Source organism: Agrobacterium vitis (assembly GCF_014926405.1).
Lineage (GTDB): Bacteria > Pseudomonadota > Alphaproteobacteria > Rhizobiales > Rhizobiaceae > Allorhizobium > Allorhizobium vitis_H.
Map to the genome: position 1 here is coordinate 1,837,104 of NZ_JACXXJ020000005.1, position 115,343 is coordinate 1,952,446.

The window sequence follows — 115,343 nt, forward strand, 5'->3', positions numbered from 1 at the left end:
GAACTGGATGAAAGGTGAGTATAGGATTGGCGCAAAATGTGCTTCTGCACCTTGCCGGAAGCCGAACGGGGAATGGCATCCACAAACACCACGTGTTTGGGCCGTTTGAAGCTGGCAAGCCGATCAGCGCAATGGCGTAGGATATCGTGATCACGTAGGCCGTCGTTGCCAGCGACGACCAGTGCCAGGCCGACCTCGCCCCATTCGGCATGGGCAAGGCCCATGACTGCGACATCAGCAACGCCGGGATGGGCGGCAATAGCCGCTTCAACCTCAGCCGGATAGACGTTTTCACCGCCGCTGATATACATGTCCTTCAGGCGATCAGCGAGATAGACGACACCGTCCTGGACCCGCGCCATATCGCCGCTGCGAAACCAGCCATCGGTGAAGGCAGCCTCGGTCAGGTCCGGACGGTTCCAATAGCCCTCTGTGACGCTTGGTCCTCGTAGCCAGATTTCACCGATCCCGCCATCGGTGACATCGGCACCATCGAAATCAACAACCCGCGTTTCAAGCAAGGGGGCCGCAAAACCGATACTACCCGGATGACGGGCGATGAGTTGGCGGTCGAGCGGCATATGATAGGCCGTGCCGGTTTCACTCATCCCATAGCCATTGACCAGGGCAATGCCGTCATCGAGAAACCGCTCGATCAGCACCGGTGGCAAAGGCGCGCCACCCAGAAAGATCGCCTTCAAACCCTGCAAAGCAGCCGGGTTCCAATTCGGCGAGTTCCGCAACGTACTGGCCATTTGCGGCACACCACAATAGTGGCTCACGCCGATTTGGGTGTCCGCCATGGTGGCAATCGTTCGTTCGGCGATGAAGCGATCAGAAATGACCAGCCGGGCGCCCATCACCATTGCGGTGCGCGCCAGGGCCACCAACCCGATCGTGTGGAAAAACGGCAAGTCGCAAAGCACGACCGATTCCGGCGTCACCTCACCGACGAAAGCAAAATTCAAGGCGGAGAAAAACAGATTGCGGGCATTAAGCAGCACGCCCTTTGGCACGCCTGTCGTCCCGGATGTGTAGAGAATCACGCAAGTACGGTCGGCAGATGAATAGCGAGGTGCGATTGGCTCCAAACCCGAGGCATTGTCCAGAAAGCCTCCCTTGCCGGTCACACCAAGGCTTTCGACCTCGAAGCTACTACCGGCTTCGGCAAATTCCGCATCGTACAGCAATAGCGTCGGTTCGCAGTCGGCAAGAATCAGCGAAATTTCTCGGGCGCTCAAGCGCCAGTTCAATGGCACGAAGATCGCACCGATCCGCTGGCAGGCAAAACAAACCGCGAATTGGGCAGTGGAATTGCGTCCGAGATAGGCAATACGGGCTGGGCTGTCCTGCCCCGTCCCTGCCCTTGCGATCACATCGTCAAGAGCAGCGGCGCATCGCCCGATCAGCGTATCGAATTCAGAAAATGTCAATGATTGACCGGTTGCCAGCTCCATGACGGCTGGCCGATCTGGACCGCTATTGGCGCGGAAACGGACCGGATCCTCCGCTACCATGCCAGCAAACGCCGAAGTTTCACGCAAACCTGCGCTACCATAGTACGACATATATCCTCCCTGGCCAGTTCTCCCGACGGCCATTTAGTATGTATTACATATTATATTATCTTTCTCGAGGCACAAGTGAAATCTGCGGGATGCACAGGTCAAATATGGCGCTTTGCCTTTTGGGCTTATGGGTTTATCACCGGATAGAGCCGTATCTTATCAGGCTGGAGATGCTACACATCCTCAACCTGAAGGCATTATCGAACATGGATTGAGCGCATGGACGGACCGGAACAGCCGACTGACGATTTCGAAACCCCGGAATTTTCCGGAACTGTGGCCTTCGGCGACCTGGAAAAAGTTCTTGGCTTTCATTTGCGGTTGGCCAATGTGGCGGTGTTCCAGGATTTTCAGGCGACCATGTCGGGGCTGGCTTTAACCCCGAAGCAATTTGCCGTGCTGGAATTGATCGACAACAATGCTGGGGCCAGCCAGATCGATTTTGCCCAAAGCCTGCGCATGGACAAGGCGACCATGATGGCGCTGATCAACAAGCTTGAAGGCCGGGGCGCCGTCGAGCGCCGACCTTCCCTGGTGGATCGCCGGCGCCAGGAACTCTTCGTAACCGAGGAAGGCCAGCGTGTTCTGGCAGCGGCGAAAGAGCTTCGCCATGGCCATGAAGCCCGTTTTACCGAGCGATTTTCGAAAGACGAGCTTGCCCAACTGCTGTCTTTTCTGCGGCGCATCTATCAGGATGGTCGCGCCCTGCCCAAGCCATCCATGACGCCACAGACCTGATCATGATGGGTTTGATATTTCCCTCTGGCGCTGCTCGATTTTCTGTCGAGTGGCTTGCTGGTGCGTGCTGTCGATGGAAAACCGCCACATAAGAGCGATGGCGAAAAGCTTGAACAGAATCGGCAAGAAAGCATAAAGCGCCGAAAGGGCCGAAAGCGCCTGCCCGCTCTGAGTGCCGCTTTCCGGCTGGAAACCAGCCCAAGCCAACAATGGAAAGACAATGCCGGAAGAGAGCGCCAATGCCAGCTTGGTGACGAAACTCCAGGCGGCGAAATACAGCCCGGATCGCTGTTCTCCCGACGCCAATGTGTCCTGATCGATCACATCGGCCTGAATGGCTGGCGGCAGCGCCAGATCGAAGCCGAGCAAGATACCGGTCGCCACGCAAATGCCGAGAAACAACCAGGCGTCTCCCGGCCCCAGCAGGCCGGCCAAGGCAAATATCGCGCAGCTGAGCAGCATGGCCCAGCACCAGGCCCGGTGCTTGCCCAGCCGCCGCGCCACGAAAACCGCAAGCGGCACGCCAGCGACCGCCGAAAGAAAATAAGCAAACAGCAAAGGCCCCTGAAGTTCAGGCGCCTCCAGCCGCGCCGCCACGAAATAAAGAAACAGCGAAGCGGGGATAGCATTGGCCAGTGAATTCGCCAGGAACGCCATGGCCAGCCGCAGGAAGGCGCTATTGGCCAGCAGGAAGCTCACCCCATTCTTCAATGAAAGCCGGGTTTTCGAAAAATCCACCGGTTCCGCCACGCGCCATACCGCAATGGCACCAAAGATTGGCAAGAGCACCGCCACCATAACAGCAATCGCATTCAGGTCCGGCTGGGCGCCTGCCGTGGATGCCTGCCCCAGGAAAGGCAGGGAAATAGCCAGCAGCGTGCCGAGCAGCGTCGTACCCTCACGCCAGGCTGAAAGCCTGACCCGCCCATCGTAGGAGGTCTCGAGTTCGGCACCCCAGGCGGTATAAGGCAGGCTTGTCCAGGTACTGCCAATCGACAGAAGACAACCCCAAACCACCAGATGCGCAAGCCCTGCCCCTTCCGGTGGGTTGAACAGCATGAAAGCGGAGACCGCCGTCAGCGGCAAAGACAATAGAAAGAACAGACGGCGGCGACCGTACCGACCGGGAATCCGGTCCGCGAGCCAACCGATCAGCGGATCGGTTATCGCATCCAGACAGCGAATGGCCAGCAAAGCGGCCCCAATGGCCGACAGAGCAATACCAAACCGCCCGGCATAAACGGACGGAACGATGATATAGAGCGGCAAAGCAATGGCCGCCAAAGGCAGGGCCGGAAGCGCGTAAAATAGCAAAGTCAGGTTCGACAGCGGCTTCATGAGGTGTGCGATACTCTCGAACGGGCCGTCTCCAATTCTCGGCTCGCTGCTCTGCGGTTACGGCAGCGCTCAGAACAGAAGCGAACCTCCTCCCAGCAGCGCGCCCACTTTTTACGCCATGCGAAAGGCCTCTGACAGGCCGCGCAGAGCTTGGTCGGGAGATCGGCTTTCTTGGTGACCACGGGCGCCTCTCTGATGGACCATTGGCAGCTCGTTTGCGGCAGCCATTTTGTATTGAACTCAATGCTATTTCGAAGCAGCGACCATCTTGGATCAGTGAAACGGCAACGAGATGCCTCCTTCCTGCAAAAACACAAAAAACCCGGCTTGAGAGCCGGGTTTTCGGTAGAACTGGCAGGTTTGCCGCAGGCAGGATCAGCTGTTAACAGCGTCCTTCAGGCCCTTGCCGGCCGTGAACTTCGGAACGTTACGGGCCGGAATATCGACTTCCGCGCCAGTCGAAGGATTGCGGCCCTTCGAGGCTTCGCGATGGGAAACCGTGAAGGCGCCAAAACCGGCGAGGCGAATGTCGCCACCATTCTTCAATTCCGCCTGGACGGTGTCGAAGACGGCGTCCACGGCGGAAGCTGCGTCGGCCTTGCTGAGACCGGCCTTATCGGCAACTGCGTTTACGAGTTCGGACTTGTTCATGTTTCCACCCTTTCTGTATGACATGAATATCAAAGCGGCGAAGATGCTAACGCATCCCCGCATCGAGGAACCGCGACCACCGCAAAGCGCCAGGCGCCCGAGAGGATCACAAAGGAATACCGACCGCCATTTTCGATGGCCTCCGGCATGACTCAAAAATTCCAAGTCGGGCGGACAATACTCATGCCCATGCCCGTCGCAAGCCAAAAGCACCGCAATCGCCTGAAAAACAAGGCTTCTGGTGATGTTTGCACAAAAAAGGCTGGCCCGAAGGCCAGCCTTTTCGAAGTTTTTCCGCCAATTGGGCAGGATCGTGGCAAAGACGGCTCAATGCGCCACGGTTGCGCCTGAATCGTCAACGCCTTCGACAGTGCCAACGGCAGGCGTTTCCACGGTGCCATCCCACTCGATCGGCTCCGGTATGCGCACCAGCGCGTGAGCAATAACCTCACCCATCCGGGCGACCGGGACGATCTCAAGATTGTTCTTCACATTGTCTGGAATATCCGCCAGATCCTTGGCGTTTTCTTCCGGGATCAGAACCTTCTTGATACCGCCGCGAAGCGCTGCCAGCAGCTTTTCCTTCAAGCCACCAATCGGCAAGACGCGACCACGCAGGGTGATCTCACCCGTCATCGCCACGTCCTTGTTGACCGGAATGCCCGTCATGATCGAAACAATGGCGGTTGCCATTGCCACGCCAGCCGATGGACCGTCCTTAGGTGTCGCACCTTCCGGCACGTGGACGTGAATGTCCGACTTGTCAAAGCGCGGAGGCTCAATTCCGAAATCGACGGCGCGCGAGCGGACATAGGATGCCGCCGCCGAAATCGATTCCTTCATCACTTCCTTCAGATTGCCGGTCACCGTCATGCGGCCCTTACCGGGCATCATCACACCTTCAATGGTCAGCAATTCGCCGCCCACTTCCGTCCAGGCAAGACCGGTGACGATACCAACCTGATCCTCGCCTTCGGCCTCACCATGACGATAGCGCGGCACACCGAGATAATCGTTGATGCTGGCCGCCGTGACGGCCACAGAGGTCGACTTGCCCTTGATGATCTCGGTCACAGCCTTGCGGGCGACCTTCATCAATTCACGCTCGAGACTGCGCACACCTGCCTCGCGGGTATATTGCTGGATGATCGAGACAATCGCATCATCCGCCAGCGAGAACTCTTCCGGGCGCAGCGCATGTTCCTTGATCGCCTTTGGCAGAAGATGCCGCTTGGCAATCTGGAGCTTTTCGTCCTCGGTGTAACCGGCAATACGAATGATTTCCATGCGGTCCATCAGCGGGCCGGGAATATTCAGCGTATTGGCTGTCGTGATGAACATCACGTTGGACAGATCGTATTCGACCTCCAGGTAATGGTCCATGAAGGTCGAGTTCTGTTCCGGATCCAGCACCTCAAGCAGAGCCGATGACGGATCGCCACGGAAATCCTGGCCCATCTTGTCGATTTCGTCGAGCAGGAACAGCGGGTTCGACCGCTTGGCCTTCTTCATCGACTGCACGACCTTGCCGGGCATGGAGCCAATGTAGGTCCGGCGGTGACCGCGGATCTCGGCCTCATCACGCACGCCGCCCAGCGCCATGCGGACATATTCACGTCCTGTGGCCTTGGCAATCGAGCGGGCGAGCGAGGTCTTGCCGACGCCCGGAGGACCGACAAGGCACAGGATTGGCCCCTTGAGCTTGGTGGCGCGCGCCTGCACGGCCAGATACTCGACGATCCGTTCCTTGACCTTGTCGAGGCCGAAATGGTCCTCATCCAGGATCTTCTCGGCGGCGTTGAGGTCGATCCGCACCTTGGACTTCTTGTTCCAGGGCAGGCCGAGCAGCCAGTCGAGGTAGTTACGCACGACAGTGGCTTCCGCCGACATCGGGCTCATATGCTTGAGCTTTTTCAGCTCCGCATCAGCCTTGTCCTTGGCTTCCTTGGACAGCTTGGTCTTGGCAATGCGCTCTTCCAGTTCGGCCATCTCGTCGCGGCCTTCCTCGCCGTCGCCGAGTTCCTTCTGGATCGCCTTCATCTGCTCATTCAGGTAATATTCGCGCTGGGTCTTTTCCATCTGGCGCTTGACGCGCGAGCGAATACGCTTCTCCACCTGGAGAACGGAAATTTCGCCCTCCATGAAGCCGAGCGCCTTTTCAAGCCGTGTCTTGATACTCACCGTTTCCAGCATTTCCTGCTTTTCGGTGATCTTGATCGACAGATGTGAGGCAACCGTATCGGCCAGCTTCGAATAGTCTTCGATCTGGCTGGCAGCCCCCACCACTTCTGGCGAGATCTTCTTGTTCAGCTTGACGTAATTTTCAAACTCCGACACCACAGACCGGCTTAGAGCCTCGACTTCAACCGGATCTTCGGCGGGTTCGGGCAACAGATCGGCATGGGCCTCGTAGAAGTCCTCACGTCCGGTATAGCCAGAGATCCGGGCGCGCGCCTTGCCTTCGATCAGCACCTTGACGGTGCCGTCAGGCAATTTCAAAAGCTGCAATACATTGGCGACAGTGCCAACCTCATAGATGGCATCTGCCGATGGATCGTCATCGCTTGCATTGATCTGGGTGGCCAGCATGATCTGCTTGTCAGAGCCCATGACTTCTTCGAGGGCACGAATAGACTTCTCGCGCCCTACGAAGAGCGGCACGATCATGTGCGGGAACACCACGATGTCACGCAGCGGCAATACCGGGTAGGTATTGGTATCGCCGGTGACAGAGGTCACTTTAGTCATTCCAGTTCCTTTCATCGTCCCGTTGCCGGGACCCAAATCCGCGCTCAAAAGCCGCGGGGGACATGGTCCTGTCTCACCGGTTAAAGTGGAGACCCAAGAGCTAAAATTCAAGCCTTTGTGCCCTGTGCCACCACCGTGGCGCAACAGCTTGAGGCCTGTTGCATGATTCCGGCTCAGACCCATCAGGGTCGAGCCCATCATGCTGAAACACAATACAAATGGTTGATTGACGCGACAGCAAACAACAACAAAACGCACCGGCGCGGCCCAACCATGGCGACCAAAGCCGCCCTACCCTGATGCGCGCGCCAGGCATTCCAGCATCCGAAGAGATCAAACACTCGCCCGGGGCAAACCTGCCTTCGACCGAATCTGTCACATCGCGCGAAGCACCTTGTAATAGTCATAAACTATTCAAAAACGCCCTGCAAACGACTTAGAGTTTGGCAGGGAAAAGTGGGACCCTGTATTCCCGAAAAGACAACTGACGAGAAACATAGATCAAAGCACCTAAACGACCCCCACCCCGTAGAAACGCCGAAGCCCGCACGCGGCGGGCTTCAAAGCTCTTCAGAGACTGCGGAGGGTCACGCCGAAGCGTTGGCCTTTTCTTCCTGGCGATCCGCATAGATGTAGAGCGGACGGGCGGCACCGCGCACCACTTCATCGGAAATCACCACTTCGCGCACACCTTCAAGTTCAGGCAGTTCGAACATCGTGTCGAGCAGGATCTTTTCCATGATCGAGCGCAGGCCGCGAGCGCCGGTCTTGCGGGTAATTGCCTTGCGGGCGATTTCGCGTAGCGCGTCCTCGTGGAAGGACAATTCAACGTCCTCCATTTCGAACAGGCGCTGATACTGCTTGACCAGTGCATTCTTTGGCTCGGACAGGATCTGGATAAGTGCATCCTCGTCCAGGTCTTCCAGCGTCGCCAGAACCGGCAAACGACCGATGAATTCCGGGATCAGGCCGAACTTGACCAGATCTTCCGGTTCCAGTTCGCGCAGCACTTCGCCGACGCGACGATCTTCCGGCGACACAACCGTCGCACCGAAGCCGATCGAGGTCTTTTCGCCACGAGCCGAGATGATCTTGTCGAGACCGGCAAAAGCACCACCGCAGATGAACAGGATATTGGTCGTATCCACCTGGAGGAATTCCTGCTGCGGATGCTTGCGACCGCCCTGGGGAGGAACCGAAGCGACAGTGCCTTCCATGATCTTCAGCAGCGCCTGCTGTACGCCTTCGCCAGACACGTCGCGGGTAATCGACGGGTTGTCGGACTTGCGGCTGATCTTGTCGACTTCGTCGATATAGACAATGCCGCGCTGGGCGCGCTCGACATTGTAATCGGCCGATTGCAGCAGCTTCAGGATGATGTTTTCAACGTCTTCACCGACATAGCCGGCTTCTGTCAGCGTTGTCGCATCCGCCATGGTGAAGGGCACATCGATGATGCGCGCCAAAGTCTGGGCAAGATAGGTCTTGCCGCAACCGGTTGGCCCGACCAGCAGGATGTTTGACTTCGCCAGTTCTACATCGCCACCCTTTGAGGCATGCGAGAGGCGCTTGTAATGATTGTGGACAGCAACGGACAGGATTTTCTTGGCCTGTCTCTGGCCGATCACATATTCGTCGAGGATCTTGATGATGTCCTGCGGTGTCGGCACGCCATCGCGCGACTTGACCATCGAACTCTTGTTTTCCTCGCGGATGATATCCATGCAGAGTTCGACGCATTCATCGCAGATGAAAACCGTCGGGCCGGCAATCAGTTTCCGGACCTCGTGCTGGCTCTTGCCGCAGAACGAACAATACAGGGTATTCTTCGAGTCACCGCCGTTGCTTCCGCTGACCTTGCTCATAACTTTTTCCTTCCAGCACGCCGCACCGCCATTTACCGGCTCGCGGTCTAGTCATGTCGCCCGATACCGCACGCCCGGCCATCCGGGCGAAATTCGGTTCAGAGGTACTATTCAGCTCTCAAAAGTCACATTCATGAGCTGACGGCAACGAGAACCTCTGAGAATATTCAGGCTATGTCATAAAAGCTCAACATAGCCTTAATAACTATTAGCGCTTTCGGCGGCAGTTTAAACCCCCTGGATGGATCCGGCCTTGCGTTTCCATCGAAAGCCCACCGCCAAAAGACATCAAGAAGGCGTTACCCCTTCGATTTCGGAGCGCGTCGTCAGGATCTTGTCGATCAGACCCCAATCCTTGGCTTCCGTGGATTCCATGAAGTGGTCGCGGTCAAGCGTGTGCTCGACTTCTTCCAGCGTGCGGCCAGTGTGCTTGACATAAACCTCGTTCAAGCGACGCTTCATCTTGATGATGTCGCGGGCATGACGCTCGATATCGGAAGCCTGACCCTGGAAACCGCCGGACGGCTGATGCACCATGATGCGCGCATTGGGGGTCGCAAAGCGCATGCCCTTTTCGCCGGCCGCCAGAAGCAGCGATCCCATCGAGGCGGCCTGGCCGACGCACAGCGTCGAGACGGCCGGGCGGATGAACTGCATCGTATCGTAGATCGCCATGCCGGCCGTCACGACACCGCCGGGAGAATTGATGTAGATCGCGATTTCCTTCTTCGGATTTTCCGCTTCCAGAAACAGCAGCTGGGCGCAGACAAGCGACGCCATATGATCCTCGACCGGTCCGGTCAGGAAAATGATGCGCTCCTTCAACAGACGCGAGTAGATGTCGTAGGACCGTTCGCCGCGATTGGTCTGCTCCACAACCATAGGCACCAGAGCCATGGCGGTATCAACTGGATTTCTCATGTCCGTCCTTTTCAACCCATTTCCGAAGCCTGTCAGGCCCGATGCCGATCCGGGCTGAGGGAATCAATTCAAATGCTGTCAATCCCTACATAGAGTGTTCGCCCCCAACACTTCAAGACGCGAGCACACGATATCCTTAATCGCTTGCATGGATTGGTTCTCGCATTCTCGCTGTTTTAACGAAAGCGGCCCATGGGCGGTGGCTTGCCCGGCCAAGCCATACACAGAAAATCGACAACATGGTGAATAGGGCGTGATAGGTCCAATCGGAATTTGCAACCAAAAGAAAAAATCGATTATGATCACCGATAGATCATCCCGGCTTTCATTCGGAAGCATAAAACCAGAGAATGACGAGGGCCGACCGCCTTGCTCGACATCAAGACAGCTTTTTTGATGTGGGGGACCCAGGCGATCACGCTGGCGGTCCTGCTGATCACCATATGGCTGCGCGCGCCACGGCATCGCTATTATGGTTACATGGCCATCGGGTTTGCCTGTCACGGCATTGGCGCAATGCTGATCGCGCTTCGCAACGACCTGCCGCCGCCTGTGGCAATTTACGGCGGCAACGCCATCGTGCTGTGCGGCTTCTGTTTCTGGATCTGTGCGCTGCGGCTGTTTGACGGGCGCAAACCCGGCTGGTGGATCGCGGCACCGCTGCTGCTCTGGGGCCTCCTCCTGATCCATCCGGTTATACGGGATACCTACGCCTATCGTCTGGCGACCCATCAATTTGCCAGCATGCTTTGTTTCGTGATGCTCGCGGTCACGGCCATGACGTCGCGCATGACAGCACGGAAATATCGTCGGATGCTTGCGGCCTTGTGGACACTGCAAGCGCTGTCATGTGCGGTGATCGGTTCCGCCAGCCTGATCGGCATGCCGGAAGGCCAGCATGAGGTTGCCCTCAGCGACTATATCGGCCTGTTCGTCATTGTCTGCCTGGTGTCGGCCATGGTGCTTCTGGCCCGAATCGTCATGGACCGGAACGAACGGGAACTTAAGCAATTGTCGCGCACCGATCCCCTCACCGGCGCGCTGAACCGGCGCGGCTTGATCGAGACCGTAGGCGAGCTGAAACACACGGTCGCCAGGGACCGGCTTCTGGCACTTCTGGTGTTCGATCTCGATTATTTCAAACATATCAATGATACATTCGGCCATCAGGCGGGTGATACTGTCTTGTCCAGCTTTGCGCAGATGACAGGTGGCGCGCTTGGCAATGACGCGATTTTCGCCCGCTCCGGCGGCGAGGAATTCTGCGCCGTCATGGCTGTTGCGGACCTGCGCCAAGCTGCCGGTGTTGCCGAGCGGATCCGCTACATGATTGCCTCAACACCGATCACCACAGAACAGGGCGTTGTCAGGCTGACCACCAGCATTGGCCTCTCAGCGGCCACTGTCGAGGCCTTCGACTTCGATACAGCCATGCGTCAGGCGGATCACGGCCTCTATACGGCCAAAGCAGATGGCCGTAACAGAACTGCCGTGGCACGCGGGGAAACCGTTTTTTGCCTGACGCCCAACGAGGAACGCGGCACACCGGCGGCAATCGACAATGAAGCAGACCGTCAGGTCGCAGCCCTGCGCCGTCTCAGCCAGCGTTCGACACAGCAACATCTCGAGTGAGGAGGCTCTTTCAGCCTCGTCAAGAAAGCATCCACGAACCGATCATGCCGCATTCCTCGTTTTTCTCCGTCGATTCCCACCAGAGATCGGTCAGTCTCGACACTGGTCATCCCGGTTTTTTCGAAGTCCCGAATGCGGTCTATGCCACGCTGCATGCCCAGGCGCCGACATTTTTCTGGCGTGAACAGCAGCAATGGTTTTTCACCGGTTACGATCTGGTCAATGGTTTGTTGCGCGACAAGCGGTTCGGTCGGCAGATCCTACAGATCGCCAGCCGTGAAGAGCTGGGCTGGCAGGAGCCTGCCGCCCATACGAGAGCCTTCGATGCTGCCGAGGCATGGTCACTGCTGGAATTGGAGCCCCCGGAACATACGCGGCTGCGGACGCTGGTTAACCGCGCTTTCGTGTCCCGCCATGTCGAGAAAATGACGCCGGATATTCTCGCGCTCGCCAACAGCTTGATCGATGATTTCGAAGCGCAAGGCAAAACGGAATTGCTGTCTTCCTTCGCCGAAATTATTCCGGTGACAATGATTGCCAGGATGATCGGCATTCCCGACGAGATGGGGCCGCAATTGCTGGCCTGGAGCCATGATTATGTCGGCATGTATGTGTTCAACCGCACCCGCGCCCATGAGGATGCCGCCGAGCGCGCGGCCCGGGAGTTTTCCGATTATCTGCGCGGTGTCATTGCCGAGCGCCGCAGCGAGCCGCGTGACGACCTGCTCAGCCACATGATCCATACCGAGCATAAGGGCCAGCATCTCACCGATGACGAGCTGATCTCAACGACCGTGGTCCTGCTCAATGCCGGACATGAAGCGACCGTCCACCAGATCGGCAATGCGGTGCGGATCATTCTCGAAAGCGGCCTGGACCCAACAGGGTTGTTTGGCGATACAGCCGCCACCGAGCGGACGGTCGAGGAATGTCTGCGGATCTGCGCGCCGGTGCATATTTTCCAGCGCTATTGCCTGGAGCCTTGCGAGATCGATGGTGTCTCCCTCAGCCAAGGCGACAAGATCGGCCTGATCCTGGCCGCGGCCAATCTCGACCCACGCAAATTTCCAGATCCTCTGACCTTCAAGCCGCAGCGCAGTGACGGTGCCAATCTTTCTTTCGGCGCTGGCATTCATTTCTGCATCGGTGCGCCACTCGCCCGGCTGGAACTGTCACTGGTGCTGCCGCTGCTGTTCCAGCGACTGCCAGGTCTGGCGCTGGCAGGCACCCCAAAAGTCAAGGATCTCTATCATTTCCACGGGTTGGAAAAGCTCGATCTCGTTTGGTAACGGCAGCCGCCTCAAAAACGAACGACGTAATCCTTCGTCGTGGTTTCCACCACTTCCCAAAGACCAGTGAAGCCGGGCCGCAGAATCATCCTGTCACCCTTGCGCAGATGCATCGGCTCACCACCGTCTTCCGTGACGATGGAATAGCCTTCCAAAACGGAAAAATACTCCCATTCGTCGTAGACGATCCGCCAAGTGCCAGGTGTGGATTGCCAGACCCCGGCATAGAGCCCTTGACCGGGCTCATCGATACTCCAGGTCAGGAAGCGCGGATCTCCAGCGACCAGCCTGTCCGGGGCGGGAGCGCCCTCTTCCGGTTGAACGGCGGACAAATCGAAGCGAAGCGATGTGATCATGATCTCTGTCTCGCACATCCATTAAATGGGGTTCATCAATGCCATCAATTGTCGGCAATGCTGATTTGATTGCAGAATAGACATGGCTGCGCCAAATGTCTCCACCAAGACAGCGATTTCCGTATCTGTACGGCAGCAAGCTGCATGATTTCCTTCTACAGCCATAACCCGTTTAAAGAATCATGCAACAGCATCACTGATCCAGATCGGCGTTTCCGCCGTTGTAGCCGATGAACTCTTGTCTAACGCACACGTGCGAACAACATTCTAAACCCTGACCAAATCAAGTCGCTTTATACTGCGACCTCCGATCGTGACAGTGAAGAAGCCGGAAACAACAACACGGAACAGGTCGCGTTGCCCGTCTACACCCCGAAAGAATAGAATTGATGTTTCATCTCATTTTTGGACTTCCCTGGCTGATCGTCGCCATCCGCTTCATCCAGCCCCTGCCCTGGATCTGGTCGGCGAAGGTGGCGCTGGCGGTTCTTCTGTTGATCGCCTCGCAATATCATTTCTTCAGCCGCCTCTCGTCCGGTTCGGTGTTTTCGCCTGAATTCCCGCGCCCGCTGATTATCGCGTTCAATCTCCTGTTTGGCGCAATCGTCCTGCTCGCCGTGTTCCAGATCGTGCTGGACGTTATTTCGCTTGTGATCATGCTGTTCAAGGGTAATTTCCCGTCGATTCCGGCCAGTCTGCGGTATGCCCTTGGAGGCGTAGCGCTGTGCCTTTCCGCATACGCGGTCAGTCAGGCAATCCGGGTGCCGCCGTTAAAGGACATCGAAATTCCAATTGCAGGACTACCACCGGCATTTGACGGCTACCGCATCGTGCAACTGACCGACCTCCACATCAGCCGCCTGTTCCCTGCCCGCTGGACCGAGGAGGTCGTATCGAAAACCAACGGGCTCGATGCCGACCTCATCGTCATCACCGGAGACTTTATCGACGGTGACGTTGCCAGCCGGCAGGATGATGTCGCACCGCTTGCAAACTTGCGGGCGCGCGACGGCGTCTACGCCATTCCTGGCAACCACGAATACTTCTTCAATTTCCAGGGCTGGATGGCCCATCTCGCGACCTTGAAGATGAACATGCTCTCGAACGCCCATGCTGTGATCACAAAAGGCGATGCAAAAATCGCCTTGGCAGGCGTGACGGATCGCTCCGCCGCCGCGCACGGCGCTCCAGCCCCGGACCTCGCAGCGGCACTCCAGGGAGCACCTGCAGATGCGCCAATCATTCTCCTCGACCATCAGCCGATGTCGGCAGCCAAGGCGGCCGCGTCAGGGGTTGCGCTTCAACTGTCGGGTCATACGCATGGTGGCATGGTTCTGGGCCTTGACCGGCTAGTCGCCCGTGCCAATAACGGCTTTGTTTCGGGCCGCTATGGCATCGGTGGCATGACGCTCTATGTCAACAATGGCACGGCACTCTGGCCCGGCTTTGCGCTCAGGCTCGGCGTACCCTCAGAACTGACCAGGATTACCCTGAGAGCTCAGAGACCAAACGGGATATAGAGCATTGCAGCGTTTAAATGAAACGCTGCAATGCTCTCAACGCAAACGTAGTCGGCGAGCCCCAATCAGAGCTTCGATAAAGCCTGTTGAAGATCCGCAATGATATCGTCGGGGTCCTCGATACCGATGGACAGGCGCACGACCTCCGGCCCTGCACCTGCCGCCACCTGCTGCTCCGGGGTCAATTGGGCATGGGTGGTCGAGGCGGGATGAATGACCAGCGAGCGGGTATCGCCGATATTGGCAAGATGGGAAAACAGCTGCAATCCCTCCACCAGCGCCTTGCCCGCCTCATAGCCACCCTTCAGCCCGAAGGTGAAAACGGCGCCAGCTCCTTTCGGTGCGTAGCGCTGTTGCAGCGCATGGTTCGGATCATCCGGCAGGCCCGCATAATGCACCCAGGAGACTTTCGCATGGGCCTTCAGCCAATGCGCGACCTTCAAGGCGTTGTCGCAGTGACGCTGCATGCGCAGCGGCAAGGTTTCAATGCCGGTCAGGATGAGGAAGGCATTCATTGGCGCAATCGCCGGTCCAAGGTCGCGCAGACCGAGCACCCGGCAGGCAATGGCAAACGCCATATTGCCGAAGGCGTCATGCAGAACCACATCGCCATATTCGCTGCGCGGCTGTGACAGGCTCGGAAACTTGTCCGATTGCGACCAGTCGAACGTGCCGCCGTCAACGATCACGCCGCCCATGGAATTTCCATGGCCGCCGAGAAATTTGGTGGCGGAATGCACGACGATATCGGCACCGTATTCCAAAGGCCGGACCAGATAAGGGCTGGCCATGGTATTATCGACGATCAGCGGCAGTCCGTGGCGGCGCGCAACATCGGCAATAGTGGCAATATCGACGAATGTACCACCGGGATTGGCAAGGCTTTCGATGAAAATCGCCTTGGTTCGCTCGTCGATTTGCGCCTCAAAGCTTGCCGGATTGTCGGTATCGGCCCAGCGCACCTGCCAGCCGAAATTCTGAAAGGCGTGACCGAATTGGTTGATTGATCCGCCATAGAGCTTTTTGGCGGCAACGAAATTATCCCCCGGCTGCATCAGGGTATGAAAGACCAGCATTTGCGCCGCATGTCCCGATGCCACTGCCAATGCCGCCGTGCCGCCTTCCAAAGCAGCCACCCGCTCTTCCAGAACGCCCTGGGTCGGGTTCATGATCCTTGTATAGATATTGCCGAATTGCTTGAGGCCGAACAAGGCGGCGGCGTGATCGGTATTTTCAAACACAAAGGCGGTCGTCTGGTAGATCGGCGTCGTGCGTGCGCCGGTCGCCGGGTCCGGCTGAGCACCCGCATGCACGGCCAGCGTTGCAAAGCCCGGATTGTTGTTTGCCATGGTTATCCTCCCTGAAATATTGCGGCAGAGCATTACACCGATGCCGATGAAACGCTACCTCATGCCCTGTTTGAAAGTCCTGGCTTTTTGGGACAATTGCACAATCGTTTGATGCCTATAGATTTCTTATCCGATAAGCCTAATGCCTGTCCGGCTCCAGTGTCCCTTGAAAAATTCTGGGATATTCGATGGCCGGGCAGCGGTTCATCACCATCTTCACACCGGCGGCCTCGGCGCGGGCGGCGGCCTGGTCGTCGCGCACGCCAAGCTGAGCCCAGATCACCTTCGGCAAATGCGTTAGCTCCAAGGCTTCATCCACCACGGAGGATAGATATTCGGAAGCGCGGAACACATCGATCATATCGACGGGCTCGGGAATGTCCCGAAGCGACGCAAAAACAGTCTGCCCCAGAATGTCCTTTCCCGCCTGCCCCGGATTGACCGGAATAACGCGGTAGCCATGGTTCAGCAGAAAATGCATGAGCCCATGGCTTGGCCGCGCCGGATTGGGCGAAGCCCCGGTCAGAGCAATGATCTTGACCGTTTCCAGAATGGTCCTGAGATAATCGCTCTCATAAACGTCATGCTGCATGTCATTCTCCCCAAGACGCTACTGCATGAGTAGCTCCTGTGATCCTTTGGAACTGCGCCCTGTCTTGATCGTAAGCGAAAGCGCCCCAGTTAAGAAGAGGATATACAGTACGTCACCCGAAAGTGTGCGGCGTTTTTGAGAAAAAGACATGCGAAAACAAAAACCTATAACATGTCGGGTGAATCCGGAATCACGCGACATGCTATAGGCATTGGCAAATGCTTTTTGATGGAGATATTCCAATGAACCCAATGATACGGCTAGGTTTTTGCGTTGCTATTTCTTTATGGGGTAGCAGTGCGCTGGCGATAGAGCGTTACAACTCGACCACGCTTGCCTGCGAAAATGTCCGGCAAATCCTGCGAGACCAGGGGGCTGCCGTTCTACGCTATCCCTCGAAGCGGGTGCCGGGCATGGCGCTTTACGATCGCTATGTTCGCAACACCAATTCCTGTTCGCCAGGCGAGTATGCCGAACGCGCCACAGTACCGACACGCGACAACCCTGCCTGCCCGGTGCTGAACTGCAAACCGGTGGACAACCTGCAGGACGGCTTTATCCGCTTCGTTCCGCATTACTCCCTCTGAGCGACAAGTAGCCCGTGGATAAGTCCGCAAGACGGCGATAATCGCGCAAGGCAGCGCGATTATCGTTGGTGCAGCTTGGTATCAGGCTGCGGTGGGGGAGCGATGGGCAATATGACTGGCCTGGTAGACCAGCGGATATTCCACGACCAGCGCTCGGTTCATCACGACATCGATATCTGCCGCCTCGGCTTTTGCCGCCGCGTCATCATCGCGGACACCCAATTGACCCCAAATCGCTTTTGGTCGTCTCTCCAGCGCCAGGGCTTCATCCACCACCTCACTGAGGGATTCCGAGCGCCGAAACACGTCGATGAGATCGATCGGCACCCCTATATCGGCAAGGCGAGCATGCACAGGGCGACCAAGAATCGTGGTGCCAGCAAGCGCCGGATTCACGGGGAAGACCTGATAGCCCTTGCCGAGCAAAAAACCGAGCACCCAATGGCTGGGCCGGTCATCGCGTGCGGACGCTCCAACCAGCGCGACGGTGTGGGTGCGCGCCAGAATCTTGCAGAGATAGTCATCGGAATAATGGTCGTGGTTCATGGCTTATCCTTCCCGGCTTGACAGCCGTTTCTCCAGACAATCCGTCCCTAAAACCTGTCACTTAAAAGTGGGCAGCGGTTTTGCGATGACGACATGCAGCAAAACAAAAATTCAAAGCATGAAAAGCTACCCTGAAAATATGCTTTGCTCTCGTGCTGTCGTTTGTCTTTTCAGGAAAACCGGGCTCCACTCTTCCTAAGGCAAACTCTAGGTCCCGGTCGCAGGATAGCAAATTTGGCTTAACTGTTTGCAAAGACGTAAAGTCCCGCAATGACACATTACGCGCTCCCATTCGCGCCATCATTTCCCGATTAAGTAACCTTTCTTTGCACAACCATCCCTCTGCCGACCCAGAATCGGAAACGCCGAATACAACCCTTAAGATAAAGACGCACCAATACCCCTCCACCTCCAGAGGAGACAGTGAAGCGGTCGTCATGTTATCGCTATCATTAGTATGCTCTTTTTAAGGGAATTTTCAAGCTTGATGTGATAACCATCACATCAATGAAGTACAATGCTATTATGTTCACTTAATATTCTTTTTTTGTTCATGTACATTTTAGCACTCTCAAACATTGAATTCCCTAATGATTACAAGTAGTTTTAGGCAAAAATTATTTCACTTATAATGTCGCTAGACGCACTAGAATTTAAATCGATTTGATTGTCGATCAACCCACCTGCGTAAGCCTGCGTTAACGCAATAGCCTCGGGTTACGTATGTCAGACCTAAGTTTATACTACTCTTGATTGAAAATTAATTATCTAGAAACAAGGCGAAATAACAGAGTGGTTTGTCTCAAAACGAAGCAACCACCTCATGTCTTCTCCAGGAGGAAGCAGGCATCAAACACGAATATCCCCGCCCTCGTCCGAGAGGAAAAAGACAAGAGCGCCTCATCGCGTCATAGCGTCATAGCGTCATAGAGCAGTTGGCAAGTTCAGCATGACCGCCCAGCCGATTGCACCACGGAAAAGGCCGAAATCCAGACAAGACGGCAAAGTATTTTGCGGTAAAATAATACCACACATCTAATTATCTGTTTTCTATGGATTTTTCGAACTCCGCCATCAAGCAACCATCCTTGACCGAACCCGGCACCGCGACTATAAAGCCGGCAGCTTGCGGCCCTATGGACCGCATTCTTTTTGTGCGTGTGAAAGCGCACAAGACAAGCAACAAGAAACGCCCGACCGGCCGTTAACGGCTGAAAGGGTCCAAAAGAAAGTTGAACCTCATGTCTACCTTCGTTCAGAAGCCTGCAGAGGTGGAGAAGAAGTGGGTCATCATCGACGCCGAAGGGCTCGTTGTTGGTCGCCTCGCCACCGTGATCGCCACCTATCTGCGTGGCAAGCACAAGGTCACGTACACTCCCCACGTCGATGATGGCGACAATGTCATCGTCATCAATGCCGAAAAGGTCGTCCTGACCGGCAAGAAATACACCGACAAGACCTATTACTGGCACACCGGCTATCCGGGTGGCATCAAGGAACGCACGGCGCGCCAGATCATCGAAGGCCGCTTCCCGGAGCGCGTTCTTGAAAAGGCTGTCGAGCGCATGATTCCCCGCGGTCCGCTTGGCCGTCGCCAGATGAAGAACCTGCGCGTTTACGCCGGGTCCGCCCACCCCCACGAAGCCCAGCAGCCTGTCGCTCTCGACGTGGCCAAGCTGAACAGCAAGAACGTAAGGAGCGCCTAAGTATGGCTGACCTCTCTTCCCTGAAGGATCTCGGCACTGCGCAGGAAGCTTCGGCTCCCGTTCACGTCCGTAAGGTCGACGCTCAAGGCCGCGCCTACGCGACTGGCAAGCGCAAGAACGCAATTGCCCGCGTCTGGGTCAAGCCCGGCACTGGCAAGATCACGGTCAATGGCCGCGATTTCCCGGTTTACTTCGCCCGTCCGGTTCTGCAGATGATTCTGCAGCAGCCTGTCGTTGCTGCTGCTCGCACCGGTCAGTTCGACGTTATCGCCACCGTGACCGGTGGTGGTCTGTCCGGCCAGGCTGGCGCTGTGCGTCACGGCATTTCCAAGGCCCTCACCTACTTCGAACCAGGCCTGCGCTCGGTTCTGAAGAAGGGCGGCTTCCTGACCCGCGATAGCCGCGTTGTTGAACGTAAGAAGTACGGCAAGGCAAAAGCTCGCCGGTCCTTCCAGTTCTCCAAGCGCTAATCGCGCTTCTGGAATTTTACATTGGAAAAGCGGGGCTTCGGCTCCGCTTTTTTATTTGTCCGATCACCAATTTGAATTTGTCTATTTCGGCTGAAGGAGCAAATTGACAACACGCCATGCCTCAACCCAACAGAGAGTCGCTTGTGATGTCCCGTTTTGCCAAACTGCCTTCTCCCCCTTACTACGTCGTCTGTTTTTCCTCGGTCAGAACCGAAGTCAGCAATGGCTACGATGACATGGCAGAGGCCATGGTGACGCTTGCCAGCCAGCAGCCAGGCTTTCTCGGTGTGGAATCCGCCCGCGATGCGACCGGGTTCGGCATAACCAATTCCTACTGGAGCGATGAAGACTCGATCCGGGCCTGGAAAAAGGTCGTGGATCATCTGGCAGCGCAAAACCAGGGCCGTGCGGAATGGTATAGCCGCTATGAGGTGCGCGTCGCAAAAGTGGAGCGGGCCTACAGCTTTGCGAAAGCCTGACACAGCAAGGATTACCGATTGCCACTGGCTTCAGTTTGACCGGTGACGCAGGCGGAACCTTGGAATTGAAGATGATAAAACGGCCTTACAATATTTGCATCGTGGAGCCGAAAGGCTTTGGTCACTCCAAAGCCTTCGAGGAAGTCGCCGAAGCCCTTGACTATTCCTTGAAAGAATTGGGGTATCCGACAGCCCTTTCTGTCAACAGAGTAACCGACGACGCCGTCAACATTATCTTCGGGGCGCATCTCCTCCCCTTGCAGGACCTTCACAGCCTTCATCCGAGCACGATCATCGTCAATGCCGAACCGCTATCTGCAACTTCAGAACGGACACGTGAGCGGGTTCTCATCTGCCTCAATGCCGGTTTGGAAATCTGGGATTACAGTCCCGCAAATATCGAGATCCTCAACCGAATCGGTGGGCGGCCCGTCAAATATCTGCAACTGGGCTTTCAGAAAGAACTGGACCGTATAGCGCCTGCACCGGTGCGGGATATCGACGTCCTTTTTTATGGCTCCATGAATGAACGTCGCGCAGAGATTCTCTACGGCTTGCAAGCCCGAGGGCTTGTCATCGAGCATCTGTTCGATGTGTATGGACGCGAGCGCGATGCCTGGATCGCCAGGTCCAAAGTGGTTTTGAACATGCATCTGCTGGAATCGCAGATTTTCGAAGTCGTGCGCGTGTTCTATCTGCTCATCAATGGCGTGGCCGTCGTCGGCGAAGTCAATGGGCCGGAAACGCTGATCGATGAGCGGTTTGCGCAGGGCATCGTCGCCGCACCCTATGGTGATCTGATCGACGTTACGGAACAGCTGGTGCGCGATGCTGCCAGGCTCGAGAAACAACGCATCCTGGCCCGCGACGCCATCAAGCGTCATCCGCAAGTGACCTTCACCCAACAGCTTCTTTGATATCCCGATGGTAAAAATGGACGGCCTACAGGTTTACGAAAGCCAGCTGTGCCACGGTCACAGCCCTTACCATCATGCACCGCACGTGCATCCTGATCTCGTAACAGCTGGTCCGCGACATGAGTTCTGAAAAATACAATATCTGCATCGTGAGGCCTGACGGCTTCATACACTCCATGGCTTTCGTGGAAGTCGCTGAGGCACTGGGCTATTCGCTACGAGCGCTGGGGCATCAGTCGATGGTGAATTTCAATGCCTTCGCACATGACGCAATCAACATCATTTTCGGCGCCCATCTGCTGACACCGCAAGATATAGCCGATCTCAAGCCAAACACTGTCATTGTCAATGCAGAACCGCTCTCGGCGATTGACGCTCCGGTGCGTGAGCGCATTCTCACCTGGCTTGAGACCGGCCTGGAAATCTGGGATTACAGCCGGGCCAATATCGAGATCCTCAGCCAGATCGGCGGACGGCCGGCGAAATATCTGCAATTGGGCTTCCAGAATGAACTGGATCGCATTACGCCTGCGCCGCACCAGGATATCGACGTGCTGTTCTATGGCTCAATGAACGACCGGCGTGCCGCCATCATCGATGGCCTGCGTGACCGGGGCCTTGCCGTCAAGCGCCTGTTCAACGCCTATGGACGCGACCGTGACATTTGGATCGCCCGTTCCAAAACCGTATTGAACATGCATTTTTTCGACGCACAGATTTTCGAGGTCGTGCGGGTCTTTTATCTTCTCAACAATGGTGTGCCTGTTATCGGCGAGGTCAACGGACAGGCGACGCAGATCGATGAGCGATTTACCCAGGGCATCGTGGCAGCACCCTATGACGAGCTGATTGATGTCACCGAAAAGCTGGTGCGCGATCCCGAAAGGCTGGCACGGCAGCGCATCATCGCCCGCGACGCCATCACGCCCTATCCGCAGACGGTCTTCACGCAAATGCTGCTTTGACTGAGGACGAGGCCTCTATAGGATTGCTGCATAGAGTTTGTCAGGAACAAGTGGAACCCGATTTTCCCGAAAAGACAAACGAAAACAAGAGAAGCTGGAGTTTGTGTGGTTCAATATGAACCTGACAGACTCTAGAATACCGGATGCGGATCAAATACTTTGGCAGATAAATCCATAGACCACGCCTTCACGGCAAACGATTTCACATCGGCGGCCACCGACCCGACCTATGCCGGGGTGCTCTCCTTCATGCGCAGGCGCTATACCAAGGCGCTGGATGGGGTGGACACGGCGGTCTGGGGCATACCCTTCGATGCCGCCACCTCCAACCGGCCCGGCGCCCGGTTCGGGCCGCAGGCCATTCGCCGTGCCTCGGCCATTTTCGACAATGACCCGCAATATCCGTTCGAGCGCGACTTGTTCGCGGCCATGCCCACCGTGGATTACGGCGATTGCCGTCTGGACTATGGCAACCATTGGGAAACACCCGCGACCATTGAAAAGGAAGCGGCCGATATTCTCTCTAAGGCGAACTTCCTGCTGACGCTTGGCGGCGACCATTTTATCACCTGGCCGCTGCTAAAGGCCCATGTCGCCAAACATGGCCCGCTGGCACTGGTGCAATTCGATGCCCATCAGGATACCTGGTTCGATGATGGCAACCGGATCGACCATGGTTCCTTCGTCGGGCGGGCGGTGCGCGAGGGCTTGATTGTCCCGTCCCGTTCGATCCAGATTGGCATCCGCACCCATGCGCCTGAAGATTGCGGCATCCGCATGCTCTACGGTCATCAGGTGGAGGAGATGCGCGCTGCCGAGATCGCTGCGCTGATCCTCGAGCATACGGCGGGCCAACCCGCCTATCTCACCTTCGACATCGATTGCCTCGACCCTGCTTTTGCCCCCGGCACCGGCACGCCGGTCGCAGGTGGACCATCCAGCGCAAAAATCCTCTCAGTTCTGCAAAACCTTCATCCGCTCGACATAAGAGGAGCCGATATAGTCGAGGTGGCACCCGCCTATGACCATGCCGATATCACTGCCATTGCAGCGGCCACGGTGGCGATGTATATGCTGGGGCTACGCGCTGAACGACTGGCGCGGTCTGGTTGATAAACTGATTCAAGCAATTCAGGATTTGAATCCGCAAAGGCGGGCAATCCCCTGAAAAGAGAGGGTAAAATGACAGCGAAAATCTTCATTGACGGCGAACACGGCACCACCGGCCTGCAAATCCGCAGCCGCATGGCCGACCGCCGCGATGTGGAATTGCTGTCGATCCCGCAAGAGCAGCGCCGCAATGCCGCCCTGCGCGAAGACCTGCTCAACAGCGCCGATATCGCCATTCTGTGCCTGCCAGACGACGCCTCGAAAGAAGCTGTGTCGATGCTGGCTGGCAACAACAATGTGCGGATCATTGATACGTCCACCGCCTTCCGCGTCGCGACGGATTGGACCTACGGTTTTGCCGAAATGGACAAAGCCCAGGGCGACAAGATCCGCTCGGCCCGCTGCGTTGCCAATCCCGGTTGCTACCCGACCGGGGCTATCGCGCTGATCCGGCCGCTTCGGGCGGCTGGCATCTTGCCGGACGGCTACCCGGTTTCGGTCAATGCCGTGTCCGGCTATAGTGGCGGCGGCAAGCAGTTGATCGCGCAGATGGAAGACGAGAGCCATCCCGAGCATCTGACCGTCAACAATTACGTCTATGGCCTGAACCTCAAGCACAAGCATGTGCCGGAAATGAAGGCCCATGGCCTGCTGGATCGCGCCCCGCTGTTTTCGCCTTCGGTCGGACGGTTCCCGCAGGGCATGATCGTGCAGGTGCCGCTGTTCCTGGAGGATCTGGCGGATGGCGCGACCGTGGAGAGCATCCATGCAGCGCTTTGCGCCCATTACGCCGGGCAGGACATCGTCAAGGTCATCGCCCTGGAAGACAGTGCCAAGCTCGGTCGCGTCGATGCCGAGGAACTGGTAGGCCAGGACACGATGAAGCTGTTCGTGTTCGGCAATCCGGGCACCGGCCATGTCAATCTCGTTGCTGTGCTGGACAATCTCGGCAAGGGAGCATCCGGTGCAGCGGTCCAGAACATGGACTTGATGCTGTCGGCGTGATCATTTGAGCAGCTCTTTGAAAGCCCCCATCTTTCCTCCATCTCTGATGGAGATATGGGGGCTTTCGCATATCAGGCTAATCGCCGACACCCATAGCAGCCTCGTTTTCCGCGCTATGAAAGGTGAACGCCCGGTGGTTGCCAAAGCCCTGAAGCCAGAAGGCAGTGGTGAGCGGCACGGCCTGGATTTTCTGCGCTGGCGGGCTGGCAATGGTGCCATCAAGCTCATCGATCAGGCTGGCGACATCGCCCTGCTGGACGATGCGGGTGATCTGCTGCTGCGCCATCATCTTGGCAAGGTCGGAGACCCGGCAGCAACAGAGATCATCGTCAAGGTGCTGGCGCGCCTACATGCGCCCTCGCCCGACCCTGTTCCCGATGCGCTGACGCCTCTACAGGTCCATTTCAACGCCCTGTTTGCGCTCGAAAAAACCATTTCGGACCCTGCTATCGCCGAGATCATCCATTGGACGGCAGCACTTGCCCGCAGCCTGCTTGCAGAGCAACAGGATATCAAGCCGCTACACGGTGACCTGCACCACGATAATGTCATCGGCGATGACGGTGGCAATTGGCTGGCCATCGATCCACAGGGACTGCTGGGCGATCCGGCCTATGACGTCGCCAATGTGTTCGGCAATCCGCTGCACGCCCCAGATCTCGTTCTCGATCCCCGGCGCGCGATGGACCTCAGCCAGCGGTTTTCGATGGCGCTGGGCTGTTCGCCGCGCAAAATCCTCAGCTATGCCGCGGCTCATGCGGGTCTCTCCTGCGCCTGGACGCTGAGCCGCCCGCTGACCGCATCCGGCAATGCCAATCTTACTGAGCGGCTTGGCTTTGCACGACTGGCCCAGTCCATACTTGCTGAACAGTTTGTTGACTGATCCGCCTATCGTGCTGGTTGCCACGACGACGTATATTCCGGCCATATGTTCAGGAGCAAAAGCCATGACCGATAGCCGTCTTCCCGTTTATTTCATCCCTCATGGCGGCGGGCCCTGGCCCTTCATGGATTTCCCGAAAGACGACCAGGGCAAAGGCCCCTGGGACGATCTCGCGGCCTTTCTGCAAGGCTTGCCTGCCGATCTCGGGGTGACACCGAAAGCCATTCTCATCGTCTCCGGCCATTGGGAAAAGGAACCGCAAGTTACCGTCAGCACGGCAGCGGCCCCCGGCATGCTTTATGATTACTACGGCTTTCCCGCCCATACCTATGAGATAACCTATCCCGCCAAGGGCGATCCCGCACTGGCGGCCCATGTGCGCAACCTGCTGCAACAGGCAGGCATCGCTTCAGCGGAAGACGATATGCGCGGCTTCGATCACGGTGTCTTCGTTCCGCTGATGGTCGCCTATCCAGATGCGGATGTGCCTGTCGTGATGCTGTCGCTGAAAAATACGCTGGATGCGGAAAGCCATCTGGAGATCGGCAAGGCCTTGCAGTCGCTTCGCGATGACAATGTGCTGATCATCGCGTCCGGCATGAGCTACCACAATATGCCGATGTTTCGCCGCCGCGACGCCGACCACGAAGCCGTTGCCAAGCGTTTCGATGACTGGCTGACGGCAGCGGTCGAACTGCCCGACCCGGATGCCCGTGCAGCCAAGCTCAGCCTCTGGAATCAAAACCCGGATGCGCTTGCCTGCCATGTCCCCGACCATGACCATCTTGTGCCGTTGTTTGTGGCCGCGGGGGCTGCGGGCACCGACAAGGGCGTGCGGATGTTCAACGGTCTGGCGCTGGGCAAGGCCTATTCAGGCTACCGGTTTGGGTAGCGGATAGGCACCATAGAAGCCGCGCAGATGCGCGACCGTAAAGCCGAGCAGGATCAGCGCACCGCCCTGATGGGCGAGCGCCGCATCCAGTGGCACCTGCAACAGCAGTGCAGAAATTCCCAGCACTGCCTGACAGCAGACGATGGCAAACAGTACGACGCTGCGGCGCGCATGGGTCGTGCCCGGTGCGGCCCGCAGCGATGAGACCATGTGATAGAGCGCCACCAGCAACACGGTATAGGCACCGATGCGGTGCACGAACTGCACCGTCTTCGGGTTTTCGAAGAAATTCAGCCAGACCGGCTGCTGAACCAGAAGATCGCCGGGGATCAGCGCCCCATCCATCAGCGGCCAGGTATTGTAGGACATGCCAGCATCCAGCCCTGCCACCAGCGCGCCAAGATAGATCTGGAACAGCACGAGGCACAGTAGCGCTATCGCCCAATGCTTCGAATGCGCGGTTGGGGCCGGATCGGCGCTATGGCGGGCAAGGCCACGCATCACCCAGACACAGGCCGAAAAGATCAGACAGGCTGTAACCAGATGGGTAGCCAACCGGTATTGGCTGACCTCGGTGCGTTCCGATAGCCCTGATGACACCATCCACCAGCCAATAAAACCCTGAAAGCCACCGAGCGCCAGGATGCCGACCAGCGGCCAGCGCAGACGCTTCTCGATCCGTCCTGTGACCCAGAAAAATACCAGCGGCAGGGCAAAGATCAAGCCGATGCTGCGGGCCAGGAAGCGATGCGCCCATTCCCACCAGAAAATCGTCTTGAACGCCTCGACCGTCATGCCCTTGTTAACCAGCTCATATTGCGGGATCTGCTGGTAGAGCTTGAACTCTTCCTCCCATTCCGCCGCGCTCAACGGGGGAATGACACCGTGGATCGGCTTCCACTGGGTAATCGACAAACCCGAATTGGTCAGCCGGGTCGCGCCCCCAACCAGAACCAGGGCAAACAGCGCGAGAATCACCAGACCCAGCCAAAGACGAATTGCGCGGCGGTTGCGGCTCTGCCGGTCAAGGACGGCGGCTGCCGGGACGGGTGAAGCGGTGCTGGCGATGGTCATCGGTCCAATCTCTCCATTCTACGGCATAATCCCGGTCCGAACGCTGTCTTGCGGGCGAAACGGGTGCATTCCAGTTGATTTGCATCAGCACCCGGTGCAAAACAAGGGCAGAAGGTTTGCGACATCGCGTCGCGTCCTGCAATCAGGGTCATAGCATGCCGGTCAGACTGCGCAAATTCATCGGGACGATTCTGATCGTCGTGCTTGTCATGCTTTACGCGGTGCTGGCCACCACCATTGCCACATTGACATTGGCACAGTCACCCTGGTGGGTGCATCTCACCTATTTCCTGCTGTCGGGCGTGGTCTGGATTCTGCCAGCCATGGCGATCATCAAATGGATGGCGGGTCCGGTTCGCAAATAATCCGCGCATTGCATAATCCTTAAATACAAACCGGATAAACTGGTGCTGCTTCGACAGGACCGGAGAATGCAGCGTGGCGATGATCGATCCGAAACGGCTGACTGAAACCGCCAGCGGCCAAGCTTCTGCGGCAGATATCGCGGTGGACGTTTTGCCCGCGATGGAGCCGATGGAGGCCGACTGGCGCTGTCTGGAGCGCAACAACCATCTGTCGCTGCATCAAGGTTACGACTGGTGCCGCGCCTGGGTGAAAACCCACGGCAATCCGCTGGCCATCCTGCATGGCAACAGCAACGGACGCAGCCTGTTCATCCTACCGCTGGAAATCACCCGTCACGCTATGGTCCGCAAGGCAAGCTTCATTGCCACCCGCTTCACCAATATCAATACCGGCCTGTTCGACCCGGATTTTTTCCAGCAGGTGGAGCCGGACACGGCCAACCAGTTGGGAAAGCAGATTATCCAGGCGATGACCGGGCATGCCGACCTCGTTCATCTCGGCAATATTCCGCTCTCCTGGCGTGGAATGTCTCATCCTCTGGCCAGCCTACCGGCTGTCGAACATCAGAACCATGCCTTCCAACTGCCTGTTCTAGGTGACTTTGAGCAGACGCTCTCCCAGATCAACGCCAAGCGTCGCCGCAAGAAATACCGCAATCAAGTCCGCAAGCTGGAAGCGAGCGGCGGCTTTGAACATATTATTGCCTCCGGCGAGGAGCAGAAGGCCTGGCTGCTGGATCTGTTCTTCCGGCAAAAAGCGATCCGCTTCGAAACCCTCGGCCTGCCGGACGTGTTCCAGGAGCCGGAGACACAGGCATTTTTCCAATTGCTGCTGCAAAGCGAAGCAGGTGGATTGAACGTGCCACTGGAACTGCATGCACTGCGGTTGTCGGGCAGCCATCATAACGGCAAGATTGCCGCCATCGCCGGTCTTTCACGCAAGGGCGATCACGTTATCTGCCAGTTCGGCTCGATAGATGAAAGCATCGCCCCGGAGACCAGCCCCGGCGAATTGCTGTTCTGGCTGATGATTGAACAATGCTGCGCCGAGGGAGCTGCCCTGTTCGACTTCGGCCTCGGCGACCAGATCTACAAGCGAAGCTGGTGCCCTATGGAAACCGTGCAACACGATATTTTGCTGCCAGTGACGCCTCTGGGAAAGCTAGCAGCCACAGCGGAGCGGAGCCTGATCCGCTCCAAGGCGTTCATCAAGGGGCATCCCCAACTCTACAGCGCGCTGCAAAAACTCCGCGCCCGTAGCAATGCGCAGGCAGATGATCCGGGCAAGGATTAGAGGCTTGAGTTTGTTAGGTTAAGATTGAACCATAGTACAGAACGCAAAAGTTTTTCGGGTGCGCCGCCCCCTCTTACCTCTGCCGCCACCTTCTCCCCGATGGGGAGAAGAAGTGCGAGCCGCCTTCCCGGTCATTCACCGACACCGTCAAAAAGGTATAATCTTTTTTCAACATCAAACTGAGATTCAGTGCTGTCGCTTTTGCTTCTTCTCCCCAGCGGGGAGAAGGTCCCGGCAGGGGGATGAGGGGGTGCACAGCCGAGAGGATGTTTGCGTCGTGTACCTCGACAATTGAACCACACACACTTTAGATCTTCTTATTGTCGTTTACCGTTCCAAGAAAACCGGTTTCCACGTTCCCCTGACAAATTTCAAGCCACCCGCCGGTCCCCATCATCCGGTGGCACCGGGCTGTCGTCGCTCATCAGCACCAGGTCACTATAGCCCACAGCTTCGAAGGCGGCCATGATCTGTGCCAATTGCTTGCGGTCCGGATTGGGTGCGGAGAGAATGACTTCATGGTCCTGGGCCTTGCACAGGCCAACGACATTATCGGCGCTGGCCGGACCGCATTCGATCAGGACCAGATCATAGACATCAGCGAGCGCTTCAACCACCATGGCAAGGCGCTCGATGCCGCGCAGCGCCTGACGGATATCGCTATTGCCCTTCGGCACGATATGGGCGTTTGACAATCTGTCGGAATGGATGGTTTCGCCAAAGGTAACGTCGCCGCAGAGCAGATCGGTCACGCCGGGCAGATCGTTTCGCTCGGCCATCAGCGCTGTCGGATAGCCGGAGCCGGTCATGTCGATCAAGATCACCGTGCGTTCGGCTTTGGCCACGGCGCGTGCCAAAAGCACGGTTGCCGCCGAACCATCATCGCCGGAAGGCGAGATCACCACCGCTTTGGAAATACCATGTCGCGTCAGATAACGCGCCACCGACGCGATTGAAAACTCATGATCGGCATCGGTAAAGTCCGCGCGATGCTGATCGCTTTCACTTTCAGGATCTGCCGGTGCGATGGGCGGGGTTTCCTTTTCGATCCGTTCGGCGGCTGCCGTCGCTGCGATAGCGGCAGCCGCCGTATCCAGTCTTGGCTTCTGCCTTGTGGGCGTGGCTAGCGGTTCGTCAAAAGCAGGTTCACCGGTCCGACGACGAGGATATTCCTCCGCAAACCGTCCGCTGCGGTCTGGATCAACAGGGCCAACAGGCTTGAGCGCCCGGCCACTGAACAACTCCGCCAACATGATGACGATCACGCTCAACACCAGAGCCGCCATGGCGGCCACCACTGTTATTGGAAGAACCTTGGGGAAATTCGGCTCACTCGGCTCAGACGCACGGGAAATCACCCGGGCATCGGCAGGGCTGGCATTGCTGTCTAGCCGGCTGGTGGCTTCGCGGTAGCGCGCAAGATAGGTTTCCAGCAATTGCCGCTGGGCGCTGGCTTCGCGCTCGAGCGCGGCAAGCCCGACCTGGCTATCCCCAGCCTTGGCGCTTTGTGCCTTGAGTGTGGTCAGCTGCCGGTCAAGCTCCGCTTCGCGCATCCGCGCTACATTAGCCTCGGTTTCCAGGCTGGAAACCACTTTTCTGGTCTCCTCGGCCAATTGCTGGCGCAGGTTGGCCAATTGCGCCCGCAGCGCCTTGATGCGCGGGTGACCATCCAGAAGACTGGTGGAGAGGTCGGAGATTTGTGCCTGTACGGCGGCTTCCGCCTGTTTCAATTGTTGCACGGCGGGAGAAGCCATGACGATATCGAGATTGTCGGTCGATCGCCCGGCCTTCAGCGATGCCTTGGCGTTTTCGGCTCGCGCCTGCGCACTGGCCCGGTCGGTGCGCACCCGCGCCAATTCCGTCGATATATCATTGAGCTGCTTGGAGGCGAATGTACCGCCCTCGCCGGTCGACAGCAGATCGGCATTGCGGCGGTAATCCGCGACTTTCTTTTCGGCGTCGGAAACCTTCTGACGCAGGTTGGCGATTTCCGGCTCCAGCCAGCGGGCCGCATCCTCATTGCTATCAAGCTTGGCACCGCTCTGAATTGCCAGATAGACCTTGACCATTTCATTGGGAATGGCGGCGGCAAGCCTTGCATCCTTGGAGGAAAACTCGATGCCGATAACCCGCGACTTCTCCACCTGATAGACTTGGAGCTTTTCCAGGAAGGTGCGGATCACCCGGTCTTCGGGCGCCAGATCGAGCGGGTTCTTTTTCAGATGCAGCATCACCATCAAATCCGACAGGGCGGACGGATGCAGATCGGGATCGAATTCGGTCAATTCGTAGAGCTTGAGATCCTTCACCACCTGCCGGATCAGATCCACCGAGCGAAACAATTGCACCTGACTGGCAATATTCAGCTCGTCCAGCACCGGTTCCGAGGCCGCCGATTTGGCGTTTTCCGCATCGTAATTGGGCGCGCGCGGCTCGATCAACACCGTGGTTTCCGCGCGGTAGGTTGGACGGATCATGCTGGCCCCGGCGAAGGCGACGCCTGCGGCCAGACAGGTGACAAGCAATACCCTGCCCTTTCGCTGCCAGACGGCGCGAAACAGCTGCAAGAGATCGATATCCACGTCCTGATGGGCGGCGACCGGCTGACCCGACATTCCATCCCTCCTTCAAATCTGTCCGGAGCGTAAACGAACATAGTAACTCAAGCGTTAACTGCGTGTGGCAATCACGACGATTGCAAGATAAGCTTGCCGGACTTGCGCTCTGATCTTTACACTCCCTTAACCATACTGGCCGATAAGAACATGATTATCTTCTATGGGAGCGTGCGCATGGTCACCGCCAAACAGATCTTGCTGGCTGTTGCCGTCACCCTGCTGGCGGCGCTTTCCAGTTGCGCCACCTATAAACCGGCTTCGAAAGTCTTCCAGGAAGCGACGATCCAGCCCTACCGGCTGGACAGCGGCGACCGGCTGCGCATTACCGTGTTCGACCAGGCCAATCTGAGCAATACCTATACCGTCGACCAGGCCGGCTATATCGCCTTTCCGCTGATCGGTCAGGTCGCGGCGCGCGGCACCACCATGCCGCAGCTGGAAGGCACCATTGCCCAGCGGCTGCGCAAGGGCTATCTGCGCGATCCCGACGTCAGCATCGAGATCGACCGCTACCGCTCGATCTTCGTCATGGGCGAAGTCGGCCAACCGGGGCAATATTCGTATGTACCGGGCATGACGGTGCAGAATGCCATCGCGGTTGCTGGCGGGTTCACCAGCCGCGCCAACGAGCGCGATGTGGATGTCACCCGCAAGGTGAACGGCACCATCGCCACCGGCCGGGTGCCGATCACCGACCCGATCATTGCCGGTGACACGGTCTATGTGCGCGAACGGCTGTTCTGATGCCGGATGAAGACGGGCTGCGGATCATTCATTGCTTCCGCTCGCCAATTGGCGGCATTTTCCGGCATGTGCGCGACCTGGTCGAGCATCATGACGCGCTTGGCCATTCTGTCGGCATCATCTGCGACAGCAGCACGGGTGGCGCCCATGAGGACGCCCTGTTTGCGGAATTGCAGCCCCGCCTGAAACTCGGCCTTATTCGCCAGCCGATCCGGCGTGCCATTGGATTTGACGACATCAGCGCGGTGCGCTCCTGCTACCGGCATATAAAGAGCCTGAAACCCGATGTGCTGCATGGTCACGGTGCCAAGGGCGGCGCGCTCGCCCGCATCATTGGCACGGCCCTTCGCATGCAGGGATCAAAGGTTGTCCGCCTCTATTCGCCGCATGGCGGCAGCCTGCATTATCGCCGCAACAGGCCAGTTGGCAGACTGATCTTTGCGCTGGAAAAGCTACTGGAACGCCAGACCGAAGCCATCGCCTTTGTCTGCGGCTTCGAGCAATGGTCCTACGGGCAAAAGGTGGGAAAGCCGAGTTGCGACTCCCGATTGATTTTGAACGGGATCAGTGAAAGCGAATTTCGACCTGTGCCAATCCGCGACAAAGCCGTGGATTTCGTCTTCATCGGCATGTTGCGGGACCTGAAAGGCCCTGATGTCTTCATCAACGCCGTGCTGGAGGCTGAACGGCTGCTGGGTCGCCCGCTGACCGCCGCGGTCATCGGCGACGGCCCGGACCGTGACAGATACGAGCAGCAGATCCACCAGCGCGGCCTTGGGCTTCGCATGCAATTGCTGCCTGCCATGCGGGTCTCGGAGGCCTTTACCTTCAGCAATATTGTTGTCGTCCCCTCCAGGGCCGAATCCATGCCCTATATCGTGCTGGAGGCGATTGCCGCCGGAAAATCGGTGATTGCCAGCGCCGTCGGCGGCATTCCGGAGGCGCTCGGCAAAACCAGCGCCGCACTTGTTGCGCCCGACAATGTCCAGGAACTGGCCGCGACCATGGTTCAGGCCCTGACCCAGCCGGACTGGAAACAGGTTGTCATGCCGGACCCAACGCTCTTCCATGCGCGATTTTCAGCCTCTGCCATGGCCGCGCAAATGCTGGCGCTCTACCGCGATCATTCGGTTTGACAGCCGCTACGACCTGCATCATCGTGGGACGGGTCCTGCCAAAGCTAAAGGTTTTTTAGCACATTTGCGGTAATCCAACGTTGCAAAATGAATTGCCGCGATGAGGACGCTAGAGACTTTGGATGTAGCAAAGCTCCGTCAAAAACTGAAGGAAGAGGCTGAACAGACCCGCGCAAGCGGCTCTTCATCGTCTCCAACGGTCGAATTGTCACCACTCGCCAGCCGGGTGGCGGAGCAATTACGCCGTGCCAATCGCTCGCCAAGCATCATGCTCGGGCAGTTCGGTCTGCTGGAATTTTCCTGGCTGATCGCCACCAGCCTGATTTCCGGCTGGCTGACGATGGACGGACCGATTGACACTCTCCTGCACATAGGTGCCTTTGGCGCACTTGGTGCAGTGGTTTTTATCCTGTTCACACAATTTGCCGACGGCTACCAGATATACACACTCCGCCGTCCGTTCCGCTCGGTGAAGCGGGCCTTGACCAGCTGGTGTTTGGTTGTCGCCTTGATGGTCGGCATCCACTTCGCCTGGAATGCCCAGCTGTTTAGCGCCAGCTGGCTGGCGACCTGGGCGGCAACCTCTGCCCTGTTTCTCCTGCTGGAACGCTATGGCATGGCATTGGCCATTCGCAGCTGGACCCGCAACGGCATCATCGAGCGACGCGCCGTGGTGGTCGGCGGAGGGGAGCCTGCCAAACAGTTGATCCGCACGCTGGAAAGCCAGCAGGATAACGATATCCGTATCTGCGGTATTTTTGATGATCGTCAAGGCGACCGATCCCCTAACATCGTCGCGGGCTATCCCAAGCTCGGCACCGTTGCCGAACTGGTGGCTTTTGCGCGCGAAACACGGATCGACATGCTGATCATCGCCCTGCCGATCAGCGCAGAAGCACGTATTCTGGAATTGCTGAAACTACTTTGGGTCCTGCCGGTGGATATTCGGCTGGCGGCCCATTCCAACAGCCTGAGATTCAGGCCCCGCGCCTATTCCCATGTCGGCGACCTGCCGATGCTGGATCTGGTCGACAAGCCGATCCGTGACTGGGACCAGGTTGCCAAACGTGCCTTTGACATCATTTTCAGTCTGGCGGCCTTGGCCGTCTTCTGGCCGGTCATGGTTCTGGCTGCCATCGCCATCAAATCCACGTCGAAAGGGCCGGTGCTGTTTGTGCAGAAGCGCCATGGCTTCAACAATGAGGTCATCAAAGTCCTGAAATTCCGCTCAATGTATACGGAAATGAGCGACCCGACCGCCAAACTGGCCGTCACCAAGAACGACCCGCGCGTCACGCCCGTCGGCCGCTGGCTGCGCAAATCCTCGATGGATGAATTGCCGCAATTGTTCAATGTATTGCGCGGCGATCTTTCTCTGGTCGGGCCGCGCCCGCATGCGGTCATGGCTCAAACCCGCAACCGCCATTACAGCGAAATCGTCGAGAGCTATTTCGCCCGCCATCGGGTCAAGCCCGGCGTCACCGGTTGGGCGCAGATCAAGGGCTGGCGTGGCGAGATCGATACCGACGACAAGATCAAGGGCAGAACCGCCCATGACCTCTACTATATCGAGAACTGGTCGCTGCTGTTTGACCTGAAAATCCTGTTGATGACGCCGATAAGCCTGTTCAACACGGAAAATGCTTATTGAGCGCGGTCAGCCACCATAGCAGCCCGCCTTTCCGGCCAGGCTTTGCGGCCATAACGCTGACGGGATCGGCGCTGGTCGGTTTTGGCGTCTTTCTGCTCGGCTTCGTGTTCATGGAGCCAGCCCCTTACGAATTGTTCATGGCAGCGCAGATTCCCCTGTGGTTCCTGCTGGGTCTGAAGATTTCCCGCAGCGTCGCACCGCTTCTGGCGCTGATGTTCACCTTCAATGTCGGCGGCATGATCTCGCTGACGACAATGACGGACCTCGATCAAGGCCCCCTCTATGTCGCCGTCTCGACCTTCCTGGCCGTGACCTCAGTGTTTTATGCGGCCATCGTCGAGGAGCGGCATGAACGGCTGCGGTTGATTTTCAATGCCTGGGTTCTTGCCGCAGTCGCCACGTCCCTTCTGGGTATTCTGGGCTATTTTCACGCCTTTCCGGGCGCTGAAATGTTTACGCGTTATGACCGGGCCATGGGGGCTTTTCAGGACCCCAATGTGTTTGGGCCGTTTCTGATCGCTCCATCGCTCTATCTCATCCATGGGCTTTTGACTGGCCGGCTGTTGGACGCACCGTGGAAGATCCTTTGCCTGCTGATCCTCGCACTTGGGGTGTTCCTGTCGTTTTCACGGGCGGCCTGGGCGCTTTTCCTGTTTAGCGCCATTGCCATGGTGCTGATCCTGCTGATCAAGGAGCGCAGCAGTGCCTTCCGCCTGAAGATTGTGCTGCTGGCGCTGACGGCTGCCATCGCTCTCGTTGTGGCGCTGACCGTCGCTCTGCAATTCCAGCAGGTGCGCGACCTGTTTTCCAGCCGCACCCAGCTTGTGCAGGACTATGATGGCGGCCATCTCGGTCGCTTCGAGCGTCACAAAATCGGCTTTCTGATGTCGATGGAAAAGCCCCTCGGGATCGGGCCGATGGTGTTCAGCAAGATCTTTCCAGAGGATGAGCACAATATCTGGCTGAAAACCCTGACATCCTATGGGTGGCTCGGCTTTGTCTGTTTTATCACCATGCTGATCTGGAGCATTTGCTTCGGCTTCAAATGTCTGCTCTATGACCGCCCTTGGCAACCCTATCTGATGATTGCCTGGATCGTGCTGATCGGCCACGCCCTGATCGGCAATGTCATCGATATCGATCACTGGCGACATGTGTATCTGCTGTTCGGAATCCTTTGGGGATGCAGAGCACTGGAAATCAATTGGCAAAGACACAGATGAACATCGGGGGGAGCGTTTGGTGGAGGAAAACGTGACGGATGGCCAGGAAATTGCCGGTGGGCAGCGTTTGCGAATCTTGCAGGTGCTGGAACCGAGCGGCGGTGGCTCCGGCCGTCATTTCATCGATCTTTGTGCAGGCCTCGCTGCCTGCGGCCAGACGGTGACCGCTGTCTATTCTCCGTTGAGAGCCGAGAGCCGGTTCGTTGCCGAATTGCTGGCGCTGCCGCTGCACGAGATCATCGCGCTGGACATGCATCGTGCGGTCGGCCCCTGGGATCTCGCCTCCTATCGGGCGCTGCGGCGGCTGATCCGCGACAAAGGCCCATTCGACATCGTGCATGGCCACAGTTCCAAGGCAGGCGCGCTGACCCGGCTGGCAACCCTGCCTGGGCGCAATCCACCGGTGCTTTACACGCCACATGCCTTCCGCACCATGGACCCGACGCTCGGCTCCAAAGGCCGCCTGGTCTATGGCGGCGTAGAACGGCTGCTTGGACGATTTTTCAGTGATCGGGTGATTTGCGTTTCGCCGGACGAATATCATCATGCCGTGGCGCTGGGTATTCCAGCCCGAACCCTCCGCATTGTCGCCAATGGCGTCAAATATCCGCCCGGCGACGCGCGTTCGGAGACACGCACACGCTTCGGTATTACGCATGAGCAACTGGTTTTCGGTTTCATCGGCAGGCTCGTGGCCCAGAAAGCCCCGGAGCGGCTGATCCGCGCTTTTGCCAGCGTTGCAGACCTGATGCCCCAGGCCCGGCTGGTGATGATCGGCAGCGGCGAGCAGGAAGCGCAGCTGCGCGCCATGATCCAAACTCTTGGCCTTGACGGCAAGGCCCAGATCCGCAGCGATATAAGTGGACATGACGCCATCCAGGCCTTCGACATCCTGGTTGCTCCGAGCCGTTACGAGGCCATGTCCTATGCGATGCTGGAAGCCGCAGCCGGTGGCCTTCCCCTCGTTTTGACATCCGTGGGCGGAACGAGCGTCGTGCTGGAAAATGGTGTCAACGGCTTTGCCGTTCCCAATAGCGATGAGATCAAGCCGCTTGCAGACGCCATGGCCGCTTTTCGCGATCCCCTGACGCGGGCACAGCTTACGGCTGGCGCCTTGAGCCGCCGTAACAATTATCGGCTTGAAAAAATGGTGGCCGAAACATTGGCGATCTACCGAGACCTACTGCCGCAAACCACGCCATGCCCGATGATCAAACACGAAACCGACAGCAGACTTCGAACGACCGGAGACCACACGACCTTGCGGCTCGCCAATCAGATTGGCGAATGATCCAGGGAGACTGGCAGGTATTTTTTCACACGCATGGAACAATTTCTCTTCTGTCGCATTAAGCAGCGCGTTCAGCCGAAACAGTTGGCGGACGGACAGAAGAGGGACAGCATGAACCGCACAAACGGTCTTTACTTGATCATCGGCGCATTGGTCGTCATCGTGGTTGGCCTCGGGGCCTATGCCTATCACGAGGAAACCAAGCCCAAGGGCGTTGAACTCAGCATTGGCAAAGACGGCGTCGCCGTCGAACAGAAATAATCTCCAGCCCGCGCGTTTGCCTTACAGAGCTGTGCGTTTTAAAACGCACAGCTCTGTAAGGCTTTATAATTCATGCTTAATTTTCAAGTGCAGGCAAATCACGCGACCTTGCGTTTGCCTTCTGTCGCGTCAAGACCCCAGCTTTCCACCAGCAGGGATGGCAAATGCAGGTCACCAGGTAGCATATAGGGCATTGCCTGCCCCTCACCCGCCTTGATCGGTAGACCATGTCCCAGGCCATCCATTACGGCATATTCCACCTTGATCGCACCGTCTTCGTCATGCCAGACATAGCCGTCGTTCCGGCCATAGGCCACGGGCTTTGCCTTGCCGTCCAGCAAGCCATGCACGGCAAGCCATTGGATGACCAGCGCATCGGCATTCTTCTGATGGACGACATTGTCATCCCTACCCTGCCAGATCGAAATCCTTGGCCAGTCCCGACCTTCGGGCGCGGCCTGATAGACCAGTTGCGCCCATTCATCCGGGGCTTTGGCCACACCGTTATGCATGATGTTCAAGGCATTCATTGCATCGCGCGCACCACCAACCGGCAACCCGGCAACCACCGCACCCGCCTTGAAGATATCGGGATAGGCGGCAAGAGCCGCAGCAGCCAGCGCCCCACCGGCCGACAGGCCCATGATGAAAACATTGTCGGTGCTGAGGCCATGAGCCTCGACCATGGTGTCAATCATCTGGCGGATCGAGCCAGTCTCGCCGCGATCACGGGCAACAGCACTGGGGCGAAACCAGTTAAAACACCCATTCGGATTGTTGGAGCTGCGCTGTTCGGGGTAAAGCAGCGCGAAACCATGCTGACGCGCCAGACGGCTCCAGCCGCTGCCGTCATCGAAATCCTTGGCCGTCTGCCCACAGCCGTGCAGCACGACCACCAGCGGCGCGCGCGTCGGCAAGCCGGGAGGCACATAGGTCATCATCCGCAAATGGCCGGGATTGCTACCGAAGCTGGTGTTTTCAACAAGGCGTGGCTGGGCGGGCTTTCTCGGTTTCGGCGCGACCTTTTCGCGCGGCGTGGCGCTCTCAACCAGATCCACAAATGCCTTTTGTAATTTTTTTTGGCGGCGAACCATGGCGGCCACCGATTTTGGAACATTCAATCGCATCACATCTGCCTTCCTGACGGCTGCATTCTCTCGTCTGCTTCACAAGCCGCCAATACTTCTGGCCCTCAGAAACTCATGGTGAATATCGTCTCATGCTAATCTCGAAGGTTATGAGGACCAACGACAAGGCATATTGCTGCACTGCACCCAATATAAGGCAGAGACCGGACTTTATCGATACCAGTGCAGCACCATTTGGCGCTTTTGCAGCCTGTTCAGTCTCTTCAAAGCCCAGAAAATCTGAGAATAGCCCTTAGAATATAGATGTTTACAGAAAAAATCTGCCTATTATGTGCACCGCAAAAAAAGCATTATACATTATAAACATAAAACTCTTGAGATTAGCTTACGCCCTGAATGGAATACGCGAGCACAAAGCCGCCGCCTCTCCCCAAAATAAAAGGGCTTCAGCAAACCTGAGTGCAAGGCGCTGTAACGCTGAAAATAGGCATATGGTTTGAAGAGAGGCAATCACCCAAAATTGGGGGAGTGATTGAAATAAATGGTCGGGACGGCAGGATTTGAACCTGCGACCCCTTGACCCCCAGTCAAGTGCGCTACCGGGCTGCGCTACGCCCCGACCCGCTCCTAAGAGCAAGGTTCACTTAGAGTTTTTGACTTTCGGGTGCAAGCGGAATTTTGCCCGAACAGATCAAAAACGCGCAAAACACACCGCAAAGCTCATTCCGCCAAAATCGACGGTGGAAGCCTGACGGTATACGTCGTGCCACTGGAGCTTGTCGCGCTGGCCAGGGAACCGCCGAGTTGCTTGACGAAAGCTTTGACGAACTGGGTGCCAAGCCCTGATCCCTCCGATTTGCCACTGAGGCCGATCCCGTTATCGCTAACGGTCAGCGCGACCTCCCCCTCCCGGCGCTGAAAGCCGAGGACAACCTCGCCCTGCCCCGATGGAAAGGCATATTTTACGGCATTGGTGGCAAGTTCATTGACGATCAAGCCGATCGATACGGCATGATCGGGGAGAATGCTTAACGGCTCGGTCTTCGTGCTGATCGTGATGTTCGAATTCGGGCTTAGAAGGCTCTTGCGGATCGTGGTGTTGATGCCTCTCAGGTAGGTTTCCATGTTGACGGGGCCAAAGGCACTGGATTGAGCAATGACGTCATACAGTTCGGCAACGGCCCTGATCCGCGCCTGCATGGCCTTATATCCTTCAGCGCAGGGTTCTGCGGCGCGGCGAATCTCGTGAGAGACGAAGGAGGAAATGATCTGCAGGCTGTTTTTGATACGGTGCGCCAGTTCCGCTGCCAATATATCCCTGTGTCTGTCGAGCAGCACGGCCTCGGTTGCGTCCTCGAACACGACGAGCATCCGGGTGACATGATTGCCGGGCCGAAATATTTTCCTGGCATTGATCTTGAACACACGCCGGCCCAGACCGGGAAAGTCGTCCTCCAGCAGCAAGCCATCGACATGTTCGTCGCGAGGCAGAACCCGTTCCAGAAGATCGTTGAGCGCCGCCACATTCCACTGGCCGTCCCCCAGCGTTTTCAACTGCTGGCCGACAACCTCAGTGGATTGAACACCGAAGAGCTTTAAAAAAGAACGGCTGGCAAATACAACGCTCATGTCATGCTCCAGCACCAGCAGTGGATCGCGGACCGTATCGACAATATTCTGCGCAAGAATCCAGCTGCGCTCGGCCTCGGCGCTGGCAAGACGCGCTTCTGTAACGTCGTCAATTGACATTAAAAACAGATTTGCGGCATCACTCGCGCGTTGAACCCGACGGACATTGACCATCATGATTCGATGGCCCAGATCCGGGAAAACCACGTCAACTTCATGAGCATTGACGACGGTGTCCTGCGGAACGAGCTGCTCCAAAAGCAATCGAAGCCCGGGAATATTCCAATGGCCACCCTTCAGATCGTAGAGTTGCCGCCCCAGTGTCTGTTCCGAAGCAATCTGGAAGTTCGCGTAAAAGGCTTGATTGGCGGCAAGCACAGTTAGATCGTGGCTCAGAATCAGCACTGCGTCACGGGATGTATCGATGATGTCCTGAGGCAGGATTTCGTTGAGCGGAAGATTGGTCAAGGGGTGTCGCTTTTCTAAGATGAGATAGGCTGTTTCCAGGTGCGGCTAGGCCGCGCGTGAAATAGGTGAGCTATGCCACGGTCCAAGGATACCAATGCATCAGTGGCTTGAGCTATAGACAAGTGGAATAACAAACATCGTTTTTAATAAATGTTCGTGTTGGCCGATTGAAACGGCATGCATGGCAACCCGTGCCTCATGGTGGGCATCAGAGCAATCTTGGCTGGCCGCTTATTTGGTGGCGCTGTCTCTCGATGTTTTCGTGGGTTGATCAGGCCCGGGGCCTGCAATCAAACTCTCGAAAATCGCATCGTTTGTCTTGCGCCATGTCTCGTCCGTCAACCATTGATAATCCTGGTCCGGCATCAAAGGAACAGCCTTTACCTGCGCATTCGAAATCCGCAGAAAGAAGCTCTTCCTTTCCCGATCGACAAGCAGGTAGCGAAGCGGAACAACGAGACTATCCTTGCCCGGGACGAAAAACCCGCCAGCCGCAACAATGGCGTAGTCCTGCCGGTCCCTGGTGCCGATGACCACATTGCGAACCTCGCCAACAATCTTGTCATCGGCGGTCCGAACCTCGGCCCCGACAATTTCATTGACCAGCAAGCCAGGATCGAGATCGTTGATGCTGATCAAAGCCCCCTCATTGGCAGTGCCACGGCTTCCCTTGACCTGGCCCAGCCTATGCCATTGCGGCTCTCCGGCGGCCAATTGCTGGTCAGTTGCATCTTCGTCATTCGTACCCAACCGCGCCATAAACGGGGATGCGATCAATTCACGAATATTGCCCAGTAACCGCTCGCAATCTTTTTCCAGCCCGTAATTCCACAGAAGAAAGGCCGCATCACGCAGTTTACGCAGGTCATGCACGAGATAGCGGTTTTGAGGATCCCGGAATTCAGGCTTTTCCAGAATGGCTTCTTCAAGCCTTGCATCGGAAATATTGCAGGCGGCGAGCGCTGGTGTGCCACAAAGCGCAAGCAGAAGCGCTCCAGCCGCGGCTGATTTCATAAACGTCATTCCTGGTCCGATCGGCGGGTTTTGCTATGACTTCGTGTTGCCCAGCACACTGATCGGAAGGAGGTGCACCGCATGACGCTATTCTTCACCAAGCATAACGCGCGCCATCCCGATTTGTTCCAAAATTTAAGAAAATATTCCTTTTTGCCATTCTTTTCTTATTGCCGAAACACACGCCAGACACGTCTTTGCCGTCGATTCCACAGCCCGCGATATACGGCCAAAATTTATTATTCACATCGGATTTTTTCTGCGGAACCAATGGTTAACCGTGGCGTTATGAGCCGCGGAGAACATGACATGACATTAGACAGAGACTTTCAGCGGCCGGTCGCCTTGGTCATTGCCGGAACCACCCACATGGTCAGATCAATTCGTGAAGCAGCCTGGCTGCTCGCCGATCAATGGCCGGATTTTTCCTGCGAATATTTTCGCAAGGCTTTGTCGGCCTGCGCAGCCGCCCTGGAAGGACGGCGTTCCGCCACCTATGCGCGGCGCGCGCTGATCCTTGCCGCGCATCGCGCAAATGTGGCGATTGCGCCTGAGCAAACTCAGGCGGCGTGAGGGTGGTGTTTTAGCGCATCGGACCGAAAAGTGGGAACCGGTTTTCGGATAAATCCGATGCGCAAACAAAAACTTAGAGCATCGTTCTGGTTCCGATTTTCTGTACGATGCTCTAGCGGACCTGATCCAATAGCCGCTTACATTCCAACAGATCAAACAGGGTTTCCTGAAGCAGCGCCCGATCTTCCTTGCCGACGGAACCGCGACCGGCGGAAATGTCGAGAGCACTGTCGTCGCCACCGCCGAAGTTAAAAAATCGGCTGCTGGTACGAGATTTTGCATGACCGACGACCTGATCGTCGTCGCTGCCAAGTTTGGGATCGTCATTGCTGGATTGACCAGCGGCAACCAGGGCTTCCATGGTCGCCAGATCGCCGGAAGCGACAGCCATGACGAATTTATTGCCATTGGTTTTCAGAAGCTTCTGCACGCCTTTGATCGTATAGCCGTGATCATAGAGCAGATGGCGAATGCCTTTGAGAAGTTCGATATCGTCAGGACGGTAGTAACGCCGTCCGCCGCCGCGTTTCAGCGGCTTGATCTGCGGAAACCGGGTTTCCCAGAATCGCAGCACATGCTGAGGCAAATCAAGATCGTCCGCCACTTCGCTGATCGTACGGAAGGCATCAGGGCTCTTATCCAAGACGGGCTCCATCATGTCACTCTCAACGACAGCATGTCTCTCATCAGAAACGGAGGCTGTATCATCTTGTCTTTCGGCCAGTGCTTTGAAGACTCATCGGCAATCCATCCATCCAGATGGCGGCTCGAAAACGAAGCCCGCAACCAATAGAGATCGACACAATCAAGCTCAAAACTTGCCGGAACTGCTGCCTTGGCCGCAAGACCGTTAAGCAGCAGGATTGGCCGGTTTCTGCTTGGCCTTGCGGGCCAGATGCGAGCGCAGGATACGCTGTTTCAAGACGTTGGAGGCCTTGAACGTCATCACCTTGCGGGGCGAAATCGGCACTTCTTCGCCGGTCTTCGGGTTGCGACCGATCCGCTCATTCTTGGCGCGCACCTGAAAAGTGGCGAAAGAGGAAAGCTTGACCATTTCGCCACGCACGATGGCATTGCAAATCTCATCGATAACAGTTTCGACAAGCTCGGCGGATTCTGTCCGGGAGAGACCAACCTTGCGGAAGACCGACTCAGCCAAATCCGCGCGTGTTACCGTTTTGCCAGCCATAGCACCCCGTCCATCATCAGTTCTGATCGTTATACTCAGAGACTATTGATATGAACGCAATCGGTCAAGCACCGTTAACAACTTGTTTTTGCGGCAACTACCAGCGTAGCAGCAGCGCGCCCCAGGTAAATCCGCCGCCCATGGCTTCCAACAGCACCAGGTCGCCTTGCTTGATCCGGCCATCGGCGACCGCAACCGAAATCGCCAGTGGAATCGAGGCGGCAGATGTATTGCCGTGCTGATCGACGGTGATCACAACTTTTTCTAGGGGAATATCCAGTTTTTTCGCCGCACCGTCGATAATGCGGCGATTGGCCTGATGCGGCACAAGCCAATCAACATCCTCGGCTGTCAGGCCCGACGCCGCAAAGGACTGCTCGATCACATCGGCGATCATGCCGACCGCGTGCTTGAAGACTTCACGGCCTTCCATGCGCAAATGGCCGACGGTGCCTGTCGTGGATGGCCCGCCATCCACATAAAGCTTGTCCTTGTGCGAACCGTCCGAGCGCAGATGCGCCGTCAGCACACCGCGATCGGCAATGGTTCCCTGCCCTTCGACCGCTTCCAACACCAGGGCGCCAGCGCCGTCGCCGAACAGCACACAGGTGGTACGGTCCTGCCAGTCGAGAATACGCGAAAAGGTCTCGGCACCGATCACCAGCACTCGCTTAGCAAGTCCGCCGCGAATATAGGCATCCGCCGTCGTCATCGCATAGACGAACCCGGTGCAGACGGCCTGAACGTCAAAGGCAAACCCATGGGTCATGCCAAGCCGGTTCTGGATATTCACAGCAGCCGACGGAAAGGTATTGTCGGGCGTCGATGTGGCGCAGATGATCATATCGATATCGGCAGGCGCGAGACCGGCGGCCTCAAGCGCCTTCAAGGCAGCCTCAGCGCCAAGCGAAGCGGTGGTCTCCCCCTCGCCGGCAATATAGCGCTGCCGGATGCCGGTGCGTTGAACGATCCAGTCGTCCGACGTGTCGACAAGCGTCTCCATTTCGCGGTTACTCAATAGCCGCTTGGGCAAAGCCGAGCCAACACCGCGAACAACTGAACGAATCATTTTATATTTATCCTGTCCTTCACGCTGCTTCCGGCCCGGCGCTGGAGGAACCAGCCCTGGACGTCGATGGAAAGCGAGTGTGATAAAGTTTCAAATCATTTTCAATTTTCTGGGTCAAACCATTGCGCGCCATGTCATAGCCAACCTCGATGGCTGAACCGAAACCTTCCGCGTCCGTACCGCCATGGCTCTTGATGACAATGCCGTTCAGACCGAGAAAGACGCCGCCATTCACCTTGCGCGGGTCCATCTTGTCCTTGAGCGCATCAAAGGCCCCCTTGGCGAAGAAATAGCCGATCTTCGACATCAGGCTGCGCGACATGGCTGCCCTCAGATAGGTTGCAATCTGGCGCGCCGTGCCTTCGGCAGCCTTCAAGGCGATATTGCCAGTGAAGCCTTCCGTGACGACGACATCGACCGTGCCCTTGCCGAGATCGTCTCCCTCGACGAAACCGGCATAGTTTAGGGTGTCCAGACCTGCCTCACGCAACATGCGGCCCGCTTCGCGCACTTCTTCCTGACCCTTGATTTCCTCGACGCCGACATTCAACAAGCCAATCGAAGGGCGATCAATCTGGAATAAAGCCCGGGCCATAGCGCCGCCCATGACGGCGAAATCCAGCAGTTGTTGCGCATCGGCACCAATGGTGGCGCCGATATCAAGCACAATGCTTTCCCCCTTCAGGGTCGGCCAGATCCCGGCAATCGCCGGGCGCTCCACATTGGCCATGGTGCGCAGGCAGAACTTGGACATCGCCATCAGTGCGCCGGTATTACCGGCAGACACGACAACATCCGCCTCGCCTGTTTTGACGGCCTCAATCGAGCGCCACATGCTGGAGACATAGCGACCACGCCGTAGCGCCTGGCTTGGCTTTTCGTCCATGGCGATTGCCACTTCGCAATCGTGGAAGACGGATTTTGCTTTCAATTTTGGATATTTGGCAAGAAAAGGCTCGCACTTTTCCCGCTGGCCAAACAGGATGAATGTAATCTCCGGATGGCGCTCCAGCGCCCGGGCGGCGCCCGGAATAACGACTTCGGGACCGAAATCGCCCCCCATGACGTCGAGAGAAATTTTGACCACGCGTCTTAATCCCTTCTTTTTCACCCCCAGGTGAAATTTTCGGCCAAAATACCGGTTTTGGTCTGGCGTACAACTTATTTGTGGTTCATCGTCAAGGCCCGACTGTCAATCTAGTCCTTTTTCCAGTCTTTAAGGGCGGCAAAGGGCGATGGGCGAATAATCTGCGCGCCTGTATCCTCGTTATGGCCTGAAAATTCAACGCCCGGCTTGCGCGGATAGGGATCGATTGCCATGGCGGCAAACTCGGCGACCAGCGCGCCTGCATCAATCGTGTCACCGACAAAGGGTTCGGGCGCGTCCGGTCCGTCCGGGTCCAACACCATTTCGCCCTGCCCGTCCAGCACGATGCGGGCAAGCTTGGAACCCTCAGGCACGAAGACCTGCTCCACCTGTTCGCTAATCTGCGTCAGCACAGGCTCAAGCGTCACGACGCAGGCCTGCTCGATCTCGCCTTCCACCACGCCCTTGATGCGCACACCGTCGCGCTTCCAACGGCTGATCTGAAGTTCAGCCTTCAGAGAACGGACAGCCAGCACTTTCCACAATTGCGTCAGGCCTTGACGCTCGGCGTCATCGGCCTCAAGGCGCACCCGCACGGCATTGGCGGAGACATGTCCGACCTTGACGTGATAGGAAAAAGGCGTGTTTGCCGGGGTCTGGCCTTGCGATTTCATCGATGAACCTGCTGCTGTGGAAGAGGAAATGCCAGCGATCCGGTGATCACGGCCTCTTCCGTCGTTTGTAAAAGATATGTTTCTGCTGTGATGGCCCAATGGGCCAAATCCGTCATGGCCGGACGAGCGGCTTCCGGCACGTCAGGATGGATATTGCGCCGAAAGCCGGCGGCAAGCGCACTTTCATCCTTCAAATCGAGTGCCTTGCTGTAGGTTTCAAGGCGGCCATAGAACATTCCCGCCAATTTTTTCATCCGTTTGGGCACGGTCTGGTCGCCAACCCCCAATTCCCGGATGGAATGATCGACATCCTGAAAAAACGCGTCGATGATTTCCTGCGCCACTTCCTGGCCGCTGCGCTCAGATTTCGCCGTGCGGCGCAGATAGAGAATCAGCACCAGCGACAGCATTTCAAAGCGGCCCATCACGGTATCCGGCACATCGAGCGCCTCGTAAAACAGCGGTACACGGGCGGCTTCCATCAGCACGGCATATTGGCGGTCGATAATCTGGCGGTTGTTCCGGCGGGTCTTGAACAGGGTAAAAATCATCGCAGCGCCTATTTTACGTGTTGCCGGCTATTCGTCCGATCCCTGGAGAAAGAGGCCCGACGGCCCGACCGATGTTGCATGATGGCTAAAGCTGGTTTACCGAAGCAGTCATGAATTGCAATGCCGTTTTACCGGACCGGCCCCGCCGATGGCAATCGCATCGGGCAAAGCGGGTTGGAGCTTGAAACATATCGTTGCTCCGTCTTTTCGGTTTCCCCGGAAAGGCCACAATGATATGGGCAAGACGCAAGCGGATAAGCACAAGAAGCGACTGGCGCAAGAAATGGCTGGCGCAAGAACGAACCTGGCCTGCAGGCGGGCAGAAGAGAGCATGATGGGAGATGCATCATTGAAGAGACGGTATTTCCGGCCCGACGCCAGGGCAATCGGCCTGGCCGCGATGACTTTGCTGATCGCAACCGGCGGCTTGACCGGCTGCACGACCGGCGAAGTTTTCCATAACGGCTATATTGTGGACCCGAAAGCGCTCGATCTGGTGCCGGTCGGTGCCAGCCGCGAACAGGTCCTGCTATCGCTCGGCACGCCGTCGACCACGGCGACCTTCGATGGCGAGGTATTCTATTATATCTCCCAGACCCGCAAGCGCCCCGTGGCCTTCATGAAGCAGCAGCTGGTCGATCAGCAGGTTCTGGCGATCTACTTCGACAAGAACGGCACGGTCGTACAGCGCGCCAACTACAGCATGAAGGACGGCAAGGTCTTCGATATGGTGTCGCGCACCACGCCAACCGGCGGCAAGGACCTCAGCTTCCTGCAACAGATTCTGTCGGGCGGCAACGGCGCTGCCAACAGCGTCAAGAACATGCTCGGCTTCCAATAAGCAGAGCCTCGATATCAAACAAAAACCCGCGGCCTCAAGGTCGCGGGTTTTTCTATGTCTATGTTGGATCAGACACCCTCAACCGGCAAGAATGGCCAGCAGCAACAAGGCAACGATATTGGTGATCTTGATGGCCGGATTGACAGCGGGGCCTGCCGTATCCTTGTAGGGATCACCAACCGTATCACCGGTTACGGACGCCTTATGGGCGTCTGACCCTTTCAGATGCGTTGTGCCGTCCTTGTCTACGAAACCGTCCTCAAAGCTCTTCTTGGCATTGTCCCAAGCGCCACCGCCCGATGTCATGGAAATTGCCACGAACAGACCGTTGACGATCACGCCCAGCAAAGAGGCACCCAGCGCCGCAAAGGCCGAGGCCTTGGAACCGGAGACCAGCAGCACGCCGAAATAGACGACGATGGGCGCCAGCACCGGCAATAACGACGGCACGATCATCTCACGGATTGCCGCCTTGGTGAGGATATCCACAGCCCGACCATAATCCGGCTTTTCGGTTCCCTGCATGATGCCGGGCTTGTCACGGAACTGGCGACGCACTTCCTCAACGATGGAGCCAGCGGCCCGGCCCACCGCCGTCATGGCGATACCGCCAAACAGATAGGGAATGAGACCGCCGAAGATCAGCCCGGCCACCACATAAGGATTGGAGAGGCTGAAGGAAATATCGCCGATCCCAGCGAAATAGGGATATTGATCGCCATTGGCGGCGAAATATTGCAGGTCGTTGGAATAGGCGGCAAACAGCACCAGCGCGCCCAGCCCGGCTGAGCCGATGGCATAGCCCTTGGTGACGGCCTTGGTGGTATTGCCGACTGCATCCAGCGCGTCGGTAACCTTGCGCACCTCCGGCGGCAGATGCGCCATTTCGGCGATACCACCAGCATTGTCGGTGACGGGACCAAAAGCATCGAGCGCGACGATCATCCCCGCCAGCCCCAACATGGTTGTGACGGCGATGGCGGTGCCAAACAGACCGGCTAGCTGATAAGTGGAGATGATGCCGCCGATAATCACCAGCGCCGGAAGCGCGGTTGACTCAAGGGAGACCGCCAGCCCCTGGATGACATTGGTGCCGTGGCCGGTCACTGACGCCTGCGCGATGGAATTGACCGGGCGTTTGTTGGTTCCGGTATAGTATTCGGTGATGACAACGATCAGCGCGGTCACGACCAGACCAAGAATGCCGCAGATGAACAGGTTGACACCGGTAATCGTTTGGCCCGCAACGCTGCCAATCGCGCCCCAGCCGATGGTGATCTGGGTGGCCACGGCCAGACCGATAATGGAGAGCAGGCCGGTAACGATCAGGCCCTTGTAGAGCGCGCCCATGATCGAGCCGTTAACGCCGAGCTTGACGAAAAACGTACCGGCAATCGAGGTCAGGATGCAGGTGCCGCAAATGGCCAGCGGATAGATCATGGCGCTTTCCAGTATCGCGCTGCCTGCGAAGAAAATCGCCGCCAGCACCATGGTGGCGACCACGGAGACCGCATAGGTCTCAAACAGGTCGGCGGCCATGCCGGCGCAATCCCCGACATTATCCCCGACATTATCGGCAATGGTCGCCGGGTTGCGCGGATCGTCCTCGGGAATGCCCGCCTCGACCTTGCCAACCAGATCGCCGCCGACATCAGCGCCCTTGGTGAAGATACCGCCGCCAAGCCGTGCAAAAATTGAGATCAGCGAAGCGCCGAAGCCGAGTGCCACCAGCGCATCGATCACATCGCGCGAGCCGCTGGCATGACCGAGACCATAGGTCAGAACGCAATAATAAACGGAGACACCGAGAAGAGCGAGACCTGCCACCAGCATGCCGGTAATGGCCCCGGATTTGAAGGCAATGTCGAGGCCTGCGGCCAGGCTCTGGGCCGAGGCCTGCGCGGTGCGGACATTGGCGCGCACCGACACATGCATGCCGATAAAGCCAGCGGCCCCTGAGAGAAACGCGCCGATCAGGAAGCCAATGGCAGCCTCTCCCGACAGCAAGTACCAGACGCCTGCAAACACCACGGCGCCGACGATAGCGATGGTCAGATATTGCCGGGCCAGATAGGCCTGCGCCCCTTCGCGGATATAGCCTGCGATTTCCTGCATACGCGGCGTGCCCTGGTCAGCGGCCAGAACCGCCTGCGTTGCCCAGACCGCATAGGCCACGGAAATCAAGCCACATAGAATTACGCCTAACAGAACTGCCATTCCAACGCCTCCCTGTTGGACACCGCCCTCTCCTCCAAGGACGTTGCCTGTTTCTAACAGTCTATCTAATAATCGCCGCTGGCCGTCTGCAAATGGCAATTCTTGAACAAACTGTAAGGCAGAGTGCGCTTCTCCCGCTGCAAAGGTCAAGAGTATGCAACCGGATTTCAAAGCGCCCTGCCATGCCTGAACGCAATCAACAACCGTCGGGAAATGTTCCGCCGTGAAGGGCTTTGTTGGGGGCTATCGGCAGCCGTCAGGCCTTGGCGCGATGCTCGGCAAGCAATTGCAGAGCAATCAGCGCGAGGCAAAGCACGGTGACTGGCCAGATCACCAGGTTCATCACCGACCAGCCATAGGCAGTAAACACCTTGCCGGAGGAAAAAGACGAAAGGGCAACCGTGCTGAACAGGATGATGTCATGGAAACCCTGGACCTTATCGGCTTCCTGCGGCCGATAGGAGGAGGCAACAATGGCTGTCGCGCCGATGAAACCGAAATTCCAGCCGATGCCGAGCAACACCAGCGCGCCCCAGAAATTCCACAGCTCGACGCCCATATGCGCGACGACGGCGCAGCCCATCAGGATCAGCAGACCGGCGGCAACAACTTTTTCAGCTCCAAACCTGCGGATCAGCCGTCCGGTGAAAAAGCTTGGCGCAAACATGGCGATGACATGCCATTGAATGCCGAGTGTTGCCTGATCGGAGGTAAAGCCGCAGCCGATCACCATGGCGAGCGGCGCGCCGGTCATCATAAAGGTCATCAGCGCATAGGTACAGATGCCGCAGATCATCCCGGTGATGAACCGTTGCGTCAGCACGATCTCGCGCAGCGAGCGAGCGGGCTTGGCGCTGTCATCGTGGTGGCCTAATGGTTGCCCAAGATGAACGAAGCTGAGAATTGCGATGGCCAGCAGCATCAGCGGCGCCAGCGCCAGGAATGCACCGGCGAACAGCACCGGCTCGAACAGATCTTTCAGCCAGATCGCCAATTGCGGGCCAAGGATCGCCGAAACAATGCCGCCTGCGAGTATCCAGGAAATGGCCTCGCCCTTGAAATAGCTGGGCGAACTGTCGGCGGCGGCAAAACGGATCTTCTGGGTAAAGCCGCTGGAAAGTCCAATCAGCAGCAGGCCGAAGGCAAACAGCCAGAAATCGATCTTAAATAGCGCGAGCGTGGCGACCAGTCCGCCAATCGCCGCCGAGCCTGCCCCGATGATGAAGGCGGCCTTGCGGCCAAACAGGCGCGACGCAATGGCAATGGCCACAGCGCCAAGGGCCACGCCAATGTTGAAGCCGGTGAGTGGCGCTGTCGCCAGCGATTTATCGGCGCCCAGCATTTGGTAACCGGCAAGCCCGCCCAGGGAAAAGGACAGCGGGGCAACAGAACCAAGAACCGCCTGGGCAGCGGTCAGAATAGCAACGGTGCGCTTGGCACCTCGCAACTGATGTTCAAGGCCAGTGCTGCTTTCCACTGCCATGTCCCTGCCCCTCCCCCGAAGGGCTGTTACTTGACTGCGGGAACCCGGACCTGCTTGGCAATCCGGTCCAGCACCGCATTGACCAGCTTGGGCTCGTCTTCCTGGAAAAAGGCGTGGGCAATCTCGACATATTCCGTGACGATCACCGCAATGGGTACGTCCTTGCGCTCCAGCAATTCGAATGTGCCAGCGCGCAGAATGGCCCGCACCGTGCTATCGACCCGGGCCAGTGACCAATCATCCTGCAAGGCCTGACGGATCAGCGGATCGATCTTGGTCTGGTCGCGCACCACACCGGCCACGATGGAGCGGAACCAGGATGCATCGGCCTTCAGATAGGTTTCGCCGTCGATTTCCTGGCCGAGACGATGGGTCTCGTATTCAGCAACGACTTCGAGAACGCCGGTGCCGCCGATATCCATCTGGTAAAGCGCCTGGACGGCGGCAAGCCTGGCGGCACCGCGCTGGTTGGCGGTCTTGACCGGCGGTTTGTTATTTTCGGTCGTCATCGGTTCAGCCACCAAATTTCTGCTTCAAGGCAATCATTGTCAGAGCGGCGCGAGCGGCAAAGCCACCCTTGTCCTTGTCTGTCCGCTTGACGCGCGCCCAAGCCTGTTCGTCATTCTCTACCGTCAGGATGCCGTTGCCGATGGCAAGCGATTCGGACACGGAAAGATCCATAAGGGCGCGGGAGGATTCGTTGGCGACGATATCGAAGTGATAGGTCTCACCCCTGATAACCATGCCGAGAGCCACATAGCCATCATAGACTACGCCGCCATTGTCGGCGCCGTCGAGCGCCATCGAAATGGCGGCAGGAACTTCAAGCGCGCCCATGACGGTGACGATGTCATAGCTGGCGCCAGCCTCATCCAGCACCGCCTTGGCGCCGTCCAGAAGCGCATCGGCCATGTCGTCGTAGAATCGGGCCTCGACAATAAGAAGGTGCGGTGCGGAATACTGGTCAGACATAAGCGGTCACCCCGGAACGGATGGAGAAAATGGCAATGATTGGATGCGGGGTCAAACCATGCCCTACCCCGAATGGCAAGTGTTTTTCCGCAAAACCCGCCGAAATGCCGCTAAAGCCTGGCAACACCGCTCCCTTGGCCCGCCACCGCCCGCGATATCGCACATTATTGTGATCAAGCCCGCAAAGTATCGGTTTTGCGCTGATAGGAGAGATTTTACTGACTCTTCGGTCATTGGATGGCACACCAATTATATAGCGTTAACAAACGACGCCCTTCGTTAGCCCGCTGATAAATATCAGTAAATTTGCGAAAAACCCGACCAGAAAACCGGTAGCGGCAAGTGGTGGACGGCGACACTTTCGCCCGCGCTAAACATGGCGATTTGATGAAAATCAAGATGACGGATTTGTAACCCATCAAGGCAGTTTGCGGGCTGGAAATCGCCTTTGTTGCGACGCACATCATTCATCACCGGCGAGCGTTTAAGACGAGATAAGCCGGGGGATAATTTGGATCAGGAGATTACCGATGAACCGTATCGGACATGTATTCAGTGCTTCCACCGTTGCCGCCATCTCTTTCGGTGGTGTATCCCAGGCCGCCGTTGAGATGGCCTCTGAAGATGGTCGGCCCCAATCCGTACAAGCCCCCCAATCCGTACAACCCGTTGTCGGCAAGCGACTGACAGTCGTGCCGCTGCGTGGCCTTCAAACATCCGACCCAGTGCGCCAGGCGCTGGATGCCCAGGACCCACATTCCGCCCATGCGCGCAAGTTGCAGGCCGCTATTATTGCCAATCCGAAACTGATGCGTCAGCTCGATGGCCAGGGCGTCGATGTCACCACCATTGTCGGCATGGTCACGGTCGATGACGGCAGCATCTCGGTGTTTACCGCCTCGGCTTGATGGATCTGTGCGGAAGGAGCTGCCCGGCCCTTCCGCCCTTTCTCACAAAGCGCATAAGTCTTTATGCCTTTGGAAATTCCGCGAGCCTTGCCGCATAGCGCGCCATGGTATCGACTTCGAAATTGACGAAATCGCCGACCTGCCGGTCGCCCCAGGTGGTGACCTCAAGCGTGTGGCGGATGAGCAGGATGTCGAAGTCGCACCCCTCGACACCATTGACCGTCAGCGAGGTTCCGTCCAGCGCAACCGAGCCCTTCGGGGCGACGAAACGGGCCAGGTTCTCAGGCACCCGCAGAGTGAAACGGGTCGCATCGCCTTCGGCTTTGATCGCCAGGATCTCGGCCTTGCCATCGACATGGCCGGAGACGATATGCCCGCCCAGCTCATCGCCAATTTTCAACGAGCGCTCCAGGTTGATGCGCGTGCCTTTTTGCCAGCTACCGATGGTGGTCAACCGCAGGGCTTCTTCCCAGACTTCCACTTCAAACCACCGCGCATTGCTGCCCGCCTCTGGCAGACCGGTGACTGTCAGGCAGGTGCCGGAATGCGCGATGGAAGCGCCCATGTCGATTATATCAGGATCATAGGCTGTGACGATGCGCAGCTTTACGCCTTCCTTCAGAGGCACGATGTCTTCCACGGTGCCGATATCGGTGACAATGCCAGTAAACATCAGAAATCCTGCTCATATTCATCGAAACGATCCGCGCCGAAGTTTACACTGCGCAGATGACGAAAATTCTCCGGTATATTGGCAGGCGTGAGCGGCGATGCAAGTCCACTACCGCCGATTTCATCTGGTCCCTGGTAAAGATGGATGCGATCCACCAAGCCCGCGTTCAGGAAGGCCTTTGCCGCAGCGCCCCCCCCTTCCACCAGCAGGGAAGACATGCCCTGCACAGCCAGTTGGCGCAGCAGATCGTCAAGATCGGCCACCGGCCAGACATCAACGCCCGCAGCCTGCAATGCCGTGCGGCTCGCCTCGAAACTTTCCGTGCAGGTAAAGGTGGAAGGCTCACCACACGCGCAAACCGTCGGCACGTGCCCCGCCGTTTGCACCAGTTTCGAACCAATGGGCAGTTCCAGCCGCCGGTCGAGCACGATGCGCAGCGGCGACAGATGGGTTTGTCCAGCCAGCCGCACCGTCAGTTCTGGATCATCAGCCTTTGCCGTACCGATCCCGACCAGAATGGCATCACTCTCGGCGCGCAGCAATTGGACCTGGGTACGGGCAAGTGGGCCGGTGATCGCCACCTGCCCCTCGCCCGCCCGGCCAATCATGCCATCCCGCGACAGAGCCAGTTTCAGGGTCACATGCGGGCGCTGTTTCGTCTGCCGGGTCAGATAGGCAGCGAGGCCATAGCGCGCTTCACGCTCCAGCACGCCGGTCAGCACCTCGATCCCCGCATCCGTCAGGATGGAAAGGCCACGGCCTGAAACGCGCGGGTCCGGGTCGGTGACAGCAACCACAACCCGTGCCACGCCAGCCTCAACCAGCGCGTCAGCACAAGGCGGGGTCTTGCCATGATGGGAACAGGGTTCAAGCGTCACATAGGCCGTAGCACCGCGGGCCTTTTCGCCGGCCACGGCAAGGGCCTGACGCTCGGCATGCGGGCGTCCGCCAATCGCTGTGACAGCGGAGCCGACAATTATTCCATCGGCAACGATCACGCAGCCGACCGACGGGTTGGTCAGGGTTTGCCCCAGATGACTGCGACCGAGCCTAATCGCCGCTGCCATAAACCCCTGATCATCGGGCTGTTCGCACACCATGTTTACCCCGGTTCGTGGTCCTGGGAAATCTTGGCGGTAATTTCAGAAATGACCTGCTCGAAATCCTCGGCATGGGAAAAATCGCGATAGACCGAGGCGTAACGCACAAAAGCCACGTCATCGAGGCTTTTCAGCGCTTCCAACACCTGCAGGCCGATCTGCTCGGAGGAAATTTCCGTCTCGCCGGAACTTTCCAAACGCCGCACGATGCCGGAAACCGCCCTTTCGATCCGGTCCCGGTCGACGGGACGTTTGCGAAGGGCGATCTCGAACGACCGCACCAGCTTGTTGCGATCGAAAGGCGCCTTACGACCCGTCTTTTTCAACACGGTCAGCTCGCGCAGTTGCACGCGCTCGAACGTGGTGAAGCGGCCACCGCAATCCGGGCAGATCCGACGCCGGCGGATGGCGCTATTGTCCTCCGCCGGGCGTGAATCCTTGACCTGGGTATCGTCCGAACCGCAAAACGGGCACCGCATCTGGCCGCCTTACAGGTAAGGATACATCGGGAAACGACCCGTCAGGCCAACGACCTTATCGCGCACGCTTGCCTCGACGGCGCTATTGCCCTCGTCGGAATTGGCAACCTTCAGACCGTCGAGAACCTCAACGATCAGATTACCGATTTCGATGAATTCAGCCTCCTTGAAGCCACGGGTCGTGCCAGCTGGCGTGCCAAGGCGAACACCAGAAGTAACGAAGGGCTTTTCAGGATCGAACGGAATGCCGTTCTTGTTGCAGGTGACATAGGCGCGGCCAAGGGCTGCCTCGGCGCGCTTGCCGGTGGCGTTCTTCTTGCGCAGGTCGACCAGCATCAAATGGTTGTCGGTACCGCCGGAGACGATATCGAGGCCACCCTTGACCAGGGTTTCGGACAGGGCCTTGGCGTTCTTGACCACCTGAGCGGCATAATCCTGGAATTCCGGCTGCAAGGCCTCACCGAAGGCAACCGCCTTGGCGGCAATCACATGCATCAGCGGGCCGCCCTGGAGGCCAGGGAAGACAGCCGAATTGAATTTCTTGGCCAGATCCTCGTCATTGGTGAGGATCATGCCGCCACGCGGGCCACGCAGCGACTTGTGGGTCGTGGTGGTGGCGACGTGGCAATGCGGGAACGGGGACGGATGCTGATTGCCAGCGACCAGACCGGCGATATGGGCCATATCAACCATCAGATAGGCGCCGACTTCGTCGGCGATCTCGCGGAAGCGCTTCCAGTCCCAGATCCGCGAATAGGCTGTGCCACCGGCGATGATCAGCTTGGGCTTGTGTTTGCGAGCCGATTCAGCCACCGCATCCATATCCAGAAGATTATCGTCCTGACGCACGCCATAGGAGACGACGTTGAACCACTTGCCGGACATGTTGACCGGCGAACCGTGGGTCAGATGGCCCCCGGAATTCAGGTCGAGACCCATGAAAGTATCGCCGGGCTGCAACAGCGCCAGAAACACGGCCTGGTTCATCTGCGAACCGGAATTGGGCTGAACATTGGCAAAATTGACGCCAAACAGCTTCTTGGCGCGTTCGATCGCCAATTCCTCGGCAATATCCACGAACTGACAGCCACCGTAATAGCGCTTGCCCGGATAACCCTCGGCATATTTGTTGGTCATGATCGAGCCCTGCGCTTCCAGCACGGCGCGCGAGACGATGTTTTCAGACGCAATCAGCTCGATTTCATGGCGTTGACGACCGAGCTCCTTTTCAATCGCACCAAAAATATCCGGGTCGGTTTCGGCAAGCGGACGGGAAAAGAAAGCATCGGTATTGGCCATGATCGCAGTCTCCTGAAAGCGTTGATGCGTGCGCGTCTTAACGTCCTCGCGCCCCAAGAGCAAGACAACAGAGCGACATTTGCGCACCAATGCGCGGAAGAAGATGCTTGTTCTTGTATCACCCGGACTGCTGTCCGCGTAAAAACACAAAAGGCCGCGCAACTTGAGCGCGGCCCTTGATAAAAATGCCTGGTGCCAAGACTTACTGCGGCAAATTGTCGTCCTCAATCCGGCCCGGATTTTGCTCTACGCCAATGTTGGTTTGCAGCGCCAACTGGGCATCGCCATCACGCTTGTAGATATCATCACGGAACTGCACGACATTGTCCTTGGCCGACCACGCCGTGATGTAAACGATATAGACGGGGACTTCCTGCGAAAGCTTGATCACATTGTTCTGGCGCGTGGAGATGACCCGCTCGATTTCCTGACGGTTCCAGCCGGGCGTATCCCTCAGCAACCATGTGATCAAATCACGGACGTTCTGGACGCGCATGCAGCCGGAGGATTCAAAGCGCATCAGTTTGTTGAACAGGCCCTGCTGCGGCGTATCGTGCAAATATTCATTGTTCGGATTGTGAAAGTTGATCTTCGTCGAGGCCATGGCGTTGATCTTGCCAGGGTCCTGACGGAACATCAGGTTCGGTGCCTTTGGCGCATTCCAATCCACAGTCTCCGGGGCCACTTCCTGGCCTTTGCCATCGAAGAGACGGATATTGTTGCGCGTCAGATAGGTGGGGTCCTTGCGCATCAGCGGCACGATGTCCTTTTCGACGATCGAGCGCGGCGCAGTCCAGTAGGGATTCAGGATGACTTCATAGATCTTGGAATTGATGGAATGGGTCGGGCGGTCGATACGTCCAACAACTGCATTGGTGCGCAATGCGACGCGATCATTTTCGACAGCCTCGATAGACATCGAGGGAATGTTGACCATGACATACCTGCTGCCCAGATCACCGGACATTGCCTGCAGGCGCACCAGATTGGTATTGAGCTGGTTGAGACGCACATCGGCAGAAATATTCATCGCTTTCAGCGTATATTCGCCAAGCGCACCATCTGTGGGTAGACCGTGACGAGCCTGAAAACGCTTCACGGCACCGTCGACATAGGTATCAAAAGAATTGGACATGCCCGCTTCCTGGCCAAGATCCCCTGAGATCATCAGGCGCTGGCGCAGTTGCTGGACAACCGGATCAATAGAGCCGAGTTTCAATTTCACCGAGGGATTGACTTGCGGCCAACCGCCCTGGGCGACGATTTGCTGATAGGCGGAAATGGCCAATTGCAGGTTCGGCAGGTTGGTGGCGCTCAACATCGGCGAATTTGATGTCACCGAGGCGACCGCACGTGACGTTTGGGCATCGAACTGGTCGTCCCAATTGCCTCGCGAGCGAGCATTGATCAGCTCGTCGACGGCAGATTGCGCCATGGCGGTCCCGGCCAGCGTGGATGCTCCCACCAATGCCGCGCCTCTCAGCAACGCTCTGCGAGAGACCGAAACCAGTTTAATCTTGTCCGCCATAGTCTTCTATTTCCCTACCGATCCACCGATCCCGAAACGCTTTAGCCCATGGGAGATGATCATGTCCCATGAAGGCATTGTGCTTAATAAAGCCGGAGGCGTTCCGCAATCATTGTTTTCATCGCGGGAAACGTTTGCCGCTATCGCTTGTTCCAAAAGCCCTCTGCCCTAAAGAGTTTCTTTTGAACCCGGGCGAAGGCGAAGCTTCAGCGCGGGTCGAACAACCAGCTTATTCCACAGTCTGGCGGTCCCATATCAATATGGCCAAAGCTTGTCAGGCCCGACGCGCTCACAACACTGTGTTGAATAAGCATGCGCGCATCAAAACAAAGCGAGGCGATATCGACCTGCCGGGATTGAATGACCGTTACCGGTTTCCATCAAGGCAGCAAAGCCAGACATTGCAGCCGGTTGGCCTACATGCGATAGGCGATCGTGTCGTTCCAGAAGCGATCGAGACGCTGCAACAACCTGTTCATCTGGTTGAATTCGTCAGGACCGATGCCGCCGACTTTCTGGATGGAGCCGACGTGACGCTCATAGAGCTTGGCGACAGTTTCGGCGATGTCCTGGCCTTCCGGGGTCAGGGAAATACGAACCGAACGACGGTCGACACGCGAGCGGGAATGATTGATGAAACCGAGGTCCACCAGCTTCTTGACGTTATAGGAAACGTTGGAGCCGAGGTAGTAACCGCGAGACCGCAATTCACCGGCCGTCAGCTCGGAATTGCCGATGTTGAACAGCAGCAAAGCCTGAACAGCATTGACGTCGTTGCGGCCCTGACGGTCGAATTCGTCCTTGATGACGTCGAGCAGGCGGCGGTGCAGGCGCTCCACCAGATGCAGGGAATCAAGATAGAGAGAACGGATGGTCTGCTCTTCGTGATCGATAGCGGACACCTGCGGTTTGATCTTTGTCGTGGTCATATCGTCTGCCTCACTGTTTGGGTGGCGGCCTTGTTGGTTTCCAACCGCCTTGTGAGTGACAATATCGAATGCAGATAAAATTCTATTTAAAACGCAGGCTTAACAGAGGCTTACCATTCAGCCTGCTTGTATCAGGGTAAACCATTCCTTATGCCGTGGCGCGCCGGCGCTTTTGCAGCAGGATTGCCAGGCGGAAAGCGATATAAACGACGGCGACAATCAGATGGAATGCGACGATCAGCGGATCGCGTCCGAAAATGCCCGGCCATACGGCATGCATCAGGATCTGGCCGCTGGCGGCAATCACCCAGATGACCGGCCCCCAGGAGACCGTCATCCACAACCCAACCCCTGCCACCGGCAGCATCACGGCAAGCCCGCAGCTGGCAATGCGCCAAGGCACATTCATCAGGTCGAACCGCCCAAGGCCGTCACCGGCAAAGCCCACCAGCAGGCCCCAGAACTGTAAGCCCAGCCAAAGGCAGGCAAGCGCAACAACGCGCAGGAAGAGCACGAACAACAGGTCTACCAGGCTGGGTTTTGGCGTATGGACGACATCATCAATCATCCTGCGACGATATCGCATAATTGACCGGACCGGTATCGGCGACAGGTGAAATTTATGGGGAGACAAACAATCCGCGGACGGTTTTACCCGAGCATCGCTATGCCCGGGGGTGGATGTGGGGGCGGTCAGGTTGCCGCAGTGGGCAAACATCCCGGTGCATGATAAACGGCATCATAAGAGAGCAGGCCTGAAGACTGGAGACCGCGATGACCAACAAGACCCACCTCGTCGACGATATTACCGGCCACCGGCGCATGCGCCGCAACCGCAAGGCGGACTGGACGCGCCGGATGGTCCAGGAAAGCCGGTTGACGGTGGACGATCTGATCTGGCCGATATTTCTCGTGCCCGGCAGCGGCATCGCCGAGCCGATCGCCGCCATGCCGGGGGTCAACAGGATGAGCGTCGACAAGGCCGTCGAGGCGGTGAAGGAAGCTGCCGATCTCGGCATTCCCGCCATTGCCACCTTTCCGAATATAGAGATGAACCTGCGTGACCAGACGGGCTCCCATATCCTGGAAGCCAATAACCTGCTCAACCAGGCGACAGCCGCCATCAAGAAAGCCGTCTCCAACATCGGCGTGATTACCGATGTGGCGCTGGACCCGTTCACCAGCCATGGGCATGACGGTATTTTGCGCGGCGATGATATCCTCAATGACGAAACGGTCGATCAGGTGGTTAAGGCCGCCATCCTGCAAGCCGATGCCGGCTCCGACATTATCGCGCCATCCGAAATGATGGACGGGCGAATCGGCGCGATCCGCCGCGGGCTCGACACCGCTGGTCATCAGTCGGTTGGCATCATGTCCTATGCGACGAAATTCTCCTCCGGCTATTACGGACCCTATCGCGAGGCGATTTCCACCGCAGGCCTGCTGAAGGGCGACAAGAACAGCTATTACATCAGCCCAGCCAATGGCACAGAAGCAGTGCGCGACGCTGCCATGGATGTTGAGGAAGGGGCGGATATGCTGATGGTCAAGCCCGGCCTGCCCTATCTGGATATCTGCTGGCGCCTCAAGGAAGCCTTCAGCCTGCCGGTCTTTTCCTATCAGGTGTCAGGCGAATATGCGCAGATCAAGGCTGCGGGTCTGAATGGCTGGATTGATGAAGAGCGAGTGATGATGGAAACACTGCTCTGCTTCAAACGGGCCGGATGTGATGGCATTCTCAGTTATTTCGCCGTGGACGCGGCAAAGCGGCTCGCCAGAAGCTGAGTTTTAGCCACTGCCATTTGCAGCACGCCAGCAGCGATTCCTGGCTAGACTGTAAAGATGTCAGGCAATTGTATTTCGGAGCGGGGCTTCCCATATCATCGTCATCGACCAAGGAGACGATCATGAGCTTCGATCCGAATATGACCACCGTGGCTCCCACCGACTGGCGCGCCTATAGCGGCGTGCTATCGCGCCGGGTCTTTGCCTTCATTATCGATTATGTCATGGTCGGGCTCCTGTGGGTTCCCGCCGCCGTTGTGGTGTTCTTCCTCGGCGTCATCACACTTGGCCTCGGCTGGCTCCTTTATCCCATTCTGTTTTTCATCGTCGCTGGCCTTTATTTCGGTCTGTCGCTGGCCGGTCGCACTCAGGCGACGCCTGGCATGCGAGCCATGGGAATTGCCATGATTCGCCTGGATGGCACCAAGATTGATTTCGTCACGGCCATTGCCCATCTGGCACTGTTCTGGATCCTCAATTCCGTGTTGACGCCCCTGATTCTGCTGGCAGGACTGTTTACTGATCGCTCGCGATTGGTCCATGACTTGCTGCTCGGTACGGCTGCGCTTCGCGCTGGCTGAGTGAAAGTCGACATCCGCTAAAAATTATTAGTCGCGTTAGAAATGACTACAATTTCACGTTGAGCAACCAAATCGTGAAATGAAAGAGTTGACCTTTTGAAATCTTGAGCCATGCTAGACATGAACTTGAAGGTCATGGGCAATACCGGGAATCATTGAAAGTGACTTTTGGCATTGCACTTTCGAATATCTCAAGCGCTTGATGCATTTGAGATATTCGATATTCCTGCAAGGTGAGGATGCGTTAGCACCTTCGATGTCTTGGTGTAATGTGCATTCCCGGCCAACGAAGCAAGCGCGCTTTTCCGGGTGCCTGAGAGGACGCATAGACAAAGCATGAACACGCAGGCTGCTACGTCTCCGCAGTTTTATCTGACAGCGCCCGCGCCCTGCCCTTACTTGGCGGGGGAAATGGAGCGGAAGGTCTTCACGCATCTTGTTGGACCACGCGCGCCGGAAATGAACGATCTTCTGACACAGGGCGGCTTTCGCCGATCGCAGAATATCGCCTACCGTCCAGCCTGCGAAACCTGCCGCGCCTGCATTTCCGTGCGGATCGTCGCCCGGGAATTCCAGCCGAACCGGACCATGCGGCGTGTGGCGGGCGTCAATGCTGATCTCACCAGCAGCGTCTTTGCCGCCCAGCCTTCGACCGAACAATTCTCGCTGTTTCGCACCTATCTCGATCATCGCCACCAGCAGGGCGGCATGTCAGACATGTCGGCGCTCGATTTTGCAATCATGGTGGAAGACAGCCATGTCAAAACCAAGGTGATCGAATATCGCCTGCCGAAAGTGGACGAGGACAGCGACCGCCCCGGCGAACTGGTGGCCGTGGCGCTATCCGATATCCTCAGCGATGGATTGTCGATGGTCTATTCCTTCTTTAATCCGGCCATGGAAAAACGGTCTCTCGGCACATTCATGGTTCTCGACCATATCCGCCGTGCCAACGAAATGGGCCTACCCCATGTCTATCTGGGCTATTGGGTGAACGGCTCCCGTAAAATGGGATATAAAATCCGCTTCCTGCCGCAGGAACATCTGCTCAGCCAGGGCTGGACCCGTTATGAGCCAGAAAGCGGCGTCGAAGAGTAATAAAGATTACTCTTCGTATGCCTTTGGCAGCCTCCTCAAAAGGAGGATACCTCAGCATTTTTTGAGATTTGGTAGAGTTGATCAGGCGACCCGAGCCGCCTGATCGGCAGCCTCACGACGATGACGCAACCATTCCGGCAGGACTTCCGCCGCCATGGGACGCGACAGCCAGAAGCCCTGAATCTCATCGCAACCCATCGCTTGCAGGAGATCGGCAGCTTCCGGCGTTTCGACGCCTTCCGCCACCACTTCATAGCCTAGACTGTGCGAAAGGTTGATCATCGATCGCACCAAGACGCGCTCGCGATTGCCTTTTGCCATATCCGCGACGAAAGAACGGTCGATTTTCACAACATCAGCAGGCAATTTCTGCATATAGGCCAGGCTGCTATAGCCTGTGCCGAAGTCGTCGATCGCCAGCCGGACACCATGGGCGCTCAGCGCGTGCAGAAGGTCGAGTGACTTTTCGGTCTCCCTCATCATCGCCGTTTCCGTCAGTTCAAATTCAATCTGACCCGGCAGAACATCGTATTTCGCCAGCTTTTCCTTCAGTAGTTCCAGAAATTCCGGCTCATTCAAATTGAGAGCCGAAATATTGATCGACAATCGCATGTCGATGCCTTGACCTCGCAGAACGGCCAGATGCGACAGCGCCTTGTCAATCACCCAGGCGCTCATGGCGCGCACCAGATCGGAGGCTTCGATAACTGGCACGAATTCGGATGGTGAAATCGACCCCAGTTCAGGGTGGTTCCAGCGCAGCAACGCTTCGGCGCATTCCGCCTGACCGGTCTTCAAAGACAGCCTCGGCTGGAAAACCAGATGCAATTGATCCTGCGACGCCAGAGCGACAGGAAAATCCTGCAACAGGCGGAAGTTACGGCGATGCAGCAGGTCATGATCGTCGGAGAAAAAGGCAATGCCGGTTTCGCTGTCACGCGCGTCTTGAACCGCACTTTGCAGCGACCGCAGCACGTTTTCCGGCTCCATTGCGCCCGGATTGAACCAGGTCACCCCAAGCGAGGGTGTCATCGTCAAACGAAGATTGGCCACCTCACCGACATCGGACAGCAAGCTTTTCAGCATAGGAAGCAGGCTTTCGGATGTGACGTCCTCCGGCGGGATCAAGGCAAACTGCATCGCGCCAATGTGATAGGAGGCGGTATGATCACCTACCGCCCTCTGCAGGAACTGCGCCACGGAGCGGATGACACCATCCAGATGCGATGGACCCATGACACGCGACAACCGGTCGAACTGCATGGTGCGCGCAAGATCGAGAACGCCGATCAACCGTTCCTTGCCCCCGCCGTGCTTGCCAATGTCAGCAAGGTCGCTCAACAATTGGAAGCGATTGGGCAGACCGCTGGCGGCCTCAATACGGCCAACGGCATGCTGCATTTCTATCTGCGCCATGACCATGGCCGCCATATCGGACAACACAGCCATTTCCCTGTCGCCGACCGTGTGAGGTTCATTATCAAGAACGCAGAGCGCGCCCAGGGAATAGCCATCCGTCGTCATCAGCGGCACACCGGCGTAGAACCGCACGCCAGCCTGACCGAGGGGACTATCGACATAAAAGGCATCATTGTGAAAATCGTTGACGATCAGCGGCCGACAAGTCTCCGCGACTTCAGCGCAGGGTGCCTTGAACCGTGGAATTTGGTTATGATCAATTCCCACTTTGGACTTGAACCACTGGCGATCGACATCTGTCAGCGACACCGCCGCGACCGGCAATCCGAAAAATTCCGATACGATTCGCGTGATCCGGTCGAAGCTTTCGCTCGGCAGGGTATCGAGTATTTTCAGGTTGCGTAGGCTGGTCAGTCTTGCCAGTTCGCGCTCTTGATCCACAGTCATCGCCTTCTTGGTAGGGCTCGAAGCATCTGATTATCATGCCGAAAGCCAGCCACGCAGAAACGCGGTTCCGAAAGGCGCAGCCAGGCAAAAAACTCTTCCGGCTTGCGTATTGAGCACGGTTTGAAATCAAAAACGCTCGCGCACAGCCTTTGTTCCATATGGCGGAGAAGTGATTAAAACCAAGTGACGATATTAACTGCAAAAAGCTTGAATTTATCTATGGTTATAGCATCATGAATCATTGTTTTCATGCAAAACAAAACCCAGAATTCAGAAGAATTCTGGGTTTGGGGAACCACAACCAGTCACTTGGGAGATATGCTGGCTGCAAAATAAATGAAATCGATTTTCTTTAACGAGCCACGCACCTGAAATGCAACGCGCAGGCTCGTGAAATGTCTCATAGATTCTGGATAAAGCCGCAAATATAATATATTCACGGACTTATACAGTAAACTCATAGTTAAGCCTAGCCGATCTTGCGGATAAAGCCGTAGACAATATTGCGATTAGCACCGAAACGGACCTGAGCATCGATATCGCCTTCAGGTGTGCTTGCATGAATAACGCGCCACATGTCCTGCTCGCTACGCAGCAGCAGCGCCCAATTCATGAAGGTTTCCATATAGCCGTCGGTGTCAAAATCGTCCGAGAAATTGGCAAACATGAAAACGCCATTCGGCTTCAGCATGGATAGGCATTTCTTCGTCAGCTTTACCGCCACCTTGTCGTTGAGGTAATCGTAAAGGCCGGAAGCATAGATGAAATCGAATGTACCAAGCTGATGAGAATTGGTCAGCAGGCTGCGAACCGAACCATCGACAGCTTCAACACATGTCCCCTCGAAATCCTGCCGGATCGAGCCAATGCTAAGCGGATCCTGATCCAGGGCAACCCAGCGTTTGATCCGGCCTTCCTTAAGGGCAACGGAACGGGCCCCTTCCCGCAGATGGCCTGCAGCAACGGTCATGATTTCCGCATCCGGACCGCGTGAAGAGGCAATTTCATCCACATGGCGGGCGACGATATCGCGCCGTTCCCGCACCGCTACCGGAGCCCCGGACTCTCTGGTGTGACTGTAAAGCATGCGGCCAAGTTCAGACGCGCCAGCAACTTCTTCCGCTACACTTTCATGTCCATAGATGAAATCGAGAAGATGTGCATCGCCGGAATATCCACGTGGTTTGACGAATGACCAATGTGTAAAGGGGTCTTCGTGAAAAAAATTACTAACGGGATGATTCTGCGCAAGTGGAATAAGGCTTCTCCAGATCTCCGGCGTATATTTTGAACGAATCTTATGGAGATTAGAAATAACGAGCGCCAAAACTTCCTCTACCGGCGCCTTTTTTTGTACTTTCTGCTGGGCAATATTCAAAAAAATCGCAAGTTCTGCCTCAGCAGTCTTGAGATCGCTGTTTCTTCCATCGTTAATTTTCGAAGAAAAAACCGCAGTTGCAATGGTCTCCGGCGTAACCAAACTCTCTCCATCGAGCGTAATTTCAATTTGCTGCATGGGGCTACCCTTAAGATTGAAACAAGAGTGTTAATGACTTTGTAACTATAAAGCCTGATTGTTGATTCCGCGACTGGATGCCAAGGTCTTCTTGAATTAAGGTTAACGACTAAAATCCCCTATTGTATCAGGCCGGTAAAGCATGCACTGCATCGACGCAGGTAAAAAAGCGAGTGTTAATACTCTATAAATGCTGTAAATTAGGGCTCTGACTTTACCGAAAAGACGGCATGACAACGGGCGCTCCAATGAAACATTGGAAGGTAGGGCTTGGATTCCCTCTGAGGACGATCTATCGATGGAATTCAGCATGAAGAATACCCTGCCCGATCCGAATACCGTGACTAGGAGCGGGGTTTCCGATAGAAGGCGAACCGCAGAAATGGCGAAGCTCTACCGGGAAGAGACTGAGCAGGATAGGATCCATAAAGCCAGATTTGGACTTTGGGCAGCCAGCATTGTCTATATCCTATTCTCCATAACCGATTTCCTACTCGTTCCGGATGTTGCCGTAACAGAAATGAAAATCCGGCTGCTCATCGGCGTGCTCGCCATTGTCTCTCTGGAAACGCAGATTTGGCTGAAGGTCAGGGCCGCGTGGATAGACCTGACGTGCTCCATTGCCCTTATTATCGGCTATGGAGTCTGGCTGTATGTGGCCTCAATGACTGAATTGTCTGAGAACCTGCGTTACTACATGGTTTTTGGGACTATTTTCATGATGAGCGCCAACCTTTTCTTTGGCCTGGACTTTCTGCTTTCCATCGCGACATCGGCTGTGGTTCTCCTGCTGTTTTTCTGGAGCCTTACAACCAATTTCGCGGAAGAAACCTCCTATGTTATTGCTTTTGGGACGTTTTTTGTCTCCTGTTTCATTTTCACCAGCTACGTCAATCTACGGCTGAACAGGGAGCGACATAATGTTTTCCTCAACGCGCTGGAGGCACGCAAGCAGCATCGGGAAGCGATCGAACGCGGCAAAGCGCTGCTGCGCCTTTCCAACACAGACTATCTGACCGGCGTTGAAAACCGGCGTGCCATCGATCAGCGATTGCGGGACAATTGGGCTGAATGGCAAAGTTCAGGAACCGGCTTTGCCGCAATTCTGGTCGACGTCGATTTTTTCAAGAAATACAACGACTATTACGGGCATCAAGCTGGCGACCATTGTCTGGTCCTGGTCGCCAATGCTCTGAAGACAGCCCTCCTGCCCTTCAATGCCTCCATTGGCCGTTATGGCGGCGAGGAATTTATCGTTCTGGCTCCAGCCGCCAGCCGTGACGATGTTGGGCTGCTGGCTGAGATGATTCGCATTACCGTGGAAAAAATGTCGCTGGTCCACGATCAGCGCAAGGATGGCATCAACGTCGTCACGGTCAGCGTCGGCGCGGCCTTTACACGCCCTCATTTCGGTCCACGGCTGGAAAAGATCATTACCGAGGCCGACCGGGCGCTCTATTCGGCAAAGGCCAATGGTCGTAATTGCGCGCGGTTGTTCGACCCGAACGACCCGCAAAGCAGCGACGATAGCGAGCACATTGCCGCTTTGTTGCGGGTGGCTGTGGCCAATAACCTTGTTTCCCTCGTCTATCAGCCGATCCTCAACCTCACGACCGGCAAGATCGACGCTGCGGAAGCCTTGATGCGGCTGAAACTGCTAGATGGGACGCCTGTCACACCCTCGGTGTTCATTCCGATTGCCGAGCGCACGGGGTCCATCCTTGATCTCGGCCTGTGGACGCTACGCCAGGCCTGCACCGAAATCCTCGTTCCCGGCCACGCGCCGGTCGTTAGTATCAATGTCTCTCCTATTCAGTTGAAAACCCGCGGCTTTGCCGCCGCCGTCGCTGAAATCCTGATCGATACCGGCGTCGATGGGCAGCATGTCGCCTTCGAGATTACCGAAGGCATCAATATGGATCGTCAATCCGACATCCTGCGCTGCATCAAGGACCTTGAAAATATGGGCATCCGCATCTGGCTGGATGATTTCGGTACTGGTTTCGCTGGCCTGTCCTGGCTGCGGCTCTTCAATTTCGACACGGTGAAAATCGATCGGTCCTTCCTTCAGGACAGCGATACGCCGAAGGGACGCTCCATGCTGCGCGACATCATCGCGCTGGTCCGCAATCGTGGCCACCGCATTCTTGTCGAGGGCATCGAGACCGAGGAACAGCTGGAGTTGATGCGGCAGTTCGACATTGATCATGTGCAGGGATTCTACATCGGCCGCCCGGCCACCTTGGATGTCTTCAAGTCCAAACCCCTGAACCATTTTAGCCCAGCTGAGACGGAAAGCGCAGATGCGCCACTGATTACCCATTTTATCAGCTAAAGCATCGGACCGAAAAGTGGGAACCGGTTTTCGGATGAATCCGATGCGTAAACAAAAACCTAGAGCATCGTTCCGATTCCTATTTTCGGTCCGATGCTCTAGGGCATTCAATGTTTCTCGGAAATGCAGAAATACGCTACAGCCTGAGCCATTGGCAAAACGGAAACGGCGGCCCTGCGCACTACATGGTGCGCAGGACGAAACGGGCAATCAGCCGCTGAATTTGCCGCTGCGCGGGAAGCCCTTGGGAACCGTGCGTCCAGACCCGGCCCGGTCGCCCAGCCATTCCAACAGTTCGTCCTTGCTGCGGGTGAAGCTCCGGCCCGCACTGTCTTCCCAGGAAAGCCCGTCTGCAAGGGTAAAGCACTTGATGTCGGAGACACCGCCGTCCTTATAGCGTTGCAGGCGCACGCCCTTGCCGCGGCTCATTTCCGGGACCTGTGCCAGCGGGAAGACCACCATTTTGCGATTTTCGCCGACCACAGCTACATGGTCGCCGGAAATCGGCACGACCAGCTTGGTTTCATCAGGCATGCCGACATTCATCACCTGCTTACCCTTGCGGGTATTGGCGGTGATGTCGCTTTCCGCGACGATGAAGCCATTGCCACCCGTCGAGGCGATCAGCAGCTTGCGGGCTGGATCGTGGACGAAAGCCGTCAGCACATCCTGATCGTTTTCCATATCGACCATGATGCGGATCGGCTCGCCATGGCCGCGCCCGCCGGGCAGCTTGTCGCCGCCAAGCGTATAGACCTTGCCACCGGTGGTCAGCAGCAGGATCTTGTCGGTGGTCTGCGCCGGGAAGGCCACGCGCAGACCATCGCCTTCCTTGAAGGTCAGGCTGGCTTTATCGTAGCTGTGGCCCTTCAGCGCCCGTATCCAGCCCTTTTCGGAGATGACGACGGTTATCGGCTCTTTCTCGATCATCGCCTGCTGAATGGCATCGACATCGGCGTCCGGCGCATTGGCAAACAGCGTGCGGCGGCGGCCAATGTCGGTCGCCTTGGCGTATTTCTTCTTCACCTCACCGATTTCCGAAGCGACAGTCCCCCATTGCAGGTCGTCAGAGGCCAGCAATGTCTCGATCTCTGCCTTTTCCTTGGAGAGCGCATCGTGTTCCTTGCGGATCTCGAATTCCTCGAGCTTGCGTAAATTGCGCAACCGCATATTCAAGATGGCCTCGGCCTGGTTGTCAGTCAGCTCGAAACGGGCAATCAGCGCGTCCTTGGCCTCGTCTTCCTCGCGGATGATGCGGATCACCTCGTCGAGATTGAGATAGGCGATCAGCAAGCCGCCGAGAATTTCCAGCCGCCGGTCGATGGCCGCCAGACGGAAGCGCGACCGGCGCACCAGCACGTCCTTGCGGTGATCCAGCCATTCCAGCAGCACCTCGTTCAGCGCCATCACCTTCGGCACTTTACCTTGGGAGAGGACGTTCATGTTCAGCGGGATGCGGCTTTCCAGCTCAGACAGCTTGAACAGCGATTCCATCAGGATGGTCGGATCAACCGTGCGACTCTTCGGCACCAGCACGACGCGAACGTCTTCAGCTGACTCATCGCGAATGTCTTCCAGCAACGGCAGGCGCTTGGCGATCAGCAACTCAGCGATCTTTTCGATCAACCGTGATTTCTGCACCTGGAACGGGATCTGGGTGATGACGATCTGGTAGCCGCCGCGCCCGAGGTCTTCCGTCTCCCATTTGGCCCGCACCCGGAAACCGCCGCGCCCGGTGCGGTAGGTTTCCAGCATGCTTTCGCGGCTTTCGATGACAATGCCGCCGGTCGGGAAATCCGGTCCCTCGATGCCGCCGCGCTGCGGATGAGCCGGATCGGCAAACAGCTCTTCGACAGAAGCGCTACGGTTCTTGATCAGATAAAGCGCCGCATCACACAGCTCGTGGGCATTGTGCGGCGGGATCGAGGTTGCCATGCCGACCGCGATGCCGGAGGCGCCATTGGCGAGCAGATTGGGAAAAGCGCCGGGCAACACGACCGGCTCGTCGTCTTCCTCGTTATAGGTCGGACGAAAATCCACCGCATCCTGCTCGATACCCTCAAGCAGAAGCCCGGCAACGTCGGTCATCCTTGCTTCGGTATACCGGTAGGCAGCCGCCGAATCGCCGTCGATATTGCCGAAATTGCCCTGACCATCGACGACGGGATAGCGCTGCGAAAAATCCTGGGCGAGCCGAACAAGTGCGTCATAGACCGACTGGTCGCCATGCGGGTGAAATTTACCGATGACATCGCCGACGATACGGGCGCATTTCTTGAAGGCGGAATTGGGCCTGATCCCCATTTCGCTCATCGCATGGATGATGCGCCGATGCACCGGCTTCAGCCCATCGCGCACGTCAGGCAGCGCCCGGTGCATGATGGTCGACAGCGCATAGGCCAGGTAGCGCTCTTCCAGCGCATATTTCAGATCGATCGGTGTGACGTTATCGCCACCGTCGCCAGGCGGTATAAGACTTTTTCCCATGCCCCTTGCGTAGCCGAGAACCCCTTGCACGGCAAGGATTCCGGGGGATGCACCTGTGGATTATCCGATCCGGGCGTTTAAGGTCTATGAGACAAAATCAAACTACAGCGCCGTGCGCCCTATAGGGCGCACAAAGGTTCGCTGTAGCTCTTTATATCTGCTGCATAATTTTCTCCTTAAATCGAATCCGATTTAAGGAATTATGCAGTAGTACGACAAAAAGCATGGCGGATTTCCGCACTGTCTTATAAAGGATCATGACCGCGCAATCGCGCATATCCTTTTGTTCTTAGAGGGAATTGTTATGACGACGCATAAATCCGCCGGGCCTGCCCTGCGCCGTATCCTCTCGGTCAGTGCCGCCATTCTCGTGCTTCCCTCAGCAGCTTTTGCGCTGGATGGCCAGGATTTGCTCGCCAAGATCAATAAATCCTATACCGGGGGCAATGCCGCCATTACCGCCAGTTCCATCGATATCAACGGCGATGTCGTGACGCTGCGGGGTACCAAGCTGAAGCCAGCCAAAGCGTCGGATACCGGCCCGGATGCCGCGCCAGTCTCCATCGGTGACGTGAAGATGAGTGGCGTCATCGAAAACCAGGACGGCTCCTACGAAATCGACCGGGTCGATTTTCAGCCGCTCAATCTGGTTGAAAACAACTCAACCGTCACCGCCTCCGATCTCTACCTGTCCGGCGTCACCGTTCCGGCCAAGACCGATGGCGGCGACCTCGCCTCCATGCTGTTTTACGAGAAGGCCCATAGCGGCCCGATCAGCGTCAAGGCGGATGGCAAGGAAGTGTTGTCCATGGCCGAGGCCGAAGCGACAACGGCAATCGAGGACGATGGCGCCAGCCTCGCTTTCGAAGGGACTGTCAAAGGCTTCAAGCTCGATCTGTCCACCGTCGACGATCCGAAGAGCCGCGATGCAATCGAAAAGCTCGGGATCAGCATGCTCGATGGCGGCATGACCATGAAAGGCAGCTGGGAACTGCAATCGGGAACGATTGACGTTCAAAACTACACGCTCGATTTCAAGAATGTTGGTAAGCTGACGGTGGCGCTCGGCCTGTCCGGTTATACGCTGGACCTGGTCAAGCAACTTCAGGAAACCGCCCGGGCCATGGAAACCAATGCCAAGGACCCGCAGGCGCAGCAGGCCTCCGGCATTGCCATTCTCGGTCTGATGCAGCAAATGTCCTTCCTGGGCGCCGATATCCGCTTCGACGATGCCGGCATTACCGAGCGGGCACTGGCCTATAGCGGCAGCCAACAAGGCGTCTCGGGCAAGGATATGGGCCAGATGGTCAAGGCCATGATGCCTTTGATGCTGGCCCAGGCCAAGCTTGGCGATTTCCAGAATGTCGTCACGTCAGCCGTCAATGCCTATATCGACAATCCGAAGAGCCTGACGATCTCCGCGGAACCGCAGAACCCGGTCCCCTTCCCGATGATCGTCGGCGCAGCCATGGGCGCACCGGAGACGCTGCCCAAGGTTCTGGGCGCTAAGGTAACGTCGAACGACTGAGGAGCGTCAAGCTCGAACACAGACGATAAAAGCCGCCAGACTGGCGGCTTTTTTTGTGAAATGCGTTATTGCAGATTGCGCTATTTTTCCTGCGGCTCCTGCCCTGCATCGTTGCTGGGCGTGGTCGCTGTGTCATGCAGTGTCGTCGCATTGCGAAACAGGATGAGCGCGAAGACAAGTCCGGTGGAGACGCCGATGATGACATCGAGAAAGCGCACCAGCCCACCGGTCGCAGGGCCAAGCAGGATGACCAGAAGTGCTGAGGCGCCAGCCTGGATAGGCGTGACGGGTGCCAGATTGGCCAGCGCGCCCAGAAACATCGCGGCGAATATGGCGAGCGAAATCTGGACGCCGAGTACGGTTATCGGCAGGAGAAAGATCAGCTCGCCGACCGCGATGCCGATGGTCACGCCAATGACAACATTGATACCTTGGCGCAGGTGATTGGGAATGCCCGGAGCCAGACAGATGATTGCGGCTATGGCGGCAAAAATCGGCTGCTGATGGCCGAACAGCCAGTGGGCACCATAAAACGCGACCGCCGCAGCTAAAGCTGCGGCGGTCGCGTGGCTGAAGGCATCCCGGATATGGCTAGCAAACCGGGACCACATCGGTTCAGTCTTTCTTAGGCGTCGGCACCACGCGCAACGCCAATTCGCGCAGCTGAGTCGGCGTTGCCGGAGCCGGTGCGCCCATCAACAGATCCTGCGCCTGCTGGTTCATCGGGAACAGCGAGATTTCGCGCAGGTTCTTGGCGCCCACCAGCAGCATGACCACACGGTCGATACCGAATGCGCAGCCGCCATGCGGCGGTGCGCCGTATTGGAAGGCGCGGTAGAGGCCGCCGAAGCGTTCTTCCACGTCCGTCTGGCTGAGACCAACCTTCTCGAACGCCTTGACCATCAGTTCTGGTGACTGGTTACGGATCGAGCCGGAAGCGATTTCAAAGCCGTTACAGACAGCGTCATATTGGTAAGCCTTGAGTGTCAGCGGGTCTTGGCTGTCGAAGGCTTCCAACCCGCCCTGCGGCATGGAGAACGGGTTGTGGGCGAAGTCGATCTTCTTTTCTTCCTCGCTCCATTCGTAGAACGGGAAGTCGACAATCCAGCACATTTCAAACCGGTCGCGGTCAATCAGGTTCAGCTCTTCGCCTGCACGGGTGCGGGCTTCGCCAGCGAACTTGTAGAACTTGGCCGGATCACCGGCGACGAAGAAGCAGGCGTCGCCAGCGCCAAGGCCAAGCTGGGCGGCAATGGCGGCGGTGCGTTCTTCGCCAATATTCTTGGCCAATGGGCCGGAACCGGCAACCTTGCCGTCTTCTTCCTTCCAGAAGATATAGCCAAGGCCCGGCTGGCCGGTGGACTGCGCCCAGGCATTCATGCGGTCGCAGACGGCGCGGCCAATCGCGCCGGTTGCTTCCGTATGCTTGACCGGGATCGCCCAGACCTCAACCTTCGGGTTGGCGGCAATCATGCTTGCGAAAATCTTGAATCCTGAATCAGCAAAATGCTCGGTCACAGCCTGCATAACAATCGGGTTGCGCAGGTCTGGCTTGTCGGAGCCGTATTTGCGGATGGCTTCATCATAGGGAATGCGTGGCCATTGCTTCGTCACGGGCTTGCCTTCGGCAAACTGTTCGAACACCTTGGTCATCATCGGTTCCATCGTGGTCCAGACATCTTCCTGGGTCACGAAGCTCATTTCCACGTCGAGCTGGTAGAACTCGCCCGGCAGGCGGTCAGCACGCGGGTCTTCATCGCGGAAGCAAGGGGCGATCTGGAAGTAACGGTCGAAACCAGCCACCATCAACAGCTGTTTATACTGCTGCGGAGCCTGCGGCAGGGCGAAGAACTGGCCTTCGTGGATACGGCTTGGCACCAGAAAGTCACGCGCACCTTCGGGCGAAGAGGCGGTTAGGATGGGCGTGGTGTATTCGGCAAAGCCAAGCTCACTCATGCCGTTGCGCATGGATGAAATAATCTGGGTGCGCTTGACGATGTTCTTGTGCAGGGTCTCGCGGCGAAGGTCGATGAAGCGGTACTTCAGGCGCACATCTTCTGGATAGTCCGGCTCGCCAAACACCGGCAGCGGCAATTCCTTGGCGACGGCGAGAATTTCGATTTCCTGCGCATAAAGCTCGATTTCGCCGGTTTGCATGGCCTTGTTGACGGTCTCATCGGCGCGGGCCTTGACCACGCCATCGATGCGGATCACCCATTCGCCGCGCACGGTCTCGGCCAGTTTGAAGGCCGGGCTATCGGGATCGGCCACCACCTGCGTGATGCCGTAATGGTCACGAAGGTCGATGAAGAGAACGCCGCCGTGGTCGCGGACGCGGTGGACCCAGCCGGAAAGGCGCACGGTGGCACCAACATCGGACTTGCGGAGAGCGGCACAGGTGTGGCTGCGATAACGATGCATTTCGAACGATCCTGGACATGTGTAAAAGGTCAGCACGGACGCAAGGAATGCGCGCTTGGCTGGCATGGAAAATCGGGCGGAAAAGCGCATGGCCGGCCCGATTTGTCAAGGCTACAGGCTTTTACGCTTTGGATTTACGCTATATCGGCATCTCCTGCCGGGGTAAACGTCGCATGCTGTTATAGCCCGACTCACCTGCATTTGAAAATCCGGCCCATCATGAACGATATACGTCCGCTTTTGCCCCTGCTCGTCACCGCCGGTATTCTGATCGGCGGCAATGGCTTGCAGGGCACGTTCATTTCGCTGCGTGCCCTTGAAGAAGGGTTCTCGACGACGATGATCGGCGTGGTCGGCACCGGCTATAATATCGGCTTTGCCATCGGCTGCATCTATGTCACCCGGCTGATCCGGGAAATCGGCCATATCCGCGCCTTTGCCGGGCTGGCGGCGATTGCCTCTGCCGCCTCCATCGCCATGCTGATCTTCATCCACCCTGCCGCGTGGTTTTCGATGCGGCTGATCCAGGGCGTCTGCTTTGCCGGGCTGTTTGCCGTGGTGGAAAGCTGGCTCAATGCCCGCGTCACCAATGAGACACGGGCGCGCACCTTGTCGATCTATCGCTTCGTCGATCTCGGCTCAGTGACGGTCGCGCAATATATCATTCCGGCGGTCGGCATTTCCGGTGTGGATCTGTTTGCGCTGATCGCCATGGCGCTATCTCTGTCTCTGGTGCCGATTTCCTTTGCCGACCGCACCAGCCCCACCCCGCCCCGGCATGTGGAGTTTAACATCAAGGCCCTGTGGGGCATTTCCCCGCTGGCCACGGTCGGATGCATCGTCGTCGGGCTCACCAATTCCAGCTTCCGTTCGCTTGGACCCATCTATGCAGAAGGCATCGGCATGTCGGTCACGGCCATCGTCACATTCATGAGCATCGGGATTTTTGCAGGCGTCGTGCTGCAATATCCACTCGGCCATTATTCCGACAAGCTGGATCGGCGCACAATCATTTTGGTGGCGGCAGGCGGTGCCATGCTGGCTGGGCTGTTCCTGACATTTGTGGCGGGAGCGAACGAAATCCTCAATTTCATCGGGATTTTCCTGTTCGGTGCCTTTGCCATGCCGCTTTATTCGCTGTGCTCGGCCCATGCCAATGACCATGCCGCCCCCGGCCAACATGCGCTGGTCTCGGCGGGAACGCTGTTCTTCTGGTCTTGCGGAGCGGTGGTCGGGCCGATGTTTGCTTCTGTCCTGCTCGACCATTTCGGACCAAGGGCGTTGTTTAGCTATATGGTCGTCGTGCTTGCGCTGTTCATCCTCTATACCCTGGTGCGGATGCGGGCGCGCGAAGCGGTCCCGACTGAGGAGCGACGCTATCCCTTCCGGGCGCTGCTACGCACCTCGGCCTTTTTCAGCAAGCTCGCAGCACCTGTGCGAACGAAGCGGAAATAGGCTCGGCGGCATCGGCCTGGGATATTGCTGATTTCGATAATCAACTTTAAAAGATCTGCGTCCCGTCCGACGCTGGAACCGCCCATCATGCCCATTCTCTCCCGCCGCACCCTGTTGAAAGCCTCCGCTGTTGCCACTGCCTATGGCGCAGGGCTCGGCATTGCCAGCCGCTTCCAGGGCACGCGCATGGCCTTTGCCGCCCCCAAGCCGCTGGAAATCGAGGCGCGGTTTACCTCGGCCACCCTCGATGGCAGCCACGAGACGAAAAAGCTGATGAGTTTTGCGTTGCCTGGCCAGACGGCGGCAATGCCACCCACCATCCGCATGCGCCGGGGCGAGCCTTTCGCGGCAAAACTGATCAACCATATCGACGATGCCACCACCATTCACTGGCATGGCTTGCGGATTCCAAACGCGATGGACGGCGTGCCGTTCCTGACCCAGCCTTATGTCTATCAGGGCGACAGCTTCGATTATGCCTTCACGCCGCCGGATGCCGGTACGTTCTGGTATCACCCGCATTGCAACACGCTGACCCAGATGGCGACGGGCATGACCGGGATGATCGTCGTCGAGGACCCCGATGACCCGGTCTTCGACGCGGAAATCGATCTCAATCTGCGCGACTGGCGGCTGGGCGACGATGGCCAGTTCATCGCGCTGTTCAAGCCGCGCGACACCGCCCGGGCCGGAACCTTCGGCACGGTGCGCACCGCCAATTGGCAGGTGGAGCCGCGCTACGATGCGCCCAGCGGCGGCTTTACCCGGGTGCGGATCGTCAATACCGACGTAACGCGGATCTATACGCTGAAGCTGGAAGGCGCAGAGGCGGTGATCGTCGCGCTGGATGGCCAGCCGGTGCCGACGATCCTACCGATGCAGCTTGCTATCGTCGCCCCCGGCCAGCGCATGGACATCATCCTGAAAATGCCCGAAGGCGAAGGCAGTGAAGCGCGGCTGACCGATATTCGCCCCAGCACGCCAAAAACCGTTGTCAGTTTCCGCGCCACCGGCGCGTCCTTGAAACGCGACCTGAAGGACGTCCCGCCGCTGCGGCCCAATCCTTTCGACAAGCCAGATCTCGCATCCGCCCAGCATATTCCGCTGGTGCTTTCCGCTACGGCGGAAAACGGCGCGAAAGAGTCAATCTGCGGCACGCTCGGCTATTCCTTCTGGGCAATCAACAAGGTGACATGGCCGGGCGACACACCGGACCCGACCGCGCCGCTGGCCGAATTGAAGCTGGGCAAGAGCTATATCTTCGACCTGGTGAACGACACGCCTCACGCCCACCCCATCCATCTGCACGGCATGAATTTCCAGGTGATTGCCTCCAACAACCGCCCTGCGGTACCGCTGATCTCCGATACCTATCTGGTCATGCCCGATGAAAAGGTGCAACTCGCTTTGGTGGCCGACAATCCTGGTGACTGGGTTTTGCATTGCCATATCATCGAGCACCAGAAGACCGGCATGACCAGCTATGTCAGGGTCTCGTGACCGGAGGCATTCTCATTCGGCATTCGTGCTTCATGCCCAGGTAGAAAACCGCCCCGAACCCGCTGCCGCCGAGGCCTTGGACAGGCACCGTGTCCTCTCGGTCACATTGGCGTCACGATCCGTTAAAAACCGGGGAGTTTTGGCCATAGACGGCCTCAAACCTTGTCATCAACTTGACAATAAGGACGCAAGGGGGAAGGAAAGAAATGAATTCGAAGAGATATGCCGGGGCCCAATGATTTCTACAACTCAAGATTTAGAAGCCGCTTGCGAAAAACTGGCCAAATCTGAATTTATCACCATTGATACTGAATTCCTGCGTGAAACCACTTTCTGGCCTGAGCTGTGCCTGATCCAGATGGCCAGTCCCGATCTGGAAGTGATCGTCGATCCGCTGGCCGAGGGGCTCGACCTTGCACCCTTTTTCAAGTTGATGGCCAATGGCGATGTGATCAAGGTGTTTCACGCCGCGCGCCAGGATATTGAAATCATTTTTCACCTGGGCAATCTCATTCCCCATCCGATCTTCGACACCCAGGTCGCGGCCATGGTCTGCGGCTTTGGCGACAGCGTGTCCTATGACCAACTGGTCCAGAAGATCAAGAATATCCATATCGACAAAAGCTCGCGCTTTACCGACTGGAGCCGCCGTCCGCTTTCGGAAAAGCAGCTGGATTATGCGCTCGCCGATGTCACCCATCTGCGCGATGTCTACCTGACTCTGAACGCAGAACTGGAACGTGAGGGCCGCGCCAGCTGGCTGAGCGAAGAAATGGCCATCCTCGAATCCCGCGACACCTATGATCTACACCCGGACGATGCCTGGCAGCGCCTGAAAATGCGGCTGAGAAAACCGCAGGAACTGATGGTGATGAAGGCCGTCACCGCCTGGCGCGAGCGTGAGGCCCGCGCCCGCAATGTGCCCCGTTCGCGGGTGATCAAGGACGACGCCATTTTCGAAATCGCCCAGCAGCAGCCCAGGGATGTCGAAGCGCTCGGACGGCTCCGGACCATTCCGAAGGGTTGGGAACGCTCAACGCCGGGCGGCGCGATCATCGAGGCGGTCAATGCCGCCCTGGCGATCCCCAAGGCCGAATGGCCGCAGGTCCAGCGCCAGAACCATGTACCGGAAGGCACGGCACCGGCGGTGGAACTGCTCAAGGTGCTGCTGCGCCTGACTTGCGAACAGCATGGCGTCGCCGCCAAGATGATCGCCAATACCGACGACCTGGAAAAGATTGCCGTCGAGGGCGAACAGGCCGATGTGCAGGCCATGCGTGGCTGGCGGCGTGATCTGTTCGGCGAATCGGCGCTGAAGCTGATCAATGGCGGGGTTGCCCTCCGCTTCGTCGGCAAGAAGATCGAAGCCGTCGAATTTATCGAACCTTGATGGTGTCGCTGCGCGCGGCCACAGAAGGCGATATCGGGTTCATGATGTCAGCGGAGCGCCAACCCGGTTACGACCTGCTGGTCGGCCGGTTCAGCGCGGCGGAACATCTTGCCAATCTCAATGACCCGGCGAAGGCCTATCGGATCGCCGTGTCGCCGGGTGGCGAGCCGCTCGGCTTCGTGTTGTTCCGCGACATCAATGATCCGCAGGATAATCTCTATATCAAGCGCGTCGTGGTTGCCGCTCCCGAAAAGGGAACCGGCACGGCGATGATGCGGCTTGCGCTGGATTGGGCATTCACCACCACCTCCGCCTATCGTGTCTGGCTGACCCATATACCGAATAACCGGCGCGCCCACGCGCTTTACACCAAGCTCGGCTTTCAACAGGAAGGCGTGCTGCGCGGGGCCTATGGCCACCGTCAGGATCAACGCGGTGACCTCGTGCAGATGTCACTGCTGAAACCGGAATGGGACAGCGTAACGTCAGGCTGATAAGATCGCCCTCGCAGCACTGTTTCCCAATTCTTCAACCCGCCGGACCGTTACCTTGGAACTCCCCCCACCCCTGAAAAGCGCCGTTGAGCGCCTGCTGGAACATCAACCGCTTGCGCCCTTGATGAAAGCCGCCGAGCGCCTGTCGCAGCGCTACCGCAAGGAAGTACGCGATGGGCAGCTGCATATCAGCGACGATCTGGCCGCACGCGCTTATCTCGCCGCTCGCCTGCCCGCCACTTTCGCCGCCGTCAGGGCGGCGATGGACATGGTGGCCGAGGTGCAGGCGGATTTTGCACCCAGAACCTTGAGCGATTTCGGCTCCGGCCCCGGCACCGCGCTTTGGGCCGCCGTCGACTGCTGGCCGCAATTGGAACAGGCGACGCTGATCGAGGCCAGCCCTGCCATTCGCGCCATCGGCAAAAGCCTCTCGCAAGCCCTGCCCTTTGCCTGCGACTGGCAGGCGGGCGATCTCACCAAGACCCTGCCGGTTATGGCTCCGGCCGATCTGGTGACGCTGGCCTATGTGCTCGATGAGTTACCGATCGATGCGGTGGCAAGCATGACAGCAAAGCTCTGGTCCTTGACCGCCGGCACGATCATCATTGTCGAGCCCGGCACGCCAGCTGGCTGGCAGCGGATCGTCACGGCACGGCAGGCACTTCTCGATGCGGGCGCCCATCTGCTTGCACCCTGCCCTCACCAGCAGCTCTGTCCGATCGTCAGCCCGGACTGGTGTCACTTTTCAAGGCGCGTTGCCCGTTCCCGCCTGCATCGGCAGGTGAAACACGGCGAAGTGCCGTGGGAAGACGAGAAATACATTTTCATCGCCGCCTCGCGCCAGCCTGTGACCTTATCCGGTGCGCGGGTCCTGTTGCCGCCCCGGCTGGCCAGCGGCATGGTGAAGCTGAAACTGTGCCAAGGCAATGGAACGGCAGAGGAAACCACTCTCAGCCGCCGTGATGGCGCACTCTTCAAGGCGGCGCGCCGGGCCGATTGGGGTGACTTGCTGATCGCCGAGGGGGAAGATTGATGGCCATGCGACAGAGGATTCTGGATATCGCGACGGCAAATAGCTTTGCCGAAATTGCCCTTGGCCACGTTACCAGGGAATATCCCAATCACATCATGCATGTGTTCGATGGTGCTGAGACTGAAGTGACGCCCTCGGCCCTGCATCCGGTGTTCTACGGCAGTTTCGACTGGCATTCCTGCGTGCATGGCTATTGGATGCTGGCGCGGCTGCTCAGGCTTTTCCCCTCCATGCCATCGGCACCGGCCATCCGCGACCTGTTCGATACCATGCTGGTGGCGGAAAATATCGCCGGAGAATGCCGCTATTTCGACAGGCCATCATCGCGCGGCTATGAAAGGCCCTATGGCTGGGGCTGGCTTCTGGCCCTTGCCGCCGAATTGGAGGGTCACGAACAGCCGGATTGGGCGCAGGCCTTGCTGCCGCTGACCCAACGGATCGTTGCACGCTTTGAGGCATTTTTGCCGCTGGCGACCTATCCGGTTCGGGTCGGCACCCATTACAATACCGCTTTTGCCCTGCGGCTGGCCGCAGACTATGGGCAAGTGTCGGGCAATTCCGCATTCCTGACGCTTCTTGAGCAAACGGCCCGGCGCTGGTATGGCGACGACCATACTTGCACGGCCTGGGGAGAACCCTCCGGCGACGAATTCCTGTCCTCATCGCTGATTGAGGCCGAATGCATGCGCCAGCTTCTGCCGCCTGCGGAATTTTCCAACTGGCTGTCGCGCTTCCTGCCAGATCTCGACCGCGGTGAGCCTGCGCATCTGATGCAGCCCGCCAATGTTTCCGACCGCAGCGATGGCAAGATCGCCCATCTGGACGGGCTAAACCTCAGCCGGGCCTGGTGCTTTTATTCGCTGGCAGCAGCGCTGACGGGTCGGGACGCTGCAAGCCTGGTGCTTACCCAAGCCGCCGAGCGGCATCTGGATACTGCACTCGCCCATGTCGCGGGCGACTATATGGGCGAGCATTGGCTTGCAAGCTTTGCCGTGCTGGCGCTTACACAGCCCCGCTGAAGACATCCCAGAGCAGTTTGAGATTGAGCGCGATGATGATCGCGGCGATCACCCAGGCCAGGGCAGCCGTCCAGCGGGAAATGACGAACGAACCCATCTTGCGCTTATCGCTGACGAATTGCACCAACGGCACGACGGCAAAGGGCAATTGCATCGACAAGATGACCTGGCTCAGCACCAGCAGTTCCGCCGTTCCCTTGTTGCCGTAAAGCCAGGTGACGATCACCACAGGAATGATCGCCAGACAGCGGGTCAGCAGGCGGCGCGCCCAATTGGGGATGGTCAGCCGCAGGAACCCTTCCATGACGATCTGTCCAGCCAGCGTTGCCGTGACCGTGGAATTGATGCCGGAGGCCAGCAGCGCCACGGCAAACAGAGTGGAGGCAAGGCCGAAGCCCAGAAGCGGCGACAACAATTGATGCGCCTGCTCGATTTCCTCCACATCGGTGCGACCATTGGCATGAAACACCACGGCGGCGATAATCAGGATCGAGGCATTGACGAACAGCGCCAGCATCAGCGCAATCGTGCTGTCCAGCGTCGCCCATTTGATCGCATCCTTGCGGCCACGGTCATTGCGCTCATAGGCGCGGGTCTGGACGATGGAGGAATGCAGGTAGAGATTATGAGGCATAACAGTCGCGCCGATAATGCCGATGGCGACATAGAGCATTTCGCGATTGGTGATCACTTCCGTAGACGGAATGAAGCCCGACAGAATCTCGGCGACCGGCGGTTGGGCGGCGATGATCTGCGCCAGGAAACACAGGGCGATAATGGTCAGCATCGAGACCACGAAGGCTTCCAGGAAACGAAAACCCTTGTTCATCAACAGCAAGAGCAGGAAGGTATCGAGCGCGGTAATCAGCGCCCCGCCGATCAGCGGAATGCCGAACAGCAATTGCAGGGCGATGGCCGTACCGATCACTTCCGCCAGATCGCAGGCGATAATCGCCACTTCGCAGGCCAGCCACAGACAGATGCGCACCGGCGGCGAATAATGATCGCGGCAGGCCTGGGCGAGATCCCGCCCGGTGGCAATGCCAAGCCGGGCTGACAGCGCCTGCAACAGGATCGCCATCAGGTTGGAAATCATGATGACCGACAAAAGCGTATAGCCGAACTGCGACCCGCCAGCGATATCCGTCGCCCAATTGCCGGGATCCATATAGCCGACCGAAATCATATAGCCCGGTCCGGCAAAGGCCATCAGCTTACGCATCCAGGAGCCGATCTTCGGCACATGGATAGAGGCATGCACTTCCGGCAGACTGGCGCGGTCATCTCCTGGCCGCGCAAAACCCCAGGCCCCTTTCGGGGCGGGACTGGTTTCCAATTTCGACATAAGTGCCCGTAGCCTGTTTTTATTGCGATTAATTCGCAACAATCTGCGCCGGTTTTTTTAATTATGCAATAGGCTATATTCTATTGCTTTGGCTTTATTCGAAGGCTCTGCCTCTGGGCCGCATCCCGCAATCCCGCTGTTTTTCGAAAGCCGCCGGAGGCTGGTCATCAAGGCCAAGACTTGCTACTGCATTGTTTCGCCTTGACCAGGCCACAGCGCACGGTTGCGTCAAAAATGGTGCAAGGCGAGTACCCCACTGAATACGAGGACCAGCATTTGGCGCGCACGTCACCTTCAAAGCCCCGGACCGGTTCCCTGCCGGATGCCGACGCCCATTCTGAAGGCTTCCGGCAGGCGCGCGAGGCGCAACGCAGCGCGCTGGTGGAGGATTATGTCGAACTGATCGCAGATCTGATCGCCGAAGGTCAGGAGGCCCGTCAGGTCGATATCGCCCAACGGCTCGGCGTCGCCCAACCGACCGTGGCCAAGATGCTGGCACGGCTGACCGAGGGCGGTCTGATTTCCCGCAAGCCCTATCGCGGAGTTTTCCTGACCGAGGCCGGAGAAAAACTGGCGCAGGAAAGCCGGGAGCGGCACGAGACTGTTGAGGATTTTCTGAAAATGCTCGGCGTCTGCGAAAAGACCGCGCGGATCGACGCCGAAGGAATCGAGCACTATGTCAGCGCCGAAACGCTCGCGGCCTTTCGTAAAGCGCTGACTGAGGGACTTGCCGGATCACGGGCAGACGAGATCAACGATCACCAATAACAACAGCAGAAATCAGCTCACTCAAACCGAAAGGCCAGCCGCTTGCCTGTCAGTTTCGACAGTTGCTGCAAACGGCCATCCAAGCGCTCCCCGGCAAAATCGTCATAGTCCTTTGGAACCACGAATTCGAGGTCGAGATCCGACCGCTTTGACCGTTCGAAGGTCAGATGATTGACCACGCCCGGCATCGAGGCCGAAAACAGATAGACCACGCGCAGCAGCCCACCCAATAGCTTTGCCCGATCCAGCAGTCTCTGCGTGGCAATGGTGGCGAGCGGACCGGTCTGCCCATCGTCATGCAGGCCTTCGAACCGGTAATAATTGCTGAGCGCGATAAAGGCCCGGCCCGGATGGCTGATGCCGACAAAGGAGGAGTGGGCAATCAGGTTCAGCGCCTGCAAGCCGCGATAATCGGGATGGGCGCGCCAGCTCAGATCGGCCAGAAGGCAGGCGGCCTGACGATAACGCGCCTCTTCCTCCGTCTCCACGACATCGAAAAACGGCATCATCGCGCCGGACCACTCTGCAAGCTCACGCGCATGTTCCGGCGAGCGGGCGCGCAGGATTGCCAATTCGTCGGCGGCTTCCAGCAATGGGTCCAGCGCGCGGATCTCGTCCGACAGCTTGGAATAAAGATAGCCCTCCCGCACGCCTTGCGCGGAAAAGCAGACCCGGGCAGGCTGCATGGCCTCCAGCACTTCGCGAAGCGCAACCGCGCCAAAAGGAATCAATGTGCGGCGGCTCTTGGAAACAGTCTGCCAAGCCGGTGCGCGGGCGCTAACACCAGTCAGGATTTCGTCGAGAAACTGCATCATCTCGGCAGTGGACACTTCATAGCCCTGCATCATATGCAGGGGATAATTGCGGATTTCCATATGCAGCTTGGCAATATTGCGCCATGTGCCACCGACCGCATAAAAAGTCCGCCCCTGGCCGTTTTTTAAAAGGCTGGCCGAGCGTACCTGCTTGCGGGCAAAACTGGCCGCCTTTTCAAGTGAGCCTTCTGACAGTTCCGATAGCCGCAAGCCGCCGAGTGGCAGGGTAATTCCCTTGCCAATCGCCTGCCCCTTGACATCGACCAGCTCGAGAGAACCGCCGCCCAAATCGCCGGCAATACCATCCGGGTCATGAAAGCCGCTGATGATGCCATAGGCGGAATAGAGCGCCTCTTCCTCGCCGGACAAAACCTCGATTTTATGGTCGAGGATTGCTTCGGCCTCGGCGATGAACGCGGGACCGTTTTGCGCCTCGCGCGCCGCCGCCGTTGCCAGAACATGCATGGAGACCGCACGGGCCTGCTGCGACAAGGCGTGAAAACGCTTCAGCGCCAAAAGCGCGCGCCTGACACCCTCTTCATCCATCCTGCCGGTCTTGGCGAGGCCCTTGCCCAGACCGCACAGCACTTTCTCGTTAAAGAGAATGGCAGGCGCCCGCGACAGGCCTTCGTAGATCACCAGACGAATGGAATTCGAGCCGATATCGACGACGGAAACAGGGGAAATTCCGGGGAGACGCCCCTGCGCTTCGGATTGGGTCATGCGTATCCAGTTTGGCGTTCACTTGCTTTGCAGGTCTCTCCGAAAGCCGGTCCACCCGCCTTTTGGAAAACCTGCTTAGCTTTTCCGACCGGAAACAACCCCGGCGATCAGCTTCGGCGCACTTGACTTCAAAGCTTCACCCCGCCCTGACAGGCTGGGATTAGTCATGAAATACTGTTGCGCGTTAAAAGGTTCCTCGCCTGCGCGCACATCGATGCGCCTCGACGTTCCATCGGGCAATATCTCGTAGCTCTGCTGGTTGTCAATCAGATTGCCCAGCATGATCTGCGAGAGAACCTGTTCATGCACCGTTGGGTTGACCAGCGGCACCAAGGTTTCGACACGCCGGTCCAGATTGCGCGGCATCATATCGGCCGAGCCGATATAGACCAGCGCCTTTTCAGAGGGCAGACGATGGCCGTTGCCGAAGCAGAAAATCCGGCTGTGTTCGAGGAAGCGTCCGATAATCGACTTGACCCGGATATTTTCCGAGAGACCCGCCACCTGCGGCCGCAGGCAGCAGATGCCGCGAATGACCAGATCCACCTCAACGCCAGCGCGGCTGGCGCGGTAGAGCGCATCGATGATCTCAGGATCGACCAGCGAATTCATCTTCATCCAGATGCCGGACGGCTTGCCATCCTTGGCATTGCTGGTTTCTTCCTCGATATGGCGCAGAATACGCGAGCGCATCGTGTAGGGAGACACCGCCAGCTTCATGTTTTCCTCCGGCTCGCCATAGCCGGTGATGAAATTGAAGACATTGGCCATGTCGTGAGCAATCTTCGGATTGCAGGTAAAGAACGACAGGTCCGTATAGATCTTCGCGGTAATCGGGTGGTAGTTGCCGGTGCCGAGATGGCAATAGGTCCTGAGCTTGCCGTCCTCGCGGCGCACCACCATCGACATCTTGGCATGGGTCTTCAGCTCGATAAAGCCGAACACCACCTGCACGCCAGCCCGCTCCAGGTCGCGCGCCCAGCGGATATTGGCCTCTTCATCAAACCGGGCCTTCAACTCCACCAGCGCCGTCACCGATTTTCCGGCATCGGCGGCATCGATCAGGGCGCGGACAATCGGGCTGTCATTGGAGGTGCGGTAAAGCGTCTGCTTGATGGCCAGCACGTCGGGATCACGAGCGGCCTGCAGCAGGAACTGCACCACGACATCGAAGCTTTCGTAAGGGTGGTGAACCACCATGTCCTTCTCGCGGATGGCCGCCAGGCAATCGCCCATATGCTCACGAACCCGCTCCGGGAAACGGGCATTGTAAGGCTCAAACCGCAAATCTTCACGCGGTGCCTTGGTAATTTCAGAGATAGTATTCAGCGCCAACAGCCCCGGCAGAACCGCGACGCGATTATCAGGCACATTCAATTCCTGCACCACGAACTGGCGCAGCGCCGCTGGCATTTCCGAATCGGTTTCGATGCGGATCACCTTGCCGCGGCGACGGCGTTTCAGAGCAGTTTCGAAAAACCGGACCAGATCTTCGGCCTCTTCCTCGACCTCGATATCGCTGTCGCGGATGATGCGGAACGTGCCGTAACCCTTGACCTCATAACCGGGATAGAGCCGGTGGATGAACATGCCGACCACATCTTCGAGCGTGATGTAGCGGATGGTGTTTTTGTCGTCGGGCAGGCGAATGAAGCGGTCCAGCGCAGTCGGCAGGCGCAGCAGTGCCGTCATCGGCTCCTTGCCATGCAGGCTTTCCAGTTGCAGGCCCATGGAAAAGCCGAGATTGGGAATGAACGGGAACGGATGGGCCGGATCGATGGACAGTGGCGTCAGGACGGGAAAGATCGACTGCTCAAATTCGGTCCCCAGCCAGGTGCGGTCTTCCTCGGAAAGAGCCGAGGGCCGAACGATCAGAATGTCTTCCTTGGCGAGATATTGCTGCAAGACGGCCAGCGACGCCTGCTGTTCCATTTGCAGATTGTCGATTTCCTTGAGGATATCTTCCAGCTGCTCAACCGGCGTGCGTCCATCAGGGCTCTTGATAACAATGCCCTGGCGCACCTGGCCTTCCAGCCCGGCGACGCGCACCATGAAAAACTCATCCAGGTTGGCGGCGGAAATCGACAGGAAGCGCACACGCTCCAGCAGCGGATGGGCGGTGTTCAGGGTTTCCTCAAGCACTCGCCGATTGAATTGCAGCCAGGAAAATTCGCGGTTGATGAAGCGATGCGGGCTGGAGAGCAATTCCTCGCGCGCGACCTCTTCTCCCGCCAGGATAACCGTTTCCTGAGATACCGCCGATTCCGTTACCGATTCCATTGTTCCCGCCTTCGTTTTCAATGCCTTCCGGCATATAAAGGTTGGCGCATCATCCATGATGCACCAGCCCCTTCCACCCGATAAACTACACTCCACCCTGAAACGGTTTCCGAGTCAGAGACTTGCCCAACTATACCAGCAACACGACGTTCCTGTGACAGGCTTTAGCGATCGTGCGCCACGACCGCGTCCAGAACCTCTGCCGCCAGCGCGCGCGAAATTTTTGCCCGCCGTGCCAGTGCCAGCCGGTCCAACTGCTCAACCACGGCCTGGGCGGCAGCCAGCGACCGTTCCATACGCTGAACAATATAATCAACGACTCGCTCGTCAATCGCCAATTGGCGGTCGGCAAACAGCTTGACGATCACCTGCGACAGCAAGGCCTCGTCCGGCTCGCCAATTTCAACCAGTGTCGCGGCCTTCAGCCGGGAACGCAGGTCCGCAAGCTTAACCGGCCAGGACAAAGGCCAGGTGCGCGAGGTGATCAGCAGGGTCGTCCCATGCTGCTTGACGCTATTGATCACATGAAACAACTCGACCTCGTCGAAATCCGCCCGGTCAGCGTCCTCGAACAGCACCGCCCCCTTGGATGCGGTCATGGAGGCATCCGCTCCCGACACAGGCAGAATATCAACAGCCCCACTTTGCGTCCGCCAGATTTCCGCCAGATGCGATTTACCGGAGCCTTGCGGCCCCGACAAGATCACCACCGGTGACGGCCAGTTGGGCCAGGCATCGACAACAGACACGGCAGCCGCCAGCCGACCAGAGACAAGCAGGTCGTCACGGCCCGATGCCGGCCTGTGGCCCAAGGCGAGCGGCAATTGTTCGCCCGTTTTGCCGTCATATGCTTGGCGTCGGGCCGCTGTCTTGTCGATGTCACGCATTTACGTCTCTGAAATGACGGGAGGGCGGACTTCCTTGATCACGGTCGCCTCCTCACCATAGTATAGATCGCTGTCAAGATACCGCCGCACGGCAAAGCGAACAAGCACGCCAACTGCCGCCGCGCAGGGAACCGCGACCAGAACCCCCAGAAAACCGAAGAGCGAGCCGAAGGCGAACATCGCAAACATCAGCCAGACCGGATGCAGGCCGACGCTGGAGCCGACCAGCTTGGGCTGAAGGACATTGCCTTCCAGAAACTGGCCGGTGAAGAAGAATACGCCTGTGATGACCACCCAGAGATAGTCCGGCCAGAACTGCACCGCCGCCATGCCGAGCGCCAGAATAAGACCAACGGAAGAGCCGACATAGGGAATGAAGCTGATCATGCCGGTGAAAAATCCGATCAGCAGGCCAAAATTCAAACCGATCAGCGACAGGCCGACCGCATAGTAAATGCCGAGGATGAGGCAGAGCGAGCCCTGGCCCCGCACGAAACCGGCAATGGTCCGGTTCATTTCGCGGGCGATTTCCCGCACGGCGCCGACCTGGTTGCGCGGAATGAGGCTGTCCAGCTTGGCCATCATCCGGTCCCAGTCGAGCAGAAGATAGAAGGCGACAACAGGGGTCACCACCAGCAGGGAGATGATGTCGAGCAACGCCTTGCCGGAATTCCACAATTGCGACAGAAGCGTGCCGATAAAGCCTGCCCCTTCCGCCAGATAGCGAGAGAAATTGCCCTTGATCGCCGCCATCTGGGTGCTCACCTGGCCATTCAGCCATTTCGGTACCCAGGAGGCGTTGGATTTGGCAATCAGCGCCTGCAACTGGCTGACATAATCGGGGATATTGGTGATGAAGTCATTGAGCTGAGTGACGAGGACCGGAATGATGATCACCAGCGACAAGACGAAAATCACCACAAAGGACACCAGGATTAGCACCGTGGCCATCATCCGTGACAGGCCCAGCCGCTCCAGCCGGTCGGCGACCGGATCGAGAAAATAGGCAAGCGCCATGCCAGCCACAAACGGCAGCAGGATGGAGCTGAAGGTCAGCAAAAAGGCGATGACCACCGCCAGCGTGCCGATGCCGAAAAGAACCTGCCGCCAGAAAACGGGGCCGCTGACGCGCTTGATCATGATTTATGTCCTTCCCGGCGGATTGCCTTTTGCAAACTGGATAGGGCGGGCCACAACAGGCCATCCTAGCATCGTGCCGATGAACATGAGATAGGATGGTGTTTCGTCAAGGGTCAAGGTGGCGCGACCGCAATTCGCATATGCAGCCACCACAGACCTTGGAAAACGACGAAAAAGCGGGAGTTTCCGGCCCTTGCGCTTGCATCGCGGCCCCACCCATGCCATGGCGGGCGAAACGTGCCAACCCTGCCAACCAGCGGAGACGAACGGATGAGCCAGTCGGGGAAAAACGGTCTGACCTATAGCGATGCAGGCGTCGATATCGATGCGGGCAATCTTCTGGTCGAAAAGATCAAGCCTGCGGTTCGCTCCACCCGCCGCCCGGGTGCCGATGGCGAGATTGGCGGCTTCGGCGGATTGTTCGACCTGAAAGCGGCAGGCTTTACCGATCCGATTTTGGTGGCGGCCAATGACGGCGTCGGCACCAAGCTGAAGATCGCTATCGACGCGGGCCTGCATGACACTGTCGGCATCGACCTCGTTGCCATGTGCGTCAACGATCTGGTGGTGCAGGGTGCCGAACCCCTGCTGTTTCTTGATTATTACGCCACCGGCAAGCTCGATCCCGATCAGGGTGCGGCCATTGTTGGCGGCATTGCGGCGGGCTGCCGCGAGGCAGGCTGCGCGCTGATCGGCGGCGAGACCGCTGAAATGCCCGGCATGTATTCCGGCGGCGATTACGATCTGGCCGGTTTTGCGGTCGGTGCCGCCGAGCGCGGTGAGCTTCTGCCTGCGGGCGATATTGCCGAAGGCGATGTCATTCTGGGTCTTGCCTCATCCGGCGTCCATTCCAACGGCTTTTCGCTGGTGCGCAAGATCGTCGAGCTGTCCGGCCTTGGCTGGGACGCACCGGCACCGTTTGCAGAAGGTGCTACGCTTGGCGCGGCCCTGCTGACCCCGACCCGGATCTATGTGAAGCCGCTGTTGAAGGCGATCCGCGAGACCAAGGCCCTGAAGGCACTGGCCCATATTACCGGCGGTGGTTTTCCCGAGAATATTCCGCGTGTCCTGCCAAAACATCTGGCCGCCGAAATCGACCTCGCGTCGATCACGGTTCCCGCGGTGTTTTCCTGGCTGTCGAAAACCGGTGGCGTGGCGCAGAATGAAATGCTGCGCACCTTCAACTGCGGCGTCGGCATGATTGTCGTGGTCTCCGCTGAAAACGCCGACGCGGTTGCTGCTGCTCTGGAAGCCGAAGGCGAAACCGTCGCCCGTCTTGGCCGGATGATTTCCCGTGAGGAAGGCGCGCCCGGTACTGTGTATAAGGGAACGCTCGGCCTATGAGTTCGGCACCCTCATCTGAGGTCGAAAGGCCATCTCACCTCAAAAAGCGTGTCGCCGTGCTGGTTTCCGGCAGCGGCTCCAATATGGTGGCGCTGGCCAAGGCCTGCGAAGAGGCGGATTACCCGGCGGAAATCGTTGCGGTATTCTCCGACAAGCCGGAGGCTGGCGGTCTGGTCAAGGCCCGCGATCTCGGCATTTTCGCTGCCGCTTTTCCCCGTAAGGACTATGCCAGCAAGGCGGACCACGAAGCAGCCATTCTGGCCGCACTGGATCAGGTACAGCCCGATCTGATCTGTCTTGCCGGTTATATGCGGTTGCTGTCGGGCGATTTCATCCGTCGCTATCAGGGCCGTATTCTCAACATCCATCCTTCGCTTCTGCCGCTGTTTCCGGGCCTGCACACCCACCAGCGGGCGCTGGATGCTGGCATGAAGATTGCCGGATGCACCGTACATTTCGTCACAGAAGGTATGGATGAAGGTCCAATTGTCGCGCAGGCCGCTGTACCCGTGTTGCCAACCGATACCGCTGATGCGCTGGCCGCCCGCACCCTGACGGTGGAGCATCGCATCTATCCGGTCGCCTTGCAGCTGGTGGCAGGCGGCACCGTCACCATGCTGGAAGACGGTCGCATTGAGCGCTCCGGCTTTGTCGCGGATGCTGAGGCGCGGCTGCTCAGCGCGTAATGATCGCGCTGGAGCTTTTGTAGATTACATAGAAGGCGACCAGAAAAATCATCGCCGCAAACATCCGGTTGAGGGTGTTTTTATGCGCGCCGAGCCGGGTTGCCGAGAGGGTGCCGACGATACCGCCCAGCAGCCCACCCAGAATGAACTCCGCCGCCAAAGCCCAATCCACCAGCCCGGATAGCGCGTAATTCACTGCTGTTGCCAGCCCGAAGGCCGCCACCGCCAGCAGCGACGTGCCGACCGCATTGATCATCGGCATGCCCGTGGCAAGCATCAGGCCTGGCACAATCAGGAAGCCACCGCCGATGCCGAAAAAGCCGGAAGCCGCCCCTGTTACCAGCGCGACAAATGCTGTCATCAGGCACATGCTGAGATCCACCGGTTTCGGCACGACGGCCATGGCTTTTCTGGGTCGCAGCATCAACAGGCCGACGGCCACCATGACAATACCGAACAACAGCAGAAGCCTCGTGCCATCCATCGCCTTGCCAAGCGAGGACCCTGCCAACGCGCCAAGCACACCCAGCGCTGCAAACACCGCGCCGCAGCGCCAGCGGACATTGCCTTTCAGGGCGTGACTGGCAAAATTGATAAGGGCATTGGCCGATACCGCCAGGGCGCCGGTGCCGATCGCCACATGCGGTTGCGAGACGCCCACCACGTAAAGCAGCAGCGGGGTCGCCAGGATAGATCCGCCTCCCCCCAGTAATCCGAGGGTAAAACCCACCAGACCACCGGAACCGATAGCTGCGAAAAGCGTGTTCATCGGCTGCGTCCCGCCAGGAAGCGATCATGCACGACCATACCGATCACCATGGCCGCGACGAAGATCAGGCTTTCACCATAGCCGAGCGGCAAAGCCGCCAGCGCCGGACCGGGGCAAAAACCGCCCAGCCCCCAACCGATCCCGAATAAGGCCGAGCCTGCCACCAGCCGCAAATCGATGCGGGTCGCGGTCGGCATGGCGAAACGATCCGCCAGCACGGGACGGGCCATACAGCGCACCAGCACCATACCGGCGAAAGCCGTGACAACCGCACCGCCCAGCACGAAGATCAGGCTCGGGTCCCAGGCGCCGAAAATATCAAGAAAGCCCTGGACACGGGCAGGGTCCAGCATGCCGGACATAGACAGGCCGAAACCGAAGAGAAGACCGGATAGGAGCGCGGCAGCAGCCTGTAAGGGGACGGTTTTCATAGGCTGCCCCTCATGATTGTCACGGTGACAATGCCGGTGAAGAGAAAGGTGACGACCGCAACGAAGGAGCGCGGCGACAGTCTCGCCAGGCCCAGAACGCCATGGCCGCTGGTGCAGCCCGAGCCCATGCGCGAACCGAAACCGACCAGCAGGCCAGCAACAACCGCCAGCGGCAGGCTGGCCGTCATCGTCACCTGCGGCCAGGCCCCAAACAGGGCAAGGAACAGGATAGGACCAAGCATCAACCCAACGACAAATGCGCCATTGATAGCGGTGCTGGCCCCCTGGGCCAAACGGCCGACAATGCCGCTGATACCGGCGATGCGGCCTGTCATCACCAGAAACAGGATGGCCGAGGCACCGATCATCACGCCGCCGACGAGCGAGGGAAGATAGGTCTGAATCATGTCTCATCCTCCGCGCAGAAAATCGTGAACAGGGCGGCAATCAGCCGCTGGGTCTTCGCCTCCGTCAGCCGGTAGAAGATTTGCTTGCCCTCACGCCGGGTCTCAACGATCCCGGCCTCGCGGAGCACGGTGAGTTGCTGCGACAGGGTCGGCTGGTGAATATCCAGCTTTTCCTCCAGTTCACCCACCGACCATTCGCCCTCGACCAGCGTGCAGACCAGCATGAGGCGTACCGGGTGGGCTAGCGTTTTCAAATGCCCGGCCACTTCATCGGCGCGTTCTTCCATCGCCTTCGGCGTCATGCCAACGCGGCGCTTGATCTCAGCAAACGGATCTACCATGCGGCCCCCTCCAGAACATCAAGCGGAATTTTCAGGTAGCGGTGGCCATTTTCTTCCGGTTCCGGCAAGCGTCCGCCAAGCACATTAACCTGCAAGGCATGCAGAATCAGCTTCGGCATCGGCAGTGTGCGGTCGCGAGCCTGACGCAGGGCGACGAACCCGGCCTCATCCGTATTGGCCAGATGCGGATTGGCGGCCTTCTGCGCTGCGACGGTGCTTTCCCAACGCGGATTGCGCCCGCCCGGCTGATAGTCATGGCCAGTGAAAATCCTGGTGTCATTAGGCAGGGCCAGAATATCCTGCATGGACTTCCACAGCATATGCGCATCGCCGCCGGGAAAATCAGCCCTCGCCGTACCGCTATCAGGCATGAACATCGTGTCATGCACGAAGGCCGCATCGCCAATGACATAGGTGACGGAGGCCAGCGTATGCCCCGGCGAAAACATCACCTTCGCATCAATGGAGCCGAGCTTGAAGGTCTCACCATGGCTGAATAGCCGGTCCCACTGCGACCCATCGGTTTTCAGTTCCGGCCAATTGTAGATGCCCTTCCAAAGCCTCTGTACATCGGTGACATGCGCGCCGATTGCCGTCGGCGCGCCGGTCTTGCCCTTCAGATAGTCGGCAGCAGAAAAATGATCAGCATGGGGATGGGTGTCGAGAATCCAGGCGACCGTCAGCCCCTCCTCCTCGATATGGCGAAGGATGCGATCAGCATTCACGGTCGAGGTCTGGCCGGATTTCTCATCATAATCCAGCACCGGATCGATGATGGCGCAGACTTTCGTTGCGGGGTCTGAGACCACATATTGCACACTCCAGGTGCGCGGATCAAAGAAGCCCTTGACCTGCGGACGGCGCGCGGCCCGGCGGTGGAGCCAGGCGACGGCAGCGCTCAGATCCATGCCATGAGCAGAACCGAAAGATGAGACCTCGTCCACGCTCATCTCACCATTCAACACCGCGCCCAGCACATGCAGGGTCAGTGCCCGCAAGCCGCTGCGGCAATGGGCAAAGACCTTCGTGTCACCTTGGGTGACTGCCCGGAAAGCCAACACGTCAGCCTCAGTAATATCGGCCATGGTGACCGGGATGAAATGATAGTTCAAACCTGCCTTTTCCGCTGCCTCGCCCTCGGCTTTCGTGCCGGGCGCTCCTTCTTCGGCATCAGGGCGTAAATTGATGAGCGTGGTAAACCCGTCGGCCGCGAGTGCGGCAATCTCGTCCATGGAAGGCTGGCTGGAAATGGTAAACGTATCGGAGATGTGGTTCGGCATGGTGGCTCGCCTTCTATCAATATACAATATCATATAATGTATATTGATAAAAGGCGCAAGAGCCAGTATGACGCAGGCATAGCGTCCTCAGCTTCTAAAAACCATTGCTTGTTTGCCTTGGTCGGAACAGCTTTCCCGACCGCGCCCCTCAGGCCAGATTGAGCGCCGCCCATTGCAGCAGCATGATGGTCTTGCCATCAACGATGTCGCCCCGCTCGATCATCGAAATCGCATCAGCAAGCGGCACTTCCACCAGTTCCAGATCTTCGTGTTCGGCTTCCAGCCCGCCGCCGAGCGACAGTTTTTGCGCCTCATCGACTTGTGAATAGAAGAAGTGGATCTTTTCCGTCACCGCTCCCGGCGACATATAGGCGGTGAACAGGAAACGTGGCGCGGCAATGTGATAGCCCGTCTCCTCCTCGACCTCGCGGGTCACGGCCTTTTCGGCGTCCTCGCCATCGGTCATGCCAGCCGGAACTTCCAGCAGAAAGGGCTTGTCGCCCATCATATAGGCGGGAATGCGAAACTGCCGCACCAGCAGCAAAGTCTTCTTCGACGGGTCATGCAGCAGGATAGCCACGGCATGGCCGCGATCGAAAACTTCCCAGCTGAGGCGCTGGGTGGTGCCATCCGGTTTTGCATAATCGAACACCATCTTGCGCAGATGGCTCCAGCCCTTCCACAGGGTCTTGTCCTCGACAATGGTAATGCTGGTCGCGTCAAACTTGCTCATGATACCCGCACCCAAACCTTGTTATCGTGAAATGCAGCACCGCCATGCGGGGCCGGAGCGTCGGCACCGGTCAACACATTGATGCCCTCGCCGTCCAGATGTGCCTTGTTGGGCCAAAGACCTTCCGCCACCAGCACGCCGGGCTTGACCGCATCGGTAATGTTGACGTGGATACGCAAGGCGCCGCGCCGGTTGCCGATCCGCACCACATCGCCATGGCCGATGCCCAATACCACTGCATCAGCCGGATTGACCATCACCTCCGGCCTGCCCTCCTTGTCGCGCGAGGTCTTGGTCTCGGCAAAGGTCGAGTTGAGAAAATTGCGGGCGGGTGACGTGGCAAGCCGGAACGGATGCTCACTATCCGCTGTCTCGATCACATCCATCTGATCGGGGAAAACCGGAAGCGCGGCCACCGGCCCCAGAGACCCCAGCGCTCGCGGCGGTTTGTTGGGCGTGGGCGTTCCTTCCCAATCGGGCCTGAAGCGGAATTTCCCATCGGGATGGGCAAAGCCTTTGAGATAATGCGCCTCTTCGAACGGCGGCTGGCAATCCAGCCATTTGTCCTGCTCGAAACTGGCAAAATCCGGTTTGCCGCTGGCCGACAGGATATGGTCGATATGCTCGCGCTCGCTAAGGCCGAACCCCGGAAGATCCGACACGCCGAGCCGTTTGGCCAGTTCCTCAATAACAAAGAGATTGGTGCGCACCGTTTCCGGCGGCTCGACCAGTTTAGGGCCAATCAGCATATGGCTCTGGCCACCACCACGATAGAGATCGTCATGCTCAACGAACATCGTTGCCGGAAGGACCAGATCGGCAAGCTCTGCTGTTTCCGTCATGAAATGCTCATGCACGGCCACAAACAGATCATCCCGCAGAAAGCCCTGTTTTACCAACCGCTGTTCCGGCGCAACATTGACCGGGTTGGTGTTCTGGATCAGCATCGCCGTCACCGGACCACGATGGCGCAGCGCCTCGGCGTCGCCGGTCAGCACCCGGCCAACCTGCGACTGGTCCAGCATGCGAATGTCAGGATCGACAAACGCCGTCCCCATCAACTCGGCCTTGTTGAGCTTGAAAATATCGCTGTTGGAATGAAAAGCCCCACCGCCTTCATATTGCCAGCTGCCCAGCACGGTCGAAAGCGAAAGGGCGGCATGCATGGAAACCGCACCGTTGCGGCTGCGGGTAAAACCGTAGCCAAGGCGGAAGAATGTCTTTTTGGTCTCGCCGACCAATTTGGCGAAGCCTTCGATCTCTTCAATTGAAAGACCGGTGATGCTGGCGGCCCATTCCGGGGTCTTGTCCTTCAGATGCGCTTCCAGCCCGGCGGGATCATCGGCATAGTCAGCCATATACTCCCAGTCGGCATAACCGTCACGAAAGGCGATATGCATGGCGGCGCAGGCCAGCGCCGCATCGGTTCCGGGGCGTAGAATGAGGCCCATATCGGCCTGTTTCATGGTCGGATTATCGTAGATATCGATGACGACGATTTTCGCGCCGCGATTTTTACGCGCCGCCACCGCATGGGTCATGACATTGACTTGGGTCGCCACCGCATTGGTGCCCCAGATCACCACGCAATCGGCAACCGCCATTTCGCGTGGGTCCGGGCCGCGCAGCGTGCCGGTGCCCATCACATAGCCGGTCCAGGCGAGATTGGTGCAGATCGAGCCGAAAAAGCCGGAATATTTCTTGGCATGGCGCAGCCGCTCTATCGAATCGCGCTGCACCTGCCCCATCGTCCCGGCATAGAAATAGGGCCAGACGGCCTCGCTGCCATGCAATTGCTCGGCTTTGATGAAGGCATTGGCGATTTCATCCAGCGCCGCATCCCAGGAAATTTCCTGCCAGCTGCCCGCCCCTTTTGCGCCTTTCCGGCGCTGCGGCACAAGCAAGCGGTCGGGGTGATAGAGCCGCTCTGTATAGCGCGCCACCTTGGCGCAGATCACGCCTGCGGTATAGCTATTGTCGCGCGCGCCGCGCATCCGTCCGATCCTGCCGTCCGGGGTCAGATCAACCTCAAGCGCGCAGGTGGATGGACAGTCATGCGGACAGGCCGTATGACCAACGGAAGTTTTCAAGGCGGGGCTGATGATGTTCATGGCAAAGTTATAGGCCAAGCCTGCAAGGCTCAAAAGCCCCATTCCAAAATTTCACCGGACCCATCGGAAAAGCGCATGAATTACCGCCACATCTACCACGCAGGCAATTTCGCGGACGTGCTGAAGCATGCCGTGCTGGCGCGGCTGGTCATTTATCTCCAGCAGAAGGACAAGGCATTCCGGGTGCTGGATACCCATGCGGGCATCGGTCTTTACGATCTGTCCTCAGACGAATCGCAAAAAACCGGCGAATGGCTAGGCGGAATTGGTAAATTGCTGGAGGCCGAGCTGACACCGACAGCGACCGATGTGCTGAAGCCCTATCTCGATGTCGTGCGGGCACTGAACCCGCAGGGCGGCCTGACCCGCTATCCCGGCTCGCCGAAGCTGGCGCGCGACCTGTTTCGCCCGCAGGACCGTTTGTCGGCGATGGAGCTGCATCCGGACGATTGCCGCACACTTTCCCGGCTGTTCGAAGGCGATTACCAGGCGCGGATCACCGAACTGGATGGCTGGCTAGCGCTGGGCGCTCATCTGCCACCCAAGGAAAAACGCGGCATCGTGCTGGTTGATCCGCCCTTCGAGTTGGACGGAGAATATGAGCGGCTGGTCGATGGATTGGCGCGGGCCTATCGCCGGTTTTCCGCCGGGGTCTATTGCCTCTGGTATCCCATCAAGAAGGGTGCGCCGATTGCCGCGTTTCACGAGGCCTTGAAAGAAACGGGCATCCCCAAAATGCTCTGCGCGGAACTGTCGGTGAAAAGCGACCGCGATTTGACCGGTCTGTCCGGCTCCGGCCTGATCATCGTCAACCCGCCCTTCACCCTCAAAGATGAATTGCATGCGCTGCTGCCCGAATTGAAGCGGGTGCTGGCGCAGGACCGCTATGCCTCGCAACGCTGCTTCTGGCTGCGCGGCGAAGAGTAAACTCCACCTGACACGCGAACAGGACCAAACCGATGAAGCTGCTTTATGCTCCCGCCTCACCCTATTCCTCCAAGGTCAGGATGGCCGCCCGCGCCACCGGCATCACTCTTGAGGAAATCAAGGTCGACACCAATGCCAATCCGTCCGAACTGATCGACAACAATCCGCTGGGCAAGATTCCGACCCTGATCACCGACGAGGGCCAGGCGATTTACGACAGCCGCGCCATCATGCTCTATCTGAATCGGATTTCGGACGGTGGCCTCTATCCGAAAAAGGACGAAAAGCGCACCGAGGCCGAGGTGCTGGAAGCGCTGTGCGATGGCATCACCGATTGCCTTCTGGCGATCGTCTATGAGAAGCGCCTGCATCCGCCGGAAAAGATCCACCAGCCCTATATCGACCGGCAATGGGAAAAGGTCACACGCGGCCTTGACTATCTCGAAGCCCATATGCCGAAGATGGGCAAGAAGCTGAACGGCGGCCATTTTTCCATGGCGGGCCTGCTCGGCTACCTGATGCTGCGCTTTCCGGGCGAATGGGAAAATGGTCATGTGGCGCTGACCGAATGGCCGGTGCTGTTTGCCAAGAAATTCGATGGGTATCAGTTGCTGCGACCGCAGGCCTGAAAGTTTTTCCAAGCTTGAAAAGTCTTCCCAGAATCAAGAAGCCCGGCGCTAAGGCCGGGCTTCTTTCGAAATCACGATAATCGGCTGATCAGAACTTCATGCCGATACCAACCTTGACGCTCTGGTCGTCAAAGCCGCGCGATACCTTGGAACCGCCGATGTTGTAGTCCTTGTTCTGGTAATCGGTGTAGCGGTATTCCACACGAGTGGTGATGTTATTGGTCACCATGGCTTCGACACCTGCACCGACCGTGTAGCCGAGAGCTGCCTTGCTGTCAGAACCGCCAGCACCGGAAATCTTGGTGTCAGCCGCAGCCACACCGGCTGTGCCGTAAACCATGAATGGGTTGAGGTCGTAGCCGACGCGGCCACGAATAGAGCCGTTTACGCCCTGCTTGCCGGTCAGGCCAGCGCCGGAGCGGCTACCATTGCCGTCATAACCGATGTCAGCTTCACCACCGTAAACGATCTTGTCGTTCTGCATGTTGTAGCCGCCATAGACCTGGCCGCCGAAGGCACGGGCGCTGAACTTGCTGCCGTGCGAACGACCCATTGTATAGGTGCCTGCACCGCCGACATAAGCACCGGCCCAGTTGCTGACCGGAGCCGGCATATCGACGGCTGCGGGTGCTTCCGGCACCGACATGACGGCATCGGCAGCGTGAGCGCCGGTGACGAGGGAAAGACCAGCAGACGATGCCAGCAAAATCATAACGAGAGTACGCATACCAAATTCTCCTTTATAAAACGAACCGATGGCGATCATGTCGTCTCTTGCGGTTCGAATACTTGCACGGATGTCCCTGCCCGCTTCAGTGTTGAAAATGGCCCTCAATTGCGGAATTGGAAGAGCCGAATTGTGAAATATTTTAGGCAAACACTAGGCAAAATTTAGACGTTGCTTTCGTGCAACAGGTGATTTGTTAACCCTAATAAATCGTCAACAGGATATTACTTTGCACTCACGGCATTTTACTTTCGCAAATGCAGCGTGATACAGAGATTCAAGATGAAGAAAACGAAGATCGCTGACCTTCAATAAGTCGCGCCATGACATATATCTGGAGCGACAATAATGGTGCGCCTTGAGCGTCCGGCCTATCCATACAAAGCCGATTATAACAAAAGGTGAAGAGCATGTCCGCCCCTCGTCCAAAAGCTGCCTCAAGAACAGCACTTGTCACCGCTTCCGCCAAACGGATTGGCCGGGCCATCGCGCAGGATCTGGCAGACAATGGTTTTGCCGTTGCCATCCATACCCATGCGTCTCTTGACGAAGCTGAAACTCTGGCGCAGCAGATAAGTTCCAAGGGCGGCAAGGCGGTGGCCTTGAAAGCGGATCTCCGTGACATTGGCGAGACACAAGCGCTGATTTCAAAGGCGACGCAGGCGCTTGGTCCTCTTGGTCTGCTGGTCAACAATGCCTCGGTGTTTCTGGACGACAAGGCAGACCAGTTCGATGCGGAGCATTTCGCTGCCCATTTCGATATTCATGTCCGTGCGCCTGCCATTCTGTCCGCTGAATTTCATCGGCAGGTGCCAGAGAATGGCTCGGGCCTGATCGTCAACATCATCGATCAGCGGGTGCTGGCCCTCAAACCAACGTTCTTTTCCTATACATTGTCGAAATCCACCCTGTGGACGGCGACGAGAACCATGGCGCAGGCCTTTGCCCCACAGATCCGGGTCAATGCCATCGGCCCCGGCCCGACGCTGAAAAGCGAGCGGCAGGAGCAGAAGGATTTCCAGGCCCAGATCGACAGCCTGCCGCTGAAACAGGGCGCGGGTCTTGAGGAATTCGGCTGCACCATCCGCTTTCTTTTTGACACGCCATCGATCACCGGCCAAATGTTCGCCCTCGATGGTGGGCAACATTTGATTTGGCCCGGCGCAAACGGTACGGAGATTGCGGAATGACCCCAGGGAAGCAGCCGGAAGGCGGCATTCTCTATGATGGCACAGAAGACGACGAGGATGACGTTGCGACAGACGGCGCAATCGACCCCGCGGTCGCTGCCGTTCTGCCGCCGATCGACTGGAACGAGGGCGCCCTGCATGGCAGCGGCCTGACCGGTGCCGACCTGATTGCGGAATTCGTCAAGAAACTGCCCAACAATCCCGGCGTCTACCGGATGATGAATGGCGACGGCGATGTGCTCTATGTCGGCAAGGCCCGCAGCCTGAAGAAGCGCGTCAGCAATTACGCGCAAGGCCGCCTGCATTCCAACCGCCTGACCCGCATGGTGCGCGAAACCGCCCATATGGAATTCGTCACGACGCGCACCGAGGTCGAGGCGCTTTTGCTCGAAGCCAATCTGATCAAGCGTTTGCGGCCGCGCTATAACGTGCTGTTGCGCGACGACAAGAGCTTTCCCTATATCCTGATTACCGGCGATGGCCGCGCACCCGCCATTTACAAGCACCGCGGTGCGCGCGCCCGCAAGGGCGATTATTTCGGCCCCTTCGCCTCGGCGGGCGCTGTCGGGCGCACCATCAATTCGCTGCAACGGGCCTTTCTGTTGCGTACCTGCACCGACAGCGTGTTCGAGAGCCGCACGCGGCCCTGTCTTCTTTACCAGATCAAGCGCTGCTCCGGCCCCTGCACCCATGAAATCAGCGATGCCGATTACGGCGTGCTGGTGAAGGAAGCCAAGGATTTCCTGTCCGGCAAGAGCCAGAACGTCAAGGAAGCCATGGCGCGGACAATGAACGAGGCGGCGGAAACCCTGGATTTCGAACGCGCCGCCGTGTTCCGCGACCGGCTTGCGGGCCTCTCTCATGTGCAGAGCCACCAGGGCATCAACCCGGCGGGCGTTGAGGAAGCCGATATTTTCGCCATCCATCACGAGGGCGGGCTGACCTGTATCCAGGTGTTCTTTTTCAGGACCGGACAGAACTGGGGCAACCGCGCCTATTTCCCGAAGGCCGATCCGCAGATGACCGGCGCGGAAGTGTTAAGCGCCTTTCTGGCACAGTTTTACGACGACAAGCCCTGCCCCCGGCAAGTGTTGCTATCGGAGGGGATTGACGAACAGGATCTGTTGAGCTTGGCGCTCTCCGAAAAGGCGGGATACAAGGTGACGATCCTGGTGCCGCAGCGCGGCGAGAAGAAGGATCTGGTCGAGCATGTGCATGGCAATGCCCGCGAGGCCCATGGCCGCAAGCTGGCGGAGACGGCCTCGCAGGAACGCTTGCTGAAGGGGTTCGCCGAAACCTTCGCACTCGCTTACGTGCCGCGCCGCATCGAGATCTACGACAATTCCCATATCATGGGCACCAATGCGGTGGGCGGCATGGTGGTGGCCGGGCCGGAAGGCTTCGTGCGCAACCAGTACCGCAAGTTCAACATCAAATCGACCGACATCACCCCCGGCGACGATTTCGGCATGATGCGCGAAGTGATGACACGGCGCTTTTCGCGTCTGCTGAAGGAAGAAGGCAAGCCGGACCGCAACACTATCACCGAGGAAGGCGCGGATGCGGTTTTCCCGGCCTGGCCCGACGTGATCCTGATCGATGGCGGCCAAGGCCAGATGACCGCCGTCAGGGCAATCCTGAAGGAACTGGACATTACCGATTGTGTCACCGCCATCGGCGTCGCCAAGGGCGTGGATCGCGATGCGGGGCGCGAGCGTTTCTTTGCGCAGGGCAAGCCGGACTTCACACTCGCTCCCCGCGATCCGGTGCTGTATTTCATCCAACGGCTGCGCGACGAGGCACATCGATTCGCCATCGGCTCGCACCGGGCGCGGCGCAAGAAGGAAATGGTCAAGAACCCATTGGATGAAATCGGCGGCATCGGACCGACCCGCAAGCGGGCGCTGTTACAGCATTTCGGTACGGCCAAAGCGGTCTCGCGGGCTGCAATGAACGACCTGATGGCAGTGGATGGCATTTCGGAAGCCGTTGCACGACAAATTTACAATCATTTTCATGAAAATTCTGGTCATTCTCACGAAAACAGCCGGGAATAGCTACATTGGGCATAAAATGGCCGTTTCGCCCCCGGAAAAACCTTAGCACCGGCTTGACGATCGATCTTCCCAAGCGCCATCTTCCAGCGCTTCACAACAAAGACAGGGCATCATGGCTTCGCGTACCTACAGCATCCCCAACCTGTTGACATATGGCCGTATTCTGGCCGTGCCTTTGATTGTTCTGTGCTTCTATCTGGAAGGCAAGCTGCAAAGCACCGACTTTGCCCGCTGGGCTGCCCTGGCGATTTTCGTTGTCGCCTCGATTACCGATTTCTTCGACGGCTATCTGGCCCGGATCTGGAACCAGACCTCCAATATCGGCCGAATGCTCGACCCGATTGCCGACAAGCTGCTGGTCGCCACCTGCCTATTGCTGATGGCTGCCGATACGGAAAAAACCATTGCCGGCTGGTCGCTGTGGGCCGCCATCATCATCTTGTGCCGTGAAATCCTGGTCTCCGGCCTGCGGGAATATCTGGCCGAGCTGAAGGTCAGCGTGCCGGTGACGCGGATCGCCAAGTGGAAAACCACCGTGCAAATGGTGGCACTGGCCTTTCTGCTGGCCGGTCCGGCGGGCGACAAGGTTCTGCCTTACACCACCCAGATCGGCATCGGCCTGCTGTGGATCGCCGCCGCCCTGACCATGTATACCGGCTATGACTATTTCAAAGCCGGTGTGAAACATATGGTGGACGAATGACCGTCAAGCTCGTCTATTTCGCCTGGGTGCGTGAAAAGATCGGCCTTGATGAGGAAGAGCTTGCGCTGCCCGAGCAGGTAAAGACCGGCACCGACCTGATCGCCTATCTGACCGAACGCGGCGAGAATTACGCCGAGGCGCTGCAATTTCCAAACGCCATCCGTATTGCCGTCAACCAGGAACATGTCGAGCATGACGAGCTTTTGGCCGGTGCGCGCGAAATCGGCCTGTTTCCGCCGATGACCGGTGGTTGAGGCCATGGTGTCGCCTGTCATCCGGGTCCAGCGGGATAATTTCGATGCTGCGGTAGAGACGGCATTCATAACGGATGGCCGCGCGGATATCGGCGCGCTGGTGTCCTTCGTCGGGCTTTGCCGTGATGAACAGGGCAGACTCGATGCGCTGGAGCTGGAACATTACCCCGGCATGGCAGAGGCCGAGATGAACCGGATTGCCACGCTTGCTATCGATCGGTTCGACCTGATGGCGCTGACCGTGCTGCATCGCTATGGCAAGATCGCCGCTGGCGAACAGATCGTGCTGGTCATTGCCGCCTCAAGCCACCGGCAGGCAGCCTTCGACGGCGCCAATTTTGTGATGGATTTCCTGAAAACCGCTGCCCCCTTCTGGAAGAAGGAGCACGGTAAGGACGGCACGTCAGGCGGCTGGGTCGCCGCCCGCGACGCCGACGACGCGGCCCGCGACCGATGGACATAAAAAAACCGGAGCCCCTCAGCCCCGGTTTTTGATAGTTGCTCTTTAAAGTAAAAGCCTCGAAGAGGCCTAGAGTCTGTCAGGTTCAGATTGAACCAGACAGACTCTAGATTCTCTTGTTTTCGTTTGTCTTTTCGGGAAAACCGGATTCCACTTTTCCCTGACAAACTTTAGCCGACGATTTCGGTGGCTGCGAACCAGTAGGCGATTTCTTCAGCGGCGGTTTCCGGGGCGTCGGAGCCATGAACGGAATTTTCGCCGATGGAGAGGGCGAACTGCTTGCGGATCGTGCCTTCGGCAGCCTGGGCAGGGTTGGTTGCACCCATGATTTCGCGGTTCTTGAGGATGGCGCCTTCGCCTTCCAGAACCTGAACCACGGTTGGGCCGGACGTCATGCCTTCAACCAGTTCACCGAAGAAAGGGCGTTCTTTGTGAACGGCGTAGAAGCCTTCAGCTTCACGCGTGCTCATCCAGACGCGCTTCGAAGCAACAACGCGCAGGCCGTTGTCTTCAAAAACCTTGGTGATCGCGCCCGTCAGGTTACGCTTGGTTGCATCCGGCTTGATCATCGAAAAGGTGCGTTCAATCGCCATCGTCTCGTCCTTTGTTTGTAGGGAAAGTGGGCGGTTTCTACCTGCCCCGATTCGCGAAAACAAGGGGGATACGCGAATTTCACGCCACCGTCACATGACAAGGCCTTTATGCCGCGTCAGCCTGCGCCAGGCCAAGGGAGCCACAGCGCTCAAACCATTGCGCTGCCGGATCGTCTTCGGGCAGGAAGATCGAGCCTGTGACGATCTTCAACCACTGGAATGCGCCAAACACGATGTAATCAGCAAACAATGGTTTTTCCCCGCCGATAAAGGGCTGCGACCGCAGCATATGCCGCAAGGGCTGGAGTTTCGCCGGAAAAGCCGCAATTGCACCGTCGCGATCCGGGAAAATCTCTTCCAGCACCTTGCCGAACAGCGCTTCGCGGGTTTTGCGAAAATGCGCCTGATCGGCGGGAGAGATCATGTTGTAGATATCCATAAGGGCGATGGCACTGATGGCCGGATGGATGGTGGATTGCGAATAGCCTTCCACAAACCGTGCCAGAGCCTTGCCGCCCTCGCCGCGAAACAAGCTGGGACGGTCCGGATAGGACTCTTCCAGATAAAGCGCGATCTGGAAACTGTCCGCGACCACGGTATCGCCATCGCGCAGGATCGGCACCAGTTTCGAGACCCCCTCCTCCACCGTTGGAATTTCGGTAAAGGCCAGCGGCTTTTCCTCGAAGCTCAATCCCTTGTGGCGCAGCGCCAGGATGATCTTCCAGCAATGCGGTGAAAACGGACGAGTGAGGTCCGTGCCTGCAAGTGAGTAGAGAAGTCGGGTCATCGGTGGTGGCCTCCGGTCGAAACGATCCGGCTATCGGATGTCAATTGCCCCAAGTATTCAAATCAAAAATGCTTATATCAGCCATCAACATCAAGACTGACGTCCTTCCCCACTCCCGCCCCCTTGCCTTCCCGGCCATCATCGGCCAAAACGCCAGCCATGATTACCATCAATGACGTCTCCGCCCGTATTGCAGGCCGCCTGCTGATTGACCACGCCAGCATTTCGCTGCCCACGGGTACGAAAGCGGGCCTTGTCGGCCGTAATGGTGCCGGAAAATCCACCCTGTTCAGGGTGATCACCGGCGACCTGGGAGCCGAAAGCGGCTCGGTCTCCATTCCCAAGAATGCCAAGATCGGTCAGGTGGCGCAGGAAGCCCCCGGCACCGAGGACAGTTTGATCGAGATCGTCCTGGCGGCCGACAAGGAGCGCACAGCGCTGATGGCGGAGGCCGAAACGGCCACCGACCCCAACAGGATCGCCGACATCCAGATGCGGCTGGTGGATATCGATGCCCATTCGGCGGAAGCGCGCGCCTCCAGCATTCTTGCCGGTCTCGGCTTTAACCAGGAAGCACAGTTGCGCCCGGCCTCGGCCTTTTCAGGTGGCTGGCGGATGCGCGTGGCGCTGGCCTCGGTGCTGTTTGCCGAGCCCGACCTGCTGCTGCTGGACGAGCCGACCAACTATCTCGACCTTGAAGGCACGTTGTGGCTAGAAGACTATATCCGCCGCTACCCGCACACAGTCATCATCATCAGCCATGACCGCGATCTGCTTAACAACGCGGTCAATGCCATCGTCCATCTGGACCAGAAAAAGCTGACCTTCTATCGCGGCGGCTATGACCAGTTCGAGCGCCAGAAGGCCGAGAACGACGAATTGCAGATGAAGTCGAAGGCCAAGAGCGATGCGGCGCGCAAGCATCTTCAAGCCTTCATCGACCGGTTCAAGGCCAAGGCCTCCAAGGCCAAACAGGCCCAGAGCCGGGTGAAAGCGCTGGAGCGCATGGGCACGGTCTCCGCGGTTATTGAAGACCACGTCCAGCCGATCACCTTCCCTGAGCCGGAAAAACAGCCGGCATCGCCGATCATCGCCATCAATGGCGGTTCCGTGGGTTACGAACCCGGCAAGCCGATCCTGAAGAACCTCAACCTGCGCATCGATGCGGATGACCGCATCGCGCTGCTGGGATCGAACGGCAACGGTAAATCCACCTTCGCCAAATTCATTTCCGGTCGTCTTCCGCCCGAAAGTGGCGATCTGCGGCTGGCGCCGAGCCTGAAGATCGGCTTCTTCGCCCAGCATCAGTTGGACGATCTGGTGCCGGAAGACACGCCAGTGGAACACGTGCGCCGGTTGATGCCGCAGGCACCGGAAGCCAAAGTGCGCGCCCGCGTCGCCCAGATGGGTCTGGCCACCGAAAAGATGGCGACCGCCGCCAAGGATTTGTCCGGTGGTGAAAAGGCCCGGTTGCTGATGGGCCTTGCCGCCTTTCACGCCCCCAATCTGCTGATCCTCGATGAGCCGACCAACCATCTCGACATCGACAGCCGCCGTGCGCTGATCGAAGCGCTGAACGATTATGACGGCGCAGTCATCCTGATCTCCCATGATCGCCACCTGATTGAGGCAACGGTGGACCGGCTCTGGCTGGTCAATAACGGCACCGTCACCACATTCGAGGGTGACATGGAAGAATACCGCGACCTGATTGTCTCTTCGGGTAAAAAAAAAGAAGAAAAAATTGACGTAACCGTCGAGGCCGGAAAAAAAGCCGACCAGCGCAAGGCCAATGCCGAAAAGCGGGCCGCGCTGGCGCCGCTGAAGAAAAAGATCAACGAAATCGAGTCGCTGACCAAGAAACTGGAGACAGTGATTCAAGGCCTTGATGCAGAACTTGCAGATCCGGTTCTCTATGAAAAGCATCCGGCCAAGGCGGCGGAAAAGGTTAAGCAGCGCGGCGAGGCAGCCGCCAAGTTGAGCGCTGCCGAAGAGCAATGGCTGGAGCTTTCAACCGAATATGAAGAGGCGATGGCGGGCTAGACAGTCTTTCTCATCGTAATCGACCAGAATGCCTGGAAGCCATCGATGCTATAGCGGCCATTGAAATCGCAGGCAGACGTGCAAAACAAAAAACAACTTTAAATTTTAAATACTGTCTATAGTGAGCAATGCATATTTCCGGTACTCGACAATCGGATCAAACATAAATTCCGGAATCCCGCCTTTCTATTATTATTTTTGCATCGCAAACAAAAGCCATTCGACTGAATGCAGCGAAGCAATTCTCTAAACCCCTGAATCTTTTAGGATAAGTCGATAAACCCCTAAAATAACAGGGTTAATTATCTATTAGAGATATTTTAAATATTAAGCAACATCATCCTCGCCAAGGACAGACCAGCAATAAACATGCCGGTTGCCATGTCCCTCCGTCGGCTGTCAACGCTCGCCCCCAGCGTAAATGTCGCGTCATATCTGTCAGCAGGTTCAGCCGCTCTCCGGCTTTTATATATCCATTCCTCCACGGTGCTCTTCCAGCACCTGTCACATGATGAAACTCCCGGTCTCTGCGCAATGAATTGTGCGGAATGGTGCAAGCACGCCGTAGGACAAAGATGATCTTTGCCATCGGCTCAATTGGAATAGTCCAATGCATCTGAATTTCTCGCTAAAGACATCGCTGGCCAGCGCATTTAGCGGCCTGATGTTGCTCCTCCTCCTTCAGGGTTGCTTTGCCCTGTCGTCGATGTCCGGCATTTTCTCCAATGTCGAAGGACTGGCAAAAGACGCCGTTCCGTCGGTTGATATTACCAACCGCCTCAATATTTCACTCGCCAATCTGCGCGGCCTCGAAATGCGCCATATCCTCAGCAAAACGCCACAGGCCATTCAGGAAGCGGACGACGCCCTGAAAACGGAAATGCAGAAGCTGGACAAGCGGATGAAAACCTATGAAACGCTGATCTCGCTGCCTGAAGAGCGCAAGGCCTATGACGCCTTCAAGCTGGCCATGGTTTCTTATGTTACGCTGCACAACCAGATGGTGGCCTATTCGTCCAAAGGTGAAAAGGACCAGGCTGCGGCCTTACTGACCGGAGACATGGTCAGTGCCTATAACGCCATGGACGAACAGGCCGATATCTTCCGGGACGCCAATGTCGATGCGGCTGGCCGCATGTATGAAAATGCAGCATCGGCCTTTCAGCTGTCGCTGCTGCTGAATGGCTTGGTTCTTGCGCTGGGCGCTGTTGCGGGTATCGGGGCGATGATCTTTGTATTCAAGGGCGTTTCCAATCCCATTGAGCGATTGACCCGCGCAATGCGGCGTCTCGCCGATGGCGACCTGAACACCCAAGTGCTCTATCTGGAACGCGGCAACGAAATCGGCGACATGGCCCGGGCGCTCGAGGTGTTCAAACAGAACGGCCTGCGCGTCCAGACGATGAATGCTCAGGAACTGCATATGCGGCAAAAATCCGATGAACTGCGCGACAGTATCGGTGAAGTGGTCGCCGCCGCCGTTGTCGGCGATTTCAGTCAGCGGATCACCCGGGATTTCGATTTCGAAGATCTCAACGCCTTTGCCTCATCGATGAATAAACTGGTGCAGTCCATCGATACCGGCCTTGGCGAGACCCGCCGCATCGTCGCCGCCCTCTCGGATGGTGATCTGACCGACACGATGCGCGGCCAGTTCCATGGCGCGTTTGCCGAGTTGCAGCAGAATGTCAACGGGACGATGTCCGCATTGCGGGGCATTGTCGGCGAAGTGCGCTCCTCCATCGATATGATCAATTCCGGCTCAGGCGAATTGCGGTTTGCCTCGGACGATCTGGCCAAGCGCACCGAGCAACAGGCAGCCACCCTTGAGGAAACCTCCTCCGCATTGGAAGAAATCACCACGGCGGTGCATTCCTCCAATGATCGCGCCCAGCAGACCAGCCGCATGGTGGATGAGGCTCGCCGCAGCACCGAACAATCGGCCTCCGTCGTCCATGACGCCGTCTCGGCCATGGGCCGGATCGAACAAGCGTCCGGCGAAATCGGCAAGATCATCAATGTCATCGACGAGATCGCCTTCCAGACCAACCTGCTGGCGCTGAATGCCGGCGTCGAGGCGGCACGTGCCGGTGAAGCCGGCAAGGGCTTTGCGGTCGTTGCTCAGGAAGTGCGCGAATTGGCGCAACGCTCCGCAGGTGCTGCCAAGGACATCAAGTCGCTGATCACCAAATCGGGCGAGGAAGTCAATGCAGGCGTGCGGCTCGTTACCGCCACCGGCGATGCACTCTCCAAGATCCGCGATCATGTGGTGGATATCAACGCGCAGGTGCATCAGATCGCCAATGCCGCCAAGGAACAATCCTTCAAGCTGCAAGAGGTCAATTCTGCCGTCAGCCAGATGGACCAGGTCACTCAACGCAATGCCGCCATGGTGGAAGAAACCACTGCGAGCACCAACCAACTGGCCGATGACGCCCAGAACCTCGCCCGGCTGATCTCGCATTTCAAGCTGGAAACTGGCGGGGCGCGCCAGACGCCACAGCATCGGGCGGCATGAACTGTAACACTTTATATCATTGACGCGGGCGACCGCGTCAATGTTTCGTTTCAGGCGTGAAACGACATCATATTAAGCCTTCTTTTCCCAGCGGCCCTGGTTGTTCTGCTGCCAATAGGTGAGCACGTGGCCCTCGCCTTTCAGCCGTTTCCATTCGCCTCTCGCCGTTTCCAGTTCGCCCTGATCATGACCGTCGAAGACGAAGACGATCCGGTCATAGACAAGCGGCAGATCCGGCACGGCGCCATCTATATAAAAGCGCACTGTCGCCCCATTGGGATTGTCAGACGACAGGCAGAGAAGGATCGGTTGTGCCTCTGCCTGCTCGCTGGTGCTGATGCCATGCGCCAGAAAACTGTCGTCGCGAAAGGTCCATAAATGCTGATCCAGCCGGTCGCACCGCTCCGGATCACGCATTTCTACGCCAACCTTCCAGCCGCGCTCGACGCTTTTTTCCAAAAGCGCCGGAAGCGCATCTTCCAACTGGGTCTCGGTCAGGTGATAGAACAATACCTCGGTCAAGGCCGGGCTATCCCTTACGCTTCATAGGCATCGCGCACCAGCTGGTCGAGCAGGCGCACACCAAAGCCCGACGCCCAGGACTGGTTGATCTCGTCCTTCGGAGAAGCCATCGCCGTACCGGCAATGTCGAGATGCGCCCAGGGCGTGTCGCCGACAAAGCGCTTCAGGAACTGCGCCGCCGTGATCGAACCACCATACCGGCCACCAGTATTTTTCATATCGGCGAATTTGCTATCGATCAGCTTGTCGTAATCCTTGCCGAGCGGCATGCGCCACAGGCGCTCATTGGTGGAGAGGCCCGCCTTCAGCAGGTTTTCGGCCAGCGTGTCATCATTCGAAAACAGCCCGGCATGCAGATTGGCAAGCGCCACCAGGATGGCGCCAGTCAGCGTCGCCAGATTGATCATAAAGGCAGGCTTGAAACGGTCGTTGCAATACCAGAGCGCGTCGCACAGCACGAGACGCCCTTCGGCATCGGTATTGATCACCTCGATGGTCTGGCCGGACATCGAGGTGACGATATCGCCGGGGCGCTGGGCATTGCCATCAGGCATGTTTTCGACAAGGCCGAGAATGCCGATAGCATTGACCTTGGCCTTGCGGGCCGCCAGCGTATGCATCAAACCGATGACGGCGGCAGCACCGCCCATGTCACCCTTCATGTCTTCCATGCCGCCCGCCGGCTTGATGGAAATGCCGCCGGTGTCGAACACCACGCCCTTGCCGATGAAGGCAATCGGCTGTCCACCCGGCGCGCCACCTTTCCACTGCATGACAGCAAGGCGCGGTGGGCGGACCGAGCCCTGGGCGACGCCCAGAAGCGCGCCCATGCCGAGGCTGGCCATTTCGGTTTCGGTGAGGATTTCCACCTCGACGCCTAGCGCTTCCAGCGCCTTGGCGCGGTCGGCAAATTCCACCGGACCCAGCACATTGGCTGGCAGGTTGACGAGGTTGCGCGCCAGAAGAACACCATCGACAACAGCCCTGCCCTCAGCGGCAAACAACCGTTCCGCAGCGTCGGCCACAGCGGTTACCAGGGTGATCTGGACGGCGGACGGCGCCTTATCGTCATCGTCTTTCTTCTTCGTCTTGTAATCGTCGAAGGAATAGGCGCGCAGCAGCATGCCAATGGCAAAATCACGCACGCCCTGCGCCGTCACCGCCAACCCGTCCGCATCGAGGAAAATTGTTGCTGTCTCCGAGCCTTTCAGATTGGCAGCAGCCACACCGCCCAGCCGCAACCAGTCATGATCGACAAGATCGGCGGCCTTGCCAGTCCCGATGACGATCAGCCGATCCGCCGGCGAACTGGTGGGCGCGAGAATGTCGAGAACCGACATGGCCTTGGCCTTGAACTTCGCCGTTGCGGCTGCCTTCGCGAAAATTCCGGACGGATCGACCGTGGCCGCCCCGGCTGGCAACGTCGCTTCAGCCTCCTTCAGGCTGAGGACCAGGCCCGCCTCGATTAAGGCGGATGGGGCAAAGGAAATTTCCAGCTTCATCGACATGGCTTACTCCGGCACTGTATGTTTAATCGCGATTGTCACGATTTGCTCTGGGCGCCGATCATGTCGGTTTTGCGCATGATTGCAACAGGGCTCGCCTCCTTGTCCTCATGCCTTCTCCTCACTCCGGATCAAAGACGCGCTTTGCCAACGCCGCCCCTGTCGCCATCGATCACAAACCCACATCCCCCAACAGACCCTAATTTGGCCGTTCCCGACCCGTGAATACAGTAAAGATTTGTAATGCGTGGCCTGCCTGCAACTGGTCTTTGTCTTATAACATCTATAAGCATTCGCTATGATGCAAATCAGCACCGGGGCGAACGAGGACCGGGGCAAGCCCGAGTTGTGACGAGCCTCAAGAGTTTGACGATGAAGACCAGTGCCCGCAAACCCCAGCTGACCGTCACGGATATATTTGGACGGCACTGTCGTATTCCCGATCTCACCCGGTCCTCCTTTACGACCGCCGCCTTGCTATCCACCGTCTGGGTAATGCTGCTGGTGGTGTTCTATTCAGCGCCCGGCTTCGATATCGCGGTGTCTGAAGTGTTCTTTCGCGCCGGCAATTGCACAGCGCATGAGGCAAACACGATCTGCGGCGGCTTTCCCATTTCGCGCGAGCCAGTCCTGAAGGCGATCAGGCAAATCCTGTTCTACATGCCGCATGTGGTGGGCGTCGGCGTGCTGGTGGCGCTGATCGTCAAGCTGTGTCAGCCGCGCGCCGCCTGGCAGCAGGAACAAATCGTCAAGCTGGTTCTGTCGCTGCTGGCAACGGCCATTGGACCCTATCTGCTGGTCAATGTGTTTCTGAAGGACATGTCCGGCCGGCCACGCCCCAATCAGACCGTGTTCTTCGGCGGACCCTATGGGTTTGAACCGGCGGGCAATTTTGCCGGTGCCTGCGACCAGAACTGTTCCTTCATTTCCGGCGAAGCCGCCGGGGCAGGCTGGATCATCTGCATCGTTCCCCTGCTGCCAGCCACCTGGCGCCGGCGCATCGGCTGGCCGCTGGTCTTCGCGTCGTTTGCCTCGCCCCTGCTGCGGTTGGCCTTCGGAGCACATTACCTGTCCGACGTGGTTCTGGGCTGGCTGTCTTCCCCTGTTATCTTTGCCATCGTCTTTGCAGTGGCAAACGGCTGCGGGCTTTTGCGGGCCAGAAACCAGCCCCATCTTTAAATGAGGCACGTAAATCTGCCTGTTGCCGAGAAGCATCATTAAAAAGTCCTGCACAGATGATTGAAGCATCGGCTCTTGTGTTTTGCCCTGACGATGGGCAAATAGGCGCTATTGGCAGGATCCGGCATGAAGCTTCTTGAGTCCTATATATTGCGGCGTGTCGCGCAGATGTTCCTGACGGCACTTCTGCCCGTGCTGGCGATCATCTGGACAACACAGGTCCTGGCACGCATCAATCTCGTGACCGATACCGGACAGTCGATCGGCTCTTTTGCCACGCTCGCCACCCTCATCCTGCCCACCATCATTCCCATCGTCATGCCGTTTGCGCTGGTTATTGGCATTACGCAGAGCCTGACGGCGATGAACAACGATTCCGAGCTGGCCGTCATCGACGCCGCCGGCGCGTCTCGCGCGGTCATTCTGCGACCGATCCTGCTGTTTGCACTGGCCATCAGCGTCATAACGCTTGTGATCACCAATGAAGTGCAACCAAAGGTGAAAGTGGCGGCGCGTCAGATGATCGCCAATGCCTATGCTGACCTTCTATCGACGGTGATCGAGGAAAAAACCTTCCGCAAGGTGGAAGACGGCCTTTATGTGCAAATTTCCCAGCGGCTGGCGGGACGCGTGCTGAAAGGCCTGTTCGTCGCCGATTACCGCGACCCGGCCTATTCGCTGATCTATTATGCCCGCGAAGGCGCGGTGGATGAGACCGGGACCGCGTTGATCATGCATGACGGCGAGGTTCAGCGCAAAGCACCGGGTGGCACGGTTTCAATCGTTCGCTTTGATTCCTATGCCTTCGACCTGTCCGACCTGACGGAAACCCGTGGCAAGGCAAAGATGCGGCCGAGCGACCGCAGCCTGAGCTTCCTGCTCAATCCGGATACGAATGACGACGATTACAAGGATCACCCAGGCGAATACCGGGCGGAACTGCATAAGCGCATGACCGAATGGCTCCTGCCCTTTGCTTTCGCGCTGATTTCACTGGCCATCGCCGGCGATGCACGCTCCCACCGAGAGGCACGGCTGCATCCTATGGTCTCGGCATTGACCCTTGCGCTTGTTCTGCGCTGGCTGACATTCTATGCCGCCAACAAGTCCGAATCGAATGCCG

General features: G+C 57.8%; 105 protein-coding genes and 1 tRNA gene (2 of these 106 cut by a window edge). 50 read left to right on the forward strand and 56 right to left on the reverse strand.

Annotated elements, in window-relative coordinates:
• A protein-coding gene (locus tag IEI95_RS19860; protein ID WP_194416927.1) for an AMP-binding protein crosses the window boundary here: on the reverse strand, positions 1-1,568 show its 5' portion. Its footprint begins 31 nt before the window's first position; the window shows 1,568 of its 1,599 coding nt (coding positions 1-1,568); its start codon is at positions 1,566-1,568; its stop codon lies beyond the left edge, outside the window.
• A gap of 219 nt (positions 1,569-1,787) precedes the next feature.
• On the opposite strand from IEI95_RS19860, the gene IEI95_RS19865 reads away from it, so the two are divergent.
• Positions 1,788-2,306, forward strand: coding sequence for a MarR family winged helix-turn-helix transcriptional regulator (locus IEI95_RS19865; protein ID WP_156533303.1), 519 nt, complete (start codon positions 1,788-1,790; stop codon positions 2,304-2,306).
• On the opposite strand, the gene IEI95_RS19870 is transcribed toward IEI95_RS19865, so the two are convergent.
• The 6 genes from IEI95_RS19870 to clpP all read right to left on the reverse strand — a co-directional run bounded on the left by IEI95_RS19870 (position 2,307) and on the right by clpP (position 9,829).
• The gene (locus IEI95_RS19870) at positions 2,307-3,644 is read right to left on the reverse strand and encodes an MFS transporter (RefSeq protein ID WP_156533304.1); all 1,338 of its coding nucleotides are present in this window, start codon (positions 3,642-3,644) and stop codon (positions 2,307-2,309) included.
• Positions 3,641-3,826 carry a DUF2256 domain-containing protein gene (locus tag IEI95_RS19875; RefSeq protein WP_194416928.1) on the reverse strand — a complete coding sequence of 62 codons (186 nt, stop codon included), beginning with the start codon at positions 3,824-3,826 and terminating at the stop codon, positions 3,641-3,643. The genes IEI95_RS19870 and IEI95_RS19875 overlap by 4 nt, the downstream gene beginning before the upstream one ends.
• Positions 3,827-4,019: 193 nt before the next feature.
• The gene (gene hupB, locus IEI95_RS19880) at positions 4,020-4,295 is read right to left on the reverse strand and encodes a DNA-binding protein HupB (protein WP_015915641.1); all 276 of its coding nucleotides are present in this window, start codon (positions 4,293-4,295) and stop codon (positions 4,020-4,022) included.
• A gap of 327 nt (positions 4,296-4,622) precedes the next feature.
• The gene (lon, locus tag IEI95_RS19885; RefSeq protein ID WP_156538184.1) at positions 4,623-7,043 is read right to left on the reverse strand and encodes an endopeptidase La; all 2,421 of its coding nucleotides are present in this window, start codon (positions 7,041-7,043) and stop codon (positions 4,623-4,625) included.
• Between the two features lie 587 nt (positions 7,044-7,630).
• A complete protein-coding gene (gene clpX / locus IEI95_RS19890; RefSeq protein WP_015915639.1) occupies positions 7,631-8,908 on the reverse strand; it encodes an ATP-dependent Clp protease ATP-binding subunit ClpX in 1,278 nt (425 codons plus the stop codon).
• Positions 8,909-9,196: 288 nt separating this feature from the next.
• On the reverse strand, positions 9,197-9,829 hold the full coding sequence (gene clpP / locus IEI95_RS19895) for an ATP-dependent Clp endopeptidase proteolytic subunit ClpP (protein ID WP_015915638.1): 633 nt from the start codon (positions 9,827-9,829) through the stop codon (positions 9,197-9,199).
• A gap of 396 nt (positions 9,830-10,225) precedes the next feature.
• Between clpP and IEI95_RS19900 the strand changes: the two genes are divergently transcribed.
• Positions 10,226-11,461, forward strand: a complete 1,236-nt coding sequence (locus IEI95_RS19900; protein WP_156538185.1) for a GGDEF domain-containing protein — start codon at positions 10,226-10,228, stop codon at positions 11,459-11,461.
• 44 nt (positions 11,462-11,505) lie between these two features.
• On the forward strand, positions 11,506-12,750 hold the full coding sequence (locus tag IEI95_RS19905; protein ID WP_194416929.1) for a cytochrome P450: 1,245 nt from the start codon (positions 11,506-11,508) through the stop codon (positions 12,748-12,750).
• Between the two features lie 11 nt (positions 12,751-12,761).
• Here the strand turns inward: IEI95_RS19905 and IEI95_RS19910 are convergent, their stop codons facing one another.
• The gene (locus tag IEI95_RS19910; protein WP_015915635.1) at positions 12,762-13,106 is read right to left on the reverse strand and encodes a cupin domain-containing protein; all 345 of its coding nucleotides are present in this window, start codon (positions 13,104-13,106) and stop codon (positions 12,762-12,764) included.
• Positions 13,107-13,495: 389 nt separating this feature from the next.
• Here IEI95_RS19910 and IEI95_RS19915 point away from each other — a divergent pair, with 389 nt between their 5' ends.
• On the forward strand, positions 13,496-14,626 hold the full coding sequence (locus IEI95_RS19915) for a metallophosphoesterase (RefSeq protein WP_156533308.1): 1,131 nt from the start codon (positions 13,496-13,498) through the stop codon (positions 14,624-14,626).
• Positions 14,627-14,691: 65 nt separating this feature from the next.
• Here IEI95_RS19915 and IEI95_RS19920 read toward each other — a convergent pair whose 3' ends face one another.
• On the reverse strand, positions 14,692-15,975 hold the full coding sequence (locus tag IEI95_RS19920; protein WP_156533309.1) for an O-acetylhomoserine aminocarboxypropyltransferase: 1,284 nt from the start codon (positions 15,973-15,975) through the stop codon (positions 14,692-14,694).
• Positions 15,976-16,114: 139 nt separating this feature from the next.
• Positions 16,115-16,567 carry a CoA-binding protein gene (locus IEI95_RS19925; RefSeq protein ID WP_156533310.1) on the reverse strand — a complete coding sequence of 151 codons (453 nt, stop codon included), beginning with the start codon at positions 16,565-16,567 and terminating at the stop codon, positions 16,115-16,117.
• Positions 16,568-16,809: 242 nt separating this feature from the next.
• Here IEI95_RS19925 and IEI95_RS19930 point away from each other — a divergent pair, with 242 nt between their 5' ends.
• On the forward strand, positions 16,810-17,154 hold the full coding sequence (locus IEI95_RS19930; protein WP_322267438.1) for a hypothetical protein: 345 nt from the start codon (positions 16,810-16,812) through the stop codon (positions 17,152-17,154).
• An 81-nt stretch (positions 17,155-17,235) separates the two neighbouring features.
• On the opposite strand, the gene IEI95_RS19935 is transcribed toward IEI95_RS19930, so the two are convergent.
• On the reverse strand, positions 17,236-17,700 hold the full coding sequence (locus IEI95_RS19935) for a CoA-binding protein (RefSeq protein WP_156533311.1): 465 nt from the start codon (positions 17,698-17,700) through the stop codon (positions 17,236-17,238).
• A gap of 1,241 nt (positions 17,701-18,941) precedes the next feature.
• On the opposite strand from IEI95_RS19935, the gene rplM reads away from it, so the two are divergent.
• From rplM to IEI95_RS19980, 9 genes are all read left to right on the forward strand, one after another.
• The gene (gene rplM / locus IEI95_RS19940) at positions 18,942-19,406 is read left to right on the forward strand and encodes a 50S ribosomal protein L13 (RefSeq protein WP_015915628.1); all 465 of its coding nucleotides are present in this window, start codon (positions 18,942-18,944) and stop codon (positions 19,404-19,406) included.
• Between the two features lie 2 nt (positions 19,407-19,408).
• Positions 19,409-19,876, forward strand: coding sequence for a 30S ribosomal protein S9 (rpsI, locus tag IEI95_RS19945; protein ID WP_015915627.1), 468 nt, complete (start codon positions 19,409-19,411; stop codon positions 19,874-19,876).
• Positions 19,877-20,022: 146 nt separating this feature from the next.
• Positions 20,023-20,355: an antibiotic biosynthesis monooxygenase family protein gene (locus tag IEI95_RS19950; protein ID WP_156533312.1), complete on the forward strand. Its 333-nt coding sequence runs from the start codon at positions 20,023-20,025 to the stop codon at positions 20,353-20,355.
• 71 nt (positions 20,356-20,426) lie between these two features.
• Positions 20,427-21,272, forward strand: coding sequence for a hypothetical protein (locus IEI95_RS19955; RefSeq protein WP_156533313.1), 846 nt, complete (start codon positions 20,427-20,429; stop codon positions 21,270-21,272).
• A 119-nt stretch (positions 21,273-21,391) separates the two neighbouring features.
• Complete coding sequence (locus tag IEI95_RS19960) at positions 21,392-22,237, forward strand: hypothetical protein (protein WP_156533314.1); 846 nt, start codon at positions 21,392-21,394, stop codon at positions 22,235-22,237.
• Between the two features lie 159 nt (positions 22,238-22,396).
• Positions 22,397-23,350: an agmatinase gene (gene speB / locus IEI95_RS19965; protein ID WP_156533315.1), complete on the forward strand. Its 954-nt coding sequence runs from the start codon at positions 22,397-22,399 to the stop codon at positions 23,348-23,350.
• Between the two features lie 69 nt (positions 23,351-23,419).
• Positions 23,420-24,352, forward strand: a complete 933-nt coding sequence (gene argC / locus IEI95_RS19970) for an N-acetyl-gamma-glutamyl-phosphate reductase (protein ID WP_156533316.1) — start codon at positions 23,420-23,422, stop codon at positions 24,350-24,352.
• Positions 24,353-24,398: 46 nt separating this feature from the next.
• On the forward strand, positions 24,399-25,235 hold the full coding sequence (locus IEI95_RS19975) for an aminoglycoside phosphotransferase family protein (RefSeq protein WP_234891019.1): 837 nt from the start codon (positions 24,399-24,401) through the stop codon (positions 25,233-25,235).
• Positions 25,236-25,299: 64 nt separating this feature from the next.
• Positions 25,300-26,127 (forward strand): DODA-type extradiol aromatic ring-opening family dioxygenase, encoded by an 828-nt coding sequence (locus IEI95_RS19980; RefSeq protein ID WP_156533318.1) that lies wholly within the window; start codon positions 25,300-25,302, stop codon positions 26,125-26,127.
• Here IEI95_RS19980 and IEI95_RS19985 read toward each other — a convergent pair.
• Positions 26,107-27,201, reverse strand: a complete 1,095-nt coding sequence (locus IEI95_RS19985; protein WP_156533319.1) for a COX15/CtaA family protein — start codon at positions 27,199-27,201, stop codon at positions 26,107-26,109. The two genes, IEI95_RS19980 and IEI95_RS19985, sit on opposite strands and share 21 nt — an antisense overlap.
• A 155-nt stretch (positions 27,202-27,356) precedes the next feature.
• Here IEI95_RS19985 and IEI95_RS19990 point away from each other — a divergent pair, with 155 nt between their 5' ends.
• On the forward strand, positions 27,357-27,566 hold the full coding sequence (locus IEI95_RS19990) for a DUF2842 domain-containing protein (protein ID WP_041696430.1): 210 nt from the start codon (positions 27,357-27,359) through the stop codon (positions 27,564-27,566).
• A gap of 79 nt (positions 27,567-27,645) precedes the next feature.
• Complete coding sequence (locus tag IEI95_RS19995) at positions 27,646-28,860, forward strand: GNAT family N-acetyltransferase (RefSeq protein ID WP_194417328.1); 1,215 nt, start codon at positions 27,646-27,648, stop codon at positions 28,858-28,860.
• 371 nt (positions 28,861-29,231) lie between these two features.
• Here IEI95_RS19995 and IEI95_RS20000 read toward each other — a convergent pair whose 3' ends face one another.
• Complete coding sequence (locus tag IEI95_RS20000) at positions 29,232-31,475, reverse strand: GumC family protein (RefSeq protein ID WP_156538187.1); 2,244 nt, start codon at positions 31,473-31,475, stop codon at positions 29,232-29,234.
• Positions 31,476-31,652: 177 nt separating this feature from the next.
• Here IEI95_RS20000 and IEI95_RS20005 point away from each other — a divergent pair, with 177 nt between their 5' ends.
• The 6 genes from IEI95_RS20005 (at position 31,653) to IEI95_RS20030 (ending at position 37,784) form a co-directional block, all read left to right on the forward strand.
• A complete protein-coding gene (locus IEI95_RS20005) occupies positions 31,653-32,222 on the forward strand; it encodes a polysaccharide biosynthesis/export family protein (protein ID WP_060716018.1) in 570 nt (189 codons plus the stop codon).
• A complete protein-coding gene (locus IEI95_RS20010) occupies positions 32,222-33,358 on the forward strand; it encodes a glycosyltransferase family 4 protein (protein WP_156533321.1) in 1,137 nt (378 codons plus the stop codon). The genes IEI95_RS20005 and IEI95_RS20010 overlap by 1 nt, the downstream gene beginning before the upstream one ends.
• A gap of 100 nt (positions 33,359-33,458) precedes the next feature.
• Positions 33,459-35,009, forward strand: a complete 1,551-nt coding sequence (locus IEI95_RS20015; RefSeq protein ID WP_015915613.1) for an undecaprenyl-phosphate glucose phosphotransferase — start codon at positions 33,459-33,461, stop codon at positions 35,007-35,009.
• Positions 35,006-36,232, forward strand: coding sequence for an O-antigen ligase family protein (locus IEI95_RS20020; protein ID WP_156533322.1), 1,227 nt, complete (start codon positions 35,006-35,008; stop codon positions 36,230-36,232). Before IEI95_RS20015 ends, IEI95_RS20020 begins: the two co-directional genes overlap by 4 nt.
• A 31-nt stretch (positions 36,233-36,263) precedes the next feature.
• A complete protein-coding gene (locus IEI95_RS20025) occupies positions 36,264-37,523 on the forward strand; it encodes a glycosyltransferase (protein ID WP_194416930.1) in 1,260 nt (419 codons plus the stop codon).
• A 111-nt stretch (positions 37,524-37,634) separates the two neighbouring features.
• Positions 37,635-37,784: a hypothetical protein gene (locus tag IEI95_RS20030; protein ID WP_015915610.1), complete on the forward strand. Its 150-nt coding sequence runs from the start codon at positions 37,635-37,637 to the stop codon at positions 37,782-37,784.
• A gap of 98 nt (positions 37,785-37,882) precedes the next feature.
• Here the strand turns inward: IEI95_RS20030 and IEI95_RS20035 are convergent, their stop codons facing one another.
• The 4 genes from IEI95_RS20035 to IEI95_RS20050 all read right to left on the reverse strand — a co-directional run bounded on the left by IEI95_RS20035 (position 37,883) and on the right by IEI95_RS20050 (position 41,992).
• A complete protein-coding gene (locus IEI95_RS20035; RefSeq protein ID WP_156533324.1) occupies positions 37,883-38,911 on the reverse strand; it encodes an extracellular catalytic domain type 1 short-chain-length polyhydroxyalkanoate depolymerase in 1,029 nt (342 codons plus the stop codon).
• A 503-nt stretch (positions 38,912-39,414) separates the two neighbouring features.
• Positions 39,415-39,491 (reverse strand) — tRNA-Pro (locus IEI95_RS20040).
• Between the two features lie 101 nt (positions 39,492-39,592).
• A complete protein-coding gene (locus IEI95_RS20045) occupies positions 39,593-40,969 on the reverse strand; it encodes a sensor histidine kinase (RefSeq protein ID WP_156534154.1) in 1,377 nt (458 codons plus the stop codon).
• Between the two features lie 231 nt (positions 40,970-41,200).
• Positions 41,201-41,992: a PRC-barrel domain-containing protein gene (locus tag IEI95_RS20050; protein WP_156534156.1), complete on the reverse strand. Its 792-nt coding sequence runs from the start codon at positions 41,990-41,992 to the stop codon at positions 41,201-41,203.
• 72 nt (positions 41,993-42,064) lie between these two features.
• Here IEI95_RS20050 and IEI95_RS29480 point away from each other — a divergent pair, with 72 nt between their 5' ends.
• Positions 42,065-42,556, forward strand: coding sequence for a DUF982 domain-containing protein (locus tag IEI95_RS29480; protein WP_234665078.1), 492 nt, complete (start codon positions 42,065-42,067; stop codon positions 42,554-42,556).
• A 112-nt stretch (positions 42,557-42,668) separates the two neighbouring features.
• Here the strand turns inward: IEI95_RS29480 and IEI95_RS20060 are convergent, their stop codons facing one another.
• The 6 genes from IEI95_RS20060 to IEI95_RS20085 form a co-directional block, all read right to left on the reverse strand.
• Positions 42,669-43,214, reverse strand: a complete 546-nt coding sequence (locus IEI95_RS20060) for a MerR family transcriptional regulator (RefSeq protein ID WP_015915593.1) — start codon at positions 43,212-43,214, stop codon at positions 42,669-42,671.
• Between the two features lie 192 nt (positions 43,215-43,406).
• On the reverse strand, positions 43,407-43,745 hold the full coding sequence (locus IEI95_RS20065; protein ID WP_015915592.1) for an integration host factor subunit alpha: 339 nt from the start codon (positions 43,743-43,745) through the stop codon (positions 43,407-43,409).
• 97 nt (positions 43,746-43,842) lie between these two features.
• A complete protein-coding gene (locus IEI95_RS20070) occupies positions 43,843-44,814 on the reverse strand; it encodes a beta-ketoacyl-ACP synthase III (protein WP_156534158.1) in 972 nt (323 codons plus the stop codon).
• A gap of 19 nt (positions 44,815-44,833) precedes the next feature.
• On the reverse strand, positions 44,834-45,901 hold the full coding sequence (gene plsX, locus IEI95_RS20075) for a phosphate acyltransferase PlsX (RefSeq protein WP_041696419.1): 1,068 nt from the start codon (positions 45,899-45,901) through the stop codon (positions 44,834-44,836).
• Positions 45,902-46,011: 110 nt separating this feature from the next.
• Complete coding sequence (locus IEI95_RS20080) at positions 46,012-46,575, reverse strand: DUF177 domain-containing protein (RefSeq protein ID WP_156534162.1); 564 nt, start codon at positions 46,573-46,575, stop codon at positions 46,012-46,014.
• Positions 46,572-47,126, reverse strand: a complete 555-nt coding sequence (locus tag IEI95_RS20085) for a ubiquinol-cytochrome C chaperone family protein (protein ID WP_194416931.1) — start codon at positions 47,124-47,126, stop codon at positions 46,572-46,574. The genes IEI95_RS20080 and IEI95_RS20085 overlap by 4 nt, the downstream gene beginning before the upstream one ends.
• A gap of 334 nt (positions 47,127-47,460) precedes the next feature.
• Between IEI95_RS20085 and IEI95_RS20090 the strand changes: the two genes are divergently transcribed.
• Positions 47,461-47,967, forward strand: coding sequence for an outer membrane protein assembly factor BamE (locus tag IEI95_RS20090; protein ID WP_041697810.1), 507 nt, complete (start codon positions 47,461-47,463; stop codon positions 47,965-47,967).
• Positions 47,968-48,045: 78 nt separating this feature from the next.
• On the opposite strand, the gene IEI95_RS20095 is transcribed toward IEI95_RS20090, so the two are convergent.
• The 4 genes from IEI95_RS20095 to ribH form a co-directional block, all read right to left on the reverse strand.
• A complete protein-coding gene (locus IEI95_RS20095) occupies positions 48,046-50,184 on the reverse strand; it encodes a sodium-translocating pyrophosphatase (RefSeq protein WP_156534166.1) in 2,139 nt (712 codons plus the stop codon).
• A 256-nt stretch (positions 50,185-50,440) separates the two neighbouring features.
• Positions 50,441-51,667, reverse strand: coding sequence for an MFS transporter (locus IEI95_RS20100; RefSeq protein ID WP_156534169.1), 1,227 nt, complete (start codon positions 51,665-51,667; stop codon positions 50,441-50,443).
• A gap of 26 nt (positions 51,668-51,693) precedes the next feature.
• Positions 51,694-52,176 carry a transcription antitermination factor NusB gene (gene nusB / locus IEI95_RS20105; protein ID WP_015915584.1) on the reverse strand — a complete coding sequence of 161 codons (483 nt, stop codon included), beginning with the start codon at positions 52,174-52,176 and terminating at the stop codon, positions 51,694-51,696.
• Positions 52,177-52,180: 4 nt separating this feature from the next.
• On the reverse strand, positions 52,181-52,639 hold the full coding sequence (gene ribH, locus IEI95_RS20110) for a 6,7-dimethyl-8-ribityllumazine synthase (RefSeq protein WP_015915583.1): 459 nt from the start codon (positions 52,637-52,639) through the stop codon (positions 52,181-52,183).
• Between the two features lie 530 nt (positions 52,640-53,169).
• Here ribH and IEI95_RS20115 point away from each other — a divergent pair.
• The gene (locus IEI95_RS20115; protein WP_156534171.1) at positions 53,170-53,547 is read left to right on the forward strand and encodes a hypothetical protein; all 378 of its coding nucleotides are present in this window, start codon (positions 53,170-53,172) and stop codon (positions 53,545-53,547) included.
• 61 nt (positions 53,548-53,608) lie between these two features.
• Here the strand turns inward: IEI95_RS20115 and IEI95_RS20120 are convergent, their stop codons facing one another.
• The 7 genes from IEI95_RS20120 to IEI95_RS20150 all read right to left on the reverse strand — a co-directional run bounded on the left by IEI95_RS20120 (position 53,609) and on the right by IEI95_RS20150 (position 60,123).
• A complete protein-coding gene (locus IEI95_RS20120) occupies positions 53,609-54,220 on the reverse strand; it encodes a riboflavin synthase (RefSeq protein WP_156534173.1) in 612 nt (203 codons plus the stop codon).
• Positions 54,220-55,320, reverse strand: a complete 1,101-nt coding sequence (ribD, locus tag IEI95_RS20125; RefSeq protein WP_194416932.1) for a bifunctional diaminohydroxyphosphoribosylaminopyrimidine deaminase/5-amino-6-(5-phosphoribosylamino)uracil reductase RibD — start codon at positions 55,318-55,320, stop codon at positions 54,220-54,222. Before ribD ends, IEI95_RS20120 begins: the two co-directional genes overlap by 1 nt.
• A gap of 2 nt (positions 55,321-55,322) precedes the next feature.
• Positions 55,323-55,799: a transcriptional regulator NrdR gene (gene nrdR / locus IEI95_RS20130; protein WP_015915579.1), complete on the reverse strand. Its 477-nt coding sequence runs from the start codon at positions 55,797-55,799 to the stop codon at positions 55,323-55,325.
• A gap of 9 nt (positions 55,800-55,808) precedes the next feature.
• On the reverse strand, positions 55,809-57,098 hold the full coding sequence (gene glyA, locus IEI95_RS20135; protein WP_060715809.1) for a serine hydroxymethyltransferase: 1,290 nt from the start codon (positions 57,096-57,098) through the stop codon (positions 55,809-55,811).
• A gap of 202 nt (positions 57,099-57,300) precedes the next feature.
• Positions 57,301-58,626, reverse strand: coding sequence for a L,D-transpeptidase family protein (locus IEI95_RS20140; RefSeq protein ID WP_156534177.1), 1,326 nt, complete (start codon positions 58,624-58,626; stop codon positions 57,301-57,303).
• A gap of 416 nt (positions 58,627-59,042) precedes the next feature.
• A complete protein-coding gene (ldtR, locus tag IEI95_RS20145) occupies positions 59,043-59,555 on the reverse strand; it encodes a transcriptional regulator LdtR (protein ID WP_015915576.1) in 513 nt (170 codons plus the stop codon).
• Between the two features lie 148 nt (positions 59,556-59,703).
• Positions 59,704-60,123 carry a DUF6163 family protein gene (locus IEI95_RS20150; RefSeq protein ID WP_060715811.1) on the reverse strand — a complete coding sequence of 140 codons (420 nt, stop codon included), beginning with the start codon at positions 60,121-60,123 and terminating at the stop codon, positions 59,704-59,706.
• 206 nt (positions 60,124-60,329) lie between these two features.
• On the opposite strand from IEI95_RS20150, the gene hemB reads away from it, so the two are divergent.
• From hemB to IEI95_RS20165, 3 genes are all read left to right on the forward strand, one after another.
• Positions 60,330-61,343 (forward strand): porphobilinogen synthase, encoded by a 1,014-nt coding sequence (hemB, locus tag IEI95_RS20155; RefSeq protein ID WP_156534181.1) that lies wholly within the window; start codon positions 60,330-60,332, stop codon positions 61,341-61,343.
• A gap of 122 nt (positions 61,344-61,465) precedes the next feature.
• Positions 61,466-61,924, forward strand: coding sequence for an RDD family protein (locus IEI95_RS20160; RefSeq protein ID WP_156534182.1), 459 nt, complete (start codon positions 61,466-61,468; stop codon positions 61,922-61,924).
• Between the two features lie 336 nt (positions 61,925-62,260).
• Positions 62,261-63,022 (forward strand): arginyltransferase, encoded by a 762-nt coding sequence (locus IEI95_RS20165; protein ID WP_015915572.1) that lies wholly within the window; start codon positions 62,261-62,263, stop codon positions 63,020-63,022.
• 81 nt (positions 63,023-63,103) lie between these two features.
• Here IEI95_RS20165 and IEI95_RS20170 read toward each other — a convergent pair whose 3' ends face one another.
• A complete protein-coding gene (locus tag IEI95_RS20170; RefSeq protein ID WP_194416933.1) occupies positions 63,104-64,888 on the reverse strand; it encodes a sensor domain-containing phosphodiesterase in 1,785 nt (594 codons plus the stop codon).
• 469 nt (positions 64,889-65,357) lie between these two features.
• Positions 65,358-66,404 carry a class I SAM-dependent methyltransferase gene (locus tag IEI95_RS20175; RefSeq protein ID WP_156534186.1) on the reverse strand — a complete coding sequence of 349 codons (1,047 nt, stop codon included), beginning with the start codon at positions 66,402-66,404 and terminating at the stop codon, positions 65,358-65,360.
• A gap of 310 nt (positions 66,405-66,714) precedes the next feature.
• Between IEI95_RS20175 and IEI95_RS20180 the strand changes: the two genes are divergently transcribed.
• Positions 66,715-68,739, forward strand: a complete 2,025-nt coding sequence (locus tag IEI95_RS20180) for a bifunctional diguanylate cyclase/phosphodiesterase (RefSeq protein WP_194416934.1) — start codon at positions 66,715-66,717, stop codon at positions 68,737-68,739.
• Positions 68,740-68,949: 210 nt separating this feature from the next.
• Here IEI95_RS20180 and parC read toward each other — a convergent pair whose 3' ends face one another.
• Positions 68,950-71,226 carry a DNA topoisomerase IV subunit A gene (gene parC, locus IEI95_RS20185; protein WP_156534190.1) on the reverse strand — a complete coding sequence of 759 codons (2,277 nt, stop codon included), beginning with the start codon at positions 71,224-71,226 and terminating at the stop codon, positions 68,950-68,952.
• Between the two features lie 304 nt (positions 71,227-71,530).
• Here parC and IEI95_RS20190 point away from each other — a divergent pair, with 304 nt between their 5' ends.
• Positions 71,531-72,754, forward strand: a complete 1,224-nt coding sequence (locus IEI95_RS20190; protein ID WP_015915567.1) for an aq_1923 C-terminal domain — start codon at positions 71,531-71,533, stop codon at positions 72,752-72,754.
• 80 nt (positions 72,755-72,834) lie between these two features.
• Here IEI95_RS20190 and IEI95_RS20195 read toward each other — a convergent pair whose 3' ends face one another.
• The gene (locus IEI95_RS20195; RefSeq protein WP_156534192.1) at positions 72,835-73,365 is read right to left on the reverse strand and encodes an FUSC family protein; all 531 of its coding nucleotides are present in this window, start codon (positions 73,363-73,365) and stop codon (positions 72,835-72,837) included.
• Positions 73,366-73,369: 4 nt separating this feature from the next.
• On the reverse strand, positions 73,370-75,175 hold the full coding sequence (gene aspS / locus IEI95_RS20200) for an aspartate--tRNA ligase (RefSeq protein WP_015915565.1): 1,806 nt from the start codon (positions 75,173-75,175) through the stop codon (positions 73,370-73,372).
• Positions 75,176-75,394: 219 nt separating this feature from the next.
• Between aspS and IEI95_RS20205 the strand changes: the two genes are divergently transcribed.
• The 6 genes from IEI95_RS20205 to IEI95_RS20230 all read left to right on the forward strand — a co-directional run bounded on the left by IEI95_RS20205 (position 75,395) and on the right by IEI95_RS20230 (position 82,066).
• Positions 75,395-76,630 carry an MFS transporter gene (locus tag IEI95_RS20205; protein ID WP_156534194.1) on the forward strand — a complete coding sequence of 412 codons (1,236 nt, stop codon included), beginning with the start codon at positions 75,395-75,397 and terminating at the stop codon, positions 76,628-76,630.
• Positions 76,631-76,717: 87 nt separating this feature from the next.
• Positions 76,718-78,130: a multicopper oxidase family protein gene (locus IEI95_RS20210; protein WP_156534196.1), complete on the forward strand. Its 1,413-nt coding sequence runs from the start codon at positions 76,718-76,720 to the stop codon at positions 78,128-78,130.
• Positions 78,131-78,365: 235 nt separating this feature from the next.
• Entirely contained in the window at positions 78,366-79,520 is a 1,155-nt protein-coding gene (gene rnd / locus IEI95_RS20215; protein WP_071585301.1) for a ribonuclease D, read from the forward strand.
• The gene (locus tag IEI95_RS20220; RefSeq protein WP_156534198.1) at positions 79,520-80,014 is read left to right on the forward strand and encodes a GNAT family N-acetyltransferase; all 495 of its coding nucleotides are present in this window, start codon (positions 79,520-79,522) and stop codon (positions 80,012-80,014) included. The genes rnd and IEI95_RS20220 overlap by 1 nt, the downstream gene beginning before the upstream one ends.
• A 55-nt stretch (positions 80,015-80,069) precedes the next feature.
• Complete coding sequence (locus IEI95_RS20225) at positions 80,070-81,047, forward strand: small ribosomal subunit Rsm22 family protein (RefSeq protein WP_156534200.1); 978 nt, start codon at positions 80,070-80,072, stop codon at positions 81,045-81,047.
• Positions 81,047-82,066: a DUF2891 domain-containing protein gene (locus tag IEI95_RS20230; protein ID WP_156534203.1), complete on the forward strand. Its 1,020-nt coding sequence runs from the start codon at positions 81,047-81,049 to the stop codon at positions 82,064-82,066. The genes IEI95_RS20225 and IEI95_RS20230 overlap by 1 nt, the downstream gene beginning before the upstream one ends.
• Here IEI95_RS20230 and IEI95_RS20235 read toward each other — a convergent pair.
• Positions 82,050-83,411: an Nramp family divalent metal transporter gene (locus IEI95_RS20235; RefSeq protein ID WP_156534205.1), complete on the reverse strand. Its 1,362-nt coding sequence runs from the start codon at positions 83,409-83,411 to the stop codon at positions 82,050-82,052. The two genes, IEI95_RS20230 and IEI95_RS20235, sit on opposite strands and share 17 nt — an antisense overlap.
• 276 nt (positions 83,412-83,687) lie before the next feature.
• Between IEI95_RS20235 and mntR the strand changes: the two genes are divergently transcribed.
• Complete coding sequence (mntR, locus tag IEI95_RS20240; protein ID WP_087727733.1) at positions 83,688-84,179, forward strand: manganese-binding transcriptional regulator MntR; 492 nt, start codon at positions 83,688-83,690, stop codon at positions 84,177-84,179.
• Positions 84,180-84,196: 17 nt separating this feature from the next.
• Here mntR and ppx read toward each other — a convergent pair whose 3' ends face one another.
• From ppx to IEI95_RS20260, 4 genes are all read right to left on the reverse strand, one after another.
• The gene (ppx, locus tag IEI95_RS20245) at positions 84,197-85,717 is read right to left on the reverse strand and encodes an exopolyphosphatase (RefSeq protein WP_156534208.1); all 1,521 of its coding nucleotides are present in this window, start codon (positions 85,715-85,717) and stop codon (positions 84,197-84,199) included.
• Between the two features lie 75 nt (positions 85,718-85,792).
• On the reverse strand, positions 85,793-87,997 hold the full coding sequence (locus IEI95_RS20250) for an RNA degradosome polyphosphate kinase (RefSeq protein ID WP_234891060.1): 2,205 nt from the start codon (positions 87,995-87,997) through the stop codon (positions 85,793-85,795).
• 164 nt (positions 87,998-88,161) lie between these two features.
• A complete protein-coding gene (gene hdaA, locus IEI95_RS20255) occupies positions 88,162-88,884 on the reverse strand; it encodes a DnaA regulatory inactivator HdaA (protein WP_156534210.1) in 723 nt (240 codons plus the stop codon).
• Positions 88,885-90,024: an AI-2E family transporter gene (locus IEI95_RS20260; protein WP_087727706.1), complete on the reverse strand. Its 1,140-nt coding sequence runs from the start codon at positions 90,022-90,024 to the stop codon at positions 88,885-88,887.
• Between the two features lie 270 nt (positions 90,025-90,294).
• On the opposite strand from IEI95_RS20260, the gene purM reads away from it, so the two are divergent.
• Positions 90,295-91,368: a phosphoribosylformylglycinamidine cyclo-ligase gene (gene purM / locus IEI95_RS20265; RefSeq protein WP_156538191.1), complete on the forward strand. Its 1,074-nt coding sequence runs from the start codon at positions 90,295-90,297 to the stop codon at positions 91,366-91,368.
• Positions 91,365-92,054 (forward strand): phosphoribosylglycinamide formyltransferase, encoded by a 690-nt coding sequence (purN, locus tag IEI95_RS20270; RefSeq protein WP_156538192.1) that lies wholly within the window; start codon positions 91,365-91,367, stop codon positions 92,052-92,054. The genes purM and purN overlap by 4 nt, the downstream gene beginning before the upstream one ends.
• Here the strand turns inward: purN and IEI95_RS20275 are convergent.
• The 7 genes from IEI95_RS20275 to IEI95_RS20305 form a co-directional block, all read right to left on the reverse strand.
• Complete coding sequence (locus IEI95_RS20275) at positions 92,044-92,823, reverse strand: sulfite exporter TauE/SafE family protein (protein WP_156538193.1); 780 nt, start codon at positions 92,821-92,823, stop codon at positions 92,044-92,046. The two genes, purN and IEI95_RS20275, sit on opposite strands and share 11 nt — an antisense overlap.
• Positions 92,820-93,254 carry a YeeE/YedE family protein gene (locus tag IEI95_RS20280; protein WP_156538194.1) on the reverse strand — a complete coding sequence of 145 codons (435 nt, stop codon included), beginning with the start codon at positions 93,252-93,254 and terminating at the stop codon, positions 92,820-92,822. The genes IEI95_RS20275 and IEI95_RS20280 overlap by 4 nt, the downstream gene beginning before the upstream one ends.
• On the reverse strand, positions 93,251-93,658 hold the full coding sequence (locus IEI95_RS20285) for a YeeE/YedE family protein (protein WP_194417330.1): 408 nt from the start codon (positions 93,656-93,658) through the stop codon (positions 93,251-93,253). The genes IEI95_RS20280 and IEI95_RS20285 overlap by 4 nt, the downstream gene beginning before the upstream one ends.
• On the reverse strand, positions 93,658-94,002 hold the full coding sequence (gene bigR, locus IEI95_RS20290) for a sulfite-sensing transcriptional repressor BigR (protein ID WP_194416935.1): 345 nt from the start codon (positions 94,000-94,002) through the stop codon (positions 93,658-93,660). Before bigR ends, IEI95_RS20285 begins: the two co-directional genes overlap by 1 nt.
• Complete coding sequence (gene blh / locus IEI95_RS20295) at positions 93,996-95,282, reverse strand: bifunctional sulfur transferase/dioxygenase Blh (RefSeq protein WP_194416936.1); 1,287 nt, start codon at positions 95,280-95,282, stop codon at positions 93,996-93,998. The genes bigR and blh overlap by 7 nt, the downstream gene beginning before the upstream one ends.
• Positions 95,283-95,430: 148 nt before the next feature.
• Positions 95,431-96,015 carry an NUDIX domain-containing protein gene (locus IEI95_RS20300; RefSeq protein ID WP_156538198.1) on the reverse strand — a complete coding sequence of 195 codons (585 nt, stop codon included), beginning with the start codon at positions 96,013-96,015 and terminating at the stop codon, positions 95,431-95,433.
• Positions 96,012-98,126, reverse strand: coding sequence for a molybdopterin oxidoreductase family protein (locus IEI95_RS20305; RefSeq protein ID WP_156538212.1), 2,115 nt, complete (start codon positions 98,124-98,126; stop codon positions 96,012-96,014). The genes IEI95_RS20300 and IEI95_RS20305 overlap by 4 nt, the downstream gene beginning before the upstream one ends.
• A gap of 75 nt (positions 98,127-98,201) precedes the next feature.
• On the opposite strand from IEI95_RS20305, the gene IEI95_RS20310 reads away from it, so the two are divergent.
• The gene (locus IEI95_RS20310; RefSeq protein WP_156538199.1) at positions 98,202-99,053 is read left to right on the forward strand and encodes a 23S rRNA (adenine(2030)-N(6))-methyltransferase RlmJ; all 852 of its coding nucleotides are present in this window, start codon (positions 98,202-98,204) and stop codon (positions 99,051-99,053) included.
• 32 nt (positions 99,054-99,085) lie between these two features.
• The gene (locus tag IEI95_RS20315) at positions 99,086-99,682 is read left to right on the forward strand and encodes a glutathione S-transferase family protein (RefSeq protein WP_156534229.1); all 597 of its coding nucleotides are present in this window, start codon (positions 99,086-99,088) and stop codon (positions 99,680-99,682) included.
• Positions 99,683-99,770: 88 nt separating this feature from the next.
• Here IEI95_RS20315 and IEI95_RS20320 read toward each other — a convergent pair whose 3' ends face one another.
• Positions 99,771-100,409 carry an outer membrane protein gene (locus IEI95_RS20320; protein WP_071204672.1) on the reverse strand — a complete coding sequence of 213 codons (639 nt, stop codon included), beginning with the start codon at positions 100,407-100,409 and terminating at the stop codon, positions 99,771-99,773.
• A gap of 410 nt (positions 100,410-100,819) precedes the next feature.
• Here IEI95_RS20320 and IEI95_RS20325 point away from each other — a divergent pair, with 410 nt between their 5' ends.
• The 5 genes from IEI95_RS20325 (at position 100,820) to IEI95_RS20345 (ending at position 105,076) form a co-directional block, all read left to right on the forward strand.
• Entirely contained in the window at positions 100,820-101,599 is a 780-nt protein-coding gene (locus IEI95_RS20325; RefSeq protein ID WP_156534231.1) for an SDR family oxidoreductase, read from the forward strand.
• Positions 101,596-103,656 (forward strand): excinuclease ABC subunit UvrC, encoded by a 2,061-nt coding sequence (gene uvrC, locus IEI95_RS20330; RefSeq protein WP_156534233.1) that lies wholly within the window; start codon positions 101,596-101,598, stop codon positions 103,654-103,656. Before IEI95_RS20325 ends, uvrC begins: the two co-directional genes overlap by 4 nt.
• Positions 103,657-103,768: 112 nt before the next feature.
• A complete protein-coding gene (gene pgsA, locus IEI95_RS20335; RefSeq protein ID WP_015915538.1) occupies positions 103,769-104,359 on the forward strand; it encodes a CDP-diacylglycerol--glycerol-3-phosphate 3-phosphatidyltransferase in 591 nt (196 codons plus the stop codon).
• The gene (gene moaD, locus IEI95_RS20340) at positions 104,356-104,613 is read left to right on the forward strand and encodes a molybdopterin converting factor subunit 1 (protein ID WP_156534235.1); all 258 of its coding nucleotides are present in this window, start codon (positions 104,356-104,358) and stop codon (positions 104,611-104,613) included. Before pgsA ends, moaD begins: the two co-directional genes overlap by 4 nt.
• 4 nt (positions 104,614-104,617) lie before the next feature.
• Entirely contained in the window at positions 104,618-105,076 is a 459-nt protein-coding gene (locus IEI95_RS20345; RefSeq protein WP_156534236.1) for a molybdenum cofactor biosynthesis protein MoaE, read from the forward strand.
• A gap of 167 nt (positions 105,077-105,243) precedes the next feature.
• Here the strand turns inward: IEI95_RS20345 and ndk are convergent, their stop codons facing one another.
• Positions 105,244-105,666, reverse strand: coding sequence for a nucleoside-diphosphate kinase (gene ndk / locus IEI95_RS20350; RefSeq protein WP_041696404.1), 423 nt, complete (start codon positions 105,664-105,666; stop codon positions 105,244-105,246).
• A gap of 106 nt (positions 105,667-105,772) precedes the next feature.
• The gene (locus tag IEI95_RS20355) at positions 105,773-106,453 is read right to left on the reverse strand and encodes a glutathione S-transferase family protein (RefSeq protein ID WP_156534238.1); all 681 of its coding nucleotides are present in this window, start codon (positions 106,451-106,453) and stop codon (positions 105,773-105,775) included.
• A 159-nt stretch (positions 106,454-106,612) separates the two neighbouring features.
• Between IEI95_RS20355 and IEI95_RS20360 the strand changes: the two genes are divergently transcribed.
• Complete coding sequence (locus IEI95_RS20360; RefSeq protein WP_071585308.1) at positions 106,613-108,496, forward strand: ABC-F family ATP-binding cassette domain-containing protein; 1,884 nt, start codon at positions 106,613-106,615, stop codon at positions 108,494-108,496.
• 610 nt (positions 108,497-109,106) lie between these two features.
• Positions 109,107-111,014 (forward strand): HAMP domain-containing methyl-accepting chemotaxis protein, encoded by a 1,908-nt coding sequence (locus tag IEI95_RS20365; RefSeq protein ID WP_156534240.1) that lies wholly within the window; start codon positions 109,107-109,109, stop codon positions 111,012-111,014.
• A gap of 72 nt (positions 111,015-111,086) precedes the next feature.
• Here the strand turns inward: IEI95_RS20365 and IEI95_RS20370 are convergent, their stop codons facing one another.
• On the reverse strand, positions 111,087-111,536 hold the full coding sequence (locus tag IEI95_RS20370) for a DNA polymerase III subunit chi (RefSeq protein ID WP_156534242.1): 450 nt from the start codon (positions 111,534-111,536) through the stop codon (positions 111,087-111,089).
• A 14-nt stretch (positions 111,537-111,550) separates the two neighbouring features.
• A complete protein-coding gene (locus IEI95_RS20375) occupies positions 111,551-113,044 on the reverse strand; it encodes a leucyl aminopeptidase (protein ID WP_156534244.1) in 1,494 nt (497 codons plus the stop codon).
• Positions 113,045-113,413: 369 nt separating this feature from the next.
• Here IEI95_RS20375 and IEI95_RS20380 point away from each other — a divergent pair, with 369 nt between their 5' ends.
• Both IEI95_RS20380 and lptF read left to right on the forward strand, forming a co-directional pair.
• Entirely contained in the window at positions 113,414-114,220 is an 807-nt protein-coding gene (locus tag IEI95_RS20380; protein WP_194416937.1) for a phosphatase PAP2 family protein, read from the forward strand.
• A 126-nt stretch (positions 114,221-114,346) separates the two neighbouring features.
• Positions 114,347-115,343, forward strand: partial view of an LPS export ABC transporter permease LptF gene (gene lptF, locus IEI95_RS20385; protein ID WP_071204681.1) — the 5' portion only. 188 nt of this gene lie beyond the right edge of the window; only the first 997 of its 1,185 coding nucleotides appear in the window; its start codon is at positions 114,347-114,349; its stop codon lies off the right edge, out of view.

Bases quoted from the DNA above. Each gene is read 5' to 3' on its own strand.
- IEI95_RS19865 (WP_156533303.1), top strand. From the start codon at position 1,788: ATGGACGGACCGGAACAGCCGACTGACGATTTCGAAACCCCGGAATTT.
- IEI95_RS19870 (WP_156533304.1), bottom strand. From the start codon at position 3,644: ATGAAGCCGCTGTCGAACCTGACTTTGCTATTTTACGCGCTTCCGGCC.
- hupB (WP_015915641.1), bottom strand. From the start codon at position 4,295: ATGAACAAGTCCGAACTCGTAAACGCAGTTGCCGATAAGGCCGGTCTC.
- lon (WP_156538184.1), bottom strand. From the start codon at position 7,043: ATGACTAAAGTGACCTCTGTCACCGGCGATACCAATACCTACCCGGTA.
- clpX (WP_015915639.1), bottom strand. From the start codon at position 8,908: ATGAGCAAGGTCAGCGGAAGCAACGGCGGTGACTCGAAGAATACCCTG.
- clpP (WP_015915638.1), bottom strand. From the start codon at position 9,829: ATGAGAAATCCAGTTGATACCGCCATGGCTCTGGTGCCTATGGTTGTG.
- IEI95_RS19900 (WP_156538185.1), top strand. From the start codon at position 10,226: ATGTGGGGGACCCAGGCGATCACGCTGGCGGTCCTGCTGATCACCATA.
- IEI95_RS19905 (WP_194416929.1), top strand. From the start codon at position 11,506: ATGCCGCATTCCTCGTTTTTCTCCGTCGATTCCCACCAGAGATCGGTC.
- IEI95_RS19910 (WP_015915635.1), bottom strand. From the start codon at position 13,106: ATGATCACATCGCTTCGCTTCGATTTGTCCGCCGTTCAACCGGAAGAG.
- IEI95_RS19915 (WP_156533308.1), top strand. From the start codon at position 13,496: ATGTTTCATCTCATTTTTGGACTTCCCTGGCTGATCGTCGCCATCCGC.
- IEI95_RS19920 (WP_156533309.1), bottom strand. From the start codon at position 15,975: ATGGCAAACAACAATCCGGGCTTTGCAACGCTGGCCGTGCATGCGGGT.
- IEI95_RS19925 (WP_156533310.1), bottom strand. From the start codon at position 16,567: ATGCAGCATGACGTTTATGAGAGCGATTATCTCAGGACCATTCTGGAA.
- IEI95_RS19930 (WP_322267438.1), top strand. From the start codon at position 16,810: ATGAACCCAATGATACGGCTAGGTTTTTGCGTTGCTATTTCTTTATGG.
- IEI95_RS19935 (WP_156533311.1), bottom strand. From the start codon at position 17,700: ATGAACCACGACCATTATTCCGATGACTATCTCTGCAAGATTCTGGCG.
- rplM (WP_015915628.1), top strand. From the start codon at position 18,942: ATGTCTACCTTCGTTCAGAAGCCTGCAGAGGTGGAGAAGAAGTGGGTC.
- rpsI (WP_015915627.1), top strand. From the start codon at position 19,409: ATGGCTGACCTCTCTTCCCTGAAGGATCTCGGCACTGCGCAGGAAGCT.
- IEI95_RS19950 (WP_156533312.1), top strand. From the start codon at position 20,023: ATGTCCCGTTTTGCCAAACTGCCTTCTCCCCCTTACTACGTCGTCTGT.
- IEI95_RS19955 (WP_156533313.1), top strand. From the start codon at position 20,427: ATGATAAAACGGCCTTACAATATTTGCATCGTGGAGCCGAAAGGCTTT.
- IEI95_RS19960 (WP_156533314.1), top strand. From the start codon at position 21,392: ATGAGTTCTGAAAAATACAATATCTGCATCGTGAGGCCTGACGGCTTC.
- argC (WP_156533316.1), top strand. From the start codon at position 23,420: ATGACAGCGAAAATCTTCATTGACGGCGAACACGGCACCACCGGCCTG.
- IEI95_RS19975 (WP_234891019.1), top strand. From the start codon at position 24,399: ATGGAGATATGGGGGCTTTCGCATATCAGGCTAATCGCCGACACCCAT.
- IEI95_RS19980 (WP_156533318.1), top strand. From the start codon at position 25,300: ATGACCGATAGCCGTCTTCCCGTTTATTTCATCCCTCATGGCGGCGGG.
- IEI95_RS19985 (WP_156533319.1), bottom strand. From the start codon at position 27,201: ATGACCATCGCCAGCACCGCTTCACCCGTCCCGGCAGCCGCCGTCCTT.
- IEI95_RS19990 (WP_041696430.1), top strand. From the start codon at position 27,357: ATGCCGGTCAGACTGCGCAAATTCATCGGGACGATTCTGATCGTCGTG.
- IEI95_RS19995 (WP_194417328.1), top strand. From the start codon at position 27,646: ATGATCGATCCGAAACGGCTGACTGAAACCGCCAGCGGCCAAGCTTCT.
- IEI95_RS20000 (WP_156538187.1), bottom strand. From the start codon at position 31,475: ATGTCGGGTCAGCCGGTCGCCGCCCATCAGGACGTGGATATCGATCTC.
- IEI95_RS20005 (WP_060716018.1), top strand. From the start codon at position 31,653: ATGGTCACCGCCAAACAGATCTTGCTGGCTGTTGCCGTCACCCTGCTG.
- IEI95_RS20010 (WP_156533321.1), top strand. From the start codon at position 32,222: ATGCCGGATGAAGACGGGCTGCGGATCATTCATTGCTTCCGCTCGCCA.
- IEI95_RS20015 (WP_015915613.1), top strand. From the start codon at position 33,459: ATGAGGACGCTAGAGACTTTGGATGTAGCAAAGCTCCGTCAAAAACTG.
- IEI95_RS20030 (WP_015915610.1), top strand. From the start codon at position 37,635: ATGAACCGCACAAACGGTCTTTACTTGATCATCGGCGCATTGGTCGTC.
- IEI95_RS20035 (WP_156533324.1), bottom strand. From the start codon at position 38,911: ATGCGATTGAATGTTCCAAAATCGGTGGCCGCCATGGTTCGCCGCCAA.
- IEI95_RS20050 (WP_156534156.1), bottom strand. From the start codon at position 41,992: ATGACGTTTATGAAATCAGCCGCGGCTGGAGCGCTTCTGCTTGCGCTT.
- IEI95_RS29480 (WP_234665078.1), top strand. From the start codon at position 42,065: ATGACGCTATTCTTCACCAAGCATAACGCGCGCCATCCCGATTTGTTC.
- IEI95_RS20060 (WP_015915593.1), bottom strand. From the start codon at position 43,214: ATGATGGAGCCCGTCTTGGATAAGAGCCCTGATGCCTTCCGTACGATC.
- IEI95_RS20065 (WP_015915592.1), bottom strand. From the start codon at position 43,745: ATGGCTGGCAAAACGGTAACACGCGCGGATTTGGCTGAGTCGGTCTTC.
- IEI95_RS20070 (WP_156534158.1), bottom strand. From the start codon at position 44,814: ATGATTCGTTCAGTTGTTCGCGGTGTTGGCTCGGCTTTGCCCAAGCGG.
- IEI95_RS20080 (WP_156534162.1), bottom strand. From the start codon at position 46,575: ATGAAATCGCAAGGCCAGACCCCGGCAAACACGCCTTTTTCCTATCAC.
- IEI95_RS20085 (WP_194416931.1), bottom strand. From the start codon at position 47,126: ATGATTTTTACCCTGTTCAAGACCCGCCGGAACAACCGCCAGATTATC.
- IEI95_RS20090 (WP_041697810.1), top strand. From the start codon at position 47,461: ATGGGAGATGCATCATTGAAGAGACGGTATTTCCGGCCCGACGCCAGG.
- IEI95_RS20095 (WP_156534166.1), bottom strand. From the start codon at position 50,184: ATGGCAGTTCTGTTAGGCGTAATTCTATGTGGCTTGATTTCCGTGGCC.
- IEI95_RS20100 (WP_156534169.1), bottom strand. From the start codon at position 51,667: ATGGCAGTGGAAAGCAGCACTGGCCTTGAACATCAGTTGCGAGGTGCC.
- nusB (WP_015915584.1), bottom strand. From the start codon at position 52,176: ATGACGACCGAAAATAACAAACCGCCGGTCAAGACCGCCAACCAGCGC.
- ribH (WP_015915583.1), bottom strand. From the start codon at position 52,639: ATGTCTGACCAGTATTCCGCACCGCACCTTCTTATTGTCGAGGCCCGA.
- IEI95_RS20115 (WP_156534171.1), top strand. From the start codon at position 53,170: ATGAACCGTATCGGACATGTATTCAGTGCTTCCACCGTTGCCGCCATC.
- IEI95_RS20120 (WP_156534173.1), bottom strand. From the start codon at position 54,220: ATGTTTACTGGCATTGTCACCGATATCGGCACCGTGGAAGACATCGTG.
- ribD (WP_194416932.1), bottom strand. From the start codon at position 55,320: ATGGTGTGCGAACAGCCCGATGATCAGGGGTTTATGGCAGCGGCGATT.
- nrdR (WP_015915579.1), bottom strand. From the start codon at position 55,799: ATGCGGTGCCCGTTTTGCGGTTCGGACGATACCCAGGTCAAGGATTCA.
- glyA (WP_060715809.1), bottom strand. From the start codon at position 57,098: ATGGCCAATACCGATGCTTTCTTTTCCCGTCCGCTTGCCGAAACCGAC.
- IEI95_RS20140 (WP_156534177.1), bottom strand. From the start codon at position 58,626: ATGGCGGACAAGATTAAACTGGTTTCGGTCTCTCGCAGAGCGTTGCTG.
- ldtR (WP_015915576.1), bottom strand. From the start codon at position 59,555: ATGACCACGACAAAGATCAAACCGCAGGTGTCCGCTATCGATCACGAA.
- IEI95_RS20150 (WP_060715811.1), bottom strand. From the start codon at position 60,123: ATGATTGATGATGTCGTCCATACGCCAAAACCCAGCCTGGTAGACCTG.
- hemB (WP_156534181.1), top strand. From the start codon at position 60,330: ATGACCAACAAGACCCACCTCGTCGACGATATTACCGGCCACCGGCGC.
- IEI95_RS20160 (WP_156534182.1), top strand. From the start codon at position 61,466: ATGAGCTTCGATCCGAATATGACCACCGTGGCTCCCACCGACTGGCGC.
- IEI95_RS20165 (WP_015915572.1), top strand. From the start codon at position 62,261: ATGAACACGCAGGCTGCTACGTCTCCGCAGTTTTATCTGACAGCGCCC.
- IEI95_RS20170 (WP_194416933.1), bottom strand. From the start codon at position 64,888: ATGACTGTGGATCAAGAGCGCGAACTGGCAAGACTGACCAGCCTACGC.
- IEI95_RS20175 (WP_156534186.1), bottom strand. From the start codon at position 66,404: ATGCAGCAAATTGAAATTACGCTCGATGGAGAGAGTTTGGTTACGCCG.
- IEI95_RS20180 (WP_194416934.1), top strand. From the start codon at position 66,715: ATGAAGAATACCCTGCCCGATCCGAATACCGTGACTAGGAGCGGGGTT.
- parC (WP_156534190.1), bottom strand. From the start codon at position 71,226: ATGGGAAAAAGTCTTATACCGCCTGGCGACGGTGGCGATAACGTCACA.
- IEI95_RS20190 (WP_015915567.1), top strand. From the start codon at position 71,531: ATGACGACGCATAAATCCGCCGGGCCTGCCCTGCGCCGTATCCTCTCG.
- IEI95_RS20195 (WP_156534192.1), bottom strand. From the start codon at position 73,365: ATGTGGTCCCGGTTTGCTAGCCATATCCGGGATGCCTTCAGCCACGCG.
- aspS (WP_015915565.1), bottom strand. From the start codon at position 75,175: ATGCATCGTTATCGCAGCCACACCTGTGCCGCTCTCCGCAAGTCCGAT.
- IEI95_RS20205 (WP_156534194.1), top strand. From the start codon at position 75,395: ATGAACGATATACGTCCGCTTTTGCCCCTGCTCGTCACCGCCGGTATT.
- IEI95_RS20210 (WP_156534196.1), top strand. From the start codon at position 76,718: ATGCCCATTCTCTCCCGCCGCACCCTGTTGAAAGCCTCCGCTGTTGCC.
- rnd (WP_071585301.1), top strand. From the start codon at position 78,366: ATGATTTCTACAACTCAAGATTTAGAAGCCGCTTGCGAAAAACTGGCC.
- IEI95_RS20220 (WP_156534198.1), top strand. From the start codon at position 79,520: ATGGTGTCGCTGCGCGCGGCCACAGAAGGCGATATCGGGTTCATGATG.
- IEI95_RS20230 (WP_156534203.1), top strand. From the start codon at position 81,047: ATGGCCATGCGACAGAGGATTCTGGATATCGCGACGGCAAATAGCTTT.
- IEI95_RS20235 (WP_156534205.1), bottom strand. From the start codon at position 83,411: ATGTCGAAATTGGAAACCAGTCCCGCCCCGAAAGGGGCCTGGGGTTTT.
- ppx (WP_156534208.1), bottom strand. From the start codon at position 85,717: ATGACCCAATCCGAAGCGCAGGGGCGTCTCCCCGGAATTTCCCCTGTT.
- IEI95_RS20250 (WP_234891060.1), bottom strand. From the start codon at position 87,997: ATGGAATCGGTAACGGAATCGGCGGTATCTCAGGAAACGGTTATCCTG.
- hdaA (WP_156534210.1), bottom strand. From the start codon at position 88,884: ATGCGTGACATCGACAAGACAGCGGCCCGACGCCAAGCATATGACGGC.
- IEI95_RS20260 (WP_087727706.1), bottom strand. From the start codon at position 90,024: ATGATCAAGCGCGTCAGCGGCCCCGTTTTCTGGCGGCAGGTTCTTTTC.
- purM (WP_156538191.1), top strand. From the start codon at position 90,295: ATGAGCCAGTCGGGGAAAAACGGTCTGACCTATAGCGATGCAGGCGTC.
- purN (WP_156538192.1), top strand. From the start codon at position 91,365: ATGAGTTCGGCACCCTCATCTGAGGTCGAAAGGCCATCTCACCTCAAA.
- IEI95_RS20275 (WP_156538193.1), bottom strand. From the start codon at position 92,823: ATGAACACGCTTTTCGCAGCTATCGGTTCCGGTGGTCTGGTGGGTTTT.
- IEI95_RS20280 (WP_156538194.1), bottom strand. From the start codon at position 93,254: ATGAAAACCGTCCCCTTACAGGCTGCTGCCGCGCTCCTATCCGGTCTT.
- bigR (WP_194416935.1), bottom strand. From the start codon at position 94,002: ATGGTAGATCCGTTTGCTGAGATCAAGCGCCGCGTTGGCATGACGCCG.
- blh (WP_194416936.1), bottom strand. From the start codon at position 95,282: ATGCCGAACCACATCTCCGATACGTTTACCATTTCCAGCCAGCCTTCC.
- IEI95_RS20300 (WP_156538198.1), bottom strand. From the start codon at position 96,015: ATGAGCAAGTTTGACGCGACCAGCATTACCATTGTCGAGGACAAGACC.
- IEI95_RS20305 (WP_156538212.1), bottom strand. From the start codon at position 98,126: ATGAACATCATCAGCCCCGCCTTGAAAACTTCCGTTGGTCATACGGCC.
- IEI95_RS20310 (WP_156538199.1), top strand. From the start codon at position 98,202: ATGAATTACCGCCACATCTACCACGCAGGCAATTTCGCGGACGTGCTG.
- IEI95_RS20315 (WP_156534229.1), top strand. From the start codon at position 99,086: ATGAAGCTGCTTTATGCTCCCGCCTCACCCTATTCCTCCAAGGTCAGG.
- IEI95_RS20320 (WP_071204672.1), bottom strand. From the start codon at position 100,409: ATGCGTACTCTCGTTATGATTTTGCTGGCATCGTCTGCTGGTCTTTCC.
- IEI95_RS20325 (WP_156534231.1), top strand. From the start codon at position 100,820: ATGTCCGCCCCTCGTCCAAAAGCTGCCTCAAGAACAGCACTTGTCACC.
- uvrC (WP_156534233.1), top strand. From the start codon at position 101,596: ATGACCCCAGGGAAGCAGCCGGAAGGCGGCATTCTCTATGATGGCACA.
- pgsA (WP_015915538.1), top strand. From the start codon at position 103,769: ATGGCTTCGCGTACCTACAGCATCCCCAACCTGTTGACATATGGCCGT.
- moaD (WP_156534235.1), top strand. From the start codon at position 104,356: ATGACCGTCAAGCTCGTCTATTTCGCCTGGGTGCGTGAAAAGATCGGC.
- IEI95_RS20345 (WP_156534236.1), top strand. From the start codon at position 104,618: ATGGTGTCGCCTGTCATCCGGGTCCAGCGGGATAATTTCGATGCTGCG.
- ndk (WP_041696404.1), bottom strand. From the start codon at position 105,666: ATGGCGATTGAACGCACCTTTTCGATGATCAAGCCGGATGCAACCAAG.
- IEI95_RS20355 (WP_156534238.1), bottom strand. From the start codon at position 106,453: ATGACCCGACTTCTCTACTCACTTGCAGGCACGGACCTCACTCGTCCG.
- IEI95_RS20360 (WP_071585308.1), top strand. From the start codon at position 106,613: ATGATTACCATCAATGACGTCTCCGCCCGTATTGCAGGCCGCCTGCTG.
- IEI95_RS20365 (WP_156534240.1), top strand. From the start codon at position 109,107: ATGCATCTGAATTTCTCGCTAAAGACATCGCTGGCCAGCGCATTTAGC.
- IEI95_RS20375 (WP_156534244.1), bottom strand. From the start codon at position 113,044: ATGTCGATGAAGCTGGAAATTTCCTTTGCCCCATCCGCCTTAATCGAG.
- IEI95_RS20380 (WP_194416937.1), top strand. From the start codon at position 113,414: ATGAAGACCAGTGCCCGCAAACCCCAGCTGACCGTCACGGATATATTT.